A 115,343-nucleotide genomic window follows, 5' to 3' on the forward strand; every position below is an offset into this window, starting at 1 on the left:
AAACACTTGAAAATCAATCTAACTTTGAATCCTTCTTGAGAGCAATCCTCAATGATCATCTCGTACCAGGAGGTAAAACTGAGCGTTGTAGCATGTTTAGAGAGATTTGGTCGCTTGCCACACGAAACCCTACCATAGAAAGTACTGTTAAGGAACATTACAAATCTTACGTCCAACAGACTGTACAGTTGATCTCACAATTTACTCCCAAACCTGATGCCACCGCTGCTATTTTACTACCCTATGTCGAGGGCTATAGCATCATGGGAGACAGTCTCACATTGAACAAAAGTGAAGTAATTGATCTTTTGGTGAAGTTTGTGATCAATCTAAAATAGCAGAATTATTTTAGACAAATCATTACAACCCAATTTCCCCTTTTAGAACACCTAATTGATTCTTCTAATAATCAATTGGTATTCTTTTCTATCGTTCTGAACAGATTCTTATTAATTCAGCTTCTTTTCAAAACAGATACTATTGTCGACACCTACATACTGACCATAATTTGGTATTACAGCGTAGTTGCATTTCTGGTAGAGAGCAATCGCCTCTGGTTGTGCTTTTCCTGTTTCTAAAACACACTTTTGATATCCCAATTCACGCGCCCAATCCTCCAAAGCTGTCAAGATCTGAATAGCAATACGCTTGCCTCTATGAGATGGCAAGACATACATTCGTTTCACTTCCATCACCTTGGGATCATACTCCTTGATCGCACCACAGCCCACAGACTGATCATCAATCTTTGCCACTATGGCATGTTTGATCTGATCGATATGGTTGTATTGGTGATAAAAATCGTGATCATCTCCATCTCGTATGGCCAAATCAGCATCCAGCTGATTGACCAACGCAATGAAATCAGCATTATTAGAATCTGTTCGGATCAATTGAATCATCGATAAATAAGTTTAGAACTCAATGCATCAAGTTTAAAACAATCACTATTTCAATCCAAATAAGGGACGAATCAATTTCCATCTTCTGACACACAATTCGTAGATCAGCCAACTCAACCCAAACGTCCCCACAATCAACAGACTGGCTTTGGGGAAGAAGCCCCATTTCAGATTGATGAGGTAAGATGCAATCACAATCATGACACTCTGATGCAAGATGTAAAATGGATACACTGCTTCATTGGCATAGTTCAGAACCCTGCTCTGTTGATTGAGATAAGTTGCTGCATAGCCGAATAAGGCCAAAATCCATGACCAGAGATTGAATACCTTGATTCCCGCTTCTGTAAAATGCCTGAGCGTAGAATCTTCAAAAGACACAACCAATGCGATCCATGAAGCAAAGGCAATCACTCCACAGATCAGATAGCTTTTGCGATGATGCTGCACCATTGACCAAAATTCTTCTTTCACCGTCATCAACAGATACCCAAACAAAAAGAATAGCAAGCTGTTCGTGAGGTTGAACCAATCATTGACCAAATTATGATGGATGGGATAGAAAGGTTCCATGAATGCCTCCAACAAATACAAAGGAACGATGAATACGAACAATCCAGCAGGCTTTTGGATCAGCCTTTTGATCCATAATATAAATGAGTTGTTAGGATGATTTCTTAGGTAGATAAACACTGGCACCAGCACCAAAGAATAAACCAGCAAATAAGGCAAAAACCAGAGATGATGCCAACTCAGATTCCCTACAGGATAAATCCCATTGAATGCCAAAAATGGCCAATAGTCGAAATAACCACCTGCAAAGTCTCCCTCCACCAATCGCTCAATATAAACCTGCGGTGGCACGATCACCAGCATCCCAAATACCAAAGGCAAAAAGAGTCGTTTGATTCGCTCCCAACAGAACTGCCCAGCCGAACGCTTAGACAGAGCAAAGTAGGTACCCATCCCAGAAATCACAAATAATATAGGTAATCGCCACTGATTCAAAAACAACATCGGATACATCACCCAATCATAGACCACATTGTTTTTGATGTGAAAGCCCCAGGGTACAAAAAGCATCCCTACATGATAAAAAATAAGCAATCCAAATACGATCACTCTCAACCAATCCAAATCATATCTACGCATAGCCTTGCAGTTTTTTTCTCAAACATAGATTGGGATTGTATTCCAAATCAAATCTTTGGGACGAGTGTCAAGGATATGGGATAAACTGCAAGGTTGCGCTACAAAGATGCCATTTGAGATTCAAAATCAGCAATAAGTGTACGTGAGACTGGTACCATCTCCTCGGTGTGTTTGAGTTGTAGTTGATAACCTTGAGCATTGCCGCGGATAGACTTGATTTGCTGTAGATTGACCAAATAAGATCTGTGAGTCCGTGCGATAAATGGGTAAATCTGCAATTGCTCCATCAAGTCTTTGATGGCAATCCGTTTGAGTTCTTTGTGGATATTTTGATCTCGAAAACTGTAGATCTCAACATAATTTCGTTCTGCTCTAGCATACACAAGCTCATCAACTGACATGGTGAATTCATCTGCTCTCACTTGTGTTTGGATGAAAACGCTATTCTGCTTTACAACTATCGATTCTTCCCTCTCAACAGGCAACTGCTCTGCCTTCAATTGATGCTGACGATTGAGTCGGTTGTAATTCAATGGAATGAGAATCAAAGTAAACAGACTCCCTACCAAAAAAGTATTTCGCACTTCCTCTATCAAATAGTGCCAAGACCAATTGTTAGGATTGTCATAAATCAAGTCCCGAATCAGAAACTGCACCACTCCTACCATAAAAAACAAGAGGCACAAAAAGAGTATTTCTTTCCCCACCGTCCATCGATCTTCCAAATCAGAAATCAATAATGACAATACATACCAAACCAACAAAATCACTATTGGAGTGATAGAATGAATGACAGAAATCCAAAAGAAATCCATTTTGTGCTCTGGTACATACACATCAAAGGGTTCAAAAAAAAAATAATTGAACCCAAGGGTCATCATAAATATCGACCCTAGTACTACAAAAAATGGCAACCCAGCAAAATAATAGGGATATGGTTGGGATAGGAAAGAAATATCTATTCGTTTCACAAATTAAATCTTCAAACAGTATTTTGTTTAAGCCAGAGCCTTTTGTATCAACGCCAAATCCTCCGGCAAATAATCCAACTTCAATGCCATCTGGTGTCCCTTGTCCGTCATCTTTCCCCAAGTCTTTTGTACAATGTCTATGATCTTGTCTTCCTCGTGCTTAGTCCCAAAATCATGAAAGTAGTATTTAAGAAAGACCAGACATACCACATCTTCCAATTCCTTGGATTCTGCATCTGTCTTGAGTTTGTTCTTATTGACCAATTCTACCACTTTGTCAATCGAAGTTTTTTCAAACCCTTCCTTCTCCATCAGCTCAGACAGCAATTGTCCATGATACATCTTGAGCATCGTGCGCCATTTGAGGTAGCCTTTGCGATCCATAGGATAGTCTGATCGTGGGATATGCCATCTCCTGATGTGTTGTCCTCGTGCAGCAATCTGTAACTCTATCGATGCTTGTTCATTGTACAGCTCCAACATCTCGGTCATACGTAGACCATAGACCCATTCTTTGGGTACATTTTTTCCATCAACCAGTTCTAGGTTCGGATCCTGATTGTTGATCTCATCGATCGCAAAAAGTACATTTTCAAGTGTTTTGTCCATATATCATATTTTATACTGAGTCATTGACAGAATAATTACCTGTCATATATCAGATTATTCTCCAATAAAATTACGTAGTTAGTATAGCTTTTTAAACATAATGTACGTAGTTTTGTTCATGAATAGGTATTTAATACGTAGTTTTACGTAACTTGATAAAAATCATGGAGAAAATAATCGTAATAGGTAATGGCATGGTAGGTTATAAGTTTTGTGAGAAACTTAGAGCCAAAGCTGGTAAAAACCAATTTGAAATCACAGTATTCGGCGAAGAACCTCACCCTGCATACGACAGAGTTCATTTGAGTGAGTACTTCACCAATCCTTCGGTCGCCAGTTTAGAAATGGCTCCTAGGTCTTGGTACGAAGAAAATGACATCAATTTGATCTCAGGAGAAATGATTATTGCAATTGATCGAGCCAACAAGACGATCACTTCGCACAAAGGCACTACCCTCTCTTACGACAAATTGATTTTAGCAACAGGCTCTAGTGCTTTTGTTCCACCTATCAAAGGTGTCGAAAAACAAGGTGTGTTCGTTTACCGAACGATCGAAGATCTAGACGCGATCATAGAGTACAGTAAAAAGACCAAAAAAGCAGCTGTGTTGGGCGGCGGACTTTTGGGACTAGAAGCTGCCAAAGCCATGATTGATCTCAAACAAGAAACGCATGTAGTAGAATTTGCACCTCGTCTAATGCCGAGACAGTTGGACAATGCAGGTTCGGATGCCCTCCTATCCAAAATGGAAGAGTTGGGTATCAGACTACACCTTAATAAAAACACAAGAAACATATCTGGAGATGGAAAAATCACCGCAATGGAGTTTGCCGATGATTCTATACTAGATGTAGAAATGCTCGTGATCTCTGCTGGTATCAAGCCGAGAGATGAGTTGGCTACTGCATGTGGCCTGGCTGTAGGACAAAGAGGAGGTATCGTAGTGAATGATCTGTTACAAACAGACGACACGGATATTTATGCTATCGGTGAGTGTGCCCTTCACAAAAACTTCATTTATGGCTTGGTTGCTCCAGGTTATGAAATGGCGGACGTAGTTGTCAATCAATTGATAGGCAGCAATGACAAAACATTCAAAAGCTACGACATGTCAACCAAACTCAAATTGATTGGAGTTGACGTAGCAAGTTTTGGCAATGCACTTTGTGAAAACGAAACACACAAACCGATAGTATTCGAAGACAACTACAAGGGGATTTACAAAAGAATCAACATCTCTGAGGATGGCAAAAGATTGCTGGGTGGTATCCTAGTAGGTGAAGCAGAGGCATACAACATGCTCCTTCAAATCACCCTCAATGGCATGGCACTCCCTCCCAACCCTGAGGATCTCATCCTAGGCAGTCGTGGAGGTGAAGAGACCAAGATGGAACTCCCAGACAGTGCACAGATTTGCTCTTGTGAAAACGTAACCAAAGGAGACATCTGTCAAGCAATAGTTGACAATGGATTCGAAGATGTCGCACAAGTAAAAGCTTGCACCAAAGCAGGAACTGGCTGTGGTGCTTGTAATCCGATCGTAAAGGACATCTTCAATGAACAATTGGCGAAAATGGGTAAAGTAGTCAAAAATGTCATCTGTGAACATTTTGACTACTCTAGACAAGAGCTTTTAGATATCATTAAAATCAAAAAAGTAAAGGATTTTGATCAATTGCTTGACGAGCATGGCAAGGGTGATGGCTGTGAAACTTGTCGTCCATTGGCCGCTTCTTTGCTTGCCAGCACTTGGAACGAAATGATCTTGGAGAAAGGAAAAGATGCCATCCAAGACACCAACGACAAGTACCTCGCCAACATACAAAAAGGTGGTTCGTACTCGGTCGTGCCTAGAATACCAGGAGGCGAAATCACACCAGACAAGCTGATCGTCATTGGAGAAGTAGCCAAGGAATATGATTTGTACACCAAAATCACTGGGGGACAAAGAATAGATCTATTCGGTGCACAAATCCATCAGTTGCCAGACATCTGGGAAAAATTAATCAATGCGGGTTTTGAAAGTGGGCATGCCTATGGCAAATCTCTACGTACCGTCAAAAGCTGCGTAGGATCAACATGGTGTCGCTATGGATTGCATGACTCAGTATCATTCTCTATCGAGGTAGAAGAGCGATACAGAGGTTTACGTTCACCACACAAACTAAAAAGTGCTGTATCAGGATGTAGAAGAGAGTGTGCAGAGGCGCAAAGCAAAGATTTTGGCATCATCGCTACCGAGATCGGCTGGAACCTCTACGTATGTGGCAATGGCGGATCCAATCCACAGCATGCCGTATTATTAGCAGGAGATGTTGACTCTGCTACCTGTCTAAAGTACATTGATAGATTCCTGATGTTCTACATCAAAACTGCCGAACCACTCAACAGAACAGCGACATGGCTCAATAAACTAGATGGAGGGATAGACTACCTCATCGACGTAGTGGTCAACGACTCATTGGGCATAGCGGCAGACTTAGAAAGAGAAATGCAGTTCATGGTAGACACCTACAAGTGTGAGTGGAAAGAAGTCGTCAACAATCCTGAGTTGAGAAAGAAATTCACCCACTTTGTGAATACCGAGATTCCAGATCCGACGATGAAGTTCGAAGACATGAGAGGGCAGAAAAAACCAGTAGAATGGGGCGCATAACAATAAATACTGTAGAAATGACACAAGAAATAGCAGAATACAAAACAGTCAAAGCAGAAGACGTAACTACTTGGTACAAGGCAGCTTCTATGGAAGCATTTCCAGACAATGGCGGTGCTGCCATAGAATACAAAGGGTTACAGATTGCCATTTTCAACTTCTCTAGAAGAAAGGAATGGTACGCCAGTCAAAACCTTTGTCCTCACAAAAAACAAATGATTTTATCCAGAGGTATGCTGGGATCCGAAGGTGAAGAACCCAAGGTTGCTTGCCCATTCCACAAAAAGACATTTTCACTCAAAACAGGCAATAACCTCAATGGAGATGAATGTGACTTGGCTACATATCCTGTGAAAATACAGGACGGGTATGTTTACGTAGGTTTTTCTCACTAAGCTGCGTATTTTCACCTAATATTGCACCATATATAATTTTGAATTGAGAAGTACAAAAACATTACGAGGACTGGGCTATTCTGGTATAGCTTCACTGATCGCTATAGTTGCTACTATATTGATCGGACAGTATTACCTGCTCTCTGGCCTATCTGAGAACCAATCAATCGGACAAAAAATCGTCTTTCTGTCTGTTCTGTTGATTCTCATCATTGCCATAGTCTTCGCTACGATGTATCCACAGTTCAGAAAGATTTACTTGTCATACACCGAGCTCATTCGATCGGAGGACAATGCCAAAACAATGGCATCTCAGGTATCCAAACTCTATGATGAACTAGGTAAATCTTACCAAGACTTAGAGGCCGTCAATCACATACCAGAGGAAATGAGCATCCTGATGAAAGCGGATATGAATGGGCGTATTTCACATCTGTCAGAAAAAGTCAAGGAAATACTCTTCATAGACAAGGAAAGCTTTCATAGCAATTTTTTTGATTGGCTCAAAGAGGAATCATACCGTGAGGATTTCATTGTGCAACTCAAGGACATGATTACTCAACAACAGTCTTGGAATGGAGAAATCAAAGTAGCCAATTCAGAAGGAGATTTTGTCTGGTTGGACTTGGTTATTCAGCCAGTCCCTACCTCTGTACTAAAAAATGAATATGCACTTTTGATCATCGGACGAGACATCAGCGACATCAATGAAGCACGTCAGCGATCAAGAGAAATCAACCACGAACTGGTTGACAAACGAGTCAAAGAGCAGCAATACCGATCCGTACTGATTCTAGAAGGGCAAGAGGAAGAACGGAAACGTATTGCGCAAGAAATACATGACGGAATCGGTCAAATGCTGACGGGACTAAAACTAAGTCTCGAAGGAATCATCCCTTCGAGTTCACCACATATGAGGCAGCGTCTGAGTGACTCCAAACATTTGATGAAAAGCATCATCAAAGAAGTACGCAGGGTATCATTCAACCTCGCTCCTAGCAGTCTGGTTGATTATGGAATTGTCCCTGCCCTGAAGAAAATCGGCCAAGAGACAACAGCACTGACAGAAACCATAGTCACCTTTGAAAACAAAACGGGTTTCATCAACAGACTAGACAGCAACATAGAAACCAACCTGTACAGAATTGTGCAAGAAGCCGTCAACAATGGTATCAAGTACGCCAAAGCAAAACAAATCAACATCACACTGAGCCACACGATCAACCAGCTACAGATCCAAGTAAAAGACAACGGAAAGGGGTTTGACATCAAAAAACTAGAAAAGGTAGGTCACTTTGGGGCATCAGGTCACGGAATATTCAACATGAAAGAAAGAGCTGCGTATGTCAATGCAGCATTTGAAATAGAGACAAACATCGGACAAGGTACAACAGTGACGATTAAACTACCTTTAACGTAACCCAACTATGAGTAAAATTAAAGTAATATTAGCAGACGACCACATTATCGTAAGAAACGGAATCAAAATCCTGCTCGAAAGTAACGGTGATGTAGAAGTGATAGCAGAAGCTTCCAATGGAGAGGAAGCCTTGGAGAAAGTAAAACTATTACGACCAGACATCCTCATATCTGATATCCGCATGCCTATCATGAACGGCATTGAGGCCACTTCTAAAATCAAAGAATTCTCTCCCAATACTAAAGCATTGATATTATCCATGCACGATGACGAAGAATATATCATCAAATCCATAGAAAGTGGAGCCTCAGGTTACCTACTGAAAGACACCACCAAAGAGGAGTTTTCAAAAGCACTACACGCCATCATGGATGGACAAAAATATTTCAGTGGAGACATCTCCAACATCTTGGTCAACTCCTATCTCAACATCAAAGACGGCAAACCTAGCTCTACTACCAATAGCAATGTCGGGGAAGTAGAATACCACATCACCAAAAGAGAAAAGCAAATCTTGCAACTAGTGTATGAAGGAAATAGCAACAAAGAGATCGCCGACAAATTGGGCAAGAGTGTTCGTACCATCGAAACACATCGCTTCAACATCATGAAAAAACTCAATGTCTCCAACATCACCGAACTACTGAGAAAAATAGATGCTGAACCCTACATCACTCAATAGATCACTCCAATAACCCAATAACCTGATTCGATTTTGAATACCCCTTCAAGGGCCTTTTTGAAGGTTTGGTTAACCTTTCGTTTCGTCTATGATCTGGAAAGAAATCCCTTGAAGGGTTTTCCGGCATTTTTATCAAAGGTCATTTCAATTTTGCTCTATAGTGGATCAGTCCTCTTTTAGAATCGAAATCAAGTTAATAGAAAATCAAAACCCATTGCTATGGTAGCAATGGGTTTTTAATTGAGATCACATCTAACAACGAGTCCCCCTTTCTCATGGTCTGCATGCCAATACTCAGCAGGAGGTTTGTGAGCCACAAACCACGGTAACAAAGAAAGCGTTGTCCTCGCTTCAAGCGAGGACAACGCTTCTCACCCGAATATATCATATTTTATGTCTTTTAGCATAAATACTACGTAGTTTACAACATATTTTATACGTACCAATACTTATTTTAAAAATGATTTAATTTATATTTGCACGTATAAGTTAGTGCCACTTTATGATTCTAACATTGATTTAGTAAACACTTATTCAGATTTATATGAGTTCTACTTTCAGCAACAAAAATACCATCAAAGCAAATACTACCTGTTCATACTGTGGTGTAGGATGTGGTATTGAGGTAAGTGTTGACAAGAAAGGCAAAATAGAACTCGAAGGTATCGAGGATCATCCCGTCAGCAGAGGTATGCTGTGTTCTAAAGGCAGAAACTTGAATTACGTAGTTCAAGATCAATCCGATAGACTCACCTACCCTCAGATGAGATGGTCCAAGAGCCATCCCTTGCAGCGCGTAGATTGGGACACAGCCATCGACCGAGCCGCAGCAGTATTCAAAACTTTCATCGAAAAACATGGGCCTGATTCGGTAGGATTCTACATATCTGGTCAGTGTCTTACAGAAGAATATTACCTTGTCAACAAGCTGACCAAGGGATTTATCGGCACCAACAACGTAGACACCAACTCCAGACTCTGTATGAGTTCTGCAGTCATGGGCTATGTCAAGACTTTGGGCGAAGACTCTGTTCCTATCGCTTATGAGGATATTGAAATTGCAGATACTTTCCTAATAGCTGGTGCCAATCCAGCCTGGTGTCATCCGATCCTCTACCGCAGAATCGAGCAACACAAGGAAAAGAACCCAGATACAAAAATCATTGTCATCGATCCAAGAGTGACTGACTCATGCTCACACGCAGACCTGCACTTGCAATTGAGACCAGGCACAGACATTACTTTGCTCCAAGCAATTGGTCGAGTACTGATTGAAAATGGCAATATTGACTTGAATTTCATCCAAAATCATGCAGATGGTTTTGAATCTTACAAAGAAGAAGTCTTCCAAACCAGCATCGCCGATGCAGCACAGATCTGTGCAATTCCTGAAACAGACATTCGCTTGGCAGCCCAATACATCGGCAATGCCAAGGCATTTTTGTCCATGTGGACGATGGGCTTGAACCAAAGCACACAGGGCGTCAACAACAATTTTGCCCTCATCAACCTGAACCTGATCACGGGACAGATCGGCAAACCTGGAGCAGGACCATTCTCCCTCACAGGTCAGCCCAATGCCATGGGTGGTCGAGAGGTCGGTGGCATGGCTACTCTCCTAGCCGCTCACCGCAACCAAGCCAACCCCGAACACAGAGACGAAGTAGCCAAGTTTTGGGGTGTGGATTCCATGCCTGACAAACCAGGTCTCACAGCTACACAGATGTTTGATGCACTGGATTCTGGAGAACTGAAAGCACTATGGATCATCTGTACCAATCCGTCTGTCAGTATGCCAGACGCCAACTTGGTAGATCGAGCACTAAAGAAAGCCAAATTCGTCATCGTCCAAGACATCTCCTACAAGTCCGACACTGTCAAATATGCCGACTTGGTACTCCCAGCGGCAGGGTGGTTGGAAAAAGAAGGTACGATGACCAACTCGGAGAGAAGAATCTCCTACCTACCCAAAGTTGTAGACGCACCTGGCGAAGCACTGCCAGACAACGAAATTTTGATGCGCTTTGCGCGCAAGATGGGCTACCATGGTTTTGATTTTGAGACCATCCAAGACATCTATTTGGAGCATTGTCAATTGACCAAAGGCACCAATATTGACATCTCGGGTCTCAACTATGATAGACTCAAAAAAGAAGGTAGTGTACAGTGGCCTGTTCCTTCCGAAGGTCACCCTGGCACCAAAAGACTTTTTGAAGACAAAGTCTTCTATACACCCAACAAGAAGGCACAAATCCTGACAACTGGCATCTCCAATCAAGGAGATATGATTTCAACAGACTTTCCATTGATATTGACTACTGGACGAATCAGAGACCAGTGGCACACCATGACCCGAACAGGAAAGGTGAGCAAGCTCAACAAGCATATTGCCAAACCTTATCTAGAGATACACCCAGCTGACGCCAAAAAGAGAGACATAGCAGATGGCTCACCCGTCATAGTCAAAAATGAACGTGGGGAAGTCAAAGTAACTGCTACCCTCACAGACAAAATCAAGCAAGGAGTGGTATTCCTCCCGATGCACTGGGGCAAAATACTGGAAAGCAACTTTGGCAGAGCCAACAACCTGACCAACAAAGCATTTGATCCGATCTCAAAACAACCCGGATTCAAATATTCGGCTGTTGAGGTGGAGAAATTCGTCAAACCCGCGCAGAAAATCGTGATTATAGGTGCAGGAGCAGCAGCATACCGCTTTCTCAACACCTACCGCACACTCAACGAGTTGGACGAAATTCATGTGTTCTCCAAGGAAGAATATCCCTTCTACAACAGGGTACTGCTCCCAGAATACGTCAACCAACATAAACGTTGGGAAGACCTGCTCAAGTTCAAGTACGGTGAGTTCGAGGATCTCAATGTCCATCTGCACAAGTCTTGTAGCATAGAAAAAATCAACCGGGAAGCAAAGACAGTCACAGATCAGTTTGGCAAGACGCACCCTTATGATATACTGATCTTGGCAACAGGCTCTAGGGCTTTCGTACCGCCGAATATTCCGTTGGACAAACCAGGACTGTTCACCATGAGGGATCGATCTAGTGCTGATGCTTTGATCGAGTTCACGGGCAACAAAGGACACGTGGTGATCGTTGGCGGTGGACTGTTGGGATTGGAATTGGCCTCTGCGCTGCGTGAGATTGACGTACGGGTATCTATCATTCAGTTGTCCAACCGACTCATGGAGCGACAGCTAGACCCTATGGCCAGCACCCTACTCCGCCAACTGATGGAGGACATGGATGTTGCTGTCTACACCAACGATGAAGTACAAGCCCTCAGAACCTTCGAAAAAGAAAAAAGAGTCGAGGCAGACCTAAAAAGCGGCAAAACACTCCATTGCAATGCGGTCGTATTTGCCATAGGCACCCGACCCAACTCAGAGATGGGAAGAGAAATCGGATTGGAGTGTGGACGAGGAATCTTGGTCAACGATTACCTACAGACCTCTGACCCTTCTATCTATGCGATCGGTGAGATAGCAGAGTTCAACAGGATGCTGAATGGTACTACTGCGGCTGCCGAGGACATGGCTGACATCTCAGCTAGACACGTAGCGGGCAACTTGACCGCACTGTATCAAGGCACTGTCTCGATGAACATCCTCAAGTTCCCTGATTTGGATCTCTGCTCCATCGGGATGCCAGATCCACCACCGACCATGAAGGATTATGAAGAGATTCTATTCCTAGACAAGTCTCAGAAGTACTACAAGAAATGCATCATCCACAATGATAAGTTGATAGGTGCCATCCTGATGGGAGACAAATCCGAATTTGCGGAATTCAAAGAACTCATCGAAAACAATGTAGAACTGTCCGACAAGCGAAAAGAATTATTAAGATCAGGCGACAAAGGCGAACCGATGATTGGTCAACTAGTCTGCTCTTGTAATAATGTCGGGACGGGCAATCTGGAAAATGCCATTACCAGTGGGTGTAACAACCTGATCGATATATGTCAAGCCACAGGTGCAGGATTGGGCTGTGGCAGTTGCAAAGGTGAGATCCAACAGATGCTCAAAGCGCACCAAAATCAAACAAAACAAGAGGTTGTAGAAGCCTAAACCACTTTGTCATTCTCTGTCCGAAGCTATTCTGCCAATTTTGTGTCCTCAAAAAAGAATTAGCTTCGTTCAGAATGACATTTGCAAATAGTATATAGATTTGAAACTTTAATGAATAAAGGTTGAGCATGAAGAAAAAGGATTTGGTAAGGGTCTTTGTCAAGGGTGGAATCTTGTCGACAGGTGATTTTCTCAAAATCATCAAAACTGCGAATAAGTTAGGGAGTGACTATGTGCACTTTGGTTCCAGACAAGATATTTTGTTTCCAGTCGCAGAGAAGAACAAAAAGGCACTAGACGAAACCTTCACTCAAATCAATACCGACTACCAAATCAACGACTTTACTCATCAAAACATCATCAGTTCCTACGTCGCTCTGGATGTGATGCCACACAGAGTATGGCTGGTTCCGCACGTTTTCCACCATATACTAGACAGCATCAAAACCAAATCCAAGTACCGTATCAACATCGTAGATCCTTTGCAAAGTATGGTACCGCTGTTTACAGGCAACATCAATTTTATTGCTTCCAAACAAGACAATTACTGGTACTTGTATCTGCGATTCAAAAACACCAACAATCAACCTATAGCCTATTCAAAAATCATCTATGGCTATGAATTGCACAAAGTAATTTCCTTGATCAGTGAGATGAACGTAGATGAAGACAACATTCAAATCGAGGATGTATTCAAAGCCATAGACAAACTAGACCTAACCAAGCAAAACCCACAAGAAGAACTTCACTACCCAAAAAGCAACTTCCCCTACTACGAAGGACTCAACAGAGAACCAGGAGGCAGTTATTGGCTAGGACTCTATTGGAGAAACAACAAGTTCAGTATCAAAATACTCATCGACATCTGTCAGCGCTGCATCGACACCAATGTCGGTAGAATCAGCCTCACTCCATGGAAATCCTTTATCATCCAGGGGATTCAAGAAAAGCACTTGATTGGTTGGGACAAACTGATGGGAAAATCAGGCATGAACCTCAGACACTCCTCCCTAGAACTCAACTGGCATTTGCCCGTCTTGCACAATGAATGCTTGGAACTCAAAAACTATCTGGTACGCGCACTCGATCAGCAAGACATCAGTACCTCTGGCTTGACTTTTACAGTCAAGCCTAACGACGACATCTATTTATTCACTTCTGTGGTAATAGAATTTGACGAGCAAACTCAAGGTGAGAGACAGTACAACATCCTCTACAGCACGGGGTTTAACCCCAATGCTGGCGAATACCATACCTATGTAGCTAATGCATCAAGAGAGATCCTGCCTGCCCTTCTCATCGAACTCAGTCACTTGTACTACGAACAGCTGGAAGAAGTCCCTGTTGACAACTCTCCTTCAAGAAAAGAAGAAGTGTCCCAATCCGTCAAACACCAATGCAGCAGCTGCATGACTGTCTATGACGAACAATATGGTGATCCTGCAGCAGACATTGCTCCCAATACGTCCTTTGAGCAATTGCCCGCTGATTATATCTGCCCCACATGCGGAGACGACAAGAGCCATTATAGTTTGATTTAGATTACATTCTAGATTCTTCTGCACACCACTGACATGTGAGTTGAAAACTTGGGGAGCACCTTACCCATAACTGAGTAGATAATTCCACATAGTATACTATTGAGATGACTCCAAATATTCTGTTTTTAGAATTAAAATAGGCGCTAATAAAACAATTGAGACTAAAAACGCCACTAATGATTCTCCTTTAATTGGTTGGAATGTATATTGATAGTGTTATGGATATAATTTTATACAACCTGAAAATCACAATCCATGGCCAAGCAAAAAAAAGCCTCTTTAGAAGGCACATCCAGCAAAAAACAAGAGCAATTAGCTAAAGACAAGCAAGACAACATCAATCAACCTCTGACTACCAACCAAGGACTCAAAGTCAACGACACCAACAACTCCCTCAAAAGTGGAGAAAGAGGTGCCACTTTGCTAGAAGATTTTTTGTTGCGCGAGAAGATCACTCATTTTGATCATGAGCGCATTCCTGAGCGCATTGTACACGCGAGAGGTAGTGCTGCTCATGGTGTATTTGAACTTTACGACCCGATTCCTGAGTATACCAAAGCGGGTATTTTCAACGACACCCAGCGGAAAACTCCTGTTTTTGTCCGTTTTTCCACTGTGGCAGGTTCTAAAGGATCCCCAGATCTTGCCAGAGACGTGCGTGGGTTTGCCGTCAAATTCTACACAGAGGAAGGCACATGGGATTTGGTTGGTAATAACATGCCCGTATTTTTCATCCAAGACGCGATGAAATTTCCAGATCTCATTCACTCCGTGAAACCAGAACCAAACAATGAAATACCACAAGCTGCATCCGCACATGATACTTTCTATGATTTTGTCTCTCTCACAACAGAGACATTACACAATCATATTTGGGCAATGAGCGATCGTGCCATACCGAGAAGCTTCAGAATGATGGAAGGTTTCGGGATACACACTTTTCGTATGATCAACAAGGAGGGCAAATCTCACTTTGTAAAGTTTCATTGGAAGCCAAAATTGGGTATTCACTCTGTCACGTGGGATGAAGCAGTAAAAATCAATGGTGCTGATGCCGATTTTCATCGAAGAGATCTTTGGGATGCCATCGAGGATGGTGAGTATCCAGAATGGGAATTGGGACTGCAACTCATTCCCGAAGAAGATGAGCACAAATATGATTTTGACCTCTTAGATCCTACCAAATTAATCCCTGAGGAAATGGTTCCTGTCAAAATTGTAGGCAAAATGACCCTAAATAAAAACCCTGACAACTTTTTTGCAGAGACTGAGCAAGTTGCCTTCCTTCCAGGTCATATTGTACCAGGTTTGGATTTCACCAATGACCCTCTCCTACAAGGCAGACTTTTCTCCTATCGAGACACGCAGTTATCCCGATTGGGCACCCCAAATTTCGAACAAATTCCAATCAATAAACCTGTAGTCCCAACTCACAATAACCAGCGCGATGCGCACATGCAGACCCGTATTCCAGAAGGTCAAACGGCCTATTTCCCTAATACATTGGGAGGTGGATGTCCTCATATGAGTAAAATGTCTGAAGGTGGCTTTACGCACCACGAAGAGCGTATAGATGCCAAAAAAATCAGGACACGTAGCGAGAGTTTCAGTGATCATTTTTCTCAACCCGCTTTGTTTTACAGAAGTCTGGCAGATTGGGAACAAGCCCACGTCGCAGACGCTTACACCTTCGAACTAGGCAAGTGTAAACACGACGCTATTAAAAGTAGGATGCTCTGGCTCATCAATCAGATTGATGAAAACTTAGCACAACAAGTAGCTGATGGACTGGGCATGACCGTCCCATCCAAAATCGATCAACCGATCAATCAGGCCATTGGGGCAGATGCGGATGTAGCAAAACATCAACCTGGTAAAAAGAAAATCTATCTTGATAAGTCACCAGCTCTCAGTCAGGCGCAGACAAAATTTGACAGCATCTCCACGAGAAAAATTGCCATTTTAGTTGCTGATGGTTTCAGCATGAAAGACTATGAAAAATTACAAAAACCTTTAAAAAACGAAGGAGCGAAACCTCTCTTAATTGCCCCTCATGGAGGCACCATCAAATGCGACCAAGACATGGATCACAAAGTGGATGCTGCCATTGACACCACAGAGAGTGTCTTGTATGATGCAGTATACATTCCTGGGGGTGCCAAGTCTGTAGAAAAACTTATTACTACATCGAAGTTTATTAAATTCATCAATGAGGCCTTTAAGCATTGTAAGACGATTGGTGCCGATCATGAAGGAGAGCAACTTCTAGATCAGACTTTTGTCAAAAACCATAAAAAGGATAAGGCTATATTGATTAATGAAAATGCTGAGGCTTTCAAAAGCGCTCTCGCCCATCACCGAAATTGGGAGAGAATGGAGATCGCCAAAGAAGTGCCTGCATAATTTTCTATGCTTAAGAAGTATCAGTAGTTAGGTCATTGACACTGTCTTTTGGCTAATAACATTCTATAAATAAGCATCAGGAGAAAGTCTCTTTGTTGAAGCACGTGCTTCAACAAAGAGACTTTCTAGTTGCTATGTAGGTTACACCCGTACTACTCCAATGTGCTTTTTTCATAATAAACATAAGCTTATTATGAAACTTGTAAAGACAACAAGAATCTCTACAATTAGATTTTAGTATCCAGTGACTATGGAACTACTCCGTTACACAGACACGAATAATCAGTGTTTAGAGCATAGCAACTAGGATATCACAAAACTACCATAACATCAGAAACCTATTCCTCTCACATTCCAATCACCAATTAACAGACTCGACTTGGCAAAACACGGCTAAAGTCATCACTTTGTCCACTGCAGTAGGTCTACAAAGTAGCGAAAGACCCTTCTTTAGTCGATAAATACAGCTTAAAGGCACTTTCACAAGAAATAGAAGTTTTTGACCTCACTCCCCTAAAAAACGAAAACGTGTAGGAAGCGACAGATCATATATCTAATTTTACTTCATAGACACAGAGCTACCGATATAGGCTCTAGATTCAAGAAAAAACAGCAAAACCCCGTTTAGGCGGAATGAAAATCCAAACAAATGAAAAACAAGAAAGCAATTATTACAGGTGGAGGCAGAGGTTTAGGTAAAGCTACAGCGATCGCATTTGCCAAAGAAGGAATAGATGTGGCCATCACTGGTAGAAATGAAGAGGTGATGAAAGAGACCGTTGATGAGTTGAAAACACTTGGCGTCAAAGCTACTTATGCAGTGTTCGATGTGGGCAATTACGAAGAAGTCCAAAAAGGTATCAACACCCTCATCAGCGCACTTGGTTCTGTAGACATCTTGGTTAACAATGCTGGCATTGCAGCATTTGGATCATTCAACGACATGGAGGTCAGTCAATGGAGTCAAATCATCCAAACCAACTTGATGGGTATGTACTATGTCACCAAAGAAGTTCTTCCATACATGATCAATCAGAATGAAGGAGACATCATCAACGTATCCTCTACTGCTGGACTGAATGGAAATGCCAGCACATCTGCCTATTCAGCATCCAAATTCGCTGTGATTGGGATGTCCGAATCGCTAATGAAAGAAGTACGAAAAAACAACATTAGAGTCTGCACCTTGACACCCAGCACTATCGCCTCTGACATGTCTATTGACCTAGGCATAGCGGATAGAGATTCAGCAGACCGGGTTTTACAACCAGAGGACTTCGCAGAACTGATTGTAGCAGGATTGAAACTCCCAAGAAGAGCCATGCTCAAAAATGCCGCCTTGTGGTCTACCAACCCTTGATTTAATTCTATTAACAAATTATTACTAACTAGTGGCTGTAACGAAACGGCCATATATTGAACACTCAAACTCCACAAACATGAAACAAATATTGATTCTAGCTACTAGTATTTGGATGATCGCTTGCACATCCACCAATCAAACCAACACTCAACAAGAATCCACTGATGCCCCTAAAAAAATCGAAAGCTTTGACTGGCTATTGGGCAAATGGGAAAGGCTAAATGAAGCAGAAGGCCTGAAAACCTATGAAAACTGGGACAAAATCAGTACAACCGAATATACTGGTATTGGTTTTACCATGCAGAATGAAGACACTCTCAAGCAGGAGAGAATGAAACTGATTCATAGATCAGGGAAGTGGGATTTGACGGTGAAGGTTCCCGAAGAAACTGAATCCGTCACCTTCGCCATGACTAACTACACTGACAGTACTTTTGTTTTCGAAAATCAAGAAATTGATTTCCCCAACACCATCAAATATTGGAAAAACGGAAACAAAATCAATGCATTGGTCGCTAATACCGAAATGAAAATTTCGTTTGAATTCAAAAAACAAACTGCTATGCACTGATAGTGCATAGCCTCCCTAACCATCAATAATTCCATGACAGAATCCCATTTTTTAACGCATGTTTTTCAGACCAAGGACTTTTCCAGCGAAGAGTTGGCAACCATCATTCCTCAGTTCAAACGAACTACATTTTCCAAAAACGACTACTTGCTAAAAGGAGGTCAAATAGAGAATTACTATTGGTTTATCGAGAATGGTTTTGTGCGGTCATATGTCGTAGATACAGAAGGCAATGATATTACAACCAACCTCTGTGCTTCTGGAGACATCGTGATCGACTGGACTTCTTTTTTCCTCAGGAGCCCAACTAGAGAACACATTCAAGCTCTGACTGATTGTGTCTGCTGGCAGTTGGACTTTGATACTTTTCAGCAACTGTTTCATAGTATACAGAGTTTTAGAGAGCAAGGTCGAACGACATTGGTCAACAGCTATTTCTCATTAAAAAAACAAAGCGTATCGATGATTGCTGATCAAGCCAAAGAACGATATGCTAAACTGATCAAAGAAAAACCTCATATTATTCAAAACATTTCACTCAAACACATCGCTACCTATTTAGGGATTACTGATACTTCTCTGAGCCGAATTCGAAAAGAAATTTCAGACGAATAGCTTTTTCTTGTCCTATGGCAAGTTTTGTTTTCATAGGTACAGATAGTTTTGAATCAAACATTGACTCACCAAATAAAACTTGCTAAAACATGAAAACAATCATTGACACCAACACAATAACAGAACTAATCAGTAGAATAAATTTGCTGCAAACCAACAGCTCAGCCCAATGGGGAAAAATGGATGCCTACCAAATGCTGAAACATTGTACGCTAAGCGAAGAGATGTTTCATGGAAAGAATAGCTACAAACGCTTATTTATTGGCATGTTGTTTGGCTCTATGGCTCTAAAAGGGATATTAAAGAATGACGATCCAATAAAGAAAAACCAGCCCACACATCCTGCAATGAAAATATCTGGGACAGGTGATTTTGAAAAAGAAAAAGCAAAATGGATCAAGCTAATACAAGGATATGAGTCCTACTCTAGCGACAATTTCATTCATCCTTTTTTCGGTAAAATGACCACTAAACAAATTGGACACTATGTGTATAAACATACTGACCATCATCTAAGACAGTTTGGTCATTAGACATAATGTCCAAAACTAAACCATTTACCAAACTCTGTGGAATGCCATTGTTGGCCTTTGTTTTATCCATGACTCTTTCTACTGGAGTCAAAGGCACTCATGTCTTCTGAGTTTTCAAGTACATCTGTTGCCATTGCACATAGCTTTATGAAGGATAGCACTTAGAAATCAATTGAGCAGACCATACTGCAGGTTTTTGAACCTACTGCTAATATGCAGAACAGAGTACTTAGACAGTATTCATAATCACACTTCCAAAACCTGTAGTCTAAACACCAAGTACTATGCCGACCGATCCCTCCTCACTAGCAATGAGTTCAAAGACACGATCAGGATGCAGTCCCTTTTCATCCTGATGAGACACATATAGAATGGCTGTTTTGCTCTCCTGAGCGATCTTGTTGACCAGTGCAGCCATCAGTTTGGTATTGTGATCATCTAGATCCGAGGCAGGTTCGTCCAATATCAACAAGGGCGGATGCTTGACCATGGCTCGAACAATCAGTACCAATCGTCTATAACCAATCGGCAAATCTATAAAAGGCTTGTCTCGTTGCTCCTTCAAACCTATCAAGTCCAACCATGCTTCGGTTCGTTTGAGTTGCAGCTCGGTAGGTCTATTGTAGAGTCCTATAGAGTCATAATAACCCGATATAATCATGTGCTCGATGCTCTGATTTCGCCAAAAGTCATAAGTCATCGTGGAAGTATAGTACCCTATGTTTTTTTTGATATCCCAGACCGATTCACCACTTCCTTTTTTGAATCCAAACAAGGTGATATCTTGACCATAAGCTTTGTGATTATCACCTGTAATCATAGTCAGCAAGGTGGTTTTTCCTGCACCATTAGGCCCTTTGAGCTGCCAAAACTCCCCAGGTTTGATCTCCCAATTGATGGCTTTCAAGATGCACCGATCCAGATAGGATACGGATACATTTTTCATCCGAATCAAATATTCGTCCTCATATAAAATCGGTTGAATAGGCTCAGGAATTTTCCCCTTCAGGACAATCTCCTCTTCTATTTCTTTCTGCAGCACAACCAGTTCCTTGCCAGCGTACTGCAGTTGCGTGGTTCCTATGGCCAAGAAGTCTCTGGTTCTGCTGACAATATTGACAGTAGACACTTTGCCAGCGATAGCTTCTAGTGCCGCTACCAAATCTTCCCTTCCTTTCACATCCAGACTATCCGAGGGGTTGTCGAGGATGATCACTTCTGGCTGCTGACTCAATATATGCTGCAACAGTGCTTTCTTTCGCTCCCCACTAGACATAGATTTGAGTGTCTGTCCTCTTTGATTGGTGACCTCATATTTGTCATGTATGTCCTCTTCACGGATGTATTTTGCCAATACCACCGCAGAATAGAGCAAAATTCGTTTTCCAATAATTGCTGGAAGAATCTCACGCTGAGAGAGTAATTGATCGATTAACCTTTGCTTTCCTGCCCCATTGGGGACATAAATATTCCAATGCTGTGTATTCGTCATTTAGTCGCTAAGTTATAGCTACTAAATTATTTTTCCTGAGGATGTGTAAGAAACACTCCACTTTGGCGTCAAACGGCTGTATTTAATAACAACATCGCAAGTAGTCATACTCCAAAAACTCATAATCATGCTCAAGAACTACTACATCACAGCCATCCGAAACCTCATGAAGCACAAAAGCTACTTTTTGCTCAACATGAGTGGACTCGCAATAGGCATTGCAAGTTTCGTATTCATTGCACTCTTCATCTTCAATGAATTGAGCTATGACAAATTCCACAGTGACTATAAAAACATCTACCGCATACAGGTCAAAGGTCAGATGATGGATCAATCCATGGACATGGCTGTTTCTGCCTCCCCAATGGCAAAAGCATTGATCAACGACTACCCAGACGTAGCCCAAGTCACCAGAATCAAAGAAAGTGGTGCTTGGTTTATTGGCTATGGAGACAAAAAATTCAATGAGGATGGGGTTCTCTTTGCTGACTCTTCATTTTTCGATGTATTCAGTTTCGAACTTTTGGCAGGAGACCCTAAAACAGCACTGATCAATCCCAGGTCAATGATTCTTACGCAGTCTTACGCCCAAAAATATTTTGGTGATGAGAACCCAATGGGAAAGAAAATCACCGTAGAGCAAGACAGCATATTCTACACCATCACAGGAGTATTGGCAGATATACCAGACAACTCCCACATACAATTTGACATGCTGGGATCAATCAGTACCTATAAGTATTGGAACAACAACCAATGGGTCAGTCACAACTTTCATACCTACATGAAAATCAAAGAAAACAGTGACCCAGAAGCATTGGAAGTCAAAATGCAAGACATGGTACGTAAGTATGTTGGCCCTCAGATTGAGAAATTCCTAGGCACGACCATGGACGATTTTGAGCAAGCTGGCAATTCTTTCTCCTACTACCTCATGCCCATCGAGGACATACACCTGTACTCAGAAGCCGAAGGAGAGCTCGGCAACAACAGCAACATCTCTTATATTTACATTTACAGTTTGATTGCCTTCGTTTTGTTGTTTATCGCCATCATCAACTTTGTCAATCTAGCGACAGCACAGTCCTCATCCAGAGCCAAAGAAGTAGGCATCCGAAAAGTATCTGGCTCGACCCGAGAAGGTTTGATTTACCAATTCATCTTCGAGTCGGTTTTCATCTCCATCGTGGCGACTGGCCTAGCCTATATACTCGTTGTCTTTTTGACTCCTGCATTTACCGAGTTGATCGGTAAGACTCTCTCCATCGATATGTCATCCAATTACATAGCATGGTTGGGGATGTTTATTTTGGCTATTCTGATTGGCATATTGGCAGGATTCTATCCAGCCTTTGTTTTGGCAAGTTTCAAACCTGCCCAAGTGCTGGGTGGTACTTTCAAAAAGGGTGCTAAATCTGGCTGGCTTAGAAACCTACTGGTCATGGTACAATTTACTGCTTCTATTGTGATCATCATTGGGACTTTCGTCGTGTATCAACAAACCGACTACATGATGAGCAAGAATTTAGGCTTTGACAAGGAGCAGATACTGGTCTTGAGACGTCCAGATGTCTTGCGTGACAACCTGGAGACATTCAAGACCCAATTGCTCCAAAACCCGAATATAAAAGCTGTGGCCAATTCTGTCTCTATCCCTGGCAAAACCAGGTACAGCAATAATGCTTTCATGACAGAGGAAAATCCAACCATGCCCAATGTACTCTATCAGAATTTTGTAAGTTTCGGATACGAAGAGTTGATGGAATTTGAACTCGTACAAGGTAGGTTTCACGCTAGGCAGTACCCCTCAGACTCCAATGCAGTAATCATCAATGAAGCTGCAGTAAAAATGCTTGGATATGACGAGCCTATCGGCAAAAGGTTTGTGAGGCCAAGTAGCAAGGGTGAGACTCATTATTTAACAGTGATTGGTGTGATCAAGGACTATCACTTCGAAACCTTGCACAAACAAATTCAACCCACCATTTTGACATTGATGGAGGGCAATGCAGAAGGATACGCCACGATACGCCTCAGCAACACACAAAACATCAAAGAGACACTGGCCTTCATCGAGTCGACTTGGTACGACTACAGTTACAACAAGCCTTTTCAGTATTTCTTTTTCAACGAAGACTATCAAAACCTGTATAAATCAGAATCAACCACAGGAAAGGTGTTTTTGGTATTTGCATTTTTATCGATCTTCATTGCTTGTTTAGGCCTTATTGGCTTGATCACTTATACCCTGATGATCCGCAACAAAGAAATTGGTATCAGGAAAGTATTGGGGGCTAGTAACCGATCTTTGGTCACCTTGCTTTCGCACGAAATCGTCAAACTCATTGCGATAGCAACCTTAATCGCCTGGCCACTTGCCTATTTTGCTACTGACTATTGGTTGCAAAACTTTGCTAGCAGACTATCTGTAAGCCCATGGATTTACCTCGTTGCAACACTAATGGTTTTTCTGATTGGTATTTTAGCGATCAGCTTTCAAACCCTACGTGCCTCTACGAAAAACCCAGTTGATTCTTTGAGACAGGAATAGTCTCTTCCGCATACCCAAATTTCATCCATCAAATAGTCCTATGTCTTTAAAGGTATAGGACTATTTTTTATAGTGACAAATTCTGAGCATAACTGTATGATCAATGCAAGTTACAGTGGTTTTCTAACATCGTTTTAATATGGATTTACTCCAAATTAGAATCACATTAGAGTTTCCATATTTCATTAGATGGTGTGGCTGTTTTTCAATCCATTACCTTAATTTTCCCTTGTATTAAGAAAACAAAATACCTTAGACATGAATTCACAGGAAGCATTAACAAGACTAAAAGAAGGAAACAAACGATTTGTTTCAGGAACGCCAAATATCTCTCTTCAAAACCAAGAAGCAAGAGAACCTTTGACCAAAGGACAAAGTCCTTATGCAATCATACTCTCATGTGCAGACAGTAGAGTGGCTCCAGAGTTGGCATTTGACGCAGGACTGGGTGAATTGTTCGTTCTTAGGGTAGCAGGCAATGTAGCCAACACATCTACTATTGCCAGTATCGAATATGCGGTAGCCAATTTGGGGACTAAATTAATTATCTCTATGGGTCATGAAAGTTGCGGAGCAGTAGGTGCTGCAGTAGCTGGTGGTGACAATGGTCCCAACCTTAACAAACTCGTGAGTTACATCCAGCCATCAGTCGACAAACTTGGCAAGGACGCTCCTTTGGCGGACATCATTAAAGAAAACGCTAATCATTCGATCACTACGCTTATGAATCAATCTGAAATCATCAAAAATGCAGTAAAGAATGAAGGTTTGGAATTGGTATCAGGATACTACAGTCTAGCTACTGGTGAGGTGGAATTTGGTTTCTAACCCTATACTCCAAAACAAAAAGCCTCTTTCAGATTGATCTGAAAGAGGCTTTTTGTTTTAACTAGATTGGTATTACTATCTACCAAATACATATCTAGCCATCACACCTGCGCTGAATGGATCCAAAAAAGTATCTTCTACGATCCACAAGGTAGGTCTTACATCAACCCCTACTGCCAATGGGAAATCAAAATGATATTCCATCCCGAACTCACCACTCACACCAAACAAGAATATGTTATCATAATAGTCATTGTAGTTGTTGTTATTATAATAATCATTTCTGTTGTAGTGGTGAAAACCACCTCTTCCACCTGCAAACAAAGATGGTCCTACACCTGCATACCAATGAAACCCATCTTCTCCACCTATGCTAAACGGCTTGTAAAAAAAGTCCCACAATACGTCTACTCCTACACCAAAATTATTATCATACCCATTGTATCTATCTACTCCAAAGGATACATCGGCATGAATTCTACTCAGTTCTCCCATGGAAAACACGGCATCAAATGCCACATTATTTCCCCCAAGATCTCCTACTCTACCGCCTATTTCTTGAGCTTGCGCACCTATAGCCGTTGCAATTATAAAAGCTATTGCTACTATTGATTTCTTCATCTGATTGATTTTTAAATTTGTCTATTCAAAGATTTAATTGTCTTAAACAAAGCTAGCAAAGGCAAATGATATATCAATGCCTTAATAATTAAATAGAGATTAAGTATCCAAATTTGTCTCCTCTGCACCATGAGTCAACTTTTTGAGCTTTTTCAAAAACAAAATCACAAGTACGCCAATCAACACAGAAAAGAAGCCTATTCCTGCAAAAACTTCCATTTCACCCAATTGAGAAGCCGACTGCCCAAGCAACCCTGCGACCTTGTTGCCCAACCCAACAATCGCAAAATACAATCCCATCATAATCGATCCGTACTTTGCTGGGGCTAGTTTCGTCACAAACGACAAAGAAACAGGTGAAGAACTCAATTCACCTATGGTATGAAGCAGATAAGCTCCTACGATCCACCACATACTAGCCAAGCTACCATTTGCCACCTGCTGTGTAGCTCCTACCATCATCACAAAGCCAAGCCCCATGATGATATTGCCAATAGCCATCTTAAATACAGCAGACTCTTCTTTGCCTTTAGCACGGCGGACTCCCCAGAAGTACGCTACTGGCAACCCAAACAGGATGATGAATATAGGATTGAAAAACTGAAACTGTGCAGCGGTCATTTCAAACAAACCAAAGACACTCTTGTCTGTCTTTTGCTCTGTGTACAAATTCATCAAACCTCCCGCTTGTTCAAACGCGCCAAAAAATGCAATGACCAAAAGAAAGGAAATCAACAACACAGCAATCCTATCTTTTTCTTTGTCATCCAATTCATATTTGTAAATATTGATTCCGAAACCAATGAAAATCGAAGCAATCATAATGAGTACGCCAAAAAGTATATTGGTATCGATCATAACGTAAGCTCCTACCAAAAACATCAGTATAGTGATTACCAATGAAACTGGATTCTTCTTGAGTCTTTCAAAATGCACAGATCCACTTGGGATTGTAGATATATCCTCTTTCACAAATTCTCCAATTCCTTGTAGGTATTTCCCTCCCAACATGAACTGAAGTTGACCTATGAGCATACCTAAACCTGCGAGACCAAAGCCCCAGTGCCAGCCATACACCTGACCAATGTACCCCACCAAAAGAGAAGACAAAGCAGAACCTACATTGATCCCCATGTAGAAAATCGTAAAACCCTTGTCTCTCCTAGGATCACCGTGGCGATACAATTGACCTACCATAGTAGAGATGTTTGCTTTCAACGCCCCAACGCCCAACACAATCAGTGTCAGCGCGAGATAAAATATATTTTCTCCTGGCAAAGCCATCACTCCATGGCCTAATACGAGCAGTGCTCCACCTACCATCACAGCCTTTTTCTGCCCTATGTATTTGTCAGCCAAAATACCGCCAGGAATACCCATCAAATAGACCATCATTGTATAGGTTCCATAGAGAGACAAGGCCTCCACCTGACTCCATCCAAAACCTCCAGTCGCTATGTCATCTACCAAATACAGCACCAGTAGCCCGCGCATTCCATAGTAGCTGAATCGCTCCCACATCTCTGTAAAAAATAACACTGCCAATCCTCGGGGATGACCAAAGATTTCTTTGCCTTTCATACCTTTCTCACTCATTTTATTTGGGTTAATTCTATCATTAAATATTGTTATCAAAAGCCAAAATAACAATAATTTAAATCAATCAAGCGAATGCATGATTTTAAGGGTTAGATATCTCTTTGAACGGTACGCGTAGACAAAGACTTTTTCTTGACAGACCCAAATTGACCATTGGGTAAAATAGCCTCTTCTAAGAAATAAAATGTAGCGGATTCAACTTGGTTTTCTGGATGCTCTTGGTTCCATTTGGACATCACCCAATCCAAATATTTGCTGCGATAGCTTATAAATCCAGTGCGTAAACTTTTGAAATATTTGCGCTGCCTATGATTGGGAAATTGGGCGGAAAACAATGCAGGTTTCTCCCAATTTATCTCTGCTCCGTTGCGCAATAAATCTACTACTTGACCATCTTGTAATTTACCTTCGACCACCAACCAGCCATCATATTTTTTAGGTCCAGAGAACAAACTCCACTCTTGTTTCAATCTTGAATTTTTTATTACCGAGTCCAAATATCTAGGATGTCCAAACCATGGCTTGAAACCTGTGGCGCTATATATCATCAGAAAAACAAATAAGAAAGCAGAAAGCCATAGCCCCCTATTATTCCATTGATTATAAATTTCATTTTTGTACTTATCTAATACAATACTCTTAGAAACCACATAAGAAATCCATCTCCAAAATATAGCAGGAATCAAAGGAATCCAGATGATCATCCCCAAGAACGGAAAGGTTCCTAACTCCATAAAACAGAAAAGCCCCAAATGAAAACTCATGAAAGACAAAACCAAAACCGAACGAATCCATCCGTTCTTTCTTGGAATCAACAAGCCTAGCCAAAGGACACGCTCCAGAAACAAAGTGAGATAATTGAGCAACCACAAAATCCAAGGATAGTACAATAAATAGATTGCACTGGACTTGGCATAAGTGTGCAAATTCAATGCATAATAAATCCCCAAACCATCAAAGTTCCAGGTACCATTGTTTTTAGAAAATCCAGAAATTGAATAGAGCAAAATCAATTGCAACAAGTACACCGCCACCCATGGCGAACTATAGGACGAAAACTTCTGACCTTCTGACTGTACCTTTCTGCTGTCTAAAGAAAAGTAAGAAGACAAAGGCAGGAATATCGAGATGAACAATACACAGGCCAACAAGAGATCACCAGCATTGTTAACAGCTGGGTTGCGGAGTTGCACTGATGCTGTCAATACATAAGCTACCACCGTCGCTACTCTGGTATAAAAACCCAGCAACAGCAACAGTGCGGAGACGGCAGATAGACCAAACAAAAAGTACTGCCACTCGACAGATCCATACCATGCATGGATAGACCAATTGATCCGAGAAATATAGCTTGATGACAACACGCCTAGATCGGAGTAAAACATCTCCACATCCGAAAACCGAATCCCCAAATCAACACATAGAAATATCCCTAAGAAAATCCTGAACAGCGAGAGTGATCGCAAATCCAAGGTACAAATATCCAACAAAGCAGTTCTAACTAACTGAGTCAAACGCATGGTTCAGGGTAATTCTAAGAGTTTCAAATCAATCTAAACTTATTATAAAAACAAACATATCTAACTAACTGAATTACAATTATTATAACCACAATTTTTAGACCAAACTAAAAAGCTATTTTTGGAATTGAAGCATGAAATCCGCTGTAGCTTGTACTGCGTCTTCTTGCTCCACAACGGCCTTAACAAATGCACTCCCTATGATACCTCCTTTTGAGAATTGAGTCACCTGATCAAAGGATTCCTTATCCTTAATACCAAAACCCGTAATCAAAGGGTTTTTCAAATCCATTGCCTTCAGGCGACTGGCAAATGCCTCAAAATCCTGACTAAAATTTTGGTTCACTCCTGTTGTGGCGGCAGACGAAACCATGTAAATAAAGCTATCGGTATGTTCGTCAATTAAGCGAATTCTAGCGTCCGTAGAGGATGGTGTAATCAAGATAATATTCCTCAAACCATAGCTCTCCACGACACCTTTGTATTCACGGATATACTCCTCCACAGGGAGATCAGGTATGATCAATCCATCCACATCAATCCCTTTGCATTTTTGACAGAACCGCTCAAAACCATATTGGATAATAGGGTTCAGTGAACTCATCATAATCAGTGGGATTGACACCGTCTTGCGAACATCCTTCAACTGATCAAAAAGCAACTGAACGGACATGCCATTTTCTAATGCCACCGTGTTGCTATATTGGATCGTAGGACCGTCAGCGATTGGGTCAGAAAAGGGCACCCCTATCTCTATCATATCCGCTCCCGATTGCTCTAGCTGTTTCAGTACTTTCATGGTATCATCCAATTTTGGATAACCTGCAGTAAAGTAGATTGAGAGTATATTATCTTTAGAATCTAAAGTCGTGTTAATTCTATTCTTCATCACTTGTTTGGTTAATATGGTTTTACAAATAGGTCAGGTAAGTCTCCAAGTCCTTATCTCCTCTACCAGAGAGATTGACTACCACATGTTTATCCTTGCCAAACTTCACCTTATCTAATACAGCCAAGGCATGTGCTGATTCCACTGCTGGAATGATACCTTCCAATTTGCACAATTCTAAGCCAGCTTTCATCGCATCTTCATCCGTAATGGCTTGGTACTCTACCCTACCCGTCTCGAACCAATGCGCCAAAGCTGGTCCAATCCCAGGGTAATCTAGACCTGCAGAAATCGAATGTGGCTCCACTACCTGTCCGTCAGCCGTCTGCATAAACAGCGTCTTGCTGCCATGCAAAATCCCGCTCACACCTTTGAAAGTAGCAGCTGCCGTGTAGCCAGATTCCAAACCCTTTCCTGCCGCCTCAGCTGCGATCAATTGCACACTGTCTTCCTCCAAGAAATGATAGAAAGCACCCGCTGCATTGCTCCCCCCACCGACACAAGCGATGACCGTATCTGGCAACTCTGAACCAGTCTTTTCTTTGAGCTGTTTGCGCACCTCTTCACTGATCACAGATTGGAATCTCGCTACCATGTCTGGATAAGGATGTGGGCCCACCACAGACCCAATAATGTAGTGCGTATCAAAGGGGTTGGCGATCCAATACCGCATCGCTTCGTTGGTCGCATCTTTGAGCGTTTTAGACCCAGATGATACGGGTACAACCTGCGCCCCAAGCATCTTCATACGACCCACATTTGGCGCCTGTCTCTTGACATCCAGCTCCCCCATAAAGACGACACACTCCAAGCCCATCAAGGCACAAGCAGTGGCTGTCGCCACGCCGTGTTGACCCGCTCCTGTCTCAGCGATAATCCTATGTTTGCCTAGCTTCTTAGCCAGAATAATTTGCCCCAAAGAATTGTTGATTTTGTGTGCTCCTGTATGGTTGAGATCTTCTCTCTTGAGGTACACATTCGTGTCGTATTTCTCAGACAAACGAGTCGCCAAATACAAGGGACTTGGTCGTCCGACATAGTCTTTGAGCAGCTTATCAAATTCATTTTTGAACTCTTCCGTTCCTACGATTTCTTCATACCTCTCCTGTAGTTCTGCCACGTTGGCCTGCATCATTTCAGGGATAAACGCACCTCCGAAACTCCCAAAGTAGCCTCTTTCATCTGGCCTTAGACTCGTTTTCATATTTCTTCTTGGTTCTTGATTTCCATTATAAATTCATTCAACAGTTCCGCGTTTTTCAATCCGGGTTCTATCTCAAATCGACTATTCACATCCACAGCCAACAGCTGAGGGTGCTTGATATTTTTGATTGCAGCAGCGTCCTCTCGACCGATCCCACCACTCAACACAAATGGCTTTTCGAGAGTATATTGATTCAGCACAGACCAGTCAAACTTCACTCCATTGCCACCATGGTCTGCACCTTTGGTATCGAATAAAAATGCATCCACACTATCCATGTAAGATTCCAGATTCGCTGGTAAAGTATCATATACAGGAAATGCCTTCCAAACAACATAACCTGCCTGCTGCACTGCCAAACAATCTGCTTGTGATTCTGCACCATGTAGTTGAATCACATCCAAACCATACTCCTTGGCTGTCGCTAATATTTGCTCTACAGTCTCATCTACAAACACCCCTACTTTCTTCTGACTGACCTGACCCATTGCTTCTCTGGTCACATCGCCTGCTACAAAATTTCTTTTCGATTTGTGATAGAAAATAAAACCTATATAATCTACAGCGGTAGACTCAAGTTCTTCCAGGTTGTGCAATGTCCGAATGCCACAAATTTTTACTTGCATCAGACGAGTTCTTCGGTCATGAATTTCTTCAACTCTGCGGCTGGATCATCGTGTTTCATGAACTGCTCCCCGATCAAAAACCCTTTGTATCCAGCAGCTGTCAATGTCACCATATCCTGTGTAGTAGAGATTCCACTTTCGGAGATTTTCAATTGCTCTTTGGGCAAGATTTCTGACAAATCAAGGGAATTCTGGATCGTCGTTTTGAAGCGCTTTAAATCACGGTTATTCACTCCTAAAATATCCACTTCAGGAATATAAGTCTGATTGAACTCGTCCTCATTGTGAATCTCCAACAGGACTTCCAGTCCCAGATCATGTGCTACTTTGGTAAAATGCGTGATTTGATCTTTGGTCAATATCGCCGCAATCAGCAACATCAAGTCTGCTCCGACTGCTTTCGTTTTGTATATCTGATACTCATCAATGATAAAATCCTTGCGTAGAATAGGGCAAGTCACATGAGGTCTGGCTCGTTGCAAGTCCTCTATCGTTCCTCCAAAAAACGGTTCGTCAGTCAAGATAGAAACTGCCGAAGCACCTGCCTCACAGTAGCCCTTCGTTACTTTGACCACATCTACACGATCATTGATCACTCCTTTTGACGGGGACTGACGTTTGAACTCCGAGATGATACCTGGCAGCACGGAGCTTTTCAATCGCTGCGCCGTAGACAAGGTCTGTCTCGAAAACGCAGGCATTTTGGTCAATTGGTCGATCGAAAACATCGTCTTTTGTGCTGACACCTCCTTGAGCTTTTCAGCCACGATCTTATCTAAAACATTCATTTCTTTACTTCTAAAAATTTCTTAAAACTCCTCAGTGCTGCTCCAGACGCTATCGATTCTTGGGCTTTGGCTATCCCCTCTTCAAATGAGGCCAATCCCTGCGCCATATAGAGCGCCAACCCAGCATTCGCGAGTACTACGCTGGTTTGGGCTGTAGTTGCCTCTCCCTTCAAGACTGACATGAATATCTTCGCAGAATCCTCTACCGTCTCTCCTCCATAAATCTCCTCTGCATGGATGAGCTGCAGACCAATGGATTTTGGTGAATAGGTCTTAATATCATCCTTGGTATAGACGCTAAAATCACCTGTGAGTGAAATCTCATCATACCCATCCAGTGCATGTACGATTGCACAATCCTTTCCTTCGGCAGCATGTACTTCCTGATACAATCGGGCTACTTCCAAATTATATACTCCCATCAATTGCTTGGCAGGTCTACTGGGGTTGACCAAAGGCCCAAGCATGTTGAAAAAAGTCTTTAGACCGAGCTCCTTGCGTACTGGAGCCATATTTTTCATCGCGGGATGAAACAGGGGCGCATGCAAAAAACAGATCCCTGCCTGCTCCATACTGCGCTGCAGTACAGACTCCTCTGACGGGAATTCATATCCGAAATATTGAAGCAAATTGGACGAACCGCAGTTGGACGACACCCCATTGTTGCCATGTTTAGATACAGCTTGTCCTGCACCTGCCACCACAAAGGATGAGGTTGTAGAAATATTGAAGGTATCCTTGCCGTCACCACCCGTGCCACACATATCCATGGCATCAAAATCACTTAAATCAATACCGTGACAGAGTGAGAGCATGGCGTCTTTGAACCCAGCCAATTCATGCGCTTGTATCCCTCGCATCATGAATACAGTCAAGAAGGCCGCCATCTGACTAGAATTGTATTCACCTTGAGCCAGTTTGACCAAGGTAGACTGTGCTTCATTTTGGGTCAAAATATAACCCTCCGTTAGCTTTTGTAAAATTTCTTTCATCTCTTTTTTATTAACTAGACGCTAGATATTAGACACTAGGCTTGTCTTGGTTTTTAGTTTTTGAAACTCCCTGTCTAAAATCCAAATACTAGAATCTAGCGTCTCTTAAAGCTTCATCCAATTGTCCATCATCTTGATGCCATGCTCTGTAAGAATCGACTCAGGATGGAATTGCACTCCTCTCACTTGATAATCCTTGTGCACCAACGCCATGATCTCCTGATCATCATCCACGGCAGTCACTACAATATCCCCCTGCTGCTTGGGATCCACCGCCCAGCTATGGTATCTGCATATTTTAAACTGTTTCGGAATATCCTTGAACAACACATCATCAGATTGGACATTCACATTGGTAGCAATCCCGTGTAGAACATTGGGCAGATTGTACAATACCCCTCCAAAACACTCGGCTATGGCCTGATGACCGAGACATACACCCAAAATATTCTTGTCTGGTGCGTAAGTTCTGATCGTATCCATGAGTATCCCACTGTCCTTGGGCAACCCTGGACCTGGCGAGAGCAAAATCCTGTCATACTTCGCTACCTCTGCCAAACTGATCTGATCATTTCTATAAACATCCAGGTTCTCATCTCCCTCCAGTTCTCTAATGATGTGTACCAGATTGTATGTAAATGAATCGTAATTATCTAATACCAGTGTCTTCATTTTGCTATTATTTGGGCTTCATTCATACTATTTGCTTTTTCTATGGCTGTTTTGAGTGCGCCTATTTTGTTGTACACTTCTTGCACTTCGCTGTCTGGATTGGACTTAGCTACCACTCCCGCTCCCGCTCTAAAATGCAATTGATTGTCTTGACTCAAAAATGATCGGATTAAAATGGCGTGATTGAAATTCCCGTAAAAATCCATGAATCCGATCATTCCACCATAATACCCTCTGACGGTACTTTCATAACTATCGATCAAGCCCATCGCACGGTGTTTAGGCGCGCCTGACAAAGTCCCCGCAGGAAAAGTATCAGCAGCCAAATCTATGGCAGATTTCCCACCCCTCAATACAGTAGTGACTTTTGACACCAAATGAATCACATGGGAGAAAAACTGTATTTCTTTGAATTTCACCACTTTGACTTTGTCACCCGAGATGCTCAAGTCATTTCTGGCCAAATCGACCAACATGACATGTTCTGAATTCTCCTTTTCGTCTTCCGAAAGCGCTTTGGCTGCCAATGTATCCTCTTCGTCATTTCCAGTTCGACGGTAGGTCCCTGCAATAGGGAAAATAGCTGCTTCACCATTGTTCACCTCCAACTGTGCCTCTGGCGATGAACCAAAGATTCTGAACTTGCCATAATCAAAGTAAAACAAGTATGGTGATGGGTTCACACTGCGTAGCGTTCTGTAAAGAAAGAAATCATCCCCTTGATAAGAAGTCTTGAAACTGCGAGACAATACCATCTGAAAGGTATCTCCCAATTGACAGTGTTTGATGGCCTTGAGAACGATATCTCTGTAGGACTCATCCGTCATATCAGACTCAATCACACCATCTGTGGAGAAGTTAAATTGTGGTGTCTTGAGCGAAAAGATCATCTTTTCCACTTCCTCTATTCCATGATCACTCAATACAGGGTCTCCGCTGTTTTCTGTGATAAAAATTTTGTTCCTAAAATGATCAAATGCAATCACGTACTTGAAACAAAAGTACTGCATCAATGGGATGCTAAAATTCTTGGTTTTGCCCGCGTCAAACTTGATGTCTTCAAAGCGCTGCACAGCCTCATAACTGGTGTACCCAAATAAACCCGATTTGGTAAAATATTGTTTCTCATCTTGAGGCTTAAAGCACTCAGAAAATGCAATAAACCGCTCTCTCAGGTTGACACCATCAAGAGTCATTACCGTTTCATCTTCCTCAGGAAACGATTGATACAGTTTGGAATCTTCTACTCTGAATTCCGCAACAGGCTTAAAGCCTATGTACGAAATACTGCCTTCCTTGGCATGGTAGTCAGAGCTCTCTAACAAGAAGGAATTGGGGTGCTGCTCTCTCACCCTGAGGTAGATACTGACGGGCGTGAGTAGATCCCCGAGTATCTCTTTGGTTTTGGAATAAATCTTTACTTCTTTCATCAATTTTTAGCAAAAAAAAAGCCCTGACTGTGAACGTCAAGGCTAATGTGTTATATTTTTAAATACAAACTTCGCGAGTTCACTTCTGATTAGAAATGATCCACCACCAAGCCATATTTTTGTTTGTCATTTTCATTGGCGCAATTATATCACAGCAAATTGAATTTGCAAAACAATCCCAGTTATTTTTATCCACAGACAGAACAAACGATTTGAAACCTCCCTAAATCAAGCAGAAACATTTTATTTGATTTTTAAAACATTTTCGAGAACTTGTAGAAGGAATTTCTTTAACCCACAAACTAACCTAATCTCACATGTCTCACATGCCTGACGTCAAAGAGCACCTTAGCCTATTGGTTCGCCTTTCTAAGGTAGACAACTTCATCGCAGAGCCTGAAGCTAAGTTGATTCATTATATTGGCTCTCTACATGGCTTGACTGAAGATGATATCGAGATGATCATTGACAATCCGCTCCCAATAGCAGAAATGAACACCCTACAAGCCGACACCAAGTTCGAATACCTCTTTAATCTTGTGCAACTGATGAAAGTGGATGGGAAAGTTTTTCAATCCGAAATTGACTTTTGTGAAAGAATCGCCATCAAGCTGGGATACAAACCTGCTGTCATCGCGGATTTGTCTGCCTACATATACAGTGATCCCAACATCTCGACGAACAGAAACTTCCTCAGAAGTATAGCAGATGAGCACCTTATACCGACAAAATAAAACCAGAAGTCAAGAACCAATACAATCAATCTTGAATCTTGGTTCTTGAATCTTGGTTCTTGAATCTTGGTTCTTGAATCTTGGTTCTTGAATCTAATTTACTTTCTCTTGTACTTAACCTTCATGGTACTCTTACCCTTTCTGCGTAGCATCACATCATACCCATACATGTAAGCAACAGACACGACCAACATATTGGTGCGATATTCCAAATCTTCTTTATACAGTCCCCCACCATCAAGTTTATTTCCTTCATTAAAGGCCATGTTGGAGTGTCCAAAACTATACTTGGCATCCAGAATCAGACGACTTGTAGGAGAAAATTCAAATATGGTTCCAAATCCAAAATCCAAGGCATATTGCAATCTATTGGGCTTGGAAACAATGAATTTATTAGGTTCATTGGCTTCTACCAACTCCTCCTGAGTTAAATCCATAAACTTAACATCATATTTGATCTCGTCACGGTCATTTTCTTGTAACTCATCTGTACGCAAATTTCCAGTCCCTCCTAACCAATAACTCAATCTAGGTCCGACCTGCGCCATCAGCATGATTTTACTGTCCTTGAAAAAAACCAATCGAGCCATCAATGGAGCCGAAATAAAATGATTGGTTGTCTTACTATCCACATACTGACCGCCAAGTCCGCCAGCTGACAAAGAGGTTTCATATGCCGATGTACTCCTGCTCCTATTATTGACTCGAACATAGGTCAGTTCCGTGTGCACTTCAAAATTATTCTTGGTAGAATAATCCAAGGCAATACCTGCGTGCCAATTCACTTTAGATGTAGTATTGAAACTATCTTTTCTCGCTTCTTCTTGATACCTAGGGGTCAACAACTGCCCTCCTACCTTGGGTCCAAACCAAAACTGTGCATAGCCAGATGTAGACCACATCATCACGCACATTACCAACACCAGTTTATTTTTTATCCTCATAGCTTTGATCTAATTCATAGCAAAATACAAAAAAATATATATTAACCTCAATTTCATAGCTTGATGAGTTTTTTATCTTTACATTAATAAACTTCAAATATATCATTTATTGTATGATAGGGCGTTTTCCTTTTGTTAATGATTTTTCCCCTATTTTTGACGAATGTGTTATTTGATATTATCTGCTTGCAGGTAATTTGTGTTGTAGTTAGGTGTATTGTATGAAGAAAAAGATAATTCCATTGCTACTATTGGCATTGACCGTAGTAGCTCAACTGAATGCTCAGGATCAGCGGGTTTATAGTCAGTTTTTCATGAACCCTTATGTTTTAAACTCCGCATACGTAGGTTCCACAGGTTATACGACTGCTTTTGGTGTTTACCGTCAGCAGTGGATGGGACTAGAAGGGGCTCCTTCTAGTGCACATATTAGTTTCAATACCCCGTTGGAGAACAATCTATCTATTGGTGCCATGGCATCTAATGATAAAATGGGTGCAATCAATACCTCAGCTGCCAAAGCAACCGCTGGTTATTTATTGCAATTGGACAAAAAACAATATCTACGCATCGGCTTTTCGTTCGGAGGAGGCTATACTTCCTATGACCTAGAACCTGGCAATGACCCTACGCTAGCAGCCTTGGCTGGATCAGGCACCTCATTTATCATGGCCGACCTAGGTGCCTCCTACTACTACAAAGACCTCAATGTAGGGATTTCTATTCCTAACCTATTAGGCAGAAATGTGGTGAGCACGGATGGGTTTAGCCAAGTAGAACTCAAATCCTATGAAAACATCATGCTGCAGGCTAACTACCGATATTTGGTCAACAGAGATTTGGTTCTCGAACCACACGTGATCTATAGATTTTCTACAGTCAACATGCCTCAGTTTGAGGTGGCTGCCATTGCACACATTGGCCATGTCGTTTGGGCAGGTCTGAATTACCGTCAACAATATGGAATGGCAGCCTTGTTGGGATTCAAAATCCAAGAAACATGGGCTTTGGGCTTCTCCTATGAGTATGGCAACACAGAGTTAGAAGGATTCTCTTCAGGTTCGTTGGAAGTAAGTTTAGGCTACAACATTGGCAAGAAGAAGAAAAACCAAAAACAAGCCATTTCATTCATTCAGAACTTTGACAAAACCAAGAAACAGTTAGACAGAGCTGAGCAACGAAGACAGCAATTGGCCGCACAACGTCAAAAAGCAGCAGAAGAAGCTGCCAAGCCTGCTGTAGCTGTGGTTGAAAAACCACAACCAACAGAAAACAACACGCCAGCAACAGCAGTAGTCCCAGCGACAACAGAAACAACTCCTGAGGTTGTTGCCACTACTACTTCAAAAGAAGAGTTTGTAAGTGAAACCTTGGATCCAAACATTCCTCTGCTAGAAAGAACGACGGAAGCGGGTGTATGGGAACTCGGAGCTACTTATATACAAACCAGAGCCGATAGCAGCAAAACGAGTACGGTCAAATGGCACGACGCACTGACAGCTACTCCTGTATCCGATGCAGAATTGCCACCAAGTACAGTGAGAAAAGGAACACATTTCCTTGAATTACCAGCAGGTCACCATGTGGTAGCGGGTGAATTTGAGGATTTCCAATCAGCAGAAGACTACAGTGACGAGATATTCCAAATGGGCTATCATGGTGCTATAGTAGGTTATGTTTCAGCATTGAAACAATATGTAGTAGTCGTACACAAGGGCGCCACCATGCAGATTGCCATGGAAGAGCAAGAGGTGTGGAGTCAACGCCACAACCTGGATCACGTGTATATTTTAAATGTATTGAACTAATCAGATATGTTGAATCATTCAGTTATGAAAATCAGTCAATTCGCTTTGATAGTTGCCCTTTGTCTCACTGTCTCTACAGTTTTTGCACAGGTACCTTATATAAACAACATCAACCCTTCTTCTGCAGCTGCAGGTGAAGTCGTCAACATTGTTGGGAGCAATTTCCCTACAACCAATGTGGTTGTGTTTTTTGGAGGAGCAATGGCTACCTCTGTGGATGCTACAGAAACACTGATCAAAGCCACTGTTCCTTTTGGTGCTACCTTTGAACAAATAACTGTCATCAATACTACTTCTGGTGAAATTGCCACATCCAACAAGAAGTTCAATTACTCATTTGAAGGACAAAACTTAACAGCCGCTCAAATGTCTGCTGCGATGGGTGACAAGAAAACCTTTGCGACCGACAAGGTGCAAACACAAGATATCTGCACCTGTGATTTTGACCAAGATGGTGATTTGGATATTGCAATCTCCAATGTCGGTGCAAATGACATTTCAATATTCACCAACACCAAGTCAGGAATTGGCAGTACCAACCTGACATTCACCAGAACTGAAATCAGCAATGGATCTCCTGTAACCAATGTCATCTGTGGAGACATGGACGGTGACGGCTACCCAGATCTCGCTGCAAATAAACTAGGTGGTGCTGCCAGCTTATTTGTTTACAGAAACAACACGGCAACAGCTGGATCTGTTGACAATCCTAGCTTTGCCACCAAACAAGACCTAATTATGCCAGACGATGGAGACGGCAACTTTAGAAAACCAGGAAGATTTGCATTAGGTGATTTAGATCTAGATGGGAGACCTGAACTGGTTGTTGCCATGGAAGACGAAAATCTGGTGTACTATTTCAAGAACAATAGCAACAGAGCTGTCACACCCAATGTAATTTCATTTGTCGCTACCCCTCAGGTACTGACTGCATCAGAAAACAGCGGTAGTTCTGGACTAGGAGGTATAGACATTGCTGACCTTAACCGAGATGGGTTCCCTGAGATCATTGTATCCAATTTGACAGAAAGTGGTTTCTATGTATTCAACAACATAGGGCAGCCAGGTACGATCTCTTTCTCTAGTGCAGTACGTCACACTACAGGTAGCAATATTCGTACGATCAAAACGGGGGATTTGAACAACGATGGCTTGGTAGATCTGGTATTGACCAATTCGGATATCAGCATTGACCTCATAGAAATCGCACAAAACACTACCAGTGGCACAGGAGTAAACGCTTCCTTTGCTTCACCTATTCAAATCACGGGTATCAGTACGAGTTGGGGACTGGACTTGGGAGACTTTGATGGAGATGGTGATTTAGACATTGCTGTAGCATCCTTTGGGTCTAACAACTATTACGTGATCATGAATCAAAACCCAGCTAGTATTCTACCTGCGAGTTATCAAGTTTCGAATATCGCCATTACCCAAAACAGCAGAAACATAAAAGTAGCTGACATAGACAGTGACGGTAGACCTGATTTTCTATTTACCCACAACTCTACCTCTAGCGGCAATGGTTTCTTGGGCGTCAAATTCAACAATGCATGCTATACACCGACCATCACCCCTAGTGGTAGTCTCAAACTCTGTGCAGGAGAATCCGTTGACCTAGTCGCACCATTGACGGGGCTAAGTTATGTATGGAAAAAAGGAAGTACCGTCCTACCTACGACTACCAATACACACACCGTAGCAGCAGCGGATGCTGGCAGCTATACAGTATCAGTTGATGACAACTGCGACAATGTCTCTGCTGCAGTTGTTGTTCAGAATCTAGGCGGTACTTATACCCAGCCTTCCTTCGTTTTTAGCAACGCTACTCCTTGTTTAGGAGAAGAGGTTACACTCACAATCACAGCTGACGCCAGCAACAATTATCTATTGACAGGTCCAGGAGACTTTTCTGTAGAAAGTACCATTCCAGCTGACATCAAAATCGCATCTATGGATGTCAACCTATCTGGAGAGTATATTCTTACGACTACATCTACTGCTACTGGCTGTGCCAGATCATCCGTTCCAGTATTGTTAAATATGGTAGCTATACCGGTAGTAGCAGTCAATAACCCAGTACCTGATGTTTTTTGCACTGGTACAACGATCAATCTTTCTACCAGTGTATTCAATGGATACACCTATGATTGGAAGCTCAATGGCGTGAGTTATGCCCCAGTAGAAACAGACCCTACCAATCTAGTAGCCTCTACGGCGGGGGCTTATTCTGTTACTATATCTAAATCAGGCTGTGATTACACGAGTGAAGTAAGAAACTTAACCACTGTCGCTCCCCCAGTATCCACTTTCACCACCTCGGACGACACCAAATGTGAAGATGCTGAAATCACCTACACCGCAGGTTCGACAGGAGCATTTACGATTGTCAATACTTGGGATTTTGGTGATGGCAGTACTACACAGACAGGCAACACCGTCAATTATGCTCATCCCATGGCAGGTAACTACACCGTTTCCTTGACCGCTAGTTATGAAAACATCAGCAACTGTCCTTATACACCTATGACCAAGGACATGACTATAGTGGCTACACCAGCTGGGACAGCACTAGACCTCATCGAATCTGACAACTCAGATGTCACCAACTATGAAAAATGCCCAGAAAATGAATTGCTACTCAGAGTGGCAGATCAATATTTGAATTATGATTGGAAAACAATTGTAGACACAGACAGTACCTCCATCTCTACCCAAACGACCGCTAGAGTGGGAGACGAAACAAGAGTAACGGTACAACTAACCGATGATTTGGGTTGTGTTTTTCATGCCAATGAAATCAGTGTAAGCAATTACGCAGATGGAGGTATCCATATCACGACAGTTAGTCCCAATCAAATCACAACAGATCCTGAGTTAGGACAAATCATTAATCTCATAGATGATCAATACGAAGTGGTTTTGCGAGTAGATGATGCGACCAACCCTATGTGGTCACCAGAATCCTACATCGACAACCCTACAGCCAATGAAGTCACCGCTACACCAAAAAATGCACGAGAAATGATCTCTGTGGAAGGTATTGATATACTAGGTTGTTTAGTGACTGACAGTGTATTGCTCATTACCCCTGGTGTAAAGGCAGACAAAAGCTTCACTCCCAATGGAGATGGCATTGGGGATTGCTGGCAGATCTCCAACGTCAGTGGAACTGACTGTACAGTTAGCATATTCGATGCAAAAGGGCGCAAAATCAGAGACATCCGTTTCTCTCCAGACGACAGTTTTGATGACTGTGTATGGGATGGCAATCAATCCAATGGAGGAGCACTTCCAGACGGTACTTACTACTACATCATGTCCTGCTCTGATAGTCAAAATGAGAGCGGAGGAGCCATCTTTATGGCCAGATAAGACCTAGGTAGTTTACCTAATTTACTAGGAGAATACCGTAAATAACCACATTTTACCTAGAGAGAGGACTCCAGAAGTACCTCTTTCTAGATGCTGAAAAATTGATAGGGGTTCTACCTAGTTTGGTAGGGTAAAACCGTAAATTCATCGAAAAACGAACTTCTATACGTCATATTATATATTAAAATAATACACAATGATTACTTTAGCTCTGTGATATACTTACATTATACATATAATGGGTGTTTTCCATGCGAATTGGATGAAATATGCGGTGGTTACTTTTACCTCGCAGCAAGCATAAAAAGTAGAATTTTTCTCAAAAACCTATGAACAGCTATAGAAAGTTAATCCTTACCCTTCCCCTACTATTGATCTCTTTGATCCTGTCTGCGCAAGAAATATGCGACGATGGTATCGACAATGATGGCGATGGATTCATTGATTGTTACGATGGTCAGTGTTCTGGGGATGCACAATGTTTAGATTTCTATTTTGGAAACTCGGTAAAATGTCAGGATGCCGCTACTCAGAACCCTGCCTTCTCTGTGAAACTCCAATGGGCATCTGCCGACCAGACTGCTTTCAACTCTGTGACACCAGCCATAGGAGACATAGATGCGGACGGTACACCAGAGGTTGTATCTACCAACAGAGAAAACAATACACTGACCATACTAAATGGCGCCAACGGATCAACCAAACACGGTCCTCTCAATGTAGGATTTGATATCGCCAAAACAGTAGCCATTGCCAACCTAGACAATGATGACTGTGCTGAAATATTCGTCAGAGGTTTTAGAAACAACAACATCAAAATGTATGATTGTGAACTAAACCAAATCTGGTCTAAGACAACCAATACAGGTGGGAAAGTAGGAATCATTTCATTGGCTGACTTCAATGGAGATGGTGTCGTAGAACTTTTGCATGGCAATGAAATAAGAAACGCTCATACAGGAAATGTCATTATTGCAGGTGCAGGTGACTTTGAAACAGAAGTAACGCATGGTACAGTAGCCATAGATATCTTGCCTGACGGTGCATGTGCGGATTGTGCAGGACTAGAAATCGTAGATGGAGGCAAAATATACAGTGTATCGATTGCTACACAAACTAGAACCTTGGTACGTGACATCAATGACATTCTACCCTCAAATGGCCAGTATGCCATCAAATACAGTGATTGGAACTTCAACGCAGCAGCTGTAGCTGATTATAACCTTGACGGAAAAATCGATGTAATATTCAGTGGCGGACAGTATGTGAGTGGTTCACTTAAAACTACTGCTTTCTTCTGGGATGTTACCAACAACAGTGTGATGACATTCACAGTCCCACAAAACCACAGCAATGCAACTGGCCGTATCAACGTGGCTGACATTGATGGTGATGGACATCCTAACTGTACTTTTGTATCTAAACAAAGACTCTATGCATTGGATGAAAACATGCAGCAGATGTGGTACAAAGATGTCAATGAAGGCTCATCAGGATTCACTGGATGTACTGTATTTGACTTCAATGCGGATAAAGCTTCTGAAATTGTGTACCGTGGGGAACAGTATGTCCATATCATAGATGGAAAGACAGGTAACTCTCTCAAGCAAATCAAATGTACTTCTAGAACATTTGAAGAATACCCAGTCGTCGCTGATGTAGATGGTGACGGTGCGACAGAAATATGTGTGGCTTGCTCTACTGATGACAATACGCCATTCTCTCCCTACTCCAATGGTAAATATGGTCAGATCAGAGTATTTGAAGCAGATGGAGGAGAAAACTGGCAACCATCCAGAGCAATCTGGAATCAGCACGGATACTTCAATGTCAACGTCAATGATGACTTGACCATCCCTACCACTCAACAAGATCCAACCAAAGTATTTTCTACCAATGTATGTACTACAGGGGACAATCGTCCTCTAAACGGCTTTCTAAACCAAGCACCTTATCTCAACGAAGATGGCTGTCCTTCTTTCGTGACGCCTGATATTCAAATCGTAAGTATTGTCAGTGTAGGTCAAGCACAATGTCCTGATGTTTCGTTTGATGTGACGATCAAAATCCAAAACTCTGGTGACGTAGTATTGTCAGGCCTCTTGCCAATTACCTTCTACAACGGGTCTCCTACAGAAGACACTTCTATCAAACTCAATACTGTTGCTACTTCTATTTCTGGTTTTGATGTCAATGAAACCATGGATATCACTGCGCAAGTAGTAGGCAATGGAGGAGACTTCGACCTTTATATTTCAGTCAACGACGATGGTTCACAAGACCCAGCCATTACCAACTTCATCAGGCCCATCCCTGAATGTGAAGACACCAACAATCTTACTTTCACTCCTGTCACCTCGCAAAACTTTGACTTGCAGCATGCAGTAATCAGCCACAACGAAAAATGTGACCCTACCAAACCCAATAATGGTGATGCCAAAGTATTCTATTTCGGAACCATCTCTGAGACAGTTACCAAACTATGGTTGGAAGACTTTGAAGGCCTTGCTACTGGTACCAAAACTGACGGAGGGTCCACTGCATGGGACTTCACCACCAGGCCTTCAACTGCAGACAACTTGGAGGTATCTTTCACTGGTGCGACCAATGAACTCTTCTTTAAAGATACCGATGGAGAAGCCGTATGGGAAACACAAATCATTGACATCTCTGCGCAAGAGTCTGTGAATATTTCTGTTGATTTGAAATCTAGCACCAAAACTGATGCTAGCAATGACTACATGAGAGTGTATTACTCACTCGATGGCGGGTCAGAAGTAGGCTTGACAGGAGGACTCAACAATGGAAACTTCGGTAGCCGTACTGCCACTGCTACCAAACTGACAGGTTCCACCTTGAAAATCATCGCTAGAGTCAACAATACCGAAGACGATGAATTTTACTACCTAGACAACCTGTTGGTAGAAGGAGTAACTGATCCACAAACGGGTGAAATTACAGCTGGGTTCAAATTCCACTGGTTCAAAAACAACAATTTTAATGATACCCTCTACACGGGTAGCAGAATAGCTACATTGGCAGATGGAGTGTACCAAGTGGTTGCTTCTTCACTCAGCAACTCGTGTATTTCAGCTCCAGAAGAAATCACCATCAACAAAGTTCAAAACCTACCCAATGTAGTAATCGAAAAAACACAGGACTTGACAGATTGTTCTTCTCCTAATGGTATTTTGAGTGCCTACGTATTGGAGGGTTCCAATCAGGTAACTACTGGCTACACATTCAAATGGTACATTGGCTCTGATTTGACTACTGTCCAGAGTGTCGGACCAGTTGCCACTAACCTACAGGCAAGAACCTACTCAGTCGTAGTAAAAAACAACCTGTCTGGTTGTGAAACCATCCTTTCTGAGGATGTTAGTACTGCTTTGGTTGCACCTGGCATTTCATTGGTTACTTATTCGGACGTGACTGATTGTACCAATACTGCTTCAGGGAGTATTACTGTAGCTTCAGATGGGCCTAACGCTGATTATACATTCAACTGGTACCATGGCAACAAAATCAAGGCAGTGCCTGATCATACAGAGTTAGGTAGCAACGGAGGGCAAACTTATGCAGGACTAGAACCGGGTGATTACTCAGTAGAAGCAATTCTTAACTCTACAGGTTGTATCTCTGCACTGTTGCCTGTTACCATTGTGGACAATTCTGCAGCACCGACCATAGCAGTTACCCCCTCACCTAACAGGTCGTGTACAGCCGATGGAAATGGTACCGCGACCGCCAATGTAAATGGCGGACTAGCGACCAACTATACTTTCAGGTATTACAAAGGATCCAATACCTTGCCTGCCAACGAAATTCTAACAACAGCAGGTACAGGTAAGCAAACGGCTCAACTGTTGTCTGCTGGTCAATACATCGTCACCGCAACAGAAAATGCCACAGGCTGTACTGGACGTCAACAGTTCACCATCGTAGATGACATTGTCAACCCTACTACGCCAACCAACCCTATGGATGACATAGATATCATACATGTAACCAGCTGCAACGGCACCCCTCTAGGACTAGGGTCTATTGATGCCTCTGCACTAGATGGACTTGACGGAGTGGATGTGAGTGAGTTTGAAGCCATAGTCAATGGTAGCTTTGAACAACCAGACATCCAAGCTGTATTTGGTAGTTCAACATTCAAAATATTTGATCAATCTCTAGCGGATGGATGGTCATCTGATGGAGATGGAAACTTGGAATATTGGAGAAGTGGATTCAATGGCGTACCGTCAGTAGAAGGTAACCAATTTGCAGAAATCAATGCCAATATCCCAGGCGCCTTCTATTTTGACATTGTTACCAAGCCAGGTATCCGCATGGTTTGGTCTTTCTACCATAGAGGTCGTGCAGGTGATGACACGATGGCGTTAGAAATCGACGACCCTTCTGCCGCTACCCCTATTGAGATCGTACGTAAAACGACTGGTAAAAATGCTTGGCAAAAATACACAGGAGAATACATCGTACCAGCTGGTCAGACTTTGACAAGGTTTGCCTTCAGAGCTATATCTACCAGTGGTGGTAATAAAAGTGTCGGTAACTTCCTAGATGACGTAGTATTTGAGGTAGCACCTTACTATTTCGAATTGTATTCTGGATCCAATTCATCAGGTACTCCTATTGCATCCAATGCTACAGGGATATTCGATAATCTTAATAATGGTAGCTATACCTTGAAGATTGTCAACAACATCACAGGTTGTCCTACTGATGATATTCCTGTCACGATCAAAGTGGTAGATCAAAAACCAATATTGACCCGACAACTTAAAACTTCTGATGATTACTGTGTGGATGGAAACGGGACGCAAAGAATCACTGCTAAAACTGCTTCTGATTTGGGTGAGCCTGTCAAGGGCTATGATTTCAGAGTGTATACTGGTACAGACACTACCGTTGCTCCCTACAAGGGACCGTTTACGGTTATGAACGGAGACCATACTTTCCAAGACTTGGAAAATGGAGCTTACCGAGTTGTGGTATTCAACAAAGACAATGGTTGTAGAAGCTTTACAGACATTACCATTACGGACAATTCTAAACTGCCGTCTTTTGCAGCACCTATTGTCTCTCCAAACACAACCTGTGATCCAGGAGTCACGCCCAATGGCTTTGCCTCTGCCAATATTTTTGGTCTACCCAAAGCAAACTTTACTTGGACTTGGTACAATGGACATGGTGCTGTTGCTGGTACAGAAATACCAGGTAAAATTAATGAAGATGGTAATGTGAATTCTACTGCCAACAACTTGATTAATTTCCCTGCAGGTGACTACTCTGTCACTGCATACAATACCGTGACGGGCTGTTCTGCGGGCACACAAGATATAACCATACCTAATGATCCTGGTGCTCCGCAAATCAATTTATCGGAACTAGCTCCTAACACAGGCTGTTTCAAAGGCAATGGATCAATCACTGCGAGTGTGTACGTACCATCTACAGGTACCAATGCGACAGATGATTATACTTTCGAGTGGTTCTTGGGTGCTGATGATACTGGTACACAACTCACCCTAGGTGCAGACCTTGGCAACAACTCCAACGTGACCTTTGTAGGAGTCGGAGGCTACCAAGTCGATAGTTTGGGTGCCGGCACCTATACAGTGCGTGTGACTGATCCAGGCAATTGCGTCAACACCAGAACGATTACGATCAACAGCAATCCTTCTGAGCCAGTGATTGATGCAACTACTGTAGGAGCAGTAAACATAACACCCGTCTCTGTGTGTACAGGTAGCCCTGATTTCGCCAATGGTGCAATCGAATTGACAGCAGTCGCTGATGCGATCAGCAGCGATACCGCAGATTTTGTCTATACATGGTATATCGGTGCTTCTGACACAGGTACACCGATCCAAGATGGGGACAAAATCACTCCTACAGCCAGCAAAACAATCACTGGAGCTACGAGGGCACACATCAAGGGTTTGGAAGAAGGTTCTTATACCGTTGTAGCAACCAGAGTATCTACAGGTTGTAGTTCGGATCCAGTGACGATAGATGTAGACACTACCCCTATCACACTCAATGCAACCCTAGATCCAGCCAACACCAATAACAACAGCGTCTGTGACATCTTGGTCAATACAGACAACGCGCATGATGGTAAAATCACTATTGACCCAGCATCCTTGACTGGAGGAGTAGTGGCTTATACATGGGAATGGTATGCAGGCACAGATGCCATCACAGGACAAGAGATCGCAACCATCGTCCCCACTGCTGATGCGAGTGCTGGCAATATTTTGGACAAAATACCTGGTGGTGACTATACAGTCAAAGTGACTAACATCACTACAGGTTGTGAAGCCGTAGAAACTTTTAGCATAGGGACGGATGTTCAAAACATCAACCTCGACAAAACTGTGGCAGGCAATGTAACCTCTACCCCACTATCGGTTTGTGAAGGTGCTGCTACTTACCCTAATGGTGGTGTAACTTTGGCCAATGCAACAATCAACGGAGCTGCTCCAACAGGAGCACTAGGTTACTACTGGTACTATGGCAACTCGGTAGACGCTGCCAAGTTGCTTACGGATGGAGTTGACATCTTCAACCAAAAAGGAATTGCAGGTACTGCAAACATCGCAGTTGCAGGTGCAAACACTGCTGCCATTACAGGTCTTAACAACGGTAATTATACCGTTGTAATCTTGGACTCTCTGTCTGGTTGTACTTCTAATGCGATCAACATAGCGGTAGGTTTGACAACCAATACTTACACTGCTTCGGCTGATTTAGTCACGCCTGGTGCTACTGTTAACAATACGGTTTGTGATATCGTAACTAATCAGTCCAAAAAATATGACGGTCAGATCACGATTAATCCTAATGGTGGATTTGCTGCTACTGACTTCACCTATGCGTGGTTTGCTGGACTAAACGACAACACGGGAACAGAAATTGCAACCGTTGTACCTTCTGCTACCGTCTCTGGCAATGTATTGAGCAACATCCCAGGTGGAGACTACACAGTCAGAATGACCAATAAAATCACGAATTGTTCTAGTCTACAGTCTTTCAACATCAATACTGTTGAGCAAGATGTAGTCATCACTAATGCAGTGGGTGGAGACGTGACAAAAACCCCACTCTCTGTTTGTGAAGGTGCTGCTACTTATCCAAATGGTTCTATTAATTTGAACAACATCACTGTAGGTGGAGCTGCAGCTGACCCAACCAAAGTTGAGTTTGCTTGGTACTTCGGCTCTTCTGTCGATCCTACTAAACTCATCAGTAATGGTGACAATATCGTTGATCTCAAAGCTGGTTCTGTAACTGGTGTTGCTGCAGTACCAGTGGCAGGAGCTACTACAAAAAACATCACTGGACTCAACAATGGTAACTATACTGTAGTAATGACCGATCTAGTATCTGGTTGTCAATCAGATCCTATTTCAATCGCTGTAGGTTATGCACCTCCAGCAGCTTATACCGCAACCGTAGATGCAACTCCTGGTGCTACTGTCAACAATACGGTCTGTGACATCACTGTAGCCTCTAGCCACAATGGTCAAATCACTGTCCAACCAGATGCGGGTGCTGTAGGTGACTATACTTGGACTTGGTTTGTAGGGCTAAATGACAACACTCCGATTGCGGGATATGCTGCTTTCACTGCAACAGAAAATAACAATGTATTGAGCAACATCCCAGGTGGAGACTACACAGTCAGAATGACCCATAAAACCACGAATTGTTCTAGTCTACAGTCTTTCAACATCAATACTGTTGAGCAAGATGTAGTCATCACCAATGCAGTGGGTGGAGATGTCACAAAAACCCCACTCTCTGTTTGTGAAGGTGCTGCTACTTATCCCAATGGTTCTATTAATTTGAACAACATCACTGTAGGTGGAGCTGCGGCTGACCCAACCAAAGTTGAGTTTGCTTGGTACTTTGGCTCTTCTGTCGATCCTACTAAACTCATCAGCAATGGTGACAATATCATTGATCTCAAAGCTGGTTCTGTAACTGGTGTTGCTGCGGTACCAGTGGCAGGAGCTACTACAAAAAACATCTCTGGACTCAACAATGGTAACTATACTGTAGTAATGACCGATCTAGTATCTGGTTGTCAATCAGATCCTATTTCTATCGCGGTGGGTTATGCGCCTCCGGCAGCTTATACCGCAACCGTAGATGCAACTCCTGGTGCTACTGTCAACAATACGGTCTGTGACATCACTGTCACTACTACTTATAATGGTAAAATCACCATCTTACCTACTACTGGGGCAGTTGCAGATTATGATTACGAGTGGTTTGTAGGATTGAATGATACCACTCCTATTGCTGGGTATGCTCCTTTCACTGCGACTGAAGCAGACAATGTGTTGAGTGATATCCCTAAAGGTGATTATACTGTCAGATTGACTCACAAAACAACCAATTGTTCTAACCTGCAATCATTCAGTATCAATGAAGATTTGACGAAGCCTGTCATCAACAACACGCTTGCTGCAGATGTATTAGAGAATCCAAATACAGTATGTGAAGACGCTACTACTTATCCAAATGGATCAATTGATTTGGCCAATATCACAGGCAGTGGAAGTTATTCTTACGTTTGGTACTATGGTACTGGCATAGATGCATCCAAAATCATTACCAATGGTACAAACATTTTGGATCAAAAAGGAACTGGTACTGGAGGCAGTGTGGTAGTAATTGATGCAGCCAATGACAACATCAGTAACCTTGATGCAGGATTCTACACAGTGGTTGCTACTGACAATGCTACGGGTTGTGTCTCTGATCCTATTACCATAGAGATTGAAGATGACCTTGCGACACTCGTGATTGCAGCATCTGTCACACAAGATAACTTCAGCTGTGATGTGACTACCCCAACGGGCGAGGTTACAGCTAGTGTCACCAGTGGTACAGCCAACTACACTTTGGATTGGTATGCAGGAACTAATACCACTGGTACATCGCTTGGTCAAACAACCAACATTGACAATACCTTAGGTTCTTTGTCTAATGGCACCTATACAGTGTTGCTGACAGATATAGATACCAAGTGTACTCAAACCGCTCAGGTAGTAATCAAGAGATCGATTCCGATCATTACTTTGACCATGGGACAAACAGACCAAACCAATTGTACTCCGAATGGTACGGCAACTGCTACTCCAAATGCCATCACTTATACCAATGGTGCGCCTATCAACCATGCGCCTATTGCTTATACTTATGAGTGGTATGAAGGACAAATAGTGACGGGCACTACTCTAGCAGAGACTGGAGCTGTTTTGAGTGGACAGGTTGCTGGATACTACACCGTAGTAGCTACAGAGACTTTATCAGGTTGTAGCAGCAATGCCTACACCATAAAAATTGAAGATGGTGTGACCGCCAACCTCCCTACAGCCACAATCTCGACAGGAACAAATGCAGGTGGTACTACAGGTATCATACCAACCAGTTGCAATGGCTTGGGTTCGATCGTAGCTGATGTAGCGACCAATCCAAACGGAGGTAACATTACTTTCGAGTGGTACGAGGGGTCTTTGGACTATGCTGGTGATCCTAGTGCAGGTACTGCACTGTCAAGTGGAACTGGTCAACTTGCAAGTGATCCAAGTGCTAACATCATTGTAAGTACTACACCAGGTTCTGGTACCTCAGGATATGCCTCCTTGGAAAATATCCCTTCTGGTTTATATACCTTGGTCATGATTGATGGTACTACTACTTGTAGATCACAGGAAACTTTTGACTTGCCTTTCTTGGGTCAACAAGCGACTACTACCATTGCAATCAAGCATGTAGAGGGATGTCCTGATGACGGGGAAGCGACAGTAGGTTTATCTGACAACATCGAAATCACTTACATCAATCTAAGTGGTACATTTGTAGATGGAGAAACTGTCATTGCAAGCCCAAGTGGTGCGACTGGTGTAATCTACAATGACAATGGAAGCTCAATGAGTATCTCTACAACCTCTGAAGACGCATTTACCGCCAGTGATGATATTACAGGACAAACATCTTTAGCTACTGCTGACATTGATGGACTGATTGATGGATATAATGAAGATGCCGTAGATGACATCTCTGAATATGATATCTATTTGTATTCAGGTTCTGGCGTACCAGCTGATAGAGAGACTCCTTATGTATTTGAGGGTGAAACTTTCCCAAAAATCAAAAGTGGGGCTGGAAAAGCACCAGGTGATACCATCAAATTCGTTGGTCTCCCAGCAGGCACCTATACTGCTGTAGCTAGGGAAAAATCAAATCCTAATTTTAATCCTTCCAGTACAGAACGTTGCTTCTCTGCTTCTGCGACAGATGCGATCGAAAAGAGGTCCTTTGCTCCTATCGTAGATTCTTACTCAATCATTGACAACACGGTTTGTGATACCAGCTACCCTGCTGGTGCCAATGGATCTATCACAGTGACTGCTAGAAAGGACGCTGAGGACACCTACCAACCAGGATTATTTGAGTTTAACTTCTATGAAGTAGGCGCTGAATCTCCTGGACAAGAAGTACACACTGAGAGCGATGTTACTACCACTACTGCAACTGCTTTGGCGCCTGGTGACTACATCGTCTACATAGACAGATTGGGTAAAGCTGGAAATACTGCCAATGGATGTCAGGTGACTCAGACATTTACAATCCAGGATGATCCTGAAGAGCATGTACTTGCGAGTATTGATGCAGGTGTCACTCACATCGTAGACTGTAGCGGTACAGGTAGTATCACGATCACAGATGCTATGATTACAGAAACTGCTGCGGACTACACCTATGCATGGTACAAGGATACTTACCCAAGTACTGCACTCACTGAGACAAGTGCTACTCTATCTGGACAAACTGCAGGAATGTACTTTGTAGAAGCAACACATAAAACCAAAGGTTGTGTGACCTCTGCAGTTCAGACAGAAATTTTGGACAACTCAGAAGCACCTGTAGTGGTCATTAGCCTAGGTCAAGCTGACTCCTACTGTAAGCCTGGTGACCAAGGTAGTGGTATCCTCAATTGGACCATCACTGGTGCTACGGGTAGATATACATACAATTGGTACAAAGGATCTACAACTGGCACCTTGGTCGCTGGAACTGGTATCACAGGTATCACAGGTGTCAACCAAATCATCACAGGTGGTTCATTGGCCAACATAGCTAGTGGAGAATATACCATTGAGGTTATTGACATGCTTTCTCCAGATGAGACATGTTCTACGACTGCTACATTCACCGTGCCTGAAGAAAGTCCAACTGTGACCATAGGTGTATCTGACTACATCATAGTAGACAATGAAAACTGCAATGGAACTGGATCTTTTGAAATCACGGATGTGCTAGAAGACGGTGAAAGTGCGATCACAGATTTGGGTTATGATCTGGCAGTCGATTACTCTTATGTCTTTAGGTTAAAAGGGAATTTACCATTGACCAGCGGAACCATTGATCCAGCCACTCCTTACCTACTCGAAGGTTTGGAAAAAGGCGACTATCAAGTAACTATCACCAACGAAACAAGCAAATGTACGAGCTCGGTATTCTTCTTCTCTATCGATGATGAATTTGAGTTGCCAAACATTGTGTTGACAGCCAAAACTGATGATACAAGTTGTAATCCAGCTGCCAACGTAGGTTCTGGTTCTCTATCAGCTGCTGTAGATGAAGGTGGCTCGAATGAAACGGCCGGTTATACATTCACTTGGTTCAGAGGTACTGATACTTCTGCTACAGGTGTTGAGATTGACGGTTCAGGTCCAGAATCAGTATCAGGTACTGAAGGTCAAACCATCTCTGATCTCGCTGCAGGTACCTACACCGTCGTGGTGGTGGATACTACTGATCCTAACAATACTTGTAGGTCAGAAGCTACTTACACCATCGTGGAGGACAATGCAATCATTACTTTGACAAGTACTGAATACACTATCACAAACAATGAAAACTGTAACGGTACTGGTTCTATCGAAATCACAGATGTACTAGAGGATGGTGTCGCCACTGGTAATCTTGCTAACTACACCTATGCTTTTGCAATGAAAGGTGGGGCAGCACTTCCTGCTTCTGCTATAGTATCAGGGGCTGACCTCAACATACTTGAAGGACTAGAGGAAGGTGAATACCAAGTAACCATCCAAAACAAGACGACTCTTTGTACGAGTTCAACATTTACTTTCTCTATCGATGATGAATTTGAGTTGCCAAACATTGTGTTGACAGCCAAAACTGATGATGCAAGTTGTGATCCAGCTGCCAACGTAGGTTCTGGTTCTCTATCAGCTGCTGTAGATGAAGGTGGCTCGAATGAAACGGCCGGTTATACATTCACTTGGTTCAGAGGTACTGATACTTCTGCTACAGGTGTTGAGATTGACGGTTCAGGTCCAGAATCAGTATCAGGTACTGAAGGTCAAACCATCTCTGATCTCGCTGCAGGTACCTACACCGTCGTGGTGGTGGATACTACTGATCCTAACAATACTTGTAGGTCAGAAGCTACTTACACCATCGTGGAGGACAATGCAATCATTACTTTGACAAGTACTGAATACACTATCACAAACAATGAAAACTGTAACGGTACTGGTTCTATCGAAATCACAGATGTACTAGAGGATGGTGTCGCCACTGGTAATCTTGCTAACTACACCTATGCTTTTGCAATGAAAGGTGGGGCAGCACTTCCTGCTTCTGCTATAGTATCAGGGGCTGACCTCAACATACTTGAAGGACTAGAGGAAGGTGAATACCAAGTAACCATCCAAAACAAGACGACTCTTTGTACGAGTTCAACATTTACTTTCTCTATCGATGATGAATTTGAGTTGCCAAACATTGTGTTGACAGCCAAAACTGATGATGCAAGTTGTGATCCAGCTGCCAACGTAGGTTCTGGTTCTCTATCAGCTGCTGTAGATGAAGGTGGCTCGAATGAAACGGCCGGTTATACATTCACTTGGTTCAGAGGTACTGATACTTCTGCTACAGGTGTTGAGATTGACGGTTCAGGTCCAGAATCAGTATCAGGTACTGAAGGTCAAACCATCTCTGATCTCGCTGCAGGTACCTACACCGTCGTGGTAGTGGATACTACTGATCCTAACAATACTTGTAGGTCAGAGGCTACTTACACCATCGTGGAGGACAATGCCGTCATCACTCTTACCGCTGCACAATACACGGTCACCAATGACCTCAACTGTGCAAATGACAATGGTACTATTACCATCACAGATGTCATGGTCGATGGCGTTTCCAATGGAGGTACAGCAGGCTTTACATTCGCTTTCGCGAAGAAAGACGGAACTGCGGCTGGTGCACCACATGGAGGTACGCAAGTAGGCTCAGGTCCAGTCATTAGTGATCTTTCTAAAGGAGACTATCAAGTAATCATCACCAATACAACGACAACCTGTACCAGTGGTACTTACTTCTTCAACATCAAAGAGATCAAGACTGATCCAGTAGCAGTATTGGTTAGCAAAACTGCTGACACCAACTGTACACGTACAGGTAACAACGGTGATGGGTCATTGACCATAGCCCTACAAAGTGGTGCAGCAGTGACTGATTATAGTTTTGACTGGTACAGAGGAGCGACAGTAGATGCGACTATGCACTTGGTGACTGGAACAGCAGCCAACATAGGAAGTGCTGTCGTAGGAGGTACTAATGGAGAAACAGTTACACTTTTGGCACCTGGTATCTACACGGTAGTGACTACAGATACCAATGGCAATGGCGTCAACGACGGTTGTGCTTCCACCAAGTCATTCGAGATATTGAATGCACCTGTGATGAACACCCTGGACAGTGTCGCTGTAGCTGGCAACATCACCCACATCGTAGACTGTGGAGCAACCAATGGCACAATCACCATCAATGATGGGGATCTGAGTGCTGGTGCTGTGACTGACTATACTTTCACATGGTACACTGCCAACCCTAAAGTTCTGATTGCAGCTCCGTCTGTTACGACAACTGCTACTTCTATTACATTGAATGACCTTGCGGTAGGCAGCTACTATGTAGAGGCAATCCATAACACAACAGGGTGTAGCACAGGGCAACAATTGTTTGCGGTAGAGGACAACACAGTAGCACCTGAGGTAACGATTTCGGTCAATACCGCAGACACGAGCTGTGACATGGATGCCAACGAAGGCAATGGTGCCCTCGACTGGACTATCACCAACAATGACGGAGGTAACTATTCCTACCAGTGGTATGCTGGATCTACAGTAGCCAGCGGCACTACTCTGGTTGATGGAGTTGGGCCAGACCATAGCATTGCAGGTACATCAGGAACAGGCACATTCCCTACAGCTGCGGGAGTCATCAGTGGTACACTTTCAGGTATAGACGCTGGCAACTATATCTTGGTCGTGACTGACAATGACAACCCTGGAGCTACCTGTTTTGTTGCAGCTGAGATTATCTTGGAAGAGCAAATCCCAGTCTATGAAGTAACAGCAGCTATCAATACTGACAACCTGAATTGTGTCAATGATAACGGATCAATTGAGATCACAGGGATCACCGAAAACGGTGGCGCTGCATCAGTGGCAAACTTTACCTTCACAGTACAAAATCTGGATGGTTCAATTCCTGTAGGCTCTACCCCTACAGCTACTGGTGCAACTGGTTTAGCCGCGGGAGATTATCAGATTATCATCAGCAGTACAGTTTCATTCTGTGCGGGCGAAGTATATGACTTTGTGATCGAGGATGATATTACCTACCCATCAGTTGACTTCACACTGGGTCAAGCAGATATGTACTGCGATGGTGGCAATGGTGAATTGACTGTAGCTACTGATGCTGCTGCTCCAGTGACTATTGAGTGGACACATGACCCAGCTGCAGGAGCCACAATAACTGGCTTGGATAGTGGCCCATATGAAGTAACCATCACAGATGGTGTGACTGGTTGTAAAATCACCGAAACATATACTGTACCATTCATTCCTGAGGAAATCCAACTAGACCTAGTTACAGATGTGATCATGATCCCTAGTACAGATTGTACACCAGGCAATGGTAGCATTGAGTTGACATCCATCAACCCAGATTTGCTATCTGATTATACCTACTTCCTCCACACTGGAAACTATACAGTAAATGCAGGGGTTGACATGGGTAACAACCCAGTATTCACAGGATTGATGGCCAACACCTACTACATCGAGGCGAAAAGCAATGTCTCAGGATGTTTATCTGAAGTGTTTGAAATCGAAGTAGAAGACGCCAGCACGCCTCCAGTGGTAGAGTTGGAATCCTTCTTGTTGCAAACCAATTGTGACCCATCCAATCCTAACGGATCGTTGACCGTCACAGCAGATGGCTCTAGCAGCACGACAGACTATACTTTCACATGGACAGGTGGTCCAGCCAATGATCCTACCTATGCAGGATTAGGTGACGGTTCATACACGGTGACCGTAGAAAATATGTCTACAGGTTGTGTCACTACTGAAACATTTGGTATGAGATCAGAAGCAGCAGAACCTCTGCTCCTCAACATCACTACCTTGAGTAATGAAAACTGTATAGGATTCAATGGAGAACTGGCTATTCAGGTACTGAACTCTACGAATCTCACCGCAGTATTCGAATACTACCTAGTAGAAGGTGAAAACTATGACGAAAGTGCAATCACAGCAGCAGCCAACAACTTGAATGGCAATACTGCAAGTGGCATGTTGCATGGCACCTACTCTATCGTCGTACTAGACGTAGATGGCGGATGTTCATCTGACCCTAATATCATAGAGATACTAGACGCTACCAACATGGATGACATGGAAATGCAGATCGTACAGGATCATGCCTTGACCAAATGTGATTTGACCAAAGCAGACGGACAGGCAACTGTCAGCTCGATCCCTGATCAACCATCTAAGTTCACGTTCTACTGGCACGATGGACCCACATTGGCTGATCCGTTGCTGGACTCTACTTTTACTGTATATCAGTTGATCGACCAGACCTATGCGATAGAGATGGTGGATAGATACACAGGATGTAGAACTGATGACAGCATCACGATCACCAACGAGACACAACCTGTGCCACTGCCATTGGTTACTTTGGTCAATGACAGAACCAACTGTGTGACTCCAAATGGTGTATTGAGTGCTGCAATCAACGAAGAAACAGCAGGATATAGCTTTGCTTGGTCAGACATCAATGGCGATCCAGTGGGTACCAAGAGTACAGCCTCTGGCTTGGACATAGGTGTCTATACAGTCAAAGCGAAGGATCTCAACACAGGTTGTATCTCAGACCCAGTAGAAACTCCTATCTCTGACCAGAGAGTAGAGCCATTCTTCAAAGTGGCTACTACAGACTCTCAATGCAAGGAGCTGGTATTTGGCACTGATGAGTACCTGGGCGATGGTACAGCAGACTTGATCTTCAACACCAATGTGATCATTGAAGAGATATACTGGACGTTCAATTCGGGAAGTAAAATTGATACTACCAATGTATCAGACATCATCAGTCAGGACGAAAGATTGAGTGGCATTGGACCAGACGACTACAGAGTCATGGTAGTGGATGACAACCAATGTACATACGAGGCTACTTTCTCGATTGCTACGGATATTAAAATATTCAATGCAGTGACAGACAATGGTGACACGAAAAATGATTACTTCAGAATCACCTGTGCTGACAAGTTCCCTAACAACAACGTCAAAATATTCAACAGAGCAGGTACCTTGGTGTACAAAGCAGATGGATACGAAGACCGAGTTGATGGAAAAGTATTTACAGGAAAGAGTAACGTAGGACTAGGCGGTGGAGGCTTAGGTTTGCCAGCTGGAACTTATTTCTATATTTTTGACAAAGGAACAGGTGGAGACGATGATGTACAGCAAGGCTACCTTGAACTATTAAGATAAAATGGAATGAAAAGATATAGAGTACTTCTTTTAATAGTCGTTACATGTATGAGCTTGACAGTCGCTGCACAGCAGCGACCTGTCTTTTCTACATATCCATACAATGGGCTCTCCATCAACCCTGCCTATGCAGGTAGTTTGAACCTCTTTTCAGCCACATTTACAAATAGAAATCAATGGGTCAACATTGACGGAGCACCGATCTACCAATCATTGACCGCACATACTACCTTCAAAGAAAATCAAATAGGTACAGGAATCAATTTGGTTCGTGACCAAGTAGGTGTACATGAGCAGTACAGTGTGTATGGTAGTTTTGCATACAAAATCCGGATGAGCAAAGGGATTCTATCTATGGGATTACAAGGAGGCTTTGACCAGAGGACTTCCAACTTCCAAGAACTAGATTGGTTTGATCCTAGCGATCCCTTGTCCGTCTACTCAAAAGAATTCAACCCCAATTTTGGCGTAGGGTTGTACTATGCCAACCGTGATTTTTTTATTGGAGGATCTATTCCCTATATCCTGACTCCTCAGATCAAGTACAATGCAGAAGTTCCTACTACTGGAAAATCATCTAGGTACTATTATGTCAATGGGGGATTTGTAAAGGATTTGAATAGGAATTTGAAGATCAACCCTTCTGTACTATTGAGGTTCCAAGACAACGTACCCTTTGCCTTTGATGTCAATGTCAATTTGATCATCAACGAAATCGTGTATGCGGGCGTCTCTTATAGACATCAAGACTCCTTCTCACTCATGACACAGTTGGTGCTAAACGAAAACTTCAGGATTGGCTATGCCTATGACATTCCTACTAGTGACCTCAATGGCTATACGGCTGGATCACATGAGATTCTGCTCAACTACCGCATCCGACTCAAAACCAGTAAGAAAGATGGTCTGTGCCCGGTTTATTTTTAGACACTAACCTGAGCTCGATTCTTAAAGAAGGCACATGAGCCACAATAGGGCAAAATAAAATGACCTTCGATAAAAGTGCAGAAAAACCCTTCAAGGGTTCTCTTTCCAGATCATAGATCAAATGAATCATGTACTAAACCCTTCATATTTCTAGATATTAGACTCTAGACTATAGATCTTGAATCTCCTCCAAATTTAAAAAAGGGAGCCTTTTTAGGTCTCTTTGCTTGTGATTGAAAACCCGCGCGGCTTTACACTAAAACCCGCGCGGCTTTGTTATTAAACCCGCGCGGCTTTGTTGTCGAACCCGCGCGGGTTTTGGATCGTTCATTTCTGGATAGATCTGCAGCAAGAAACTACTTGAAGAGACATTCAAAATCGAACGCAGGTTAGTACAACAAATAGGAGCAGCATGAAGCCAATTGCAACACTCATCAATAGACAGGCATAAGATGACTTGTGTCAAGACAGCTACAGGTCATCGTGAATACAAAAAAAGCCTCATACATACCGTATGAGGCTTTTTGAATTCTTTGATGGGTTAATTGTGGAGCCGGAGGGAATCGAACCCTCGTCCAGATAAGGTCATATTGGACCCTCTACATGCTTAGTTGTCACTTGGTGTCTCGTAGGAGGGCTGGTGGACAACAACCTACCTTTCCTACCAGTTACTTTAGCTTCGCTATCGGTTAGCAACTTTGCCTCAAGCTAGTCTTGCGATATGACACCTCTTGATCCTGCTTGCAAGACGAAAGCCTGGAGAGATGTGTCTGTCCCGATTCTTAACCGGGATTAATAATCTTAGCTATCAGCTAAAATTAAGCAGCCATGGCGTAATTAGATTCGCCAAATATAGTTTGAGTAAATTGATCACGTGTGTTTACTCACCACCCGACATGCAAGCACAATATTCACACTTACTGTCAATACCGGTCGGCCCCATTTCAAAGATCATTGTCCTCTCTCACCGAGAGGGCTGCAAAACTACATATTTACAGTTTAGCATCAGGTATGATGACGGTAGATATTGCATGAATGTTTTGTAGCAACCTGATTATTGGATCGAAATGACTGTCTACTGACATCTATCACCCCACACATACCATGCTGAAGCAAACGAGCATGTGCTGGTCTAGGGCGTGCAAAGGTTAGTCCAATACTTTGATTACTACATTGTTGGAAATGGGCGCGCTGATGCACGAGAGAATCATGTTTTGATCAATCTCTTCATCAGTCAACACATTGCCCTCCCGCATATAGACTTTGCCAGAGAGACAGGTCGCTTTGCAACTACCACAGATACCATCCTTGCACACAAAGGGAATCCTGACACCATGATCCAAGGCCGCATCCAAAATACTCTTGCTAGCCTTGACGGTGACTCTACTCTCTTTGCCTTCGTACAGTAGTTTGATTTCGCGATTTTGAACCAGCACCCCTCCTGTTTGCGTATCGCCTATGTTGGATTGTGCAGCATATCGCTCCACATAAATATTTGACACAGGGACACCTGCCAATTTCAACCCTTCCATGGCCTCAATCATCATCCCGGTAGGGCCACAGACATAGCAGTAGGTATAACCAAAGGGAAATTTAGGTACCAGTTTCAAGAGCTGTGGAATCTGATTGCGCTCCACCCTACCCTTGTAGCATTCTTTGTTGCTACCGGGGTCTTCTAGGATGTATATCAAATTGAGTCGATCTTGATAATCAAACTTGATATCCTTCAGTTCCTCGTTGTAGATAATGGATTCCTCGTCTCTATTTCCATAAAAGAGCGACACCATACTCTTGGGCTCCAGGTTCAAAATGGTTTTCAATATAGACATCAGAGGCGCGATACCACTCCCCCCTCCAAACAGCATGATATGTCTTTTGATTTCTGGGTCTGGTGTGATCTTAAATTCACCCTGAGGATGTAGCACCTTGATTTTGTCCCCCTCCTTGACAGAGTGAAACAGGTGACTCGACACTTTGCCATCCTGTACATTTTTGACCGTAATACTGATGTCTCTTTCTATTTCAGGTGCGCTATTCAGCGAAAAACAACGTCTCTCGATCGTGCCATCGATACTGACCAGCACCGTCAAATACTGACCTGCAGAGTATTTGAGTTTCCAAAAAATAGGCTGCTTGAAATAAATACTAATGGCATCAGGTGTTTCCTTGACTACTTTGATGACCTTTAGATTTGATATCCTCTCCATTCCTTCTTCATTTTATCATTCCAGCTCTATAAAAGTAAAATATTTTTTACAATACAAACTGCATAAAGCATTACTTGTACATGAAATAATTCACTTACAAGTAATGCACATACGTTGGGTTAATGTCTGGGCAATCATTTCGTCACGCTTGCATGAAAGCAAGCATAACGAGGGCATAGGCAACTAGCATAATAACAACTTTTGTTTTTGATTTATCCATGACAGTAAAGGTTTATTCATATAGTATAGTTTAATTTTTTTCGTGTTTTATGCTGCTTTAGCAGCTGCTTTCATGGTAGAGGACAGTACAGTGTAGACTGTAACCCAAGCATCTTTCAATTCATTGTTCCACCTCTCTCCTAGCCCCGTTTCCAATGTGTACAACAATGCTGCAGCTACTGTGTCGTAATGTTCATCCTTGACTCCATACCCCACATGTCTCCTTCCAAGATCTTGGACTACTGGCACCAGTGTATCAAGCCTATCCAATCCCTTGACCGCTGCGGCCAGCATAGCCATGAGTTTCTTGCCTTGTTCGGTGATATCTCCCTTGAACAAGGGTCTGAGTTCTGGATCCAGCTCAAAAAGCTTGGTATAAAATATCTCTGCCGCCTTGTCAGCTATGGGTGCTACCAAGGCAAATGATTCTTGAACAAGCTGTTTTTCAGAAAGGGTAATCGGAGTGGGAATAGCTTCCTTCTTCCCAAAGATTGATTTTAAAAAGTTCATAGGTTAGGATGTTAAAAGTTAAAACTCGCTACAGATTCAAGCAACATTTCAGACAGTTTCAGTCATTCCATGCTCTTCTAACTATCACTTGAGGTTGAAGTTTTAGATCAAAACAAAGGTATAGGTAGTCCTCAATTGTTCATAGAACATATACCATACAGCCAATTGCTTTTTGTCAGTTATCAATAAGAATGAATAAGTAAAAGTGCCTTTAGGGTGAAACTAAAAGACTTTCACCACAGATATACTCCTTGCTACTCCCACAAAAAAAGTTATATTTGCGACCACTTATCGAGAAAGACCGAGGGACAGGGCCCGAAGACGTCTTGGCAACCTATCCATAGCCGCAATATTGGATGTTGTGCCAACTCCCTTTCTGTACTTTTCAGGTACACAGATAAAGATAGGTAATCGACGAAATTCTTTCTGGGTAAGTAGTTTAATACTATAGATATGAACATTAGAGATATTCTAAAAGATAGAATATTGGTATTGGATGGAGCCATGGGGACCATGATCCAACGCTATCAATTGCAAGAAGAGGACTTTAGAAATGAAGAATTGAAAAACCATGATGTACCGCTAAAGGGCAACAACGACTTACTCTCAGTCACCAAACCAGAAGTCATCAAAGCAATCCATGCCGCCTACTTCGAAGCAGGTGCAGACATCGTAGAGACAAACACCTTTGGCAGTACCTGGGTAGCACAAGCGGATTACAAACTGGAGGATTGGGTCTATCGAATCAATTTTGAATCTGCTAAAATCGCCAGAGAAGTAGCAGACGAATTCACCGCCAAAGAACCCAACAAACCAAGGTTTGTAGCAGGCTCCATGGGGCCAACTAACCGACTGGCATCCATGTCTCCGGATGTAAACAATCCTGGATACAGAGCCATCACCTATGACCAGCTTTTGGAGGCGTTCAAGGAGCAAGCCAAGGCCCTATTAGATGGCGGAGCAGATTTGCTGTTGGTAGAGACCATCACCGATACACTGAACTCCAAAGCCGCACTCATGGCTATCGATCAGATCGCTGAAGAACGAGGCATCCAGATTCCGATCATGGTATCAGGCACCATTACAGATGCCAGTGGCAGAATCCTATCAGGACAAAACACGGAGGCATTTTTGATCTCGGTTTCCCACTTGGATCTGTTGAGCATCGGTTTGAACTGTGCCTTAGGTGCAAGGGAATTAAAACCCTACTTGGCTACACTGTCCAATAAATCTAATTTCAACATCTCTGCACACCCAAATGCTGGTCTACCCAACGAGTTTGGACAATACGATGAGACTCCAGAAGACATGGTCAGTCAAATCAAAGAATTCCTAGACGATGGCTTGATCAACATCATCGGCGGATGCTGTGGCACAACCCCCGATCACATCAAAGCAATTGCCGAGCTAGCAGCGAAGTATGAGCCGAGGGAAGTAAACAGTCGACAGTCGACAGTCAACTGATGATCTATTTCCAAAAATAGTTGAGATGGGATTCAAATTTGAGAATTTAAAAGTTTGGCAAGACGCTATCAATTTGTCCAGCGAAGTTCATTTAATGACTTTGACATGGACAAAAGAAGAGCGTTACATTCTAACTTCTCAAATCAAAAGAGCATCAGACTCTATCTCATTGAATATTTCAGAAGGGAGTACTGGACAATCTAATGCTGAGTTTATTCGCTTTTTGAGGTATGCAAACAGATCTGCTCTTGAAGTAATCACTTGCTTATATCTTGCTAAAAACAGAGATTTGATCCATGAAGACCAATTCAAATCTTTGTATGATCAAACCGAAACGCTTGTCATAAAAATTCAAGCACTTATTAAATCAATGAATCAAAACAGTTGACAGAAAACTGTCGACCGTAGACTATAAAACTATGGACTATATCATTCATCCAGACTACCCAGGCAAGTACAAATACAAGTGGCATGATTATGAGCCGATGAAGCTCAGCGGTTTGGAGCCTCTTGTTGTGACGCCAGATTTGAACTTCATCAATGTAGGTGAGCGAACCAACGTGACTGGTTCTAGGATGTTCCTAAGATTGATCAAAGAAGAGAAGTTTGAAGAAGCCCTCGCTGTAGCCCGCAACCAAGTCGAAGGTGGCGCACAGATCATCGATGTAAACATGGACGAAGGGATGCTAGATGGTGCTGAGACCATGACCAACTTCCTACACCTGATGGCCTCAGAACCAGACATTGCCCGAATCCCCGTCATGATCGACTCCTCCAAGTGGGAAATCATCGAGGCAGGTCTCAAGTGTACACAAGGCAAGTCTGTAGTCAACTCCATCAGTCTCAAGGTCGGTGAGGAAGAATTTATCCGTCAGGCCAAACTCGTCAAGCAATATGGTGCAGCAGTGATCGTGATGGCCTTTGACGAAGAGGGTCAGGCAGACAACTACGAACGCAGAGTAGAAATTGTCAAGCGTTCGTATGAGCTGATGGTCGGACCCAAAATCAATTTCAAGCCACAAGACATTATTTTCGATCTCAATATCTTCCCTGTTGCGACTGGGATGGAAGAGCATCGCAAAAATGCTTTGGACTTCTTCAAAGCCACTCGTTGGGTAAGAGAAAATCTACCCGCAGCGCATGTAAGTGGCGGTGTGAGCAATGTTTCATTTTCATTCAGAGGCAATGACCCGGTCAGAGAAGCCATGCACTCTGCCTTTCTCTACCATGCCATCGGTCAAGGCATGGACATGGGTATCGTCAATCCAGCCATGTTGGAAGTGTACGACGACATCCCAAAAGACCTTTTGGAACATGTAGAAGATGTGCTCTTGGATCGTCGAGATGACGCCACGGAGCGCTTGTTGGACTTTGCCGAATCCTTCGTAGGAGAAGGCAAGGCTGAAAAGAAAACAGACGAATGGCGCCAATTGCCAGTCGAAAAAAGAATCGAACACGCACTGGTCAAAGGAATCGTAGAATTCATAGATGCAGACACTGAAGAAGTCCGTCAAAAGGTAGACAGGCCTCTGCATGTCATCGAGGGACCACTCATGGACGGCATGAATGTCGTCGGAGACTTGTTTGGAGAAGGAAAAATGTTCTTACCACAAGTCGTAAAGAGTGCACGCGTGATGAAAAAAGCCGTGGCTTACCTCATGCCATTTCTAGAAGCTGACAAGGTAGAGGGCGATGCACAAAATGCAGGGACTGTTCTGCTCGCTACTGTCAAAGGTGACGTGCATGACATTGGCAAAAACATCGTAGGGGTCGTCATGGCCTGCAACAACTATGAAATCGTCGATATGGGTGTCATGGTACCCAACGAAAAGATCTTGGCGAAAGCCAAAGAAATCAATGCTGACATCATAGGACTCAGTGGGTTGATCACGCCATCACTGGACGAGATGGTAGATTTTGCCAAGCTATTGGAGAAAGACGGTGCTAAGTACCCCCTACTCATCGGCGGGGCTACTACTTCGAGAATCCATACAGCAGTCAAGATAGACCCTTGCTACAGTGGTCCCGTTGTACACGTACTGGATGCATCTCGAAGCGTACCTGTGGCTGGTGATTTGTTGAACCAAAACAAAGAAGCCTTTGTCAACAAGACCAAGCAAGAATACCTCGAAGCAAGAGAAAATCATGCGGGGAGAACCAAAGACAAGAACTACATCAAATTTGAAGAGGCAAAAGCCAATAAGTTTGAATTGAACTGGGCAGAGGAAAACATCATCCAACCCAAATTCATCGGCAACAAAACTTTCAACAATTTCCCTCTGGAGGAAATCAGAAAGTTCATTGACTGGACACCCTTTTTCCAGACATGGATGCTCAAAGGCAAATTCCCGAAAATATTGCAAGATGAAGTGATCGGCATGGAAGCCACCAAACTCTACAATGACGCCAACAAAATGCTGGATGACGTCATCGCCAAGAGAAGCCTACAAGCCAATGCTGTCATAGGCATCTACCAAGCCAACAATGTCAACGGCGAAGATGTATCGGTATCTGATGCCTCGGGACGAGACTTGGCGACCTTCCATTTTTTGCGTCAGCAGGGCAAAAAGGGCAAAAACATCCCGAATCTCTCCTTGGCGGATTTCATCGCACCAAAGGAAAGCGGCAGACAAGACTACATGGGTGGGTTTGCAGTCACCGCAGGTATTGGGATCGAAAAATTGATCGAAAAGTATGACAAGGATCATGACGACTACAACTCCATCATGATCAAGGCACTGGCAGATCGTCTGGCAGAGGCATTTGCAGAGCTCATGCACCTCAAAGTCCGCAAGGAACTATGGGGCTATGCAGCAGACGAAACTCTAGAAAATGACGCATTGATTTCGGAGAAATACAAAGGTATCCGACCTGCACCAGGCTATCCAGCTTGTCCAGACCATACAGAGAAACCGATTCTGTTCAAATTGTTGAATGTCGAAAAGGAAACGGGGATCATCTTGACAGAATCTAATGCGATGTATCCTGCGTCATCCGTCAGTGGCTTCTATTTCGCCAACGAGAATTCCAAATATTTTGGCTTGGGTAAAATAGACAAAGATCAAGTAGAGGACTATGCAGAGAGAAAAGGCATGACCCTCGAACTAGCAGAAAAATGGTTGTCGCCTAATTTGGCTTATAACTAGTTGACTGGTTTTCTAGTTGGCTAGTTTAGTTAACTAGTTAAACCAGAAAACCAGCCAAACCAGCCAAACCAGAAAACTAGAAAACTAGAAAACCAGCCAAACCAAAAACAATGAGTACAGTAAAGAGATTTGAAGATTTAGATTCATGGAAAGAAGCAAGGGTATTTGTGAAGAGCATCTATCTATTCTTGGAATCAAATCACAGAATCGACAGAGATACTCAGAGTCAGCTCAGGCGAGCGGCCTTATCTATCATGAATAATATAGCAGAAGGCTTTGGAAGAAATGGAAACAAAGAGTTTATTAGATTCTTGAATATTGCGAGTGCATCAGCTGCCGAGGTGAAGAGTATTATGTATGTCATACAGGATTTAAATTACATACAGGAAGATACAGTACAAAAAATACCACGAACAGCTTGATAAAATAAGGAAACTGATTCACGGCATGATCCGATACCTTAATACTATTTAGTTCTCTAGTTTACTGGTTCTCTAGTTAACTAGTTAAACCAGTAAACCAGCAAACCAGAGAACCAGCAAACCAGAAAACCAGAAAACTAGAAAACCAGTTAAACCAGCCAAACCAGTAAACCAGAAAAAAATGAAGGTTACCGAACATATACAAAACGCCAAAGGCAAAACACTTTTTTCACTGGAGATCATCCCACCGAAAAAGGGCGAGAAAATCCAAACCATTTTTGATCACTTGGACCCTTTGATGGAGTTTAACCCTCCCTTTATAGACGTCACCTACCATAGAGAAGAGTACATCTACAAAGAACACCCTAGTGGGCTGTTAGAGAAAAAAACGACTCGCAAGAGACCAGGTACTGTTGGGATATGTGCTGCGATCAGGCATCGCTATGATGTCGATCCTGTGCCCCACATTATTTGTGGTGGATTCTCCAAAGAAGAAACGGAGAATGCACTCATTGACTTGAACTTCTTAGGTATAGACAATGTGCTAGTACTGCGAGGTGACGCCATCAAGTCAGAGGGTTCATTCGTACCGCATCCAGAAGGCAACAACTATGCACTTGACCTCTTGCACCAAGTAGATGGTCTCAACAAAGGAATCTACCTAGACGATAGTATCGACAAGCCAAGCCCAACCAGCTTCTGTATTGGAGTGGCAGGCTACCCCGAAAAGCACTTCGAAGCGCCCAACATCAAGATGGATCTCAAATACCTGAAACAAAAAGTGGATGCTGGAGCAGAGTACATTGTCACTCAGATGTTCTTTGACAACAGCAAATACTTCGAGTTCGTAGAGAGCTGCCGTGCCATGGACATCCATGTGCCGATCATTCCAGGGTTGAAACCCATCGCAACCAAAGCCCAGTCTACGATCCTTCCGAGCATCTTCCACATCGACCTACCCGAAGAACTCGGTGAGGCACTGGACAAATGCAAAGACAACCAACAAGCCAAAGAAATCGGTATCGAGTGGGGTATCAAGCAGTCCAAAGAATTGATGGAATGGGGTGTACCTGTCTTGCACTACTACTCTATGGGTAAGTCCACCAGCGTACAAAAGATCGCTGAGGCGGTGTTTTGAACGACATAGATTTTATTTTTTACAGTTTACTCGTTGATGTTTGTTCGAGTTGTAGTTTACCTCCCAATTTTAAATGGCTGATTCCTGAACGATCAATGTCCAATTTTGTAATGAGATAACCCTTCATCACAATATTTTTTGGTAGCGAGATACACTAATAGATAAAGCATCACGCACAGATATTCTATCAACCACTCATCTCATCACCTCGCTGGGAAAAGTGACAATCGATTCTACACCATCTTTACTCACTGCCGCCACTCCAAACATATAGTTATCTATCACAATGCCCTCAAGCGTAAATTCAGTGACATTTCCAACAAAACGATGCATGTCCCATGTCGGACTGGTTGTAAGTCTCCAGTAAATATTATAACCAATCACATTTTCATCCTTGGTTTTATCCCATGCCAATTTGGTGGAAGGTTCAACTATACCCCCGATCTTAACATTCTTTGGGGCATCAGGTGCCATAGCTAAAGAAGCTAAATTAATCGCGTTTACAGCAGTGATCTTACTACAATATTCAAAATTCACTCCTTCGATCACGTCACCATACTTGACCCCATTTTCTATCCTGACATCTTGATGTTGACGATTGTAATTCTCATGCGCTTCCATGATTCGCACTCCTGGGAACCCTGCATCATTGAATGGTTTATGATGTCCACCCCTTCCAAATCGATCCAACCTATATACCATCATAGGATTCATCTCTGGCATGTATGTTTGTGTTGTCTTGAAAATATATCGGGCAAGTTGTCTTGAAACACCGTCCACTTCTCCACCATAATATCTTCTTCTGTCCCTCTCCTTTTCTGTTTCTGTCACAGGTGTAGGTTCAGAAAATATCCTAAAGGTACGATTATCAATCACTCCATCTACCCCCTCAATATTACCTATCATATCATTGTTCATTATCCCAATGATATCCCAATTTTCAGCTGTTGCCTTGGCGGCCAAAATTTGGCCTCCAAACAATCCTTGTTCTTCTCCTGCAAGACCTGCATAAACTATAGTTCCAGGATATTGATGTTTGGACAGCACTCTGGCAGCTTCAATGACACCAGCCATTCCAGAGGCATTGTCATTTGCTCCTGGTGACCTATCCTTAAAATTATTCACATCCGTAACCCTAGAATCAATATCACCAGACATCATCACATAACGATCTGGATAAGTTGTCCCTCTTTGAATTGCAATTACACTAACCACATACACATCCCTGGTGATTCTTTGGTTTAGGTCCTTTTTGATAGTATCTGCAACATACATTACCTCCAAACACCCACCGCACTCGACAGAAATCTTATCAAATTCTGTTTTAATCCAGCGTCGTGCAGCTCCAATTCCTGTTTTCTTTGATACTGTATCCGACAAAGTATGTCTTGTATCAAAACTTACCAACTTCCTTATATCCTTTTCAATTCGTTCTGATGACACCTCCTCTACAATACCGTACATCCTTTGGTAGACATCCAATGATTGAGATAAAGCACAAAAACTAGATAACAACCAAAACCCTACAACCATTACATTTTTAACCATTATTCATTTCATTTTGAGTTGATCGAAAATACTAAATCATTTGAATCAATCATATAAAAACATTCATTACCACATCAATTGATCTCTTTCTTATCTCTAAATGGTCTCCAGATTTAATTCTTACTCTGCATTCAGCTCTTAATTCATCACATTTAACTCTACACATTTCTCCGATCTCATTTATATTCGTAGAACCTAAACATCCTGCAAATGAAAATTATCGAATGCCCAAGGGACGCCATGCAAGGTCTGCACGAATATGTGCCAACCGAAGACAAAATTGAATACATCAACCAACTCATCAAGGTTGGGTTCGATACGATTGATTTTGGCAGCTTTGTATCACCAAAGGCCATTCCTCAAATGCAAGACACACAGGAAGTATTGAGTCATTTGGATCTAAAAGGCAGCAATACCAAACTCCTCGCAATCATCGCCAACGAACGAGGCGCACATGATGCGATTGCCTTTCCAAGCATCAGTTACTTAGGATTCCCTCTTTCGCTCTCCGAGACCTTCCAAAGGAAAAACACTAACAAGAGTATCGTTGAAGCAATGGAGGAACTGGCCATCATCCAAAACATCTGTCTGGAGCACAACAAGACACTTGTTACTTACCTATCAATGGGGTTTGGTAATCCATATGGTGACCCATACGAGTCCAATTTGGTCCTAGATATGATCGAAAAATTAAAGCAATTAGGCATAGGCATTATCTCTCTTGCAGACACGGTAGGTGTATCTACTCCTGATAATATCAAGTCCTTGTTTCAAGTCGTGACAGCTAATTTTGAGGGTATTGAGTTTGGAGTACACCTTCACTCGGATCGTGACACTGCGATGAGTAAAATCGCTGCAGCATACAAAGCAGGCTGCAGGAGATTTGACGGTGCAATCAATGGGTTTGGTGGTTGTCCCATGGCAAACGACAAACTAGTTGGCAATATCGCTACAGAGCTCATGCTGGAATACTTTGAAGAAAGGAACGTCTCTGTCAATTACGACAAAAAAGCACTATCCAAAGCACTCAACATGGCACCAAAGGTATTTTTAGGAAGGTAATCAGATAGTCTTAGTGAGCTTGTATTGCTTGCCTGGCAGTGATTCTATCAGGCCCGAAAACTCTAGATTGAGCAATAAACTCACGGTCTGATTGATGGACAACTGGCTTTTCCAACACAGTTCATCGAGATGTAGACCTTTGGTAAAACTAGACAATACCGTAATAATCCTCTGCTCCTCTTCTGAGTAGATGGACAAATCAAAGACTGTTTGTTTTGGCTGTTTTTTCCCTGGCGTCCAGTTGAGATTGTATTCAATGTCCTTGATATCAGTATAGATCAGTGCACGCTGAGCCCTCAGCAATGCATTGCAGCCTTCAGAATATTTACTTCCCAACTCACCAGGCACTGCAAACACCTCTCTGTTATAAGAGTATGCAATATTGGCTGTGATCAAAGCCCCACCTTTGGCCGCTGCCTCCACCACAACCAGCGCATCACACATCCCTGCAATGATCCTATTGCGCGCCGGGAAATGATGGGCATCTGGTTTCACTCCTGGAGGATGCTCTGACAATATCCCCCCTTGAGCCAACATATCTTGCACGACACCTTTGTGTGCGGCTGGGTAGATCATATCCAATCCTCCAGCTAAAACCCCAACAGTTGACAGGTCGTTTTTGAGTGCTGCCTTATGCGAAGCGATATCTATTCCATAAGCCAGTCCGCTGAGAATAAGTGTATCATGCGCTTTGAGCTGCTCTACGATCTCTGCAGTCACTTGCTTGCCATAATTGGTAGCATTTCTAGTACCTACGATCCCAATGATTTTGCGATCGTTATAGACCTGTGCTCCTTTATAAAATAAAACCAAAGGTGCATCATTGACCAATTTTAGATTACTTGGATAGGCTTTGTCAAAGTATGGGATGATTTGAATAGATTGTCTTTCTGCCTGTTGGAGGCTCAATTCAGCTCTCCTGATAGCATCACTGTTGACGATGGCATCTACAACTTTACTACCGATCCCTGGGATTTTGAGCAATCTGCCTTTCGAGAGATGAAATACTGCTTTGGCTGACCCACAGTAGCTGATGAGTTGCTTGGCTAGCACATCGCCAATACCATTGGTGAATTTGAGTGCGAGTACATAGAGTCTTTCTTCCTCCATATTAGAAGATATTCAATTGTTAAAACCATCAAAATCACAACAATTAATTTCTCTGCAAATCGTCTCTTAGCTTCATGAGAAAGCTCTTGATATTCTTTAGTGATTCTATCATATCTATTCTGTCCATGGCTGCATTGACATCATTTTTGATAAAATCTCTGGCCCCATGTAGGGTATAACCTTTCACTTTCACCAAATGATAGATCAATTTTATTTTTTTGATATCGTCCTGTGTAAACTGTCGGTTCCCCTTTCTGTTCTTTTTAGGACTAATGATATCAAACTCCGTCTCCCAGAATCTAATCAAGGAAGTCGCCACACCTAGGTCATCTGCGACCTCTCCGATGGTGTAGTATCTTTTCTCTATTTCTTTTTCTTTGTAAGGCACGGTTCAGCGGTTAAGATAAGTAATTATACCTGAATCGTCAATCCTGAGGTTGCTTTCAGGGAAATCTTTTTCTGTAAGACTCTTAATTATTTTAATTGCACGATTATTCAAGTCGATCTTCGGGCCTCCTGCTCCTGGCTGGTAGGTTGGGATGATTTGTCCATACAGGAATTTTCCTTCTCCAGTTGTCTGCACTTTGATAATCGGCGCAACACCCTTAGGCCCACTCAAATTGAACCGACCATAGGTGCAAAAATTACCCAAGCTATAGGCAATAAATCGATCTTTGTACACATCTACAGCACGAGTCACGTGTGGTCCATGCCCAAAAACTACATCTGCACCATGATCGATCAACATTCTTGCAAACTCATATACATTGCCTCGATCTTCTCCGTAGAAGTATTCTCTTTCACGCGTCACATGTTGATGATCCTGACCCTCAGCACCAGCATGAAAGGACACGATAAGAATATCCACCAACGTATCCAGTTTACTCACCAAAGCTTTGGCTTGTGCAGTATCATGAATCAATATCGTCCCTGTATTGGGTGAAAAAGCAACCATCCCATATTTCATCCCCTCTCGTTCAAATATCGTGTAAGGTGCTGAAATCAAGCCTGCATAATTAATCTTCACTGAATCCAATGCCTTCATGGTATTTCTGCGACCTTCATTGCCAAAGTCCCCTGCGTGATTATTGGCGAGACTGACCACATCAAAGCCAGCATCCACCAAATTGTCGAGCATGTATTCTGGGGATCGAAACAAGTAACAAACTTTAGGATTGTTGCAAGTCTTTTGTGTCCCTCCTTCGTCTAGAATCACTCCTTCTAAATTACCAAAAGTCACATCTGCTTGTTTCAAGGTGTCAAATACTTCTGTCCAGAGATCTTTGCCTTGATTAGGAGGTAAATAACCCTTGTCAGGGAAATTGGTCCCCATCATAATATCTCCCACGCCGATGATCGATACGGTATCTTTGAGTACGCGGTACATTTCGATGGATACTTCTTCCCCCAGTGTCTCCAAGGTATCTCCCAACTGAGTCACATAATAATCGGGTTCCTGAGCAACGGTATCTGCTGCCACTGGTGGCTCAACAGGAACTGTAGATTGCGAACTACTGGGCTGTTGCACCTTACACCCCACAACAGCTATGACCAACACAAAAACACTAATGATTCTCACCATGGCTCAAAATTATATTCAGAATAAAGAAGTGGCGACTATCATAGCATGAAGTTTTCCACAATACACCAACAAAAAACCCTGACCTTTGATAATCCTCAAAAGGTCAGGGTTTTAAATTTCTTGTATAAAAGTACTTAGTAAGAACCCAAAGCTTGGTTTTCGATAGATGCAAGTCTGAGTATCTCCTCATACTCCGATGAGTTCAAATCCTTGTAGAAGAAATGCACAGGATTGATTTTCTTTCCGTCCTTGCTCACTTCATAATGACAGTGTGGTGCAGTTGATTTTCCAGAGTTGCCTACATAGCCTATGCATTCTCCTCTTTTGACTTGTTGTCCTTCTTTGACATTGAAAGCACTCATGTGCGCATACTTGGTTTCATAACCATAGCCATGATCAATCTCCACATAGCGTCCATAACCACCAAAACTAGTATGAACTTTGGAAACCACGCCATCTCCTGTTGTATATATAGGCGTTCCTTTGGGTGCAGAGAAATCAACCCCCAAGTGCATTTTCCTAGTTTTCAGAATCGGATCAGTTCTATAGCCAAAACCTGAAGAAAGTCTCTTCAACTCCTCATTGGATACAGGCTGAATAGCAGGCAGTGCTGCATAAAACGCCGCTTTGTTACTAGCCATTTCTATGAGTTCGTCATAGGACTTGGTCTGTATATACATCTGCTTTTTCAGCTTGTCAATTTTCGCATAGGCCTCCATGAGAATATCATCTCTTTCGAGTCCCTTTTCTGCAATCTCTTTGTATCGATCTGCCCCTCCCACACCTGCATTTCTGATAGAAGATGGAATTGGTTCTGCCTCGAAAATCACACGGTACACATTGTCATCTCGCTCTTGAAGAGAGGTAAGCATCTCAGAGGCACTTTTCATCTCTCCTTTGAGTAGATCGTAATAAAACAAGAGCTCTTCATTCTCCTTTTCAAGTTGTGCCACCACAGGTGATTTGAAATACTTATTGTACACAATAAACATCCCTGCCGCCAACATGAGGGAGAGAGACAGAAAGCCAAGGGCATTTAAAATAATATCCCAGGTGGAGACTTTGACACGCTCATATTTACATGATTCCGTATCGTAATAATATTTTATTCTAGCCATATTAGTTCAGAATATCTAACTTTGTGCTTCGATTTTGAGTGGTAGTCAATATTTTCGATTTACGGCTTTAAAATTTGATAAACACCTGCAATTTAATACAATTATTAAAATAAAAGAAAATCAGTATTAACAATGCTGAAACAAGACAGAATAGATGGATTCCAAAGAAATTAGAAAGCGTTTCTTAGATTTTTTCGAAAGAAAACAACACGAGATCGTACCTTCCGCCCCGCTGGTCATTCACAATGATCCCACATTGATGTTCACCAATGCTGGCATGAACCAATTCAAAGATTATTTTCTTGGCAACTCTGATCCATCTTCCAAAAGGATCGCTGACACACAGAAGTGCCTCAGAGTATCTGGTAAACACAATGATTTGGAAGAAGTGGGTCTAGACACCTACCACCACACCATGTTCGAAATGTTGGGCAACTGGTCATTTGGAGACTATTTCAAAAAAGAAGCCATCCAATGGGCTTGGGAGCTTTTGACTGTAGAGTTTGGCCTACCCAAAGACAGACTCTACGCATCCGTTTTCGGTGGAGATGAAGAAGACAACATGCCATTGGATCAAGAAGCTCTGGATCTCTGGAAAGACATCATGCCTGAAGAAAGAATTGTTTTTGGCAACAAAAAAGACAACTTCTGGGAAATGGGCGATACTGGGCCTTGTGGGCCTTGTTCGGAGATTCACATAGATTTGAGATCTGATGCAGAAGTAGCCAAAATCCCAGGCAAAGACTTGGTCAACAATGACCATCCACAAGTGGTCGAAATCTGGAATCTGGTATTCATGCAGTTCAACAGACTAGCCAACGGTTCCCTACAAAAATTACCCGCCCAACACGTAGATACAGGCATGGGTTTTGAGCGTCTGGCTATGGCGATTCAAAAGAAAACCTCCAACTACGATACAGACGTATTCACACCACTGATCAACTTCACGGCTGACAAGGCCAAAGTTCAGTATGGACAAGACGAAAAAACAGACATTGCCCTTCGAGTGATTTCGGATCACATCAGAGCCATTGCATTTACGATCGCGGATGGTCAGTTGCCATCCAACAACAAAGCAGGCTATGTCATCAGAAGAATCCTAAGAAGAGCGGTACGCTATGGCTATACTTTCTTGAATTTCAAAGAGCCATTCTTGTATGAGTTGTTACCCGTACTGGCACAGCAATTTGATGGTGTGTTTCCAGAATTGGTTTCTCAGCAAGACTTTGTCGCCAAAGTGATCAGAGAGGAAGAGTCGTCTTTCTTGCGAACACTGGACAAGGGATTAACCAAACTTGAAGTGATCAAAAACCAAGTAGAAAACACTACCAAGGTAATAGACGGCAAGGTGGCGTTCGAACTATACGACACCTACGGCTTTCCGTTTGATTTAACATCTTTGATCGCCAGAGAAAATGGTCTTTCTGTAGATGAAGCGGCCTTCAAAGAGGAAATGCAAGTCCAAAAGAACAGATCCAAGCAAGATGCTGCGACTTCCAAGGGAGACTGGATAGAAGTCAAAGCCATCGATGAAGTAGTCTTCTTAGGATATGATGCAGTCAAATCCACGGCGCAAATTTCCAAATACCGTGAGGTAGAAGAAAAAGGAAAAACTTTGTATCACATTGTATTGGATCAGACCCCATTCTATGCTGAAAGTGGCGGACAAGTGGGTGATACTGGTTTCCTAGCTGATGGAGATGAAAAAATCAGCATCATCGATACCAAAAAGGAAAACAACCTGATCATCCATTTTGCCAACCAACTACCAAGCAACTTGGAGGCAAATTTTGAAGCAGTCGTCAATACCAACAAAAGACTGTTGACCGAAAACAACCACAGTGCCACTCACCTTCTTCATGCAGCACTTAGACAAGTGCTCGGTGAACATGTGCAGCAAAAAGGTTCTTTGGTCAATGAAAAAATCTTGCGTTTCGATTTTTCACACTTTGCTAAGATGACAGATGAAGAAATCTTGAAAGTAGAAAGAATCGTCAATGCCAAAATCAGAGAAAACATTTCGCTAGACGAAAAGAGAAATGTACCTATCGAAGAGGCAAAAAAACTAGGTGCGATGGCTCTTTTTGGTGAAAAGTATGGCGATTTCGTACGGGTCATCACATTTGACAAAGCATACTCTGTAGAACTATGCGGTGGTACACACGTACCAGCGACAGGACATATTGGACAGTTCAAAATCGTTTCAGAAGGTTCTGTCGCGGCTGGTGTCCGCAGAATAGAAGCCTTGACAGCCGAATCTGCTGAAGTCTACCAATTGAAGCAAAACGAAATACTACAGCAAGTCAATGAATTGCTCAACAATCCCAAAGACACCGTGAAAGCCATTGAGTCTTTGGTCAAGGAAAAGCAAGAATTGACAAAGATGATAGAAGAGATCAATCTTGAAAAGGGTAAACAACAAAAGGAAATATTGGCTCAGAAGATTGAGAAAATCAACGCATTCAATGTGCTGATTACTGAGGCAGAACTACCCAATGCTGACACCCTCAAAAAGATCGCATTTGAATTTAAAAACGAAGTTGAGAACCTGATCCTAATTATTGCTGCTAATATTGCGGGTAAGCCACAGATTGCGGTGATGTTTTCAGACAACCTAGTCAATGAGCATCAATTGCACGCAGGCAACATGGTCAGAGATCTGGCCAAGGAGATCCAAGGCGGTGGTGGTGGTCAGCCCTTCTTTGCGACAGCAGGAGGCAATAACCTCAAAGGCTTGTCCAAAGTAGTGACAAAAGCCAAAGAATTAATCGAAAGTGTGACTAGTCATTCATAAGGTTTGAAAGAAAAATCAAGTAAATACGAACTGGTAGTCGGTCTGGAAGTTCACGTTCAGCTCGCTACCAACAGCAAATTATTTGCATCTGACAAAAATAGTTTTGGCGATGCTCCCAACACCAATGTAAGTCCAATTACACTGGCGCATCCTGGGACGTTGCCCAAACCCAACGAAAAGGCCATAGAATACGCCATCAAAATGGGGTTGGCCTGTAATTGTGAAATCGCCAGAGTGACTTCTTTCGATCGAAAAAACTATTTCTATCCCGATCTACCCAAGGGCTACCAAACCACACAAGACAATCAGCCTATATGTGTAGGTGGATACTTAGATGTAAAGAGTGGTGAAGACGTCAAGCGCATTAAATTTAACCGTATTCACATCGAAGAAGACGCCGGCAAGTCTATGCATGACTCTGCACATGAAGGGTCTCTTTTGGATTTCAACAGAGCAGGTACTCCTCTCATCGAGATGGTTACAGAGCCAGAGATCAGTACTTCCGAAGAAGCAGGGAATTTGTTGACTGAAATCAGAAGGATAGTAAGATACCTCGGTGTAGGTGATGGCAACATGGAAGAAGGATCTCTCCGCTGTGACGCCAATATTTCACTCCGAAAGAAGGGAACCGAAACTTTGGGACAAAAAGTAGAAATCAAAAACATGAATTCTATAAGAAACGTCCAAAGAGCCATTCAACACGAAGTGCAAAGACAAAGCCACTTGCTAGATCAAGGCAAAAAAATAAAACAAGAAACCAGAGGGTTTGATGATGCTACAGGCAAAACCACCTCTCAAAGAACCAAAGAAGAAGCGAATGATTACCGCTACTTCCCTTGTCCAGACCTGCTGCCGATTACCGTACCTGAAAGCTATTTGGCTGAAATCAAGGCACTCATGCCCAAGCTCCCTGCGCAGCTAGCCAAAGAGCTGCAGACCAACTATGATCTCACAGAATACGACGCAGAGATAATCTCAGAGAATCAAGAAAGAGCCAATTACTTTTTCCACACGGCCAAGATTTGCAAGCACTACAAGCGCATTGCCAACTGGATGATTGGCCCAATCAAAAACTATCAATCGGAGCACAATTTGAGCAGTTCGGACTTTCCCATCACTGCAGAAAAGCTGCATCAATTGATAGAATTGGTCGAATCGGGAAAATTGAACTATTCCACTGCCTCGACCAGAGTATTTCTATCGATGATAGAAAATCCCAGCAAATCTGCGCATGAAGTTGCCAAAGAACTGTCTCTGTTTCAAGACAATGATGAATCTGGACTGCAAAAAATAGTGGATGAAGTATTAGCTGAAATGCCAGACAAAGTGAAGGCATTCAAAAATGGGAAAAAGGGACTTTTGGGACTATTCATGGGTGAAGTGATGAAAAGATCAAAAGGAAAAGCCAACCCTCAGATCACAACCAAATTGATCAACGAATCATTAAACAAGTAAAAAACTATTGAGACGCACATGCGTTGAGAAGAAAAAAACATAACATGAAAAATACATTCCTATTGATAGTATGCCTAGCTGCCATGATCTCATGCTCCAAAACTAAAGAAGGAGCTGTCGTTACTGGAAACTATGAAAACCCCATCAAAGATGAATTGGTCAAAGTAGAATTGATCAAGCACAACGAATTGACCGTTATTGATTCTTTTTATCTCGATACTCCTGGGGATTTCTCTCTCAATATCAAATTGGACGAACCCTCTTTCGTAAGACTCAATTTTTACAACAAGCACATTGTCAATATGGTATTGACCAATGACGATGAAGTAGTCTTGGTAAAAACAGACGAGGATTTCAACCAACCTTATCGCATCACAGGTTCGCAAAACACCGATTATATCTACCAACTCACCAATATCAAAAACAACTTTGAAGCACAAACACAAGACCTCAACGCCAAGTTTATAGAAGCAAGAAATGAAGGCAATATGCAAGCGCTGGAAGACATCAAAGAAGAATTTTTGGATATGCAAAATGCTACCAATTACGAAATCAAAAAGGCCATTTGGAAAATGGATAATTCTATTTCTGGTCTTTTAGCTACTTCATTTTTGGATGAAGAAAATGAATTTAGCTTTCTAGATAGTCTGGCGACCAAATACAACGAACAAATACCTAACTCTTCTTACACCCAAGATTTGGTAGAAAGAGTGAATAGCATGAGAAACCTGGCGATTGGCTCTGTAGCCCCAGAGATTAATCTACCCACACCAGATGGAGAACCCGTGAAATTAAGTTCTTTCAGAGGAAAGTATGTTTTAATTGATTTTTGGGCAGCTTGGTGCAGACCATGTCGCATGGAAAACCCTAACGTCGTGAGAATGTACAATGAGTACCATGACAAAGGGTTTGACATCCTGAGTGTATCTCTGGACAGAGACAGAGCAGCTTGGGTGGACGCCATCCAAAAAGACAACTTGACTTGGACGCATGTATCAGATTTGAAATATTTCCAGTCTGAGGCAGCTGCCATGTACAAAATCAATTCGATTCCTGCTACCTACCTAATCGGACCTGACGGCACCATCATTGGCAAGAATCTAAGAGGACCTTCATTAGAGGCTAAGTTAAAAGAGATTTTCGGGGCGATTTAAGACTGGAAAATCCTGCTTAGCAAAAAGTGGGGCGGTAAGCGCATGCAGTGATTACGCAAACATCTGCTGCAAAGCTGCCCATAGCTGTTTCTTGTGATCTACAGAAGCAGCTATGGTTGTCAAATCATGCCCTACGATGATTTTTTGTACATGATTGGTAGTGAGCTGATACATAGTCTGTACAGGCAAGCCATGAGCTGAGGTAAAGGCGATTATCTTGGAATGCTTAAAATCCATCAATTGCTGCTTGGACACATTGTAGGGCTGCACATCCTTCCATTGCAGTTTGACTGCACCAAGAATTTTCTCTAAGAATGCACGTTCTGCTGATTTCATTTCCATATCCGATGGATTCTCAAACAGCACGAGTACTTCTTTCAACTGCTCTACATAGGTAGGCTTGGAATCTAATACTAGATTGGTAGACTGCTCTATAGCAAGCACAGAAGCATCATCCTTTTCTACCACAAAGTCAGATACAGCATCAGACTCATCATCAATCAGATAGAGACTGTCGTTGAGCAAATATTTGAGAAATGCAGGATTGTCACTCATCGAAGAATATAGATTTAAGTTCATGCGCTTCATTTGGTTTCATTCTTCCTGCCAAAACCAATCTCAACTGTCTACGCCTCAACGCGCCCTTGTACAACTCTATCTCCTCAACTGTCTCTGGCACAACTTCTGGAATTGGACGAGGTTTTCCATGCTCATCAATTGCCACAAAGGTGTAAAAAGCAGAGTTGCTTTGTTTGATTTTTCCTTCTGGGATATTTTCTGCAGTCACACTGATAAACACCTCCATCGAAGAATTAAATGCCCGAGTCACCTTTGCTTTCAAGGTAACTACCTCGCCCAAAGCAATGGGTTCTGAGAAGGAGACATTGTCCACAGATGCAGTCACTACGACACTATTAGAATGTCTCTGACTACATATAGCCGATGCGATATCCATGAGGTACAGCAACCTGCCTCCCATCAAATTATTGAACGTATTCGTATCGTTGGGCAATACCAATTCGGTCATCGTAACCTGTGATTCTTTAGGTGTCTTTTGGTTGTTATTCATTTTATCAATTGGTCCAGCCATTGTCACCGAGCAGCGGGACAAAACTAAAATTATTATACTCCTCTCGTACTATTTCTGTCTTGCTTACCTTGGAAATTCTCAGCATTTTTTGCGTTTGCAAATCTCCTACTGGAATGATCAGCTTCCCTCCCACCTTCAATTGTTTCACCAACGGATCTATCGCCTGTATAGGAGCTCCAGCAGTCACTATAATGCCATCATAAGGTCCCAATTGAGGATAGCCTTGCGAACCATCTCCTACGAGGAAATGAGCATGGTAGCCCATTTGTCCTAATGTTTGCCTAGCCAGCAGCGATAGTTTTTCCTTGTATTCAATCGTAATGACCTCTGCTCCTAATTCCAAGAGTACACAACACTGGTAGCCTGAACCCGTACCCACCTCTAAAATTTTAGATCCTGGCGTGATCTCCAACAAGTCACTTTGAAATGCCACCGTGTAAGGTTGTGAAATGGTCTGTCCCTCCGCGATAGGAAATGCCTTGTCTTGGTATGCGTGGCTATCAAATATTTCATCGAAGAATACATGCCGCGGAACCGTCCCAATAGCCGCTAGAACCTTCTCATTGGTGATTCCTTTGTCTTTGAGTACCCTCACCAAAGACCGACGCATTCCCTTATGTTTATAGCTATCTTTTACTCCCATTTCGGATTTCAAAAATAGAGCAATATTTGGCAATAGATCACATTGAGCATACATATTTTGACTAACATTACAATCTCGTTTAATCAAGCAATACAAGGTATGTTTACTGGTATCATAGAGACATTGGGTGAGGTGGTTTCCATCCAACAAGAAGGAAGCAATATTCACTTCACCATCAAAAGCCCCATCAGTTCTGAACTAAAAATAGATCAAAGCGTCGCGCACAATGGCGTCTGTCTGACCGTAGTAGCACTAAATAATGACACACACACAGTCACGGCGGTAGATGAAACACTGAAAAAGACCAATCTCAAACAGTTGAAAGAAGGGAGTCGCGTCAATCTAGAGCGCTGTATGCAAGCCAATGGTAGGTTTGACGGACATATCGTCCAAGGTCATGTAGATCAAACTGCCATCTGTACCAAAAGAGAAGTCTTGGACGGCAGTTGGCTGTTTGATTTCGAATATGATGAAAGAATGGGAAATATCACTGTAGAAAAAGGTTCTATCTGCATCAACGGTGTAAGTCTTACCTGCTTCAAATCAGGAAAAAACAACTTTTCTGTCACGATCATTCCATATACAATGGAGCATACAGACTTTGAATACCTACATATCGGCGATGAAGTGAACCTAGAGTTCGATATAATTGGAAAATATGTTTCTAAACTTTTAAATAAAAACTAAATTAACAGATTAGAAATCTAACCCTCCCGAAATGGCATTGAAATGCATGGTAGTCGATGACGATGAGTTGGCAAGACTCATGATTCGAAAATATGTTGAAAAAACTGATTTTCTAGAGCTGACACATGAGCTGTCCAGCGGTATAGAAGCTTCCAATATTCTCTTACAAAAAGACAACCCAGATGTCGATATTATCTTCTTAGATGTAGAGATGCCCGAAATGTCTGGTATAGAACTGATGGAGTCCTTGACATCAGACTATCAAGTAATCATGATTACCTCTGCGGAGAAATACGCTGTGAGGGCTTTTGAAAAGAACGCTACAGACTACTTGGTCAAGCCGTTTAGCTACGGTCGCTTCCTCAAGGCGGCTGTCAAGGCCAACGAAACACTTGAGAACCTTAGGAAAAAGGCGGAGACCTTCCACGAGTTGTATGTCAAATCCGATTCTAGAATCTATAAAATTGTTTTAGATGAAATTCTGTTTATAGAAGCAATGGCGGATTATGTGATATTCAATACAGTCAAAGGAAAACACATCGTACATCACACGATGAAAGGGATCGAAAAGAAATTGCCTGGTAGTTTGTTTGGTAGAGTACACCGATCATACATCATCAACTTTGACAAAGTAGAATACTTTGAAGACATGAATGTCGTAATCAAAGACAAATACATCCCTGTTGGTGTTTCTTACAGAGAAAAAGTCTTTGATAGACTGAATATGCTCTAGAGATTCCAATCGATATTTGACAAAAACCAAATATGAGCAAATTTTTCTGCCGCATATTTGAGAGAGGATTCCAGCATATACTCGCCATATATTTCCTCTAACGAGGCGTCAGCAAAAGCTCAGTAGGTTTTGAACCTAGCCTTTATAGCTGGATGAGCACTCCCTCCCTCTCAAAGGCAAGAGCATGCCTTTCTTTTCATATTCTAGCACAATATCTGAACTTCCGTTCTCATCGAAATCGTTGGCATAAACTAAAAACGGGTGTATTGGACTAGCCTTGTACTTATTGTTGAGGCCTAAGTTGCCCAATATCAGATCGAGATCACCATCCGAATCCATATCGACAGTTGCCATCGCATGTCAATATCTCGTTTCTTGAAAATCATATCATGATATAACTATACAGCAACTATCGGCTGCTATCCAATGAATAAAAATACCCAATATTGCAATCAAGCCGTAGCACATATGATTTGATTAATGGACAATAGGAAGGAAGTACTACAACAGCACATAAAAAACAACCCCAAACATCTATGTCTAGGGTTGTTCCAAAACGTATATTTATTATCTACTCTACCCGCACGACCCAATCTTGTCCAGCAGGATAGCCTATGGGTGGCGAACCCAAGGACACTTTAGCACCGCCTTTTATTCTGCGCACACTACCTTTCAGTTCATCTTTCCCTGTGACAGGGTCAAACCAATGGACGCTATACTTGCCTTCCGTCTGGGTCAAATCCAAAGTCAGCTCTTCACCAAACTCTGGTATGTACACCACATACCGTTCGCCTGCCTGCGCCAGACAGTAGCCAGTAGAAGTCTGCGACACTGGCAACATCTGTTCTAGTGGTAGCTTGTCAAAGTACTGGATGGCATGAGCTGTCATAGTCCATAGACGGTCACGCACAGTCCAGTCTTCGCTAGTCAGATCACTGTGCTTTTGTTTATAACCAAAGTAGTGCTCGATGCCTGCACCACCTCCTATCAGGTTGGGGTAGATTACTTCCTTGCGCACACTATCCTGCTGAGCAGGTCGATCATCTGACCAGGCGCCTACTTTGGCTGGCCCGATCTCGTCGATCCATATGATCCAAGGGTACCCTGCCTCAGCAGATTTTTCCCTCCACTGTGTGGTCACATGGTAGCTATCGTGCTGATGATGTATCTGAAAAGAAACACCATCCAAGGCTTCATTGCCGAGCAGTGGTGTCATCGTACGCTCGTGATCTTTGAGGTCGGGCAAGGTATGAATCACCAGCAGATTGCCATATGGCTCCACCGATCTAAAGTAGTTGATCATCTCCTCGCGCATCTTCTCAGTCTGTCCCACAGGACTCCAATGGGTGATGCCATTTTCTTCACCCATATTCCAAATCAGTCCCAAATGGTGACCAAATCGCGCAATCATCTCTCGGTAGTACAACTTGCGTTGGATTCCCACATAACCTATATCTAGCAAATTTTCGTTTTCGGTCTCCTGCGTGATCAAGTGCTGAGCCAGCCCGACCTCATCCATATGGCTAAATACCAGCTCCCACTGTGCCAGCTTGCTCACATCGAAACGATAGCGCTCATGCTCCTCTGTCCATGGCCATACATTCTTGCCGTCACCCATCACATTCATAGTCAGAAAGTAGACAGCATTGATCCCCTTGTCTGAGAGGTAGTTCATCGCTCCTATCAGGTTTTTCCCCTTGCCCTGCTGCCATGTTACATCTCCATGCCTGTAGCTATTCACATGATTGGCATAGTGGTGCTTAGGTGGCGTACCGTCAAACTCATAGTAGGCCAGCAAATCCTCTGGACTATTGGTTCCTCCCTTGACAAAGACCTCCTTACTCCCTGAGAAAATGGGATAGTGTCCAGCACCTTTAGTGAGTCTTCCTTTGGAGCGAAAATCGCGACCCGACTTATCAGATGCGATTACCTCAAACTTGCCAGACTCACCATCGAAAGCGATACCCTTTCCTGTCTCTAATTTGTCACTGATGGCAATGTTTTTTCCTTGGCGGAAAGAAACTTCATACAGCCACTCACCTGGCAAGTTTGGTACAAACTTCACCTGCCATTTGTTGCCGGCACGGGCACTGGTCTCAGAGGCCTTGCCATCGGCAGCAAAGTATCCTGGTACAGTGATTTGCTGCTCGCCCTGAGTAAAGGTGGTCTGCAGCCGATAGTTCAAAAATGGATTGAGTGTATCGTACTCGCTGGTCGTCGGCCCCTCGAAGGTGAGCGTGATGGTATGCCACTGTTTGAGTTCTCCGTCTATTTCCGTAGCATATCCTGGCAACATGATCAGAGTCAATAGCCAGATAAGTAAGGTGTCTTTCATTCGGCTTTTCATCTTCATTTTAGCTTAGCTTGTTTCTTATATTTGTTAGGAAAATCCTCGATCGGTTGGACCTGCATGCGGCGATAGTAGGCCTCCGCTGCCTCGGACTGGATTTGTATTTTACCTGAGCTAATGGGAATCGTCTTGCCACCCAAATCGTAGCGGGCGTTTTTCACTACATTGACCACATGACCATTGACGACATGGAGACTGGTCGTGCCGACACAGATGATCTCCAGGGTATTCCATTCACCATTGGTTTTTTCGTAAAGCTTGTTCTTGGAAGCCTGACCACTTTCATAGTCTTTGCCCCACTTGAGTGGAATCAGTTCTCCATTGGGATTATACACAAAGTAAACTTTCCCCTTTTCATTTGTCATGCGATCAACTGGTACATCTCCGTACACATCGGCCAACGCGATAAAGTCCCCCATATCTCCCTCTTGCACCTGGTACTCTAAGCTGCTCATCCATACATGCCAAAAAACGCCGTTTGGTCCTTGACAGTGATATAGAATGCCATTGTCCCGTTTTTGATTGAGTCGTGGTTCCCACTTTTTTTCTCCCCAGCGAAACTCCGTCTTGAAGTGATAATTGCCATACTCTTGCTTGCTAGTGAGCCCACCGTAGATTTCTCCGGTGATTGCGAGCACGGGCTCTCCACTCTCCTCTTCTATTCTAAATACATTTTTGGGGTCATTGTGCAGACCGAGTGGCGTGCCCTCATGTACATTGTCGCTGGTTGGCGCATCGCCCAGACCCTCCACAGAACTATGTGGCACACCTAGGTACTTGTCCCACTGCGACAGATTCGCATCGAGCAGATTCGTCCATCCCTCATTCATTTGCAAATCGTATCTTCCTCCTGCCCAGTTGATAGCCTCTGTTAGGTGCGTTTTGAATCCAGGGTCATTATAGGTCTCTTTTTTATGTCCCAAGCCTGTATAAAACACCCGACCACCTTCGAAATAATGATACCACGCCAGCGGGTGGTTTTCTCCCATATTTCCTCCCTGATAGCTTTTTTCATCCAAAGTGAGGACCACATTGGCGTGGGCGACTACAGGCTCTTGGTAGTTGTACCACTCGTCGGTGAAGGTGAGACTATCACCCCACTGAGCTACAGCTGGATGTCCATGACTGACTGCACTTCGAGCCTCTTGAACTTTGGGGTGATTCTTAAACCTCGCCCCGGCCATCTGTCTAAACCATGGCCAATTCATCTCGGTATCTACTGCAGAGTGTACACCGACAAATCCGCCTCCCTGATGCATATACTCAATCAAGGCCTGTTGCTCTTGCTCACCCAATATATCTCCCGTAGTATTGAGGAAGAGCACTACATCCACATCCCTTAGTCTATCGGTAGAAAAAACCAAGGAGTCTTCGGAAAGTACAACATTCCAGTTTTGTGACTTGCTCCATTCCTTTAGAGTACTTTGGCCTTTTTCGATGGAGGGATGACGCCAACCATTGGTTTTGCTAAAAACCAGAACATTTAGTTCTTCCGTGTTTTGTGCACGGAGGTCAACATTTGAAAAACTAACAAGTGCTAATATACCTATGGCCAATATGAGCCCGCTTTTTATCCTCATCATTTAGTCTTTTTCAATTCTTGATTGGCTGCTAATATCCTGTTCCTCTGCTCTCCATTCAAACCATGACGGTAATAAAACTCTGGTTTGTAATAATTGTTATGCTGTTTCATATCAGGGTCATCCACATCCAAGCTCAAGTCACAGTCGAAACGCAAGAGTACAGCGTGGTTTTGCTCCCAGGTTGTTGCATTGGTGATATGTGATATACCCCAGGTAATCCCTCGTCCATCATTCGTATTGGTAAAGGCATCTGGTACATAAGGACCCGCGGCGGTAGGCATCAGCGATGTGATCGATGCGATTTCGAAATTGACACCATCACGTGCATACTGGATCGTAAAATGTTCATTGCCATCTTTGATCACCAAAGCTGCTACGCCCTCTTTGAAAGGAAAGAGTGTCGTTTCATGCCCTGAATTGATCACAGGATTGAGTGGGTGTTTTTCGAAAGGCCCCAGTGGATCATCAGCTATTGCCAAGCCCTGCATACGCACTAGCCTTGGGTCGCCATCCGCATCGGACTTGTAGTAAATCCAGATTTTATCCTCTCGTACAATCGGATAGGGATCATGGATTGAATACTGATCCCACTCACCCTCGGCACCATTGGCGATCACGATTTCGTTGTGTGGAGTCCAGGGACCATCTGGCGAGTCGGCGTACGATACGGCCACAGGACAGTCATCTCCACGCTTGCCACTGGCTTCCATAAAGCCCTGATAGTACAGATAGTATTTACCTTTCCATTTGAGGATGTCAGTAGTGGTCACCGATCTCCAGCCCACAGCGGGCTTGGGTGGGCGGGGTACTGCCACACCTTGCTCTTCCCAAGTGAACCCATCACCGCTAGTAGCATACCAGATATCAGCCAAATCCCAATCTGTAGAAGGGATCGTATCGTTGCTTTTATCAGCTCCTTGGGGAGGAGTGGGTGTCTCTCGCTTGGTGTACCATACATAGTATTTTCCGTTTTCGAATATCACCTTGGAGGGATCACGTCTAGAGACCGTGCCATCACCACCGTGATAGTCAAAGCTCTTCAGTTCAGTGTACTTGAACTGCGAATAGAGTTCATTGTCCTCAGGGCGAGGTGCCATATAATTGTCGTAGTTGCGTGCCATCGCCGCACTCATAGGACGATTGGGTTTTTCCTTAGGAAGCCAAAATGGAAAACCATCTTTTGTATCGGAGACTTGCTCCTGTGCCATCTTACTATCAGTCACTTCTTGTTGACATGATAGCATGATGACACCAGCACATACACTCAGTATGACAGTGAAAAAATTCTTACTCATGCTATTTTCTATTTGTTCGTTCTAATTATCGTCAGCCTTTCGGGAGAGAAAACATAGGGTCGTACTGACTCCTATGTCATCTGATTACCTCCCTAAAACCAAACTCACTACTCCTTGATTACTTTTATCCTTTTCACTTGATCTCCTTGTCCTGTTTGGAGCAAATAGATACCCGATTGCAAACCAGAGATATCCAGTTTGTTCCCAGCCAATTTACCTTTGGATAACATTTTTCCAGACAAATCCATGACAAAAACAGGGCTATTATCAGCTAGGCCATTGATGGTAAGCTGACCCGAAGTAGGATTAGGATAGATTTGCATTCCCAAGCCTTGGCCATCTACAGACAAGGGTATATCTGGCACCAAAGGCTCAGATCGATCCAATGCAACGGAGCTATTAAATACCTGCAAGACCATAGAACTCACGTGACCCCCTTCGTCTGGAAAAATCAGCTCGACGGTATTCTTCTCACGCAACAGGCCATGTGGCACAGGTATCTCCAGCACGCCAAAGAAGATATCGCGGGTCTTCTGATCATATCCTCGCCAATCATTCAAAACGGGCACCATTTCTCCGTTGACTTTGAGTGCAGGTCTGAGACTTTTGCCATGGTCTCTACCCATGCCTACCCTGAGTACGGCTTCACCTTGATCTCCTACATTTACCCCTGGGATAGAAAAGACTAAACTCTGCTGAGGTCTGATCGGTACAAGGTAATTGGTCGCATAGTACTTCTGCTCCTCCAAGCTTTCGGTGAGCGAGATTTCGTTTTCAAATTCATATTTCATGATTACGGTAGCCTGCTGTCCCAGCTCGAATGCATCGATGGCCACATCGTAAACCAGTGTATCTAACTGTGGGATGTCATCGATCTCATACAAATGCTGTGCAGTGATTTTTACCAGTGGGTTATTCGTTGTACCTTTTATTTTCAGGTTTACGGTTTTGGATTCTTCATTGAGATTGCTCAGGATTACATAAGCTACACGTCCATCCACATAAGCATCAGCCATCATGTCTATCTCGTTGGACCAAGTATCCACACGTGTACCGTTCAGCTCTGCCCACATCTGATAGTACTGCAGCAAATAAGTGTAGATATATCCATCATGCGCTTCTTCACCAGGCAACTCCCCGACCTCTCTCATAAGCCGTGGACCATAGGTATTGTACTCCGCATCTGCTGGTTTGGCCCAGCTGGCCTTCAGCAACATGAAAGGGATCGAGTTGAGAATCTGATCTGGGCGCTCCATGAGCTGCACCATCATGGTATTGAACGAACGTAGGTTGTACCAATCCTCCTTGGGATCATAACCTCCTTCGCAGTTTTTGCAGAGCCAACCATACTCTGATACTGAAAATGGCTTCACCTCTCCCAGTCTGAGATAACTATAGTGACCTATCATATCCATGATCGCTTCGATATTGCTACCTGATCGATGGAGCTCCTGGGTTATATCACCAGTATTGTCGATAAAATCATAGAGATGAAAAGAAAAGAAGTCCATATCCGCTCCCGCCTCATCGATAAAGGTTTTCCATGTATTGTTCCAGTGAGAAAAATTGTTGGATTCGAAAGCGGGGTGAGCCGCAGAGTAGCCGCCCACCCAGAGATTTGGATTCAGTTCTTTGATGCGCTTTGCCACTACGCTATGGTACTTACTCATCTCCAGGTTTGTCGTGCCGAGCTGGTCGGTCTTTACGAAGGGTTCATTGATCACCTCGATCAAACCAGGCCTAAGTCGGCCTGTCACTCCCCCTTCTCCAAAATATTCTTTGAAGTACTGACCGTAAAATTCAGCGGTAGCTTCAAAACCATCGTAGGTCAGTCCCCCTACTGATGTAGCCTGACCATGTGGGAACATGTGTTCTTGCCCCCCTACTACCATGTTGCTATAGCGGTCTTCCAATTGATGTGCAGCAGTCTCAGCAGCATATGCATTGATTGCCAGTTGACCTCTGGTCTTCATGTGATCCACATCGGGCCAACCCACTTTGCCTGGATCTTCTTTGGTATTGTTCCACTCCCAAACGATCGTACCATTGTTACGACCAAAATATATATCATAGCCCTCGATGAGCGAGAGTTTTTGTTCATCACTCTCCCATTCACTGCCAGTCACATCATCATGAATCGTGATGTATTTGGCTCGGTCAAACTCTGATACTCCGTCTACCACATGTTTAATATTTAGGTTGACATCTACCGTATCCTGACCATACAACAGGCTACTACTTAATAGAACAAAAAATTGAAGTAAGTAAAATTTTGTTTTCATATCATTTAATCTTTCATTTTGCTTTTTTGGCATACGCCAAATGTTATTACAAGATAGCATCCTGCAGAAAACAGAATATGCTTCCCAACTGGACATCCACTAGACAAAGTATATCCCCCCTCGATTGACTACAAAACAACTACCTTGACTAACTGAACTTACTCCACAATCAAGCGAACAAAACCCTCAACTAGCGCGCCCTGCTTGGTCTTACCGATCAGCTTGCCTACAAAATCCTGAGTTGTCAGCTCATGACTCTTTCCTTCGAAAACCAATACTAGCCCCTCTTTCGATTCTTTCGTTTTGAGGATCGCTGCTCCCCTGCCATGATTCACCGCTGAGGACGACCCAAAACGCAAAGAGGAAATATCCAGGTCGCTGACTGGATCAAAACCCGGCTCAGCATAGATCAGCATTTTGATTTTGCTGGCAGAGGAGAATACGCGCTCATCATCGAGCAACATCAGTCTACGGTGCACCTGCAGCGGAATAATCAGGTTTTTCGAGTTGTGTGTATCATTGCTGAGATCTTCGGCTTTGGGCACATCCAATGCCGCCAGAGACAGGTGGGTCGCACGACCATACTGATCCTGGATCACGTGCGGACGCTCCAGCTTGTACCAGTGAGTCCGGGTGCCATCTACGTATTGGGTCACCTCGGTATCATAGGCCAGCCCAGGATCAAAAGTCCAATGAATACCATCTGGCGACCGCAAGTAAATCGCTCGTTTGTCCAGAAAGGCATTGATCAATAGATGAAACTGCACCTCGTCTTTCCACATCACCGGATCTTCATAGTTGGAGTGACGGTAACGAACGGGAATGCTCTCGTTCTTTTGAATCACATCAGTCAGCACTTCGTATGGGCCCAAAATCCCCACTGTACTTTTCATCATCCGCCCAAACTTAGTCACGAACAGCAGGCTACCATCATCCAGCTGCACACCGGACAGGTTTCTCTCGACCTGATAGCTGCGACTGTCCTGCCAGCGCGCCGTGTCGTAGTTGATTTTCATCACGCCTTCGCGCTGCCATGGTCCTGACATAGCGGAGGAAGAAAACAAGGTCGGCTCCCAGTCGATCAGCGAATAAAGCAGAAAGCTGCCATCATTGAGCTGGACGATATCTGCATTGTGTCCCAGAGCATCCTTGTAATCGTAGGCACGTGGACCAGTCGGACGATAGGGACCCGTCGCCTGATCTGCTATGGTGTGTACTACCGTAGAATTGGGCCACTCCCAGTGCCCCTTGAGTCCAGCCTCTGGCCACCTCACCACCAACATGTGGTATTTGCCATCCTGATCCAGCACCGGATGTCCACCCCAGTACGACCAGTCTGGATGCTCTATGCCATTGTCAGGATCGCGAGGCAAAACCTGATCTGTACCCCAAAGCTCCCTACTCAGTGCCTGGTGAATAGGCATGTCTTGAATCAAATCGATGAAAGAAGCACCCCAGACAGTTTTGACCTTGGTAGTGATCTCTTGAGAAGCCAGGCTTCTGTTGCCACTAAAATCATAAGCATATACCTGGTAGGTGATGGCTATTCCTTTGGGTGCTTTGATGTCTTCGTATTCGCCTTTTTTGATTCTATGGGCGATTAGCTCCCAGTCAGTTTCGGCTTTTCGCCAAACCTCATAATGGGCGATATCCGGTTCGTCTCCCCAGTCCCAGCGCAATTGAATTTCCGTATCGAAGGCTTGAGCCCGTAATCCTTGAGGTGCCGATGGTGGCCGCTCATCCACTTTGCGTCGACTGGCGATGGGTGATGGGCCTGATTCCTCCTCGCCCATCTGGCGAGTCACCAGGTAGTCATATGTCTTGCCCGTCACAAAATCCTCATCCAACCATTGCCGTTGGTCGGTCTCTCCTACCCTCTGGTATTCATCTGTGTCAGCTTCGGAGCGATAGATCAAAAAATTCGTTTGTGACTCAGCGAGTGGATCTGTCCAGGACAGGGACATGCCATCCGGATCGTCTTCGACTGATAGCGACACAGGCCCGGCATAGTCCTCGGCGACCACTTCGATATTCACATAGTCCAGATAGACTTTGACATCCTGCTCGGAGTAGAAAGTCGCACGAACAAAAGGAAACCCCGCAGCGACATCAACTGCGCTAAGTCTGTAAGTCCCTGAAAAATGCTCGGTCGTTTTGTCCGAACCGATCAACTTCACCTTTTCTGCGAGGATGCGTTCTTGATCCCCAAACACCAGGCTCAGCGAGATCGTGCCCTTGCAGACATACTCCAGATCCGCCCCAAACTCCCAATGCCATACATCGCCAACATTCATCTGCTGATAGCTCGGATTGTTGTCCAACAGACTGGATTCGGCCACACCGATGGCATTGCTGCTAAAAAGCGTGCCGTAGTGAATCCCCATGGGCTGATCTCCATCTACCACCCGTGTATCCCAAAATGGGGACTGCTTCGCTTGCCGCCAATAGGCTCGGACGGCATTGAAATCTCCGTCATTGACATGCTCGTGAGGGGGATTGACTCCCATCAGCACCGCCTGAGCCTTCAGTACAACAGCCGGACATGTCGTACAAAAAGCAAACAGAACCAGAAACAACAAACACCTCATCACTACTGCACGACGACATTCAGATCCATCGCTGCACCTGACACAGGATTGACATAGAGCATTGCTCGGCCTTCATGTGTGGTCACCTTTGATTGGAAATGGTCAGACACATTTTGCTCCCAGCCGTTGTCCACGGCGACCAGCTTTGCTCCTTCGATGATTACTGTCAATTCTCTCTCTTGATGGCTCACTGCACGCCCCTTTTCATCGACCAGCTGTAGTGCGATCAGCCACAGACCATCATCGTCTTGCGGACGAAACTCAATCTCAGATACAGCACACACAGGATTGCTGGCTGTCTCCAGTACATATTCATCGGCCAGTTGGCCGGCGATGTAGCCATGCACCGTCAGTACGCCCGCGTCGAAAGGCACTTGCCACTTCACGATATTGTCATCGCTGAAGTCGCTCCTTTTTTTTCTGCCTAGGCTCTCGCCATTGAGCAATAGCTCTACCTCCTCACAGTTGCTGTAAGCCTGTACGATGACCGATTCACCTCTCTGGTAGTTCCAGTGGGGGTGTATATTTTGATACCACTCCCAGCGACGGAGCTGACTCCACACTGGTGCGGGCGTCATCTGCATATCAAACTGCCAACCACTGCCCTCGTCGTAGCTGTACTCCGACTCATCAGCACGTGCCGTAACGGCATACACCTTGGGCTCATCCCTCCACAGGCACTCAAAAAAATGTCCGCGTGGGGTCTTGAATCCCGCAAAGTCGAAGAAGGAAATATTGAGTCCCTTCCTTGGCCAGGGGCCCGCCTCACCCATGTAGGCAAATCCCGTCCAGGCAAACATGCCCGCTACGAAAGGGCGGCTGTTGACACTCGTCCACTCGGAGTAGGTACCCCAGTTTTCTGAGCCGATGATCTTCATGTCCGGATAGGTCTCGTGTGCCGCATCGTAGCACTCGGCCCGGTAGTTGAACCCCAGCACGTCCACCGCATCGGCATAGCCACTCACTGCAGCAATGGCCGGTCGTACACTGCCGCAAGTGATCGCCCGCGTGGTATCTTCTTCCCTGACCCAGCGAGAGAGCTGCTCCGCCACAATGGCAAGTGAGTCCGTACCACCCGTCACACTATCAAATACCGCTTTTACTCGCTTCGGATCAAACTCGGGCGTGTCACCATAGCCCGCGTTGTCTGGGTTGAGGATAGCAAAGGCCTTAGAGTAATCCGGGAAAGTCCACTCGATCTCATTGCCGATGCTCCACATCACCACACTGGGGTGGTTATAGTCGCGACGGATCAGGTCTTTGAGATCTCGCTCTGCCCATTCGAAAAACACCTCGCTGTAGCCCTCTGCGATTGCGCCTTTGGCTGCATTGTCCCCCAAGTAGACCAAACTTTTGCCCTTGGGGCTGTGCCACTCATCAAAAAACTCGTCCATGACCAACATTCCCATTTCGTCGCAGACCTCCATCAGCTCTACCGAATGTGGGTTGTGTGACATGCGGATCGCATTGACGCCTATGGATTGCAGCTGCGCTACACGATATTCCCAGACAGACTTGGGCACTGCCGCACCCAACGCACCCGCATCATGATGCAGGTTCACCCCTTTGATTTTGATATTTTCTCCGTTGAGGAAAAAGCCCTGGTCAGCATCGAATCGTGCCCGGCGTATGCCAAAGGGGTGAGCTTTACGGTCGATTTCATTGTCCCCTTGGTAAACCTGAACAACCGCTTCGTAGAGATGAGGGGACAACAAGCCCCAGAGCTGGGCCTGACCCACTTGCAGCTCTGCCACAAATCGCCCGTCTCGCTGCTCCGCATCTGCTTGTGCTACGACTGTACCCTGAGCATCGACAACCTCGACTTTGACCGTCGTATTGTCATCCATATCGGTCACACTAGCATCGATCACTACCATCGCTTTTTGACCTTCTATTTTGGTTGTTGAGATTTTAGTACCCCAAGTTGTCAGATGAGTAGGGTGTGCGCGGACGAGGTGCACGTTTCTGTAGATCCCCGACCCAGTGTACCATCGTGCATCCACGTATGCCGAATGGTCAACTTTGACCAGCAGTTCGTTGGGGGCTGCGTCGTTGAGATAAGTAGTCAGGTCGTACTCAAACGAACTGTACCCACTGGATCTGATACCGAGGTGATGACCATTGATCCAGACCTCCGCATTGCAATACACCCCGTCGAATATGATGCGCGTGTCTCGCCCATCGTCAGCAAGGCTAAACTGCTTGCGATACCAACCGACACCCCCTGGCACAAATCCGGTGCTGGCGGCTGTCTGCTCCTGCTGGTAAGACTCGCGAATACTCCAGTCGTGCGGCAAATCGACATTAGCCCAGTATGTAATCTGCTCATTATCAATTAACTGACCGAGAAAAAACTCCCAATCGTCATTGAACAATGTTTCCTCTCGCGACACCTCGGCCTGCTGACAACCTATCAGCAAGATGCCCAAACAGAGACTGCTCAAGTATTGCATTATTCTTTCTACGTTCATAATCATCAGTCTACATGTGCCGCTACGTCACCTCCAATATCATTTTCTGAGTAGCCTTCGAGTTTGATTTTAAAGGCATGTGCATAGCTCGTCGGCCACTCTTTGGGTGCTTTGATCACGAGTCCCTTGCTATTTCTCTCCCAAGAGATCGACTCATCACTACCCAGCAGCGACACCTCAAGGATACGCGAGTTGAGTACGCCGATATCAGTACTCAGCGTTTTCATGACAATATCATTTTCGGTCTTGTCCATCACGATAGCATAGACTTCCTTGTCGGATTTTTTGGTGTAGCGGATGTCACGATCAGTATATACTATCTCCATTTTTTCTTCCACCTTATGTCCGCCTTCCGGCAAACGGGTCGGTCCTTCGCCAAACACGGTCCATGGTCTTGTACCATAGATCGCACCGCCATTGACAGCCAGCCACTGCCCCATCTCGGTGAGCAGATCGACCATCTCTTGTGGGATAGTGCCATCTGGGTTGGGTGGTACATTGAGTAGCATCAGGCCATTTTTCGCCACGATATCTACCAGTATGTCGATCAATTCATTGGGAGACTTGAAATGGGTATGTGGACGGTAAAACCACGCCCCTGGCGAAGTATCTGTCAGCCATGTAGGATTTTTGGGCTGATTGGGTCTACCGCGCTCATAATCCTTGATGGCCATGCTTTCGTCATAAGTACTTTCCTTGTATGCCACTCCAACTTCCTTGCCCCACTTCTCGGCCTGGTTGTAGTAATAGGCCAAAAACTTGTAACGCGTCTCTTCGGTCATGTTTTCCAACCACCAATCGAACCACAGCAGATCGGGCTGGTAGGTATCAATGTATTCTTTGAGCACTGCCCACCAGTTTTTGTAAAAATCTGCATCTGGTGTATCCGACTCCAGCGAGTGCGGATTGGTGTAGAGGTCATAATCCTCTGGTGCTACGCCACCATAGGCATGCGCTGGGGCGAAGTACTTCCAGGTGAAGGCATGGTGAAAGGAAGCCATGTACTTCATGTCTCGTGCTTCAATTTCCTTTTTCAATTCGGCAGATGGGTCTATACCGCCATAGTTCATAGAGTTCCAGCGAGTAGCCTTGCTATCCCACATGGCGAAGTTATCGTGGTGCATGGCAACAGGCCCGGCAAATCGAGCGCCTGATTTTTTAAATAGCTCAGCCCAAACCGCCGCATCGAAACCCGACGGGTCAAATTGCTCGATTATATGCTTGTAACCATACTCTGCCGGGTCGCCGTACTTGTTGCTGTGGTGTACGAAATTGTTACTAGGTTTACCGTTTTTAGTCGGCACTTTGTCTCCATCCTCGTACATCACCTTGCCATGCCAGCCCGCGTACCACTTGCCTTCCGCTGTACCTTCGAAGGCCGAAGACACAGGTCCCCAGTGAGTATAAATACCAAACTTGGCATCCAAAAACCACTCTGGTATCTCATAGGTTTCTAGGGAGGAGTGGGTGGGTTTAAATTTTTTCTTTTGGGTGTAAGCCGTACTCACCGCAGCGGCAAGCAGCACCATGATCAAAATATTCTTTTTCATCTACTTATCTATACTTTGCAAAAAGAGCGCTCCAGCGCATAAGCAATGCTAAGCATGATGCCACACTGTGGGGGTGGGTAAATGCTAAGGCAAAACAGGGGGGAAATTGCGCCACCCTACAGAATGCCGTGTTTATAACCCATGGTCAGGACCATCAAGGCCACAATTGGATTTTGTACACCAAAGCAGCATCCGCCTCAGCAGGCTTGGTTTGAGGCTGATGTACGACCAGTCCTTGCTTACCTCTGTGCCACTGGATAATCTCTTGACTGCCCAACACACTAACAGATTGCATTTTTATACCTTTCGCCTCCTGAGCAAAAACCTTCAGTACTCGCTGAGACTCTTGGTCGTCCCATCCAAGCTGAATGACATAGACGACATCTCCCTTGCGCGTATAGCGAATGTCGTGCTCATGGAGTTCATCTAGCCCTCCTTTGAGTGCATCAAATTCGTTCCATCCGTCGTGGGGACGCTGGCGAATCTGCGTCGGGCCTTGGCCATAAGCCACAAAGGGGCGCGTGCCATAGATAGCCTCTCCGTAGCGCGACATCCAGGCGCCGATGCCCTGCATGGCATCTACCTGCTCCTGAGGTATCGTACCGTCTGCCATAGGGCCTGCAGAGAGTAACATAATGCCGTTTTTGCTTACCACGAGGTTTCCATTGACCCTCGACTTCTCTTTCGATCAATAGTTCAGCTGGCTCATATACCCGCTCTCCAAAGTTTTGTATTTCAACTGTGACCTTCAGCCTATTGGCACCCCAGTAGGAGTACTCGCTATCCTCTAGTCCATTATCTACCGATCGCGGCACTACAGCATCGGCACCCCAGACATCTGATCGCAACTCTCCTCGTAGAGGGATCGGTTCCAACTAATCCATAAATCTGCCGCCTGGTATAAGTTTCTCCCAACCTTCAGGTCGTGTTCGTGTCACATCTTGGGCCATCGCCCCGCCTACGAAGGTGCACAAACCTACTAGTAGCCAATGTTTGATATATTTTGCTTGCATTACTTTCATTTCACTAAAACCTCGTCCCCCACCTGCGTTTGCCATTGCTGCAGTTGCTCCACCAAGGTTGCTTCGATCCGTTTGGACTTTCTTTTATCAATCAGATTGTGGGTCTCCCAGGGGTCTTGGCTCAGATCGTAAAGCTCGCGATCTCCAGACTTGGGGTAGATGATCAACTTGTTATCACCCGAGATGATACCCCGCTGACTGTCGAACATCGCCAGGTAAATCGACCCACGTGCGCCCGAGCCCTGCTCGATCTGAGGTAACAGACTCTGGAAAGCCACATGCTCAGGCTTGGGTATATCGAGCAGATCCAACAGTGTCGGATATACATCCTGTAGATACACTCTTTCTGCTATTTTTTTGTCAGCCGACTAGCCTGGAGCTTTGATAATCAGCGGTGCTGTCACGCTAGGCTCGTAGAGGCACACCTTACCCGCCACGCCATTTTCGCCAAAGCTGATCCCATGGTCGCTCATGAATACAATGATGGTATTGTCATACTGCCCACTGGCTTTGAGTGCAGCGATGATATCCCCAATCCTCTCGTCCATATGAGTAACCATAGCGTTGTTTTGCTGCACACGATTGCGCATAGTCTGCTTACTCAGCGGAGCATTGGTGTAGTTATATTCGATATTGGGATTGAGTGGGCCTTCTACCACACTGGGAGGTAAAGGCATCTCATCTACTGGATATAGGTCGTAGTATTTTTGCTCAGTCTGTCGTGGTACATGCGGCGCATTGAAAGCCACATAGAGGAAATAGGGTGCTTCGTTATTATAGTTCTCAATGAAAGAAACCGCTTCCTGACCTGTGATGTCCGTCACGTGTCCCTGTGGTGTATTATAAGTCTTGAGTTGACCAGGTTGGATACTACCCAAGCTATCGAAAATCTCAGCTACTGGCTTGCCCCAAGCATGCCACTTGCCCGTCATGTAGGTCGCATAGCCTTTCTCCTTGAGTAGTTCAGGCATAGACTTGGGCGCATTGTCTTTGGCAGTATTTTGGCTATCCCAGAGGTACTGACCATAGAAAAGCATCGTACGACTCGGTACGCAAACCGCTGGCGACCAGCAGCCCATGTTGTAGGCAGAGGTAAAAGACACCCCCTCTTCTGCGATCCGATCGATATGAGGTGTCTTCATGACTGGGTAGCCAAACGCCCCCACGGCCTGATTGCTCTGATCGTCAGACTCGATGAATAGGATATTTGGTTGAGCGATACCTGCTACCGATACGCCTAATAATAGATAAAGAACGAATAGTCTTTTTTTCATATCACATGCCTGATTTGGTATGGAACAAAACTAGGGCAGAGTGCTATGACTTATGGGAGAGAAAACCTGACCGATCGCAGGGGGAAATTGGAATATGCCGATCACACAATGAAAAATAACTACTCTTGGTTACTTTGCATTGCCAGAGTGGAGAAGTACAGTCAATTGAAATCAAGTCTCCACAGTTGTACAGCACACATTTGCATTTCGTGTTTTCGACACTTTTCATTTGACGGTGAAAATAATTGAAGCTGATTTAGGTTCAAGATTGCGTATCCCAGAGGATTTTCATTCTTCCTCGAGTCTTTGTCAGGAAGAAGAAAATAAGAGCGGGCTTATCAGTGTTCCGGTTATTGATAAAAGCACGGGTAAGTATAAAGTCAGGAAAACCATCGGATGGCGTACTGATCCTGAAAAAGTAACCCGTCTGGCTCACAAAGGGAATAAATGAATTGATGCATATAAAATTAGATCTAAACGGGCTAAAGAAGCAAATCGCTGCTATTCTCGATGATATATCACTAGAATGATTTTCTGGAAAAAATATTATTAATCGAGCAAAAGCAGAGATGGTTAGCAAACCAATTTGACCTAGCCTAGACGCGGGTGTCCAGTGTCGAAAATAGGAAAATAGGGAGGGAATCAAAATCACATTGACAGACTGATTTACTAGTGGGCTAGTTCAATTTCAAAATAGTCTTGGTTCTTGATTCTAAAAATCTAGCGTCTAGTATCTAATAATTGAGCTCCCTACTCTCGACGTTTCTAAACATGCCTTCAGATTCATAAAATTTACCTGCTTCGATCATACCGAGGTACTCTGTTTCGCCTTCCCTTTTTTCATAAACATATTGTCTGCCTAAATAATCCAAAGAATACAAATCAAACCCCATCGAAATATCGGCATCTCGTACCACTATCGCATCAAACAACATCCCTGTATGTGTGTGGTAATTGTGATCTAGGTAGAAATAAAGGATATGCCCCTTTTCGGATACAGGGTCAATGACATGCTCGGAAATCATTCGAGTCGAGAAGTTCTCAAACTTGATTTTTCTCCAAATAAAGAATGGTGAGCCTTTGCTGGCAAATATCTTCCACTTGTACCAGTACGTGACTTCAACATCTTCAAATCTAAATTTGACCTTGCGGTAATAAAACAAATTGAGAGAGTCAATGTAATAGGCGGCCGCCAACAAAATCATCACCAAGAAAAATACCATACCTGACACGAGCATCGTGTTGTTTTCGGGATCCAATATCAAGTCGGCAATTATCATGACCTGAATTTACATTGTGTTTCTGTGAAATACCACTACTCTGTGCTGCATAAACGCCACTAATGATTTAGACAAGCTTCAAATAAGACATTTTTTGCAAAAAAAAGTGTCAGGCTACCAATAAAGATTGACAAGTCCATACTTTTGCTCAAACTCCAAAACATTATGGAATCAGGCGTACATACTACCAAAGAAAAAGCCCTCTCACTCAACCTCAACGAATCCATCTATGGCTCTCTGGCCGAAATCGGTGCGGGACAAGAAGTAGCTGCCAATTTTTTCAAGGCAGGTGGCGCCTCTGGTACCATTGCCAAAACCATGTCCGCCTATGACATGGACTTCTCTGATGCAATCTATGGCGCGACTGACCGGTACGTCTGTGAGGACAAGCTCCATAAAATGCTCAACAAAGAATATGGTCTACTGTCGGTGCGACTGACTCGCCGAGCAGACACCAGCAAGTTCTTTGCCTTTGCCAATACGATCGAAACCATCAATTTTAAAAAAACCAACCAAGGACATGGCTGGTTGGGTGTTCGCTTTCAGATGGAGCCCAATGCTGAACACAACGACATCATCATCCATGTGGTACTCAAAGATCCAGAAGCCATCTGGCAGCAGGAAGTACTAGGCAAGATTGGAGTCAATTTGATCTATGCATGTTTCAACCACTCAGACAACCCTGATCGTATGATGGTATCCATTGTGGACAACATCAGTGAAGGGCGTGTAGAAATTGACTACTTCAAACTCACAGGCCCTAATTTTCGTCATGTAGACAACCGCCTCATGAGTCTCAAACTGGTCAAATACGGTCTATCTCATGCTGCCATGTTTGACAAGGACGGGCACAACAAACAACCCTCCACCTTCCTCTACAAGAAAAACGTCTGTGTACTGAGAGGGTATTTTAGGCCCTTTACACTGGTGAGCGAAGACATGATTCAGTCAGCCATCAATCAGTTTCACAAAGACACGCTGATAGACCCCGAAAAAGTCCTGATCACCACCGAGCTGACTATCAACGATTTGACCAGAGATGGAAAAATTGATGATTCAGACTTCTTGGATCGAGTCAAAATATTGAATTCGCTAGGACACAACGTCCTCATCTCTAATTACACAGAGCATTACAAACTAGCAGCCTATCTCTACCAGTTCACCAAAGGCAAGCGAATGTCATTTGTGATTGGCACTGACAACTTGCGCAAGCTTTTTGACGAAGAGTATTATTTCAACCTAAAGGGTGGATTGCTTGAATCATTCAGTAGACTATTTGGATCCAACGTCAAGTTGCTCATCTACCCTACTCTGTTTCAAGACAAAATTGAAACCACGCTCAATTTCACTCCTCCCAAACTATTGGAACATCTCTACTTGTACCTCAAGGAGAATGATTTTATTGAGGACATTGATTCGGCTAAAAGGGACATCCAACACATCCAATCATCAGATGTATTGGATATGATCCAGTCAGGACAGTCTGATTGGGAAGCACTCGTACCTGCGACGGTAGCTGATATCATCAAAAAGAACGACATGTTTGGCTACTCATCAAAAAATGAGACCGCAACTCATTAAGTTTTTTATCAATCATTCTTTTTCATATATCTTCGTGATTTCACACAAACAATTATAATGGCAGCAAGAGGACATTTTAGCAATAGATTGGGTTTTATATTGGCAGCTGCAGGCTCTGCGGTAGGTTTAGGAAATATATGGAAATTCCCTTTCGAGGTAGAAAAAGGTGGGGGCGCTGCATTTGTTGTCTTGTATCTTATCTTCTGCTTTGCCTTGTGTTTTCCCGTCATGGTTACGGAGATTGCCATTGGTCGCAAGACAGAAAAAAACCCAGCGGGAGCATTTGTGGCTTTGGGCTTCCCTAAATGGAAATACTTGGGCATTTTGGGCATCATCAGTGGCATCATTATTCTGTCCTTTTACAACGTAGTGGCAGGTTGGGCATTTGGTTATTTCATCGAAATGGCTCAAGGCAACTTTGAGATAGGCAATCAATTTGGAGACTTCATTACCAATATTTGGAAGATTTCTCTCTATGCCATTCTATTCATGGGTGCTACCGCTTTGATCGTCTCCAAAGGTATATCTGGCGGAATCGAAAGAGCTGCGAAAATATTGATGCCTTCCCTCATTTTGATGATTTTAGGCATTTTGCTGTACTCATTTACACTACCCAATGCAATGACAGGAATCAAGTATTACCTGATTCCAGAATTTTCGGAGTTGAATCTCGCGACAATTGGCGGAGCACTCAGACAAGCATTCTTTTCTTTGTCGCTAGGTATGGGTGCCCTGATCACCTATGGCAGCTACTTTTCTAAAGACGAAAACATCATTGCTTCGGCAGCTTCTATTACTTTGTTTGATGTAGGAATCGCATTCTTTGCAGGATTGATGCTATTTCCTTTGGTTTCTTATAGTACGGGTGGTGACATGAGCAACATCCAAGGTGGCGCAGGATTGATCTTTACAGTTCTCCCTGGCGTATTTCAGTCATTGGGACCAATCTTGGGTATCGTCCTAGGATCGTTGTTTTTTCTTTTGTTGTCATTTGCAGCACTGACTTCTACCGTTTCGTTGCTAGAGGTGCCTGTAGCCTATATCGTGGATGAATACAAAGCCAATAGAAACACCGCTGTGATCATCATGGCAGTCATCATTTTTGTCACAGGTATCCCTTCTTTGATAGGCAATGGATATAGTGAAATATTTACAAATTTCGTAACTTATGTCGGAGCGGATCATCCAACAGACTTCATGACTTTCTTAGGTCAGGTGGCTGACATATTCCTTCTCTTTGGTGGTTGCTTGATTGTCACTTTCGCAGCGTACGTCTGGAAAAAAGAAAATCTCCACGCTGAGATTGCTCAGGGATACGAAGGGTACCATCAGTCTTTTGTCAAAAAATTTATCAACATCACAGTGAGCTATGTGTGTCCTGTTTTACTTGGATTGTTGTTTGTGCTAGTCATTCTCAACAACTTCTTTGGGATAGAATTGATTAGGTAGGTTCGAGATTTTCAGCACAGATGCATCTATCTTAATCAAACAAGACTGTAGACTTTAGTCTATTGACAATCGGTTGCTCTCTATTTCTTGACGAAGGTATCAATATCACCATCCAGCATAATTGTATAATTGCCAGGTCTGAGCAGTCTGAGAGGGATTTTTTTGGCAGTACCTTTGAGAATCACTGTGCCGCTGATATCCATGATTTCGAAGCGTGCCTCCCTAGACAGATAGATTACATCTGTCACGACTTTGGGTGAGAATGTCACGCCCTTGGGGTAATAATAATATTCTACCTCTTCTGAGTAGAGATAGCGACCATTGGGCAGTTCATATCTAATCCTGTATTTGTTCCCTCCATCGCTATGCTCTGGATAGTACACGTATTGCGCACCATCAAAATGTCCTTTGGCCTGCTGAGTAGCCACTTCATCCCAATATTCCTTGTTGAGTTTTTCGATCACAAAACGTCCCTCAGTGCGATCCCCCTTGGTAAACCAATGCAATACCGAATCCCTCATCACCAAACTGTCAAACTTGAAAGAAGAGTAATACAGGATGGCTTCTGGGTTTACTATTTTGGGGGTACAACTGTCCGCATGATGAATCCTGACACTAACTGGAGAAAACATTTCTACCTCATTGAAATTGAGCCGAATGGCGGTCAGACTCAAATTGACCTTAGACGGCTTCCCGTTGATCATAATAGACTGAATACAAAACGAGTCTCTTGCTACCATGTAGGGATTTTTGATATACAAACTCTCCCCTTTGTTCACTCCAGTGAGCAAAATATCCTGTCCAACAGCCATTTGCACAGACCCCACAACCAATAGCAACAAAAGAAACCTCATCTAATATCTTAGAAATTTTATATTCAGGTTAAAATTATACACATAATCACAGAACACAGTAGCGTATTCCTATAAATAATACAATTGCATCACAAACAGACTGTTACCTACCCGTCTCTTGATGATTAAATTTAGATGTAACATTATTAGTCATATTTCGATTGATCTTAGTCGGGTCTTGATAAATTTGACACGATTAACTACCGATTGCATGAAGAGAATCATTCTGAGCATCCTGCTTTTGGCCTCCATTCAAGCCAAAGCCTCCTACCTCTTTTTACCGATGGACAATTCTCAGTCCAATCACTTGAAGGCCTATGGTATAGCCTACTGGGTGCTGCAAAATGACGTCAAAGTAGACTGGTTGCTCAACTACAAAGGAGGTTCTTTCATGTTCAAATACATGCAAGCCTTCGAAAACGAACTGGTCATCAGAGGAGTCAGCTATCAAGTGATCTCTGACGCTCAAGCCAACTCCCTCCTGGCAGAAATCGCCAGTCCAGCTTCCAACATGGATGCCATGACCTTGGATAAGTACCCCAAAATTGCTGTGTACTCTCCCAAAAGTAAACAGCCCTGGGATGATGCTGTGACTTTGGTACTTACTTACGCCGAGATCCCTTATGACGTGGTCTTCGATGATGAACTGATGTATGACGAATTGCCCAAATATGACTGGCTCCATCTTCATCATGAGGATTTCACTGGCCAGTATGGCAAATTTTACCGTGTGTACCAGCATTTCCCTTGGTACCAGCAGCAGCAGCAAGAGTACGAAGCATCTGCGCGCAAACATGGTTTTAGCAAAGTCTCACAACTCAAATTGGGGATTGTCAAGAAAATACAAGCTTATGTAGCTGGGGGTGGATTCCTATTCGCTATGTGCTCAGCAACGGATACTTATGACATAGCTTTGGCTGCTGAGGGTGTGGACATCTGTGAGTCCATGTTCGATGGTGACCCGATGGATCCCAATGCACAGTCCAAACTAGATTTTGACAAGACCTTTGCTTTCAAAGACTTCATCTTGGAGCGAAATCCCTACGTCTACGAGTTTTCGAGCATAGACACTGCTCCTGCACAAAGAGGCCTCAGAGAAGACAATGACTATTTCACACTCTTTGAGTTTTCGGCCAAGTGGGATCCAGTCCCTACCATGCTAACACAAAACCACGAACACATCCTGAAGGGCTTCATGGGCCAAACGACTTCATTCAAAAAAAACCTAGTCAAGTCAGACGTAGTAGTGCTCGGAGAGACCAAATCTATCAATGAGGTCAAATACATTCATGGTATCTATGGCAAAGGCTTTTGGACCTTCTATGGAGGACACGATCCTGAGGACTACCAACACATGGTAAGCGAAGAGCCTACAGACCTCAACCTCCACCCCAACTCCCCAGGCTATAGATTGATTCTCAATAATATTTTATTTCCAGCAGCCAAAAAGAAGAAACAAAAAACTTGAGAATCAAACACATTTTCTCTCAAAATCACCTGCTTTGACCTAACTTCGACGGTACAAATCATTCAAATAGTATAATCACATAACCATGGATAACAGAAAACTTTTGCCCTTCATTTTAGTAGGTGCCGTTGCTTTATTTATTCTCTTTAGTTTGTCATCAAGTCTATTCTTCAAAGTAGAACCCGCAGAACGTGCGATTGCTTTTTACACCCTATCTGGTAAACTAGACAAAGAAAACATCATCACCCCAGGATGGCATGTCAAAGCACCGTGGACGAGCATCTATACTTATGATGTCTCTGAGAGCAAAGTAGAAGAAAGCATGGATGTATTGGACAAAAATGGTCTGTCCATCAGTGTGGATGTTTCTGTACGATTCACGCCTATGAAAGACAAAATTGGAGAGATACAAGAAAATTTCAAAGGAGAATACATCAGTGTATTGGTCATCCCTGAGGTAAGATCATCGGTGAGGCAAGTGATGGGAAGATTCACTGCCGAAGAAATCTACTCTACCAAAAGAGCTGAAGTGGAGACAGCCATCAAAACAGAGACTGAAAAAGTCCTAGGCAGCCCTCAAAATAATGTAATCATGAAAGCCTTGCTAATCAGATCCATTAATCTCCCCGCTCAAATCAAGCAAGCTATCGAAAACAAATTGCAGCAAGAACAAGAAGCTTTGGCATATCAGTTTCGCCTAGACAAGGAAAGAAGTGAGGCAGAAAGAATGAAAATTGGTGCAGAAGGAGAAGCCAGAGCCAACCAAATCATCAACTCCAGTTTGACCCCAGCCTTGCTAAAAATGAGAGGAATAGAGGCGACCCAAACCCTCGCCACTTCACCTAACGCAAAAGTAATTGTAATCGGTAGTGGAAAAGATGGCCTGCCCCTTATATTAGGTGACAATTAAACTTCTTTTTGAGGCAATTTATCTTTAGATTCGCGACTATAATAGTCTTAAACATATTCAGTAAAAATGTCAGAAATAGCAGAAATCAAGGTAGGAGATAAAGTCATAGAACTGCCGATCGAAGTGGGTACCGAAAATGAAAAAGCAATCAACATAGGTACTCTACGTGCACAATCTGGACTGACAACATTAGATCCGGGATATAAAAACACCGGTGCAACCAAAAGTGCAATCACTTTCTTGGATGGTGAAAAAGGAATTTTGAAACACAGAGGATATTCGATCGAAGAATTGGCCGACAAGTCAAGCTTTATTGAAGTTTCTTACCTTTTGATCTACGGGAATCTTCCAACTCAAGAAGAGCTGGATAATTTCAAAAGTGCAATCACAAAGCATACGCTCGTACACGAGGACATCAAGAAAATATTAGAAGGATTTCCTTCTACCGCACACCCAATGGGCGTGTTATCTTCTTTGGTTACTTCGCAGACAGCGTTTTACCCAGAGTCATTAGATCCAAACAGATCTATCGAAGAGGTGAATTTGAGCATCATTAGAATTATCGCTAAGATGCCAACCTTCGCAGCCTGGGCGTACAAAAATCAAGTGGGACACCCTGTGGTGTACCCAGACAACAGCTTGGATTATTGCAGCAACTTCTTGAAGATGATGTTTGCATTGCCTTCTGAAGATTACAAAGTAGATCCTATAGTAGCCAAAGCATTGGACACACTATTGATCTTGCATGCAGATCACGAGCAAAATTGCTCAACTTCTACTGTAAGAATCGTAGGTTCATCACAAGCTAGCTTGTATGCTTCGCTTTCAGCAGGTATCAACGCCCTATGGGGTCCATTGCACGGAGGTGCTAACCAAGCTGTGATCGAAATGCTTGAAGCAATCAAAGCTGACGGTGGAGATGCAGACAAGTACCTCGAAAAAGCAAAGGATAAAAATGACCCTTTCAGATTGATGGGATTCGGACACAGAGTTTACAAAAACTTTGATCCAAGAGCTAGAATCATCAAGAAAGCAGCGAATGACGTATTGGAAAAGTTAGGAGTAAATGACCCAGTATTGAACATCGCCAAAAGACTTGAAGAAAAGGCCTTGACCGATGAATATTTTATCCAAAGATCATTGTATCCAAATGTGGACTTCTACAGTGGCATCATTTACAGAGCATTGGGTATCCCTACAGAAATGTTCACTGTGATGTTTGCTTTGGGTAGACTACCAGGCTGGATCGCTCAATGGAAGGAAATGAGAGAGAACAATGAGCCTATCGGCAGACCAAGACAAGTGTATATTGGTGAAAAAGATAGATCATACGTCGATATCAACAAGAGATAATAAAATAATCTCTTGACGAAAACCTGAAAGCCATACGCTTTCAGGTTTTTTTATGCGCATTTTTAGAAGAATAGATTTTCAGAGTCAAGAAAACCAGTACTTGTCGGGTCTTTTTCTTTCGATTCATTGCACTAGCCTTAGGCAATACTTTCACTGTTTTAACCTGTGAATTGCAAAATTCTGATATATTTTAGCACAAAATCAAACACACAATTATGTACAGCATCTTACTATACGCTCACTCATGGATCAGATGGGCGGTATTAATCTTGGCAGTTCTATCAATCTACAAGTCATTTGTTGGCAGCAAAGGAAATCTCCCTTACACCAAGTCTGATAAATCTATTGCAGCAGCATTTGTAGGTACCCTACATTTGATGTTTCTCTTGGGATTAGGCCTCTATTTCACCAGTCCCTATGCGTTCAATGCCTTTGGCGGAGATGTCTCTGTCATGAAAGAACCCACACTTAGATATTGGGCGGTCGAGCATGTCTTTATGATGATCGCAGGCATAGCCATCATCAGCATTGGCAAAGCCAAAGCCAAAAGAGCAACTACAGACAAGGAGAAATTCAAAAAGCAGCTGATCTTTTTCAGCATCGGCCTACTGGTCATTTTGAGCAGGATTCCTTGGGGAGAGAGCGCAAGACTATTTAGATTCTAAACCTTTTCAATCACTAACAATAACAACCATGAAAAATCTATTCCTACTCACCATACTTGGCTTATTGGCACTCAAGAGTCAGGCACAAGTAGATGCCCAGCTGAATATTGTCAACTTTATGCTATTTGAGGCCTCAGGTTCGGTCGAAAAAGCCATCAATAACAGAGTAAGTATAGGAGGGTTTGCGGGATACTACTATGGACTCCCAGAAGACAACAGTGATATACTTCCTGTATTTAATGGAAATGGTGGCGAGAACAAATATTTCTATGTGGGCCCTGAGATCAAATTTTATGTATTACCCAAAGATAAAATTGATCGCTTCTATATCGGAGCATATGCCCGCTATTTAGGAGGAAAAGCCACTTCTCCCGACACAGAAGAATACATCAATGGCAATTACGTCCCAATAGAGGTCTCCTCCACCTACAACAAAGTAGCTTTTGGATTCAGTATTGGGTCCAAATGGGTACTACCTAGCAACATTATGTTTGGTGTCCATGGTGGTTTGGACAGAAATATTGTCTCTATATATGAGAACAATGATTACCTAGACCATACCCTTGGGGGTGACGACAATGAAAATTTTGGTTATCGCATAGGTATTAGTCTAGGATACAGATTCAATTAAACCCTAGAAAACATGATAATGAGACATCTCAAATACATCGGAATTTCGTTATTGCTACTCTTTGCTTATACACAAAAGGCAAATGCTCAGCAAGACATCCAAATCAACTTTAGTAACTTGATTTTTTATGAAATCAACGTCAACCACGAGTTTGCCACATTGGGAGACGAAGTTTCTTTAGGTGTATTTGGTGGATATGTCTATGGATTCCCTGAGCAAGACAACCACAGATATTATTATTTTGGTCCTGAACTACGCATTTATCCTTTTGCTACCAATGGAACGGATGGTTTTTTCGTGGGAATCTACGGCAGGTATAAAAACGGATATACCAGAAGAACCCTCGAAGAGAATGGCTATACACTGATTAGCAATGACTATATAGAAAACAAGGATTCTGAAAACATTGATTTTCAAAAAGTAGCCTTTGGTATCAACATGGGGTTCAAATGGGTCACCCGATCCAATCTTTTGATTGGATTCAATATGGCACTAGGAAGGAATGCTTACTACAACTATGAGGATGATTTCCCCAATAGTATCAAACATCAGGTAACCTCTGATTCTTACCACAGTTCAATAGATGGCAACAATATTGACAGCCAATACTGGGATTTCAGAGTCGGCTTCAATATCGGCTACCGATTTGGTAGCTCTAAAATCAAAACTTCGGAGTAATCCCAAAATCGGATTTCAGGCTCTGATAAACACGATGTATCGGTAAGCCGACTACTGAGTAAAAAGAACCTGAAATCTTCTCTACACCTACCATCCCCATCCACTCCTGGATACCATAGGCTCCTGCCTTGTCCATGGGCTGATAAACCGATACATAATGATGAATTTCCTCATCAGTCAGTTGGCTCATCGTCACCTCTACCCTATCACTGAAACTGACCACTTTCTCTCCATCCGAGATACAAACCGCAGAGACGACCTGATGCGTGTTGCTTGCCATAGATCGTATCATATCAACAGCTTCCTCTTCGCTCTTGGGCTTCCCCAACACCCGCTGCTGATGTATCACAATCGTATCAGCAGTAATCACTACCTCCTCATCCAATATTGCTCTGTAAGCTTGGTTCTTTTTGACCGCCAAGTACTCTGCGACCTCATCTGCGGGCATGTCTCCGTAGCTTTCGTCTACTTCCAGTGTCTTCACCTCAAACGCCATTCCCAACTCTCGCAGCATTTGTTGTCTTCTTGGTGAATTAGATGCCAATATCAGTTTTTTGCTCATTTATTTATTCAAATTATGATCTCCTCGATTGCCAACCTGCAGATTTTTGATTCACTGGCAGACTGGCTTCTTTTTGCTTTTGCAATACCTTGACTGCCACGATCGCTGCAAGAGCATTCTTCTCAGCAAAATCCTCTTCCAATGCAGCAGGATCAAAATGTTTGGATACAAATCCTGTATCAAACTGACCTGATCTAAAAGCAGGATGATTGATAGCAAACTTACAAAACCCCAGTGTGGTTTCTACACCACCAATTTTGAAATCTTCTATGGCACGTATCATTCGATCAATCACTTCATCCCTAGTCGCTGCCTTGCATATCAGCTTGCCAATCATAGGGTCATAGTGCATTGCGACAGTCATACCTTGTTCATAACCATCATCTACTCTCACGCCCACACCCTGCGGTCTTTGATACAAAGTCAATTGACCCGTAGAGGGTAAAAAGTTATTGCTAGGATCTTCGGCACAGACCCTCACCTCTATGGCATGTCCGTGAATTTTGAGATCTTCCTGAGTGAACGACAACATGCCCCCCTGTGCTATCTTGACTTGTTCCTTGACCAAATCAATACCTGTTATCTCCTCTGTCACACAATGCTCCACCTGCAAGCGCGTATTCATCTCTAAGAAGTAAAAGTTCATAGCACTATCTACCATAAACTCCACCGTACCTGCGCCCACATAATCACATGCTTTGGCAGCTATCACGGCAGCCGCCCCCATCTCCATTCGCTTCTCATGAGTCAAAACTGACGATGGTGCTTCTTCGATAAGTTTTTGATGTCGGCGCTGAATACTGCATTCACGCTCAAACAAATGAACCGTATTGCCATGGCTATCTGCTAAAACTTGGATTTCGATATGTCGGGGATTCGACACATACTTTTCTATGAACACTGCATCATTACCAAATGAAGTCGCCGCTTCGCTAATGGCACGTGCCATCATCGACTCCAATTCATCCTCGCTATTTATCACACGCATGCCTTTGCCTCCACCACCTGCAGATGCTTTAATCATCACGGGATACCCAATATCACTGGCCACACGCTTAGCCTCCTTGACATCAGCCACAGCTTCATTGACACCTGGAACCATAGGTACCGCATACTTTTCCATCAACTGCTTAGAAGTTAACTTATCTCCCATCAACTTCATGGAGTGAGGACTAGGTCCTATCAGTACGATACCATTATCCTCCAACGCGCGGGCAAAAAGCGGATTTTCGGACAAAAACCCATAGCCAGGATGTACAGCATCTACATCATGCTCCAGACATACCTCTACAATCTTATCTATATTTAAATAAGATTTTGCAGCAGCTGGTTCTCCTATGCAAACTGCCTCATCTGCGAAACTCACATGAGGAGAATTGCGCTCCGCCGTACTGTACACCGCAAGGGTCGAAATCTTCATCTCCTTGGCTGACCGCATGATTCTCAGAGCTATCTCTCCTCTGTTGGCTACTAGGATCTTCTTAAACTTTTTCATGAGGCATCCATTCGATTATAAGTTTCATTATTGGGTTTACCATCAGGTAAAATGATCAAGATCATACAAATAGCTCCAAAGGCTATTGCCAAAGATGGTTAATATGTTAAATTTGCAAACATTTTATTATTGATCAAGATCTATAAAGGCTAGTAAATTAATGGATTTATTTGAAAAATTTTCGAAGGACATGGGCCCACTTGGGCAGCATTCAGACATGGATAATACTAATTATTACATGTTCCCCAAATTGGAAGGTCCCATCGCTCCACGCATGCAGTTCAGAGGTAAAGAGGTATTGACATGGAGTTTGAACAACTACTTGGGTCTTGCCAACCATCCGGAAGTGAGAGAAGCTGATACAAAGGCTACAGCAGATTGGGGATTGGCTTATCCTATGGGAGCCAGAATGATGACGGGAAACACGGAACATCATGAAAAATTCGAAAATGATCTTGCTGCCTTTGTTCAGAAGGAATCATGCATGCTCCTCAACTTCGGTTATCAGGGCATCATGTCTGCGATTGACGCCCTTGTTGGCAGAAAAGACATCGTAGTATATGACGCAGAATGTCATGCATGTATCATCGATGGTTTGAGACTTCACGTTGGCAAAAGATTCGTCTATCTACACAACGACATGGAGAGCTTGGAAAAGCAATTGGTACGTGCAGAGAAAATGGCTAAAGAAACAGGAGGTGGGATTTTGGTCATCACCGAAGGTGTATTTGGTATGTCAGGAAGCATGGGTAACCTCAAAGGCGTGGTGGAATTGAAGAAAAAATTCCAATTCAGACTACTTATCGACGATGCACATGGTTTTGGTACTATGGGCAAAACTGGTGCAGGAACGGGAGAAGAGCAAGGTGTACAGGACGGAGTAGATTTATACTTCTCTACATTTGCTAAGTCAATGGCCAGCATTGGAGCCTTCATCGCAGGTGACAAAAATGTCATTGAATACCTAAAATACAATACAAGATCTCAAATTTTCGCTAAGTCTCTCCCAATGCCATTGGTACTTGGAAACCAGAAGAGATTGGATTTATTGAAATCTAGCCCAGAGTTGAAAGACAAGCTATGGACTATTGTAAACGCTATGCAAAAAGGCCTTAGAGATAAAGGTTTCAACATAGGAAAAACACAGTCTCCCGTAACGCCTGTTCTTTTGAATGGTATCTGGCAAGAAGCTGCCAATATGATCATGGACTTGAGAAACAACTACAATATCTTCTGCTCGATGATCGTGTATCCAGTAGTCCCTAAAGGTGTGATTATGTTGAGAATTATCCCAACTGCAGCTCACAGTTTGGAGGATGTTGACCAAACGATTTCTGTATTCGAAGAGATCAAAAAGAAGTTGGATAAAGGCGTATATCAATCAGAAGAAGTAGGACAATTGGCATAATTGATTTTTTTTCAAAAAACATGCTCTATTAAGTGTAATTAATGTTTTTTGGTATAAATTGCCCCACTTGTTTATTATTCAATAACCTTAAATTATAAAACAGTATGAACAGATTTAATGAAGTGAAAGACCTGATCCTAGCATTAGAAGGTGATTTTGACAAATTCTATGATAAGAAGAATCAAGCAGCTGGCACGAGAGTAAGAAAAGGCATGCAAGAACTAAAAAACCTAGCTCAAGAGATTAGAGTTGAAGTTCAAAACGTCAAAAATCAAGGTTAATTGATCTTTAAAGACATAAAAAAAGGAGCGATGAAAATCACTCCTTTTTTTATGTCTTATTGGTTCTTAAGAGAGCTTCTTTGCCGCGGCTTCTATCTTAGCATACAGTTCTTTAGAAGCTGCGACCAAAGGCAAACGCAAGACATTCTCACCCAATCCTTTACTATTCAAAAGTGCTTTTACCCCAGTCGGGTTTCCTTCTACGAATATCAAGCTCAACAACTCCTCAATCTCTTTGTTGTGAGCGACAGCCGTATCCATATCCCCTGCCAATGCTTGGTTGACAATCTGTACGGTGTGCTTGGGCAGTGCATTGGCAATCACTGAAATAACTCCATGGCCACCTGCCTGAATAAATGGTATGATTAGATCATCATCGCCAGATGTCAAGAGAAAATCATCAGGCATAGATAGTGC

At 43.3% G+C, this 115,343-nt stretch carries 83 protein-coding genes, 1 other RNA gene and 1 riboswitch (2 of these 85 running past the window's edge); of the genes, 41 read left to right on the plus strand and 43 right to left on the minus strand.

Translation table 11 applies throughout. The features are described 5' to 3' along the window. Window positions 1-338: the 3' portion of a TetR/AcrR family transcriptional regulator gene (locus tag N6H18_RS15880; RefSeq protein ID WP_262309266.1), read on the plus strand. It extends 223 nt beyond the left edge of the window; 338 of the gene's 561 nt are visible here — the last part of the coding sequence; the start codon falls outside the window, past its left edge; it ends in the stop codon at window positions 336-338. A 111-nt stretch (window positions 339-449) separates the two neighbouring features. Here N6H18_RS15880 and N6H18_RS15885 read toward each other — a convergent pair whose 3' ends face one another. The 4 genes from N6H18_RS15885 to N6H18_RS15900 form a co-directional block, all read right to left on the minus strand. Beyond that, on the minus strand, window positions 450-902 hold the full coding sequence (locus N6H18_RS15885) for a GNAT family N-acetyltransferase (protein WP_262309267.1): 453 nt from the start codon (window positions 900-902) through the stop codon (window positions 450-452). 45 nt (window positions 903-947) lie between these two features. After that, window positions 948-2,054, minus strand: coding sequence for an acyltransferase family protein (locus N6H18_RS15890; protein ID WP_262309268.1), 1,107 nt, complete (start codon window positions 2,052-2,054; stop codon window positions 948-950). 98 nt (window positions 2,055-2,152) lie between these two features. Next, the gene (locus N6H18_RS15895) at window positions 2,153-3,025 is read right to left on the minus strand and encodes a LytR/AlgR family response regulator transcription factor (protein WP_262309269.1); all 873 of its coding nucleotides are present in this window, start codon (window positions 3,023-3,025) and stop codon (window positions 2,153-2,155) included. Between the two features lie 27 nt (window positions 3,026-3,052). Further along, on the minus strand, window positions 3,053-3,634 hold the full coding sequence (locus tag N6H18_RS15900) for a DUF4202 domain-containing protein (RefSeq protein ID WP_262309270.1): 582 nt from the start codon (window positions 3,632-3,634) through the stop codon (window positions 3,053-3,055). Between the two features lie 164 nt (window positions 3,635-3,798). Here N6H18_RS15900 and nirB point away from each other — a divergent pair, with 164 nt between their 5' ends. From nirB to N6H18_RS15955, 11 genes are all read left to right on the plus strand, one after another. Further along, window positions 3,799-6,291 carry a nitrite reductase large subunit NirB gene (gene nirB, locus N6H18_RS15905; RefSeq protein ID WP_262309271.1) on the plus strand — a complete coding sequence of 831 codons (2,493 nt, stop codon included), beginning with the start codon at window positions 3,799-3,801 and terminating at the stop codon, window positions 6,289-6,291. 17 nt (window positions 6,292-6,308) lie between these two features. Continuing rightward, window positions 6,309-6,686, plus strand: coding sequence for a nitrite reductase small subunit NirD (gene nirD, locus N6H18_RS15910; protein WP_262309272.1), 378 nt, complete (start codon window positions 6,309-6,311; stop codon window positions 6,684-6,686). A gap of 43 nt (window positions 6,687-6,729) precedes the next feature. Continuing rightward, window positions 6,730-8,106 (plus strand): PAS domain-containing sensor histidine kinase, encoded by a 1,377-nt coding sequence (locus N6H18_RS15915; RefSeq protein WP_262309273.1) that lies wholly within the window; start codon window positions 6,730-6,732, stop codon window positions 8,104-8,106. 7 nt (window positions 8,107-8,113) lie between these two features. After that, window positions 8,114-8,788, plus strand: coding sequence for a response regulator transcription factor (locus tag N6H18_RS15920; RefSeq protein WP_262309274.1), 675 nt, complete (start codon window positions 8,114-8,116; stop codon window positions 8,786-8,788). A 544-nt stretch (window positions 8,789-9,332) separates the two neighbouring features. Further along, window positions 9,333-12,875 carry a nitrate reductase gene (locus tag N6H18_RS15925; RefSeq protein ID WP_262309275.1) on the plus strand — a complete coding sequence of 1,181 codons (3,543 nt, stop codon included), beginning with the start codon at window positions 9,333-9,335 and terminating at the stop codon, window positions 12,873-12,875. Between the two features lie 128 nt (window positions 12,876-13,003). After that, window positions 13,004-14,416 (plus strand): rubredoxin, encoded by a 1,413-nt coding sequence (locus tag N6H18_RS15930; protein WP_262309276.1) that lies wholly within the window; start codon window positions 13,004-13,006, stop codon window positions 14,414-14,416. 255 nt (window positions 14,417-14,671) lie between these two features. Continuing rightward, window positions 14,672-16,819: a catalase gene (locus N6H18_RS15935; protein ID WP_262309277.1), complete on the plus strand. Its 2,148-nt coding sequence runs from the start codon at window positions 14,672-14,674 to the stop codon at window positions 16,817-16,819. Between the two features lie 649 nt (window positions 16,820-17,468). After that, complete coding sequence (locus tag N6H18_RS15940; RefSeq protein ID WP_262309278.1) at window positions 17,469-18,179, plus strand: 3-ketoacyl-ACP reductase; 711 nt, start codon at window positions 17,469-17,471, stop codon at window positions 18,177-18,179. 79 nt (window positions 18,180-18,258) lie between these two features. After that, window positions 18,259-18,753 carry a DUF6265 family protein gene (locus N6H18_RS15945; RefSeq protein WP_262309279.1) on the plus strand — a complete coding sequence of 165 codons (495 nt, stop codon included), beginning with the start codon at window positions 18,259-18,261 and terminating at the stop codon, window positions 18,751-18,753. A 33-nt stretch (window positions 18,754-18,786) separates the two neighbouring features. Beyond that, entirely contained in the window at window positions 18,787-19,368 is a 582-nt protein-coding gene (locus N6H18_RS15950; RefSeq protein WP_262309280.1) for a Crp/Fnr family transcriptional regulator, read from the plus strand. Between the two features lie 89 nt (window positions 19,369-19,457). After that, complete coding sequence (locus N6H18_RS15955; RefSeq protein ID WP_262309281.1) at window positions 19,458-19,901, plus strand: DUF1569 domain-containing protein; 444 nt, start codon at window positions 19,458-19,460, stop codon at window positions 19,899-19,901. Window positions 19,902-20,169: 268 nt separating this feature from the next. Here the strand turns inward: N6H18_RS15955 and N6H18_RS15960 are convergent, their stop codons facing one another. Beyond that, window positions 20,170-21,393 carry an ATP-binding cassette domain-containing protein gene (locus N6H18_RS15960; protein WP_262309282.1) on the minus strand — a complete coding sequence of 408 codons (1,224 nt, stop codon included), beginning with the start codon at window positions 21,391-21,393 and terminating at the stop codon, window positions 20,170-20,172. Between the two features lie 127 nt (window positions 21,394-21,520). On the opposite strand from N6H18_RS15960, the gene N6H18_RS15965 reads away from it, so the two are divergent. Together N6H18_RS15965 and N6H18_RS15970 are read left to right on the plus strand one after the other, a co-directional pair. Further along, on the plus strand, window positions 21,521-23,944 hold the full coding sequence (locus N6H18_RS15965) for an ABC transporter permease (RefSeq protein ID WP_262309283.1): 2,424 nt from the start codon (window positions 21,521-21,523) through the stop codon (window positions 23,942-23,944). A gap of 258 nt (window positions 23,945-24,202) precedes the next feature. Continuing rightward, window positions 24,203-24,772: a carbonic anhydrase gene (locus tag N6H18_RS15970; RefSeq protein ID WP_262309284.1), complete on the plus strand. Its 570-nt coding sequence runs from the start codon at window positions 24,203-24,205 to the stop codon at window positions 24,770-24,772. A gap of 75 nt (window positions 24,773-24,847) precedes the next feature. Here the strand turns inward: N6H18_RS15970 and N6H18_RS15975 are convergent, their stop codons facing one another. From N6H18_RS15975 to N6H18_RS16020, 10 genes are all read right to left on the minus strand, one after another. Then, a complete protein-coding gene (locus N6H18_RS15975) occupies window positions 24,848-25,393 on the minus strand; it encodes an outer membrane insertion C- signal (protein WP_262309285.1) in 546 nt (181 codons plus the stop codon). A 99-nt stretch (window positions 25,394-25,492) separates the two neighbouring features. Then, entirely contained in the window at window positions 25,493-26,989 is a 1,497-nt protein-coding gene (locus N6H18_RS15980; protein ID WP_262309286.1) for a peptide MFS transporter, read from the minus strand. Window positions 26,990-27,081: 92 nt separating this feature from the next. Then, window positions 27,082-28,512 (minus strand): HTTM domain-containing protein, encoded by a 1,431-nt coding sequence (locus N6H18_RS15985; RefSeq protein WP_262309287.1) that lies wholly within the window; start codon window positions 28,510-28,512, stop codon window positions 27,082-27,084. Window positions 28,513-28,627: 115 nt separating this feature from the next. Then, on the minus strand, window positions 28,628-29,401 hold the full coding sequence (trpA, locus tag N6H18_RS15990; RefSeq protein WP_262309288.1) for a tryptophan synthase subunit alpha: 774 nt from the start codon (window positions 29,399-29,401) through the stop codon (window positions 28,628-28,630). 22 nt (window positions 29,402-29,423) lie between these two features. Next, window positions 29,424-30,605, minus strand: coding sequence for a tryptophan synthase subunit beta (gene trpB, locus N6H18_RS15995; RefSeq protein WP_262309289.1), 1,182 nt, complete (start codon window positions 30,603-30,605; stop codon window positions 29,424-29,426). Then, window positions 30,602-31,231 carry a phosphoribosylanthranilate isomerase gene (locus tag N6H18_RS16000; RefSeq protein ID WP_262309290.1) on the minus strand — a complete coding sequence of 210 codons (630 nt, stop codon included), beginning with the start codon at window positions 31,229-31,231 and terminating at the stop codon, window positions 30,602-30,604. Before N6H18_RS16000 ends, trpB begins: the two co-directional genes overlap by 4 nt. Next, a complete protein-coding gene (gene trpC / locus N6H18_RS16005; protein ID WP_262309291.1) occupies window positions 31,231-32,019 on the minus strand; it encodes an indole-3-glycerol phosphate synthase TrpC in 789 nt (262 codons plus the stop codon). Before trpC ends, N6H18_RS16000 begins: the two co-directional genes overlap by 1 nt. Next, window positions 32,016-33,011 carry an anthranilate phosphoribosyltransferase gene (gene trpD, locus N6H18_RS16010; protein ID WP_262309292.1) on the minus strand — a complete coding sequence of 332 codons (996 nt, stop codon included), beginning with the start codon at window positions 33,009-33,011 and terminating at the stop codon, window positions 32,016-32,018. The genes trpC and trpD overlap by 4 nt, the downstream gene beginning before the upstream one ends. 105 nt (window positions 33,012-33,116) lie before the next feature. Beyond that, complete coding sequence (locus N6H18_RS16015; protein ID WP_262309293.1) at window positions 33,117-33,683, minus strand: anthranilate synthase component II; 567 nt, start codon at window positions 33,681-33,683, stop codon at window positions 33,117-33,119. Then, entirely contained in the window at window positions 33,680-35,113 is a 1,434-nt protein-coding gene (locus N6H18_RS16020) for an anthranilate synthase component I family protein (RefSeq protein WP_262309294.1), read from the minus strand. The genes N6H18_RS16015 and N6H18_RS16020 overlap by 4 nt, the downstream gene beginning before the upstream one ends. A gap of 317 nt (window positions 35,114-35,430) precedes the next feature. Between N6H18_RS16020 and N6H18_RS16025 the strand changes: the two genes are divergently transcribed. Beyond that, on the plus strand, window positions 35,431-35,847 hold the full coding sequence (locus N6H18_RS16025) for a TerB family tellurite resistance protein (RefSeq protein ID WP_262309295.1): 417 nt from the start codon (window positions 35,431-35,433) through the stop codon (window positions 35,845-35,847). 98 nt (window positions 35,848-35,945) lie between these two features. Here the strand turns inward: N6H18_RS16025 and N6H18_RS16030 are convergent, their stop codons facing one another. Beyond that, the gene (locus tag N6H18_RS16030) at window positions 35,946-36,791 is read right to left on the minus strand and encodes a PorT family protein (protein ID WP_262309296.1); all 846 of its coding nucleotides are present in this window, start codon (window positions 36,789-36,791) and stop codon (window positions 35,946-35,948) included. Between the two features lie 221 nt (window positions 36,792-37,012). Here N6H18_RS16030 and N6H18_RS16035 point away from each other — a divergent pair, with 221 nt between their 5' ends. The 4 genes from N6H18_RS16035 to N6H18_RS16050 all read left to right on the plus strand — a co-directional run bounded on the left by N6H18_RS16035 (window position 37,013) and on the right by N6H18_RS16050 (window position 59,814). Further along, a complete protein-coding gene (locus tag N6H18_RS16035; protein ID WP_262309297.1) occupies window positions 37,013-38,599 on the plus strand; it encodes a PorP/SprF family type IX secretion system membrane protein in 1,587 nt (528 codons plus the stop codon). A gap of 24 nt (window positions 38,600-38,623) precedes the next feature. Continuing rightward, window positions 38,624-41,974: an FG-GAP-like repeat-containing protein gene (locus N6H18_RS16040; RefSeq protein WP_262309298.1), complete on the plus strand. Its 3,351-nt coding sequence runs from the start codon at window positions 38,624-38,626 to the stop codon at window positions 41,972-41,974. Window positions 41,975-42,303: 329 nt separating this feature from the next. Then, window positions 42,304-58,887: a T9SS type B sorting domain-containing protein gene (locus tag N6H18_RS16045; protein WP_262309299.1), complete on the plus strand. Its 16,584-nt coding sequence runs from the start codon at window positions 42,304-42,306 to the stop codon at window positions 58,885-58,887. A gap of 6 nt (window positions 58,888-58,893) precedes the next feature. Beyond that, window positions 58,894-59,814, plus strand: coding sequence for a PorP/SprF family type IX secretion system membrane protein (locus N6H18_RS16050; protein ID WP_262309300.1), 921 nt, complete (start codon window positions 58,894-58,896; stop codon window positions 59,812-59,814). A gap of 545 nt (window positions 59,815-60,359) precedes the next feature. On the opposite strand, the gene ssrA is transcribed toward N6H18_RS16050, so the two are convergent. The 3 genes from ssrA to N6H18_RS16065 form a co-directional block, all read right to left on the minus strand. Beyond that, window positions 60,360-60,755: a transfer-messenger RNA gene (gene ssrA, locus N6H18_RS16055) on the minus strand. Window positions 60,756-60,962: 207 nt separating this feature from the next. Then, the gene (locus N6H18_RS16060) at window positions 60,963-62,021 is read right to left on the minus strand and encodes a ferredoxin--NADP reductase (RefSeq protein ID WP_262309301.1); all 1,059 of its coding nucleotides are present in this window, start codon (window positions 62,019-62,021) and stop codon (window positions 60,963-60,965) included. 267 nt (window positions 62,022-62,288) lie between these two features. Continuing rightward, window positions 62,289-62,750 carry a globin family protein gene (locus N6H18_RS16065; RefSeq protein ID WP_262309302.1) on the minus strand — a complete coding sequence of 154 codons (462 nt, stop codon included), beginning with the start codon at window positions 62,748-62,750 and terminating at the stop codon, window positions 62,289-62,291. 285 nt (window positions 62,751-63,035) lie between these two features. Beyond that, window positions 63,036-63,160, plus strand: a riboswitch (SAM riboswitch). 43 nt (window positions 63,161-63,203) lie between these two features. Between N6H18_RS16065 and N6H18_RS16070 the strand changes: the two genes are divergently transcribed. The 5 genes from N6H18_RS16070 to metF all read left to right on the plus strand — a co-directional run bounded on the left by N6H18_RS16070 (window position 63,204) and on the right by metF (window position 68,920). Next, complete coding sequence (locus tag N6H18_RS16070; protein ID WP_262309303.1) at window positions 63,204-64,214, plus strand: homocysteine S-methyltransferase family protein; 1,011 nt, start codon at window positions 63,204-63,206, stop codon at window positions 64,212-64,214. Between the two features lie 25 nt (window positions 64,215-64,239). Continuing rightward, the gene (locus N6H18_RS16075) at window positions 64,240-64,602 is read left to right on the plus strand and encodes a four helix bundle protein (RefSeq protein ID WP_262309304.1); all 363 of its coding nucleotides are present in this window, start codon (window positions 64,240-64,242) and stop codon (window positions 64,600-64,602) included. Window positions 64,603-64,633: 31 nt separating this feature from the next. Then, window positions 64,634-67,360 (plus strand): methionine synthase, encoded by a 2,727-nt coding sequence (metH, locus tag N6H18_RS16080; protein ID WP_262309305.1) that lies wholly within the window; start codon window positions 64,634-64,636, stop codon window positions 67,358-67,360. A gap of 110 nt (window positions 67,361-67,470) precedes the next feature. Then, window positions 67,471-67,782 (plus strand): four helix bundle protein, encoded by a 312-nt coding sequence (locus tag N6H18_RS16085; RefSeq protein WP_262309306.1) that lies wholly within the window; start codon window positions 67,471-67,473, stop codon window positions 67,780-67,782. A gap of 181 nt (window positions 67,783-67,963) precedes the next feature. After that, entirely contained in the window at window positions 67,964-68,920 is a 957-nt protein-coding gene (gene metF / locus N6H18_RS16090) for a methylenetetrahydrofolate reductase [NAD(P)H] (protein WP_262309307.1), read from the plus strand. 195 nt (window positions 68,921-69,115) lie between these two features. Here the strand turns inward: metF and N6H18_RS16095 are convergent, their stop codons facing one another. Beyond that, window positions 69,116-70,468 (minus strand): M28 family peptidase, encoded by a 1,353-nt coding sequence (locus N6H18_RS16095; protein WP_262309308.1) that lies wholly within the window; start codon window positions 70,466-70,468, stop codon window positions 69,116-69,118. 210 nt (window positions 70,469-70,678) lie between these two features. On the opposite strand from N6H18_RS16095, the gene N6H18_RS16100 reads away from it, so the two are divergent. After that, on the plus strand, window positions 70,679-71,530 hold the full coding sequence (locus N6H18_RS16100; RefSeq protein ID WP_262309309.1) for a hydroxymethylglutaryl-CoA lyase: 852 nt from the start codon (window positions 70,679-70,681) through the stop codon (window positions 71,528-71,530). Here N6H18_RS16100 and dprA read toward each other — a convergent pair whose 3' ends face one another. The 4 genes from dprA to N6H18_RS16120 form a co-directional block, all read right to left on the minus strand. Continuing rightward, window positions 71,531-72,640, minus strand: coding sequence for a DNA-processing protein DprA (gene dprA / locus N6H18_RS16105; protein WP_262309310.1), 1,110 nt, complete (start codon window positions 72,638-72,640; stop codon window positions 71,531-71,533). Between the two features lie 43 nt (window positions 72,641-72,683). Further along, window positions 72,684-73,028, minus strand: coding sequence for a MerR family transcriptional regulator (locus N6H18_RS16110; RefSeq protein ID WP_262309311.1), 345 nt, complete (start codon window positions 73,026-73,028; stop codon window positions 72,684-72,686). 3 nt (window positions 73,029-73,031) lie between these two features. Then, a complete protein-coding gene (locus tag N6H18_RS16115) occupies window positions 73,032-74,222 on the minus strand; it encodes a CapA family protein (RefSeq protein ID WP_262309312.1) in 1,191 nt (396 codons plus the stop codon). Window positions 74,223-74,356: 134 nt separating this feature from the next. Then, window positions 74,357-75,340 (minus strand): M23 family metallopeptidase, encoded by a 984-nt coding sequence (locus tag N6H18_RS16120; RefSeq protein WP_262309313.1) that lies wholly within the window; start codon window positions 75,338-75,340, stop codon window positions 74,357-74,359. Window positions 75,341-75,494: 154 nt separating this feature from the next. Here N6H18_RS16120 and alaS point away from each other — a divergent pair, with 154 nt between their 5' ends. The 3 genes from alaS to N6H18_RS16135 are packed head-to-tail and all read left to right on the plus strand — an operon-like array spanning window position 75,495 to window position 80,743. After that, a complete protein-coding gene (alaS, locus tag N6H18_RS16125) occupies window positions 75,495-78,134 on the plus strand; it encodes an alanine--tRNA ligase (protein WP_262309314.1) in 2,640 nt (879 codons plus the stop codon). Between the two features lie 3 nt (window positions 78,135-78,137). Further along, window positions 78,138-79,589 carry an Asp-tRNA(Asn)/Glu-tRNA(Gln) amidotransferase subunit GatB gene (gene gatB, locus N6H18_RS16130; protein WP_262309315.1) on the plus strand — a complete coding sequence of 484 codons (1,452 nt, stop codon included), beginning with the start codon at window positions 78,138-78,140 and terminating at the stop codon, window positions 79,587-79,589. Window positions 79,590-79,633: 44 nt separating this feature from the next. Then, complete coding sequence (locus N6H18_RS16135; RefSeq protein WP_262309316.1) at window positions 79,634-80,743, plus strand: peroxiredoxin family protein; 1,110 nt, start codon at window positions 79,634-79,636, stop codon at window positions 80,741-80,743. A 51-nt stretch (window positions 80,744-80,794) separates the two neighbouring features. Here the strand turns inward: N6H18_RS16135 and N6H18_RS16140 are convergent, their stop codons facing one another. The 3 genes from N6H18_RS16140 to N6H18_RS16150 are packed head-to-tail and all read right to left on the minus strand — an operon-like array spanning window position 80,795 to window position 82,443. Then, the gene (locus N6H18_RS16140; protein WP_262309317.1) at window positions 80,795-81,322 is read right to left on the minus strand and encodes a hypothetical protein; all 528 of its coding nucleotides are present in this window, start codon (window positions 81,320-81,322) and stop codon (window positions 80,795-80,797) included. Further along, window positions 81,291-81,812 (minus strand): acyl-CoA thioesterase, encoded by a 522-nt coding sequence (locus N6H18_RS16145; RefSeq protein ID WP_262309318.1) that lies wholly within the window; start codon window positions 81,810-81,812, stop codon window positions 81,291-81,293. The genes N6H18_RS16140 and N6H18_RS16145 overlap by 32 nt, the downstream gene beginning before the upstream one ends. 4 nt (window positions 81,813-81,816) lie before the next feature. Continuing rightward, window positions 81,817-82,443 (minus strand): protein-L-isoaspartate(D-aspartate) O-methyltransferase, encoded by a 627-nt coding sequence (locus N6H18_RS16150; RefSeq protein WP_262309319.1) that lies wholly within the window; start codon window positions 82,441-82,443, stop codon window positions 81,817-81,819. A gap of 132 nt (window positions 82,444-82,575) precedes the next feature. Between N6H18_RS16150 and N6H18_RS16155 the strand changes: the two genes are divergently transcribed. Beyond that, window positions 82,576-83,163 (plus strand): riboflavin synthase, encoded by a 588-nt coding sequence (locus N6H18_RS16155; RefSeq protein WP_262311625.1) that lies wholly within the window; start codon window positions 82,576-82,578, stop codon window positions 83,161-83,163. A 31-nt stretch (window positions 83,164-83,194) separates the two neighbouring features. After that, on the plus strand, window positions 83,195-83,896 hold the full coding sequence (locus tag N6H18_RS16160; RefSeq protein ID WP_262309320.1) for a LytR/AlgR family response regulator transcription factor: 702 nt from the start codon (window positions 83,195-83,197) through the stop codon (window positions 83,894-83,896). Between the two features lie 135 nt (window positions 83,897-84,031). Here the strand turns inward: N6H18_RS16160 and N6H18_RS16165 are convergent, their stop codons facing one another. The 11 genes from N6H18_RS16165 to N6H18_RS16215 form a co-directional block, all read right to left on the minus strand. Beyond that, window positions 84,032-84,250: a hypothetical protein gene (locus N6H18_RS16165; protein WP_262309321.1), complete on the minus strand. Its 219-nt coding sequence runs from the start codon at window positions 84,248-84,250 to the stop codon at window positions 84,032-84,034. A gap of 217 nt (window positions 84,251-84,467) precedes the next feature. After that, window positions 84,468-86,243: a DUF5060 domain-containing protein gene (locus N6H18_RS16170; RefSeq protein ID WP_262309322.1), complete on the minus strand. Its 1,776-nt coding sequence runs from the start codon at window positions 86,241-86,243 to the stop codon at window positions 84,468-84,470. A gap of 2 nt (window positions 86,244-86,245) precedes the next feature. Then, the gene (locus N6H18_RS16175; protein WP_262309323.1) at window positions 86,246-87,829 is read right to left on the minus strand and encodes a ThuA domain-containing protein; all 1,584 of its coding nucleotides are present in this window, start codon (window positions 87,827-87,829) and stop codon (window positions 86,246-86,248) included. Next, window positions 87,826-89,124 carry a glycoside hydrolase family 117 protein gene (locus N6H18_RS16180; RefSeq protein WP_262309324.1) on the minus strand — a complete coding sequence of 433 codons (1,299 nt, stop codon included), beginning with the start codon at window positions 89,122-89,124 and terminating at the stop codon, window positions 87,826-87,828. Before N6H18_RS16180 ends, N6H18_RS16175 begins: the two co-directional genes overlap by 4 nt. A 107-nt stretch (window positions 89,125-89,231) precedes the next feature. Next, the gene (locus N6H18_RS16185; protein ID WP_262309325.1) at window positions 89,232-91,406 is read right to left on the minus strand and encodes a T9SS type A sorting domain-containing protein; all 2,175 of its coding nucleotides are present in this window, start codon (window positions 91,404-91,406) and stop codon (window positions 89,232-89,234) included. Between the two features lie 158 nt (window positions 91,407-91,564). Next, a complete protein-coding gene (locus N6H18_RS16190) occupies window positions 91,565-93,913 on the minus strand; it encodes a hypothetical protein (RefSeq protein ID WP_262309326.1) in 2,349 nt (782 codons plus the stop codon). 83 nt (window positions 93,914-93,996) lie between these two features. Further along, window positions 93,997-96,471: a glycoside hydrolase family 2 TIM barrel-domain containing protein gene (locus N6H18_RS16195; protein WP_316044819.1), complete on the minus strand. Its 2,475-nt coding sequence runs from the start codon at window positions 96,469-96,471 to the stop codon at window positions 93,997-93,999. Next, complete coding sequence (locus N6H18_RS16200; protein WP_262309327.1) at window positions 96,471-98,015, minus strand: alpha-L-fucosidase; 1,545 nt, start codon at window positions 98,013-98,015, stop codon at window positions 96,471-96,473. Before N6H18_RS16200 ends, N6H18_RS16195 begins: the two co-directional genes overlap by 1 nt. Window positions 98,016-98,169: 154 nt before the next feature. Then, window positions 98,170-98,670, minus strand: a complete 501-nt coding sequence (locus N6H18_RS16205; protein ID WP_262309328.1) for an alpha-L-fucosidase C-terminal domain-containing protein — start codon at window positions 98,668-98,670, stop codon at window positions 98,170-98,172. Window positions 98,671-99,033: 363 nt separating this feature from the next. After that, window positions 99,034-99,390: a sulfatase/phosphatase domain-containing protein gene (locus N6H18_RS16210; RefSeq protein ID WP_323131556.1), complete on the minus strand. Its 357-nt coding sequence runs from the start codon at window positions 99,388-99,390 to the stop codon at window positions 99,034-99,036. A 15-nt stretch (window positions 99,391-99,405) separates the two neighbouring features. Continuing rightward, window positions 99,406-100,311 (minus strand): sulfatase-like hydrolase/transferase, encoded by a 906-nt coding sequence (locus tag N6H18_RS16215; protein ID WP_262309330.1) that lies wholly within the window; start codon window positions 100,309-100,311, stop codon window positions 99,406-99,408. A gap of 229 nt (window positions 100,312-100,540) precedes the next feature. Between N6H18_RS16215 and N6H18_RS16220 the strand changes: the two genes are divergently transcribed. Further along, window positions 100,541-100,762, plus strand: a complete 222-nt coding sequence (locus N6H18_RS16220) for a hypothetical protein (RefSeq protein WP_262309331.1) — start codon at window positions 100,541-100,543, stop codon at window positions 100,760-100,762. Window positions 100,763-101,045: 283 nt separating this feature from the next. Here N6H18_RS16220 and N6H18_RS16225 read toward each other — a convergent pair whose 3' ends face one another. After that, window positions 101,046-101,591, minus strand: coding sequence for a hypothetical protein (locus N6H18_RS16225; RefSeq protein ID WP_262309332.1), 546 nt, complete (start codon window positions 101,589-101,591; stop codon window positions 101,046-101,048). 165 nt (window positions 101,592-101,756) lie between these two features. Here N6H18_RS16225 and N6H18_RS16230 point away from each other — a divergent pair, with 165 nt between their 5' ends. Together N6H18_RS16230 and N6H18_RS16235 are read left to right on the plus strand one after the other, a co-directional pair. After that, window positions 101,757-103,172, plus strand: a complete 1,416-nt coding sequence (locus N6H18_RS16230; RefSeq protein ID WP_262309333.1) for a nucleotidyl transferase family protein — start codon at window positions 101,757-101,759, stop codon at window positions 103,170-103,172. A gap of 57 nt (window positions 103,173-103,229) precedes the next feature. Further along, on the plus strand, window positions 103,230-104,621 hold the full coding sequence (locus tag N6H18_RS16235; protein WP_262309334.1) for a sodium-dependent transporter: 1,392 nt from the start codon (window positions 103,230-103,232) through the stop codon (window positions 104,619-104,621). 80 nt (window positions 104,622-104,701) lie between these two features. On the opposite strand, the gene N6H18_RS16240 is transcribed toward N6H18_RS16235, so the two are convergent. Beyond that, the gene (locus N6H18_RS16240; protein WP_262309335.1) at window positions 104,702-105,475 is read right to left on the minus strand and encodes a hypothetical protein; all 774 of its coding nucleotides are present in this window, start codon (window positions 105,473-105,475) and stop codon (window positions 104,702-104,704) included. A gap of 211 nt (window positions 105,476-105,686) precedes the next feature. Here N6H18_RS16240 and N6H18_RS16245 point away from each other — a divergent pair, with 211 nt between their 5' ends. The 6 genes from N6H18_RS16245 to N6H18_RS16270 all read left to right on the plus strand — a co-directional run bounded on the left by N6H18_RS16245 (window position 105,687) and on the right by N6H18_RS16270 (window position 111,180). After that, window positions 105,687-106,943 carry an asparagine synthetase B gene (locus tag N6H18_RS16245; protein WP_262309336.1) on the plus strand — a complete coding sequence of 419 codons (1,257 nt, stop codon included), beginning with the start codon at window positions 105,687-105,689 and terminating at the stop codon, window positions 106,941-106,943. An 85-nt stretch (window positions 106,944-107,028) separates the two neighbouring features. Then, window positions 107,029-107,853, plus strand: a complete 825-nt coding sequence (locus tag N6H18_RS16250; protein WP_262309337.1) for a prohibitin family protein — start codon at window positions 107,029-107,031, stop codon at window positions 107,851-107,853. Between the two features lie 66 nt (window positions 107,854-107,919). Beyond that, entirely contained in the window at window positions 107,920-109,206 is a 1,287-nt protein-coding gene (locus N6H18_RS16255; protein ID WP_262309338.1) for a citrate synthase, read from the plus strand. 215 nt (window positions 109,207-109,421) lie between these two features. Beyond that, the gene (locus N6H18_RS16260) at window positions 109,422-109,871 is read left to right on the plus strand and encodes a hypothetical protein (RefSeq protein ID WP_262309339.1); all 450 of its coding nucleotides are present in this window, start codon (window positions 109,422-109,424) and stop codon (window positions 109,869-109,871) included. A gap of 28 nt (window positions 109,872-109,899) precedes the next feature. Next, window positions 109,900-110,502: a hypothetical protein gene (locus N6H18_RS16265; protein WP_262309340.1), complete on the plus strand. Its 603-nt coding sequence runs from the start codon at window positions 109,900-109,902 to the stop codon at window positions 110,500-110,502. Between the two features lie 12 nt (window positions 110,503-110,514). Beyond that, entirely contained in the window at window positions 110,515-111,180 is a 666-nt protein-coding gene (locus N6H18_RS16270) for a DUF3575 domain-containing protein (RefSeq protein WP_262309341.1), read from the plus strand. Here N6H18_RS16270 and N6H18_RS16275 read toward each other — a convergent pair. Together N6H18_RS16275 and accC are read right to left on the minus strand one after the other, a co-directional pair. Next, window positions 111,164-111,742 carry a Maf family nucleotide pyrophosphatase gene (locus N6H18_RS16275; protein WP_262309342.1) on the minus strand — a complete coding sequence of 193 codons (579 nt, stop codon included), beginning with the start codon at window positions 111,740-111,742 and terminating at the stop codon, window positions 111,164-111,166. The genes N6H18_RS16270 and N6H18_RS16275 overlap by 17 nt on opposite strands. Before the next feature lie 13 nt (window positions 111,743-111,755). Next, a complete protein-coding gene (gene accC / locus N6H18_RS16280; protein WP_262309343.1) occupies window positions 111,756-113,237 on the minus strand; it encodes an acetyl-CoA carboxylase biotin carboxylase subunit in 1,482 nt (493 codons plus the stop codon). 160 nt (window positions 113,238-113,397) lie between these two features. Here accC and N6H18_RS16285 point away from each other — a divergent pair, with 160 nt between their 5' ends. Next, window positions 113,398-114,645, plus strand: coding sequence for an aminotransferase class I/II-fold pyridoxal phosphate-dependent enzyme (locus tag N6H18_RS16285; protein ID WP_262309344.1), 1,248 nt, complete (start codon window positions 113,398-113,400; stop codon window positions 114,643-114,645). Window positions 114,646-114,749: 104 nt separating this feature from the next. Then, window positions 114,750-114,926 (plus strand): histone H1, encoded by a 177-nt coding sequence (locus tag N6H18_RS16290; protein WP_262309345.1) that lies wholly within the window; start codon window positions 114,750-114,752, stop codon window positions 114,924-114,926. 66 nt (window positions 114,927-114,992) lie between these two features. On the opposite strand, the gene dapA is transcribed toward N6H18_RS16290, so the two are convergent. Beyond that, window positions 114,993-115,343, minus strand: partial view of a 4-hydroxy-tetrahydrodipicolinate synthase gene (gene dapA / locus N6H18_RS16295; RefSeq protein WP_262309346.1) — the end only. The gene runs 528 nt beyond the window's last position; 351 of the gene's 879 nt are visible here — the last part of the coding sequence; its start codon lies beyond the right edge, outside the window; the stop codon is at window positions 114,993-114,995.

The sequence above is a fragment of the Reichenbachiella agarivorans genome (assembly GCF_025502585.1).
In the GTDB taxonomy this organism is placed as follows: Bacteria; Bacteroidota; Bacteroidia; order Cytophagales; family Cyclobacteriaceae; genus Reichenbachiella; species Reichenbachiella agarivorans.

Excerpts from the sequence above, each read along its gene's own strand:
- N6H18_RS15885 (WP_262309267.1), bottom strand. The coding sequence starts at position 902 with ATGATTCAATTGATCCGAACAGATTCTAATAATGCTGATTTCATTGCG.
- N6H18_RS15890 (WP_262309268.1), bottom strand. The coding sequence starts at position 2,054 with ATGCGTAGATATGATTTGGATTGGTTGAGAGTGATCGTATTTGGATTG.
- N6H18_RS15900 (WP_262309270.1), bottom strand. The coding sequence starts at position 3,634 with ATGGACAAAACACTTGAAAATGTACTTTTTGCGATCGATGAGATCAAC.
- nirB (WP_262309271.1), top strand. The coding sequence starts at position 3,799 with ATGGAGAAAATAATCGTAATAGGTAATGGCATGGTAGGTTATAAGTTT.
- nirD (WP_262309272.1), top strand. The coding sequence starts at position 6,309 with ATGACACAAGAAATAGCAGAATACAAAACAGTCAAAGCAGAAGACGTA.
- N6H18_RS15920 (WP_262309274.1), top strand. The coding sequence starts at position 8,114 with ATGAGTAAAATTAAAGTAATATTAGCAGACGACCACATTATCGTAAGA.
- N6H18_RS15925 (WP_262309275.1), top strand. The coding sequence starts at position 9,333 with ATGAGTTCTACTTTCAGCAACAAAAATACCATCAAAGCAAATACTACC.
- N6H18_RS15930 (WP_262309276.1), top strand. The coding sequence starts at position 13,004 with ATGAAGAAAAAGGATTTGGTAAGGGTCTTTGTCAAGGGTGGAATCTTG.
- N6H18_RS15935 (WP_262309277.1), top strand. The coding sequence starts at position 14,672 with ATGGCCAAGCAAAAAAAAGCCTCTTTAGAAGGCACATCCAGCAAAAAA.
- N6H18_RS15940 (WP_262309278.1), top strand. The coding sequence starts at position 17,469 with ATGAAAAACAAGAAAGCAATTATTACAGGTGGAGGCAGAGGTTTAGGT.
- N6H18_RS15945 (WP_262309279.1), top strand. The coding sequence starts at position 18,259 with ATGAAACAAATATTGATTCTAGCTACTAGTATTTGGATGATCGCTTGC.
- N6H18_RS15950 (WP_262309280.1), top strand. The coding sequence starts at position 18,787 with ATGACAGAATCCCATTTTTTAACGCATGTTTTTCAGACCAAGGACTTT.
- N6H18_RS15955 (WP_262309281.1), top strand. The coding sequence starts at position 19,458 with ATGAAAACAATCATTGACACCAACACAATAACAGAACTAATCAGTAGA.
- N6H18_RS15960 (WP_262309282.1), bottom strand. The coding sequence starts at position 21,393 with ATGACGAATACACAGCATTGGAATATTTATGTCCCCAATGGGGCAGGA.
- N6H18_RS15965 (WP_262309283.1), top strand. The coding sequence starts at position 21,521 with ATGCTCAAGAACTACTACATCACAGCCATCCGAAACCTCATGAAGCAC.
- N6H18_RS15970 (WP_262309284.1), top strand. The coding sequence starts at position 24,203 with ATGAATTCACAGGAAGCATTAACAAGACTAAAAGAAGGAAACAAACGA.
- N6H18_RS15975 (WP_262309285.1), bottom strand. The coding sequence starts at position 25,393 with ATGAAGAAATCAATAGTAGCAATAGCTTTTATAATTGCAACGGCTATA.
- N6H18_RS15980 (WP_262309286.1), bottom strand. The coding sequence starts at position 26,989 with ATGAGTGAGAAAGGTATGAAAGGCAAAGAAATCTTTGGTCATCCCCGA.
- N6H18_RS15985 (WP_262309287.1), bottom strand. The coding sequence starts at position 28,512 with ATGCGTTTGACTCAGTTAGTTAGAACTGCTTTGTTGGATATTTGTACC.
- trpA (WP_262309288.1), bottom strand. The coding sequence starts at position 29,401 with ATGAAGAATAGAATTAACACGACTTTAGATTCTAAAGATAATATACTC.
- trpB (WP_262309289.1), bottom strand. The coding sequence starts at position 30,605 with ATGAAAACGAGTCTAAGGCCAGATGAAAGAGGCTACTTTGGGAGTTTC.
- N6H18_RS16000 (WP_262309290.1), bottom strand. The coding sequence starts at position 31,231 with ATGCAAGTAAAAATTTGTGGCATTCGGACATTGCACAACCTGGAAGAA.
- trpC (WP_262309291.1), bottom strand. The coding sequence starts at position 32,019 with ATGAATGTTTTAGATAAGATCGTGGCTGAAAAGCTCAAGGAGGTGTCA.
- trpD (WP_262309292.1), bottom strand. The coding sequence starts at position 33,011 with ATGAAAGAAATTTTACAAAAGCTAACGGAGGGTTATATTTTGACCCAA.
- N6H18_RS16015 (WP_262309293.1), bottom strand. The coding sequence starts at position 33,683 with ATGAAGACACTGGTATTAGATAATTACGATTCATTTACATACAATCTG.
- N6H18_RS16020 (WP_262309294.1), bottom strand. The coding sequence starts at position 35,113 with ATGAAAGAAGTAAAGATTTATTCCAAAACCAAAGAGATACTCGGGGAT.
- N6H18_RS16025 (WP_262309295.1), top strand. The coding sequence starts at position 35,431 with ATGTCTCACATGCCTGACGTCAAAGAGCACCTTAGCCTATTGGTTCGC.
- N6H18_RS16030 (WP_262309296.1), bottom strand. The coding sequence starts at position 36,791 with ATGAGGATAAAAAATAAACTGGTGTTGGTAATGTGCGTGATGATGTGG.
- N6H18_RS16035 (WP_262309297.1), top strand. The coding sequence starts at position 37,013 with ATGAAGAAAAAGATAATTCCATTGCTACTATTGGCATTGACCGTAGTA.
- N6H18_RS16040 (WP_262309298.1), top strand. The coding sequence starts at position 38,624 with ATGAAAATCAGTCAATTCGCTTTGATAGTTGCCCTTTGTCTCACTGTC.
- N6H18_RS16045 (WP_262309299.1), top strand. The coding sequence starts at position 42,304 with ATGAACAGCTATAGAAAGTTAATCCTTACCCTTCCCCTACTATTGATC.
- N6H18_RS16050 (WP_262309300.1), top strand. The coding sequence starts at position 58,894 with ATGAAAAGATATAGAGTACTTCTTTTAATAGTCGTTACATGTATGAGC.
- N6H18_RS16060 (WP_262309301.1), bottom strand. The coding sequence starts at position 62,021 with ATGGAGAGGATATCAAATCTAAAGGTCATCAAAGTAGTCAAGGAAACA.
- N6H18_RS16065 (WP_262309302.1), bottom strand. The coding sequence starts at position 62,750 with ATGAACTTTTTAAAATCAATCTTTGGGAAGAAGGAAGCTATTCCCACT.
- N6H18_RS16070 (WP_262309303.1), top strand. The coding sequence starts at position 63,204 with ATGAACATTAGAGATATTCTAAAAGATAGAATATTGGTATTGGATGGA.
- N6H18_RS16075 (WP_262309304.1), top strand. The coding sequence starts at position 64,240 with ATGGGATTCAAATTTGAGAATTTAAAAGTTTGGCAAGACGCTATCAAT.
- metH (WP_262309305.1), top strand. The coding sequence starts at position 64,634 with ATGGACTATATCATTCATCCAGACTACCCAGGCAAGTACAAATACAAG.
- N6H18_RS16085 (WP_262309306.1), top strand. The coding sequence starts at position 67,471 with ATGAGTACAGTAAAGAGATTTGAAGATTTAGATTCATGGAAAGAAGCA.
- metF (WP_262309307.1), top strand. The coding sequence starts at position 67,964 with ATGAAGGTTACCGAACATATACAAAACGCCAAAGGCAAAACACTTTTT.
- N6H18_RS16095 (WP_262309308.1), bottom strand. The coding sequence starts at position 70,468 with ATGGTTAAAAATGTAATGGTTGTAGGGTTTTGGTTGTTATCTAGTTTT.
- N6H18_RS16100 (WP_262309309.1), top strand. The coding sequence starts at position 70,679 with ATGAAAATTATCGAATGCCCAAGGGACGCCATGCAAGGTCTGCACGAA.
- dprA (WP_262309310.1), bottom strand. The coding sequence starts at position 72,640 with ATGGAGGAAGAAAGACTCTATGTACTCGCACTCAAATTCACCAATGGT.
- N6H18_RS16115 (WP_262309312.1), bottom strand. The coding sequence starts at position 74,222 with ATGGTGAGAATCATTAGTGTTTTTGTGTTGGTCATAGCTGTTGTGGGG.
- N6H18_RS16120 (WP_262309313.1), bottom strand. The coding sequence starts at position 75,340 with ATGGCTAGAATAAAATATTATTACGATACGGAATCATGTAAATATGAG.
- alaS (WP_262309314.1), top strand. The coding sequence starts at position 75,495 with ATGGATTCCAAAGAAATTAGAAAGCGTTTCTTAGATTTTTTCGAAAGA.
- N6H18_RS16135 (WP_262309316.1), top strand. The coding sequence starts at position 79,634 with ATGAAAAATACATTCCTATTGATAGTATGCCTAGCTGCCATGATCTCA.
- N6H18_RS16140 (WP_262309317.1), bottom strand. The coding sequence starts at position 81,322 with ATGAACTTAAATCTATATTCTTCGATGAGTGACAATCCTGCATTTCTC.
- N6H18_RS16145 (WP_262309318.1), bottom strand. The coding sequence starts at position 81,812 with ATGAATAACAACCAAAAGACACCTAAAGAATCACAGGTTACGATGACC.
- N6H18_RS16150 (WP_262309319.1), bottom strand. The coding sequence starts at position 82,443 with ATGCGTCGGTCTTTGGTGAGGGTACTCAAAGACAAAGGAATCACCAAT.
- N6H18_RS16155 (WP_262311625.1), top strand. The coding sequence starts at position 82,576 with ATGTTTACTGGTATCATAGAGACATTGGGTGAGGTGGTTTCCATCCAA.
- N6H18_RS16160 (WP_262309320.1), top strand. The coding sequence starts at position 83,195 with ATGGCATTGAAATGCATGGTAGTCGATGACGATGAGTTGGCAAGACTC.
- N6H18_RS16165 (WP_262309321.1), bottom strand. The coding sequence starts at position 84,250 with ATGGCAACTGTCGATATGGATTCGGATGGTGATCTCGATCTGATATTG.
- N6H18_RS16170 (WP_262309322.1), bottom strand. The coding sequence starts at position 86,243 with ATGAAAAGCCGAATGAAAGACACCTTACTTATCTGGCTATTGACTCTG.
- N6H18_RS16175 (WP_262309323.1), bottom strand. The coding sequence starts at position 87,829 with ATGATGAGGATAAAAAGCGGGCTCATATTGGCCATAGGTATATTAGCA.
- N6H18_RS16180 (WP_262309324.1), bottom strand. The coding sequence starts at position 89,124 with ATGAGTAAGAATTTTTTCACTGTCATACTGAGTGTATGTGCTGGTGTC.
- N6H18_RS16185 (WP_262309325.1), bottom strand. The coding sequence starts at position 91,406 with ATGAAAACAAAATTTTACTTACTTCAATTTTTTGTTCTATTAAGTAGT.
- N6H18_RS16190 (WP_262309326.1), bottom strand. The coding sequence starts at position 93,913 with ATGGGAGTCAATCCCCCTCACGAGCATGTCAATGACGGAGATTTCAAT.
- N6H18_RS16195 (WP_316044819.1), bottom strand. The coding sequence starts at position 96,471 with ATGATTATGAACGTAGAAAGAATAATGCAATACTTGAGCAGTCTCTGT.
- N6H18_RS16200 (WP_262309327.1), bottom strand. The coding sequence starts at position 98,015 with ATGAAAAAGAATATTTTGATCATGGTGCTGCTTGCCGCTGCGGTGAGT.
- N6H18_RS16215 (WP_262309330.1), bottom strand. The coding sequence starts at position 100,311 with ATGAAAAAAAGACTATTCGTTCTTTATCTATTATTAGGCGTATCGGTA.
- N6H18_RS16225 (WP_262309332.1), bottom strand. The coding sequence starts at position 101,591 with ATGATAATTGCCGACTTGATATTGGATCCCGAAAACAACACGATGCTC.
- N6H18_RS16230 (WP_262309333.1), top strand. The coding sequence starts at position 101,757 with ATGGAATCAGGCGTACATACTACCAAAGAAAAAGCCCTCTCACTCAAC.
- N6H18_RS16235 (WP_262309334.1), top strand. The coding sequence starts at position 103,230 with ATGGCAGCAAGAGGACATTTTAGCAATAGATTGGGTTTTATATTGGCA.
- N6H18_RS16240 (WP_262309335.1), bottom strand. The coding sequence starts at position 105,475 with ATGAGGTTTCTTTTGTTGCTATTGGTTGTGGGGTCTGTGCAAATGGCT.
- N6H18_RS16245 (WP_262309336.1), top strand. The coding sequence starts at position 105,687 with ATGAAGAGAATCATTCTGAGCATCCTGCTTTTGGCCTCCATTCAAGCC.
- N6H18_RS16250 (WP_262309337.1), top strand. The coding sequence starts at position 107,029 with ATGGATAACAGAAAACTTTTGCCCTTCATTTTAGTAGGTGCCGTTGCT.
- N6H18_RS16255 (WP_262309338.1), top strand. The coding sequence starts at position 107,920 with ATGTCAGAAATAGCAGAAATCAAGGTAGGAGATAAAGTCATAGAACTG.
- N6H18_RS16260 (WP_262309339.1), top strand. The coding sequence starts at position 109,422 with ATGTACAGCATCTTACTATACGCTCACTCATGGATCAGATGGGCGGTA.
- N6H18_RS16265 (WP_262309340.1), top strand. The coding sequence starts at position 109,900 with ATGAAAAATCTATTCCTACTCACCATACTTGGCTTATTGGCACTCAAG.
- N6H18_RS16270 (WP_262309341.1), top strand. The coding sequence starts at position 110,515 with ATGATAATGAGACATCTCAAATACATCGGAATTTCGTTATTGCTACTC.
- N6H18_RS16275 (WP_262309342.1), bottom strand. The coding sequence starts at position 111,742 with ATGAGCAAAAAACTGATATTGGCATCTAATTCACCAAGAAGACAACAA.
- accC (WP_262309343.1), bottom strand. The coding sequence starts at position 113,237 with ATGAAAAAGTTTAAGAAGATCCTAGTAGCCAACAGAGGAGAGATAGCT.
- N6H18_RS16285 (WP_262309344.1), top strand. The coding sequence starts at position 113,398 with ATGGATTTATTTGAAAAATTTTCGAAGGACATGGGCCCACTTGGGCAG.
- N6H18_RS16290 (WP_262309345.1), top strand. The coding sequence starts at position 114,750 with ATGAACAGATTTAATGAAGTGAAAGACCTGATCCTAGCATTAGAAGGT.